This window comes from Streptomyces sp. NPDC029674, from assembly GCF_044903205.1.
In the GTDB taxonomy this organism is placed as follows: domain Bacteria; phylum Actinomycetota; class Actinomycetes; order Streptomycetales; family Streptomycetaceae; genus Streptomyces.
Map to the genome: position 1 here is coordinate 1 of NZ_JBJDPY010000023.1, position 112886 is coordinate 112886.

General features: G+C 72.5%; 80 protein-coding genes and 1 pseudogene. 53 read left to right on the forward strand and 28 right to left on the reverse strand.

Translation table 11 applies throughout. The features are described from left to right. From ACI2L3_RS35570 to ACI2L3_RS35690, 25 genes are all read left to right on the forward strand, one after another. The coding region (locus ACI2L3_RS35570) for a 4Fe-4S dicluster domain-containing protein (protein ID WP_404756562.1) at positions 1–288 on the forward strand (288 nt) is incomplete at its 5' end. 209 nt (positions 289–497) lie between these two features. Further along, positions 498–2051 carry an AMP-binding protein gene (locus tag ACI2L3_RS35575; protein WP_404756563.1) on the forward strand — a complete coding sequence of 518 codons (1554 nt, stop codon included), beginning with the start codon at positions 498–500 and terminating at the stop codon, positions 2049–2051. 29 nt (positions 2052–2080) lie between these two features. Beyond that, positions 2081–2779, forward strand: a complete 699-nt coding sequence (locus ACI2L3_RS35580; protein WP_404756564.1) for an ABC transporter ATP-binding protein — start codon at positions 2081–2083, stop codon at positions 2777–2779. Then, positions 2779–5292 (forward strand): FtsX-like permease family protein, encoded by a 2514-nt coding sequence (locus ACI2L3_RS35585; RefSeq protein ID WP_404756565.1) that lies wholly within the window; start codon positions 2779–2781, stop codon positions 5290–5292. Before ACI2L3_RS35580 ends, ACI2L3_RS35585 begins: the two co-directional genes overlap by 1 nt. A gap of 96 nt (positions 5293–5388) precedes the next feature. Further along, positions 5389–6135 carry a class I fructose-bisphosphate aldolase gene (locus tag ACI2L3_RS35590; protein ID WP_404756566.1) on the forward strand — a complete coding sequence of 249 codons (747 nt, stop codon included), beginning with the start codon at positions 5389–5391 and terminating at the stop codon, positions 6133–6135. A 117-nt stretch (positions 6136–6252) separates the two neighbouring features. Then, positions 6253–7386 carry a 3-dehydroquinate synthase II gene (locus tag ACI2L3_RS35595; protein WP_404756567.1) on the forward strand — a complete coding sequence of 378 codons (1134 nt, stop codon included), beginning with the start codon at positions 6253–6255 and terminating at the stop codon, positions 7384–7386. Further along, positions 7376–8347: a UbiA family prenyltransferase gene (locus ACI2L3_RS35600; protein WP_404756568.1), complete on the forward strand. Its 972-nt coding sequence runs from the start codon at positions 7376–7378 to the stop codon at positions 8345–8347. The genes ACI2L3_RS35595 and ACI2L3_RS35600 overlap by 11 nt, the downstream gene beginning before the upstream one ends. Positions 8348–8420: 73 nt before the next feature. Next, positions 8421–9605: an acyl-CoA dehydrogenase family protein gene (locus ACI2L3_RS35605; RefSeq protein ID WP_404756569.1), complete on the forward strand. Its 1185-nt coding sequence runs from the start codon at positions 8421–8423 to the stop codon at positions 9603–9605. Continuing rightward, positions 9602–10816 carry an SDR family oxidoreductase gene (locus tag ACI2L3_RS35610; protein ID WP_404756570.1) on the forward strand — a complete coding sequence of 405 codons (1215 nt, stop codon included), beginning with the start codon at positions 9602–9604 and terminating at the stop codon, positions 10814–10816. The genes ACI2L3_RS35605 and ACI2L3_RS35610 overlap by 4 nt, the downstream gene beginning before the upstream one ends. After that, positions 10813–11811 carry an NAD-dependent epimerase/dehydratase family protein gene (locus ACI2L3_RS35615; RefSeq protein ID WP_404756571.1) on the forward strand — a complete coding sequence of 333 codons (999 nt, stop codon included), beginning with the start codon at positions 10813–10815 and terminating at the stop codon, positions 11809–11811. Before ACI2L3_RS35610 ends, ACI2L3_RS35615 begins: the two co-directional genes overlap by 4 nt. Next, positions 11808–13331 carry a PEP-utilizing enzyme gene (locus tag ACI2L3_RS35620; RefSeq protein WP_404756572.1) on the forward strand — a complete coding sequence of 508 codons (1524 nt, stop codon included), beginning with the start codon at positions 11808–11810 and terminating at the stop codon, positions 13329–13331. Before ACI2L3_RS35615 ends, ACI2L3_RS35620 begins: the two co-directional genes overlap by 4 nt. Beyond that, a complete protein-coding gene (locus ACI2L3_RS35625) occupies positions 13324–13653 on the forward strand; it encodes a phosphopantetheine-binding protein (protein ID WP_404756573.1) in 330 nt (109 codons plus the stop codon). The genes ACI2L3_RS35620 and ACI2L3_RS35625 overlap by 8 nt, the downstream gene beginning before the upstream one ends. After that, entirely contained in the window at positions 13653–17261 is a 3609-nt protein-coding gene (locus ACI2L3_RS35630; protein WP_404756574.1) for an AMP-binding protein, read from the forward strand. Before ACI2L3_RS35625 ends, ACI2L3_RS35630 begins: the two co-directional genes overlap by 1 nt. Beyond that, positions 17258–18025, forward strand: a complete 768-nt coding sequence (locus tag ACI2L3_RS35635) for a maleylpyruvate isomerase family mycothiol-dependent enzyme (protein WP_404756575.1) — start codon at positions 17258–17260, stop codon at positions 18023–18025. The genes ACI2L3_RS35630 and ACI2L3_RS35635 overlap by 4 nt, the downstream gene beginning before the upstream one ends. 28 nt (positions 18026–18053) lie before the next feature. Further along, positions 18054–18656, forward strand: a complete 603-nt coding sequence (locus ACI2L3_RS35640; protein WP_404756576.1) for a hypothetical protein — start codon at positions 18054–18056, stop codon at positions 18654–18656. Beyond that, positions 18653–20629 (forward strand): FAD/NAD(P)-binding protein, encoded by a 1977-nt coding sequence (locus ACI2L3_RS35645; protein ID WP_404756577.1) that lies wholly within the window; start codon positions 18653–18655, stop codon positions 20627–20629. The genes ACI2L3_RS35640 and ACI2L3_RS35645 overlap by 4 nt, the downstream gene beginning before the upstream one ends. Beyond that, positions 20626–22062: a 3-carboxy-cis,cis-muconate cycloisomerase gene (gene pcaB, locus ACI2L3_RS35650; protein ID WP_404756578.1), complete on the forward strand. Its 1437-nt coding sequence runs from the start codon at positions 20626–20628 to the stop codon at positions 22060–22062. The genes ACI2L3_RS35645 and pcaB overlap by 4 nt, the downstream gene beginning before the upstream one ends. Before the next feature lie 172 nt (positions 22063–22234). Beyond that, positions 22235–22588 (forward strand): GYD domain-containing protein, encoded by a 354-nt coding sequence (locus ACI2L3_RS35655; RefSeq protein WP_404756579.1) that lies wholly within the window; start codon positions 22235–22237, stop codon positions 22586–22588. Positions 22589–22640: 52 nt separating this feature from the next. Then, entirely contained in the window at positions 22641–27815 is a 5175-nt protein-coding gene (locus ACI2L3_RS35660) for a beta-ketoacyl synthase N-terminal-like domain-containing protein (protein WP_404756580.1), read from the forward strand. Further along, positions 27812–31210 (forward strand): MupA/Atu3671 family FMN-dependent luciferase-like monooxygenase, encoded by a 3399-nt coding sequence (locus ACI2L3_RS35665; protein ID WP_404756581.1) that lies wholly within the window; start codon positions 27812–27814, stop codon positions 31208–31210. The genes ACI2L3_RS35660 and ACI2L3_RS35665 overlap by 4 nt, the downstream gene beginning before the upstream one ends. Continuing rightward, the gene (locus ACI2L3_RS35670; RefSeq protein ID WP_404756582.1) at positions 31207–34626 is read left to right on the forward strand and encodes an amino acid adenylation domain-containing protein; all 3420 of its coding nucleotides are present in this window, start codon (positions 31207–31209) and stop codon (positions 34624–34626) included. Before ACI2L3_RS35665 ends, ACI2L3_RS35670 begins: the two co-directional genes overlap by 4 nt. After that, positions 34623–39911, forward strand: coding sequence for a MupA/Atu3671 family FMN-dependent luciferase-like monooxygenase (locus tag ACI2L3_RS35675; RefSeq protein WP_404756583.1), 5289 nt, complete (start codon positions 34623–34625; stop codon positions 39909–39911). Before ACI2L3_RS35670 ends, ACI2L3_RS35675 begins: the two co-directional genes overlap by 4 nt. A gap of 53 nt (positions 39912–39964) precedes the next feature. Continuing rightward, positions 39965–40771, forward strand: a complete 807-nt coding sequence (locus ACI2L3_RS35680; protein ID WP_404756584.1) for a methyltransferase domain-containing protein — start codon at positions 39965–39967, stop codon at positions 40769–40771. A gap of 49 nt (positions 40772–40820) precedes the next feature. Then, positions 40821–43058 (forward strand): MMPL family transporter, encoded by a 2238-nt coding sequence (locus tag ACI2L3_RS35685; RefSeq protein WP_404756585.1) that lies wholly within the window; start codon positions 40821–40823, stop codon positions 43056–43058. Then, the gene (locus tag ACI2L3_RS35690; RefSeq protein WP_404756586.1) at positions 43055–44017 is read left to right on the forward strand and encodes an ornithine cyclodeaminase family protein; all 963 of its coding nucleotides are present in this window, start codon (positions 43055–43057) and stop codon (positions 44015–44017) included. The genes ACI2L3_RS35685 and ACI2L3_RS35690 overlap by 4 nt, the downstream gene beginning before the upstream one ends. Positions 44018–44021: 4 nt before the next feature. Here the strand turns inward: ACI2L3_RS35690 and ACI2L3_RS35695 are convergent, their stop codons facing one another. The 8 genes from ACI2L3_RS35695 to ACI2L3_RS35730 all read right to left on the reverse strand — a co-directional run bounded on the left by ACI2L3_RS35695 (position 44022) and on the right by ACI2L3_RS35730 (position 52288). Next, positions 44022–45302 (reverse strand): sulfite oxidase, encoded by a 1281-nt coding sequence (locus ACI2L3_RS35695; protein ID WP_404756587.1) that lies wholly within the window; start codon positions 45300–45302, stop codon positions 44022–44024. 64 nt (positions 45303–45366) lie between these two features. After that, entirely contained in the window at positions 45367–45975 is a 609-nt protein-coding gene (locus tag ACI2L3_RS35700) for a sugar kinase (protein WP_404756588.1), read from the reverse strand. Further along, positions 45976–47133, reverse strand: a complete 1158-nt coding sequence (locus tag ACI2L3_RS35705; RefSeq protein ID WP_404756589.1) for an ROK family glucokinase — start codon at positions 47131–47133, stop codon at positions 45976–45978. 214 nt (positions 47134–47347) lie between these two features. Next, positions 47348–48175 carry an ATP-binding cassette domain-containing protein gene (locus ACI2L3_RS35710; RefSeq protein ID WP_404756590.1) on the reverse strand — a complete coding sequence of 276 codons (828 nt, stop codon included), beginning with the start codon at positions 48173–48175 and terminating at the stop codon, positions 47348–47350. A gap of 5 nt (positions 48176–48180) precedes the next feature. Next, positions 48181–49236, reverse strand: coding sequence for an ABC transporter permease (locus ACI2L3_RS35715; protein ID WP_404756591.1), 1056 nt, complete (start codon positions 49234–49236; stop codon positions 48181–48183). After that, positions 49233–50222 (reverse strand): sugar ABC transporter substrate-binding protein, encoded by a 990-nt coding sequence (locus ACI2L3_RS35720; protein ID WP_404756637.1) that lies wholly within the window; start codon positions 50220–50222, stop codon positions 49233–49235. The genes ACI2L3_RS35715 and ACI2L3_RS35720 overlap by 4 nt, the downstream gene beginning before the upstream one ends. Before the next feature lie 125 nt (positions 50223–50347). After that, a complete protein-coding gene (locus ACI2L3_RS35725; protein WP_404756592.1) occupies positions 50348–51355 on the reverse strand; it encodes a sugar ABC transporter substrate-binding protein in 1008 nt (335 codons plus the stop codon). Between the two features lie 141 nt (positions 51356–51496). Further along, entirely contained in the window at positions 51497–52288 is a 792-nt protein-coding gene (locus tag ACI2L3_RS35730; RefSeq protein ID WP_404756593.1) for a GntR family transcriptional regulator, read from the reverse strand. Between the two features lie 688 nt (positions 52289–52976). On the opposite strand from ACI2L3_RS35730, the gene ACI2L3_RS35735 reads away from it, so the two are divergent. After that, complete coding sequence (locus tag ACI2L3_RS35735) at positions 52977–53990, forward strand: Gfo/Idh/MocA family oxidoreductase (RefSeq protein WP_404756594.1); 1014 nt, start codon at positions 52977–52979, stop codon at positions 53988–53990. 15 nt (positions 53991–54005) lie between these two features. Here ACI2L3_RS35735 and ACI2L3_RS35740 read toward each other — a convergent pair whose 3' ends face one another. The 4 genes from ACI2L3_RS35740 to ACI2L3_RS35755 all read right to left on the reverse strand — a co-directional run bounded on the left by ACI2L3_RS35740 (position 54006) and on the right by ACI2L3_RS35755 (position 57682). Further along, a complete protein-coding gene (locus tag ACI2L3_RS35740; protein WP_404756595.1) occupies positions 54006–54461 on the reverse strand; it encodes a PaaI family thioesterase in 456 nt (151 codons plus the stop codon). Positions 54462–54471: 10 nt separating this feature from the next. Next, a complete protein-coding gene (locus tag ACI2L3_RS35745; protein ID WP_404756596.1) occupies positions 54472–55674 on the reverse strand; it encodes a cytochrome P450 in 1203 nt (400 codons plus the stop codon). A gap of 68 nt (positions 55675–55742) precedes the next feature. Continuing rightward, entirely contained in the window at positions 55743–56408 is a 666-nt protein-coding gene (locus ACI2L3_RS35750; RefSeq protein ID WP_404756597.1) for a response regulator, read from the reverse strand. Then, positions 56405–57682 (reverse strand): sensor histidine kinase, encoded by a 1278-nt coding sequence (locus ACI2L3_RS35755; RefSeq protein WP_404756598.1) that lies wholly within the window; start codon positions 57680–57682, stop codon positions 56405–56407. Before ACI2L3_RS35755 ends, ACI2L3_RS35750 begins: the two co-directional genes overlap by 4 nt. Positions 57683–57850: 168 nt before the next feature. On the opposite strand from ACI2L3_RS35755, the gene ACI2L3_RS35760 reads away from it, so the two are divergent. Next, entirely contained in the window at positions 57851–58075 is a 225-nt protein-coding gene (locus ACI2L3_RS35760) for a hypothetical protein (RefSeq protein ID WP_404756638.1), read from the forward strand. Here ACI2L3_RS35760 and ACI2L3_RS35765 read toward each other — a convergent pair whose 3' ends face one another. Further along, complete coding sequence (locus ACI2L3_RS35765; protein ID WP_404756599.1) at positions 58076–58507, reverse strand: ribonuclease domain-containing protein; 432 nt, start codon at positions 58505–58507, stop codon at positions 58076–58078. It abuts the gene before it with no gap. Positions 58508–58711: 204 nt separating this feature from the next. Here ACI2L3_RS35765 and ACI2L3_RS35770 point away from each other — a divergent pair, with 204 nt between their 5' ends. Continuing rightward, positions 58712–59452 carry an SDR family NAD(P)-dependent oxidoreductase gene (locus tag ACI2L3_RS35770; protein ID WP_404756600.1) on the forward strand — a complete coding sequence of 247 codons (741 nt, stop codon included), beginning with the start codon at positions 58712–58714 and terminating at the stop codon, positions 59450–59452. Positions 59453–59469: 17 nt separating this feature from the next. On the opposite strand, the gene ACI2L3_RS35775 is transcribed toward ACI2L3_RS35770, so the two are convergent. The 3 genes from ACI2L3_RS35775 to allB form a co-directional block, all read right to left on the reverse strand. Beyond that, complete coding sequence (locus ACI2L3_RS35775) at positions 59470–59937, reverse strand: hypothetical protein (protein ID WP_404756601.1); 468 nt, start codon at positions 59935–59937, stop codon at positions 59470–59472. 98 nt (positions 59938–60035) lie between these two features. After that, positions 60036–61163 (reverse strand): allantoicase, encoded by a 1128-nt coding sequence (gene alc, locus ACI2L3_RS35780; RefSeq protein ID WP_404756639.1) that lies wholly within the window; start codon positions 61161–61163, stop codon positions 60036–60038. After that, positions 61160–62533, reverse strand: a complete 1374-nt coding sequence (allB, locus tag ACI2L3_RS35785) for an allantoinase AllB (protein ID WP_404756602.1) — start codon at positions 62531–62533, stop codon at positions 61160–61162. The genes alc and allB overlap by 4 nt, the downstream gene beginning before the upstream one ends. Before the next feature lie 349 nt (positions 62534–62882). Here allB and ACI2L3_RS35790 point away from each other — a divergent pair, with 349 nt between their 5' ends. Further along, entirely contained in the window at positions 62883–63698 is an 816-nt protein-coding gene (locus tag ACI2L3_RS35790) for an IclR family transcriptional regulator (protein WP_404756603.1), read from the forward strand. A 355-nt stretch (positions 63699–64053) separates the two neighbouring features. Here ACI2L3_RS35790 and ACI2L3_RS35795 read toward each other — a convergent pair whose 3' ends face one another. Further along, positions 64054–64404 (reverse strand): DUF5955 family protein, encoded by a 351-nt coding sequence (locus ACI2L3_RS35795; protein ID WP_404756604.1) that lies wholly within the window; start codon positions 64402–64404, stop codon positions 64054–64056. A gap of 147 nt (positions 64405–64551) precedes the next feature. Here ACI2L3_RS35795 and ACI2L3_RS35800 point away from each other — a divergent pair, with 147 nt between their 5' ends. Together ACI2L3_RS35800 and aceB are read left to right on the forward strand one after the other, a co-directional pair. Beyond that, positions 64552–65175 carry an NTP transferase domain-containing protein gene (locus ACI2L3_RS35800; RefSeq protein ID WP_404756605.1) on the forward strand — a complete coding sequence of 208 codons (624 nt, stop codon included), beginning with the start codon at positions 64552–64554 and terminating at the stop codon, positions 65173–65175. 226 nt (positions 65176–65401) lie between these two features. After that, positions 65402–67021, forward strand: coding sequence for a malate synthase A (gene aceB / locus ACI2L3_RS35805; RefSeq protein WP_404756606.1), 1620 nt, complete (start codon positions 65402–65404; stop codon positions 67019–67021). Positions 67022–67092: 71 nt separating this feature from the next. Here aceB and ACI2L3_RS35810 read toward each other — a convergent pair whose 3' ends face one another. Beyond that, positions 67093–67998: a HipA family kinase gene (locus ACI2L3_RS35810; protein ID WP_404756640.1), complete on the reverse strand. Its 906-nt coding sequence runs from the start codon at positions 67996–67998 to the stop codon at positions 67093–67095. Positions 67999–68125: 127 nt separating this feature from the next. Here ACI2L3_RS35810 and ACI2L3_RS35815 point away from each other — a divergent pair, with 127 nt between their 5' ends. Next, complete coding sequence (locus tag ACI2L3_RS35815) at positions 68126–69142, forward strand: HAD-IIA family hydrolase (protein ID WP_404756607.1); 1017 nt, start codon at positions 68126–68128, stop codon at positions 69140–69142. Here the strand turns inward: ACI2L3_RS35815 and ACI2L3_RS35820 are convergent. Beyond that, the gene (locus tag ACI2L3_RS35820) at positions 69135–70067 is read right to left on the reverse strand and encodes a polysaccharide deacetylase (RefSeq protein WP_404756608.1); all 933 of its coding nucleotides are present in this window, start codon (positions 70065–70067) and stop codon (positions 69135–69137) included. The two genes, ACI2L3_RS35815 and ACI2L3_RS35820, sit on opposite strands and share 8 nt — an antisense overlap. 238 nt (positions 70068–70305) lie before the next feature. On the opposite strand from ACI2L3_RS35820, the gene ACI2L3_RS35825 reads away from it, so the two are divergent. Then, the gene (locus ACI2L3_RS35825) at positions 70306–71511 is read left to right on the forward strand and encodes a M20 family metallopeptidase (protein ID WP_404756609.1); all 1206 of its coding nucleotides are present in this window, start codon (positions 70306–70308) and stop codon (positions 71509–71511) included. After that, positions 71508–72032, forward strand: coding sequence for a GNAT family N-acetyltransferase (locus ACI2L3_RS35830; protein ID WP_404756610.1), 525 nt, complete (start codon positions 71508–71510; stop codon positions 72030–72032). The genes ACI2L3_RS35825 and ACI2L3_RS35830 overlap by 4 nt, the downstream gene beginning before the upstream one ends. Positions 72033–72218: 186 nt before the next feature. Here ACI2L3_RS35830 and ACI2L3_RS35835 read toward each other — a convergent pair whose 3' ends face one another. Continuing rightward, positions 72219–73277, reverse strand: coding sequence for a hypothetical protein (locus ACI2L3_RS35835; RefSeq protein ID WP_404756611.1), 1059 nt, complete (start codon positions 73275–73277; stop codon positions 72219–72221). Positions 73278–73563: 286 nt separating this feature from the next. Between ACI2L3_RS35835 and ACI2L3_RS35840 the strand changes: the two are divergent. The 7 genes and pseudogenes from ACI2L3_RS35840 to ACI2L3_RS35870 all read left to right on the forward strand — a co-directional run. Continuing rightward, positions 73564–74823 (forward strand): annotated as a pseudogene (locus ACI2L3_RS35840) (MFS transporter); the annotation flags it as partial. Between the two features lie 374 nt (positions 74824–75197). Next, complete coding sequence (locus ACI2L3_RS35845; RefSeq protein WP_404756612.1) at positions 75198–76268, forward strand: pyridoxal-phosphate dependent enzyme; 1071 nt, start codon at positions 75198–75200, stop codon at positions 76266–76268. Continuing rightward, positions 76265–77185, forward strand: a complete 921-nt coding sequence (locus ACI2L3_RS35850) for a diiron oxygenase (RefSeq protein WP_404756613.1) — start codon at positions 76265–76267, stop codon at positions 77183–77185. The genes ACI2L3_RS35845 and ACI2L3_RS35850 overlap by 4 nt, the downstream gene beginning before the upstream one ends. A 41-nt stretch (positions 77186–77226) precedes the next feature. Further along, on the forward strand, positions 77227–78279 hold the full coding sequence (locus ACI2L3_RS35855) for an ornithine cyclodeaminase (protein WP_404756614.1): 1053 nt from the start codon (positions 77227–77229) through the stop codon (positions 78277–78279). Positions 78280–78289: 10 nt separating this feature from the next. After that, positions 78290–79258, forward strand: a complete 969-nt coding sequence (locus ACI2L3_RS35860; RefSeq protein ID WP_404756615.1) for an ornithine carbamoyltransferase — start codon at positions 78290–78292, stop codon at positions 79256–79258. Positions 79259–79316: 58 nt separating this feature from the next. After that, the gene (locus tag ACI2L3_RS35865) at positions 79317–80234 is read left to right on the forward strand and encodes a methyltransferase domain-containing protein (protein ID WP_404756616.1); all 918 of its coding nucleotides are present in this window, start codon (positions 79317–79319) and stop codon (positions 80232–80234) included. Positions 80235–80253: 19 nt separating this feature from the next. After that, positions 80254–81375, forward strand: a complete 1122-nt coding sequence (locus tag ACI2L3_RS35870; protein WP_404756617.1) for a hypothetical protein — start codon at positions 80254–80256, stop codon at positions 81373–81375. Here the strand turns inward: ACI2L3_RS35870 and thpD are convergent. The 7 genes from thpD to ACI2L3_RS35905 all read right to left on the reverse strand — a co-directional run bounded on the left by thpD (position 81335) and on the right by ACI2L3_RS35905 (position 88224). After that, positions 81335–82264, reverse strand: a complete 930-nt coding sequence (gene thpD / locus ACI2L3_RS35875) for an ectoine hydroxylase (RefSeq protein ID WP_404756618.1) — start codon at positions 82262–82264, stop codon at positions 81335–81337. The two genes, ACI2L3_RS35870 and thpD, sit on opposite strands and share 41 nt — an antisense overlap. A 29-nt stretch (positions 82265–82293) precedes the next feature. Further along, positions 82294–83241 (reverse strand): amino acid ABC transporter permease, encoded by a 948-nt coding sequence (locus tag ACI2L3_RS35880; RefSeq protein ID WP_404756619.1) that lies wholly within the window; start codon positions 83239–83241, stop codon positions 82294–82296. Continuing rightward, positions 83238–83885 carry an amino acid ABC transporter permease gene (locus tag ACI2L3_RS35885; RefSeq protein WP_404756620.1) on the reverse strand — a complete coding sequence of 216 codons (648 nt, stop codon included), beginning with the start codon at positions 83883–83885 and terminating at the stop codon, positions 83238–83240. Before ACI2L3_RS35885 ends, ACI2L3_RS35880 begins: the two co-directional genes overlap by 4 nt. 18 nt (positions 83886–83903) lie before the next feature. Next, entirely contained in the window at positions 83904–84785 is an 882-nt protein-coding gene (locus ACI2L3_RS35890) for a glutamate ABC transporter substrate-binding protein (RefSeq protein WP_404756621.1), read from the reverse strand. A 143-nt stretch (positions 84786–84928) separates the two neighbouring features. Next, entirely contained in the window at positions 84929–86050 is a 1122-nt protein-coding gene (locus ACI2L3_RS35895; protein WP_404756622.1) for a hypothetical protein, read from the reverse strand. A gap of 34 nt (positions 86051–86084) precedes the next feature. Continuing rightward, positions 86085–87548, reverse strand: a complete 1464-nt coding sequence (locus tag ACI2L3_RS35900; protein ID WP_404756623.1) for a hypothetical protein — start codon at positions 87546–87548, stop codon at positions 86085–86087. 64 nt (positions 87549–87612) lie between these two features. Next, on the reverse strand, positions 87613–88224 hold the full coding sequence (locus ACI2L3_RS35905) for a hypothetical protein (RefSeq protein WP_404756624.1): 612 nt from the start codon (positions 88222–88224) through the stop codon (positions 87613–87615). Between the two features lie 344 nt (positions 88225–88568). Between ACI2L3_RS35905 and ACI2L3_RS35910 the strand changes: the two genes are divergently transcribed. From ACI2L3_RS35910 to ACI2L3_RS35945, 8 genes are all read left to right on the forward strand, one after another. After that, positions 88569–89939 (forward strand): RCC1 domain-containing protein, encoded by a 1371-nt coding sequence (locus ACI2L3_RS35910; protein ID WP_404756625.1) that lies wholly within the window; start codon positions 88569–88571, stop codon positions 89937–89939. Between the two features lie 271 nt (positions 89940–90210). Further along, on the forward strand, positions 90211–96714 hold the full coding sequence (locus ACI2L3_RS35915) for an SDR family NAD(P)-dependent oxidoreductase (RefSeq protein ID WP_404756626.1): 6504 nt from the start codon (positions 90211–90213) through the stop codon (positions 96712–96714). A 69-nt stretch (positions 96715–96783) separates the two neighbouring features. Further along, positions 96784–97992, forward strand: coding sequence for a geranylgeranyl reductase family protein (locus ACI2L3_RS35920; protein WP_404756627.1), 1209 nt, complete (start codon positions 96784–96786; stop codon positions 97990–97992). A gap of 87 nt (positions 97993–98079) precedes the next feature. Then, positions 98080–99075 carry a hypothetical protein gene (locus ACI2L3_RS35925; protein WP_404756628.1) on the forward strand — a complete coding sequence of 332 codons (996 nt, stop codon included), beginning with the start codon at positions 98080–98082 and terminating at the stop codon, positions 99073–99075. A gap of 66 nt (positions 99076–99141) precedes the next feature. Next, a complete protein-coding gene (locus ACI2L3_RS35930; protein WP_404756629.1) occupies positions 99142–100989 on the forward strand; it encodes an HSP90 family protein in 1848 nt (615 codons plus the stop codon). Positions 100990–100991: 2 nt separating this feature from the next. Further along, a complete protein-coding gene (locus tag ACI2L3_RS35935) occupies positions 100992–103940 on the forward strand; it encodes a hypothetical protein (protein ID WP_404756630.1) in 2949 nt (982 codons plus the stop codon). Between the two features lie 190 nt (positions 103941–104130). Beyond that, a complete protein-coding gene (locus tag ACI2L3_RS35940; protein ID WP_404756631.1) occupies positions 104131–105021 on the forward strand; it encodes an NAD-dependent protein deacetylase in 891 nt (296 codons plus the stop codon). Between the two features lie 248 nt (positions 105022–105269). After that, entirely contained in the window at positions 105270–106781 is a 1512-nt protein-coding gene (locus tag ACI2L3_RS35945; RefSeq protein ID WP_404756632.1) for a UDP-N-acetylmuramoyl-L-alanyl-D-glutamate--2,6-diaminopimelate ligase, read from the forward strand. A gap of 46 nt (positions 106782–106827) precedes the next feature. On the opposite strand, the gene ACI2L3_RS35950 is transcribed toward ACI2L3_RS35945, so the two are convergent. Then, complete coding sequence (locus ACI2L3_RS35950) at positions 106828–107481, reverse strand: winged helix-turn-helix transcriptional regulator (RefSeq protein WP_404756633.1); 654 nt, start codon at positions 107479–107481, stop codon at positions 106828–106830. 84 nt (positions 107482–107565) lie between these two features. Here ACI2L3_RS35950 and ACI2L3_RS35955 point away from each other — a divergent pair, with 84 nt between their 5' ends. The 4 genes from ACI2L3_RS35955 (at position 107566) to ACI2L3_RS35970 (ending at position 112700) form a co-directional block, all read left to right on the forward strand. After that, entirely contained in the window at positions 107566–108777 is a 1212-nt protein-coding gene (locus tag ACI2L3_RS35955; RefSeq protein WP_404756634.1) for a pyridoxal phosphate-dependent aminotransferase, read from the forward strand. 522 nt (positions 108778–109299) lie between these two features. Further along, positions 109300–110529, forward strand: a complete 1230-nt coding sequence (locus ACI2L3_RS35960) for an FAD-dependent monooxygenase (protein WP_404756641.1) — start codon at positions 109300–109302, stop codon at positions 110527–110529. Positions 110530–110589: 60 nt separating this feature from the next. Then, entirely contained in the window at positions 110590–111894 is a 1305-nt protein-coding gene (locus ACI2L3_RS35965; protein ID WP_404756635.1) for a VWA domain-containing protein, read from the forward strand. Next, positions 111894–112700, forward strand: a complete 807-nt coding sequence (locus tag ACI2L3_RS35970; RefSeq protein ID WP_404756636.1) for a hypothetical protein — start codon at positions 111894–111896, stop codon at positions 112698–112700. The genes ACI2L3_RS35965 and ACI2L3_RS35970 overlap by 1 nt, the downstream gene beginning before the upstream one ends. The last annotated feature ends 186 nt before the right edge of the window (positions 112701–112886 follow it).

The following is a 112886-nucleotide window of genomic DNA, read 5'->3' on the forward strand; positions in this document are numbered from 1 at the left end:
GAATGCATCGGCTGCGGCGCCTGCGTCGCCGCCTGCCCCAACGGCTCCGCCATGCTCTTCACCTCCGCCAAGGTCAACCACCTCAACGTGCTCCCCCAAGGCGCCCCCGAGCGGGAGACGCGGGTCCTGGACATGGTCGCGCAGATGGACGCCGAAGGCTTCGGCGGCTGCACCCTCACCGGCGAATGCGCCACCGCCTGCCCCAAGGGCATCCCGCTGTTCTCCATCACCGGCATGAACAAGGAATGGCTGCGGGCGAACCGCAAGGAGAAAAAGGCCGCTTCGTAATCCTGAGGACGAGCCGAGAGTCGTCAGCGGGGCCGGGAGCATTCCCGGCCCCGTTCTGTCTGTCCGGCCGGCCGCGTTGTCCGCTCTGCGCCACCGAAACGGCTTCTTCCTGATGATCGCTTGCCTGCGCCCGCCCCGCCCGAAACCATGGAAGAACGCTGTTCCGATGCCCTGTGTATTAGTGCCGACGTTGAGGAAGTCCGTGCGCCATGCGCTTTCCACGCTCTGCTGACCTGCTCTTCGGCCAACTCGGTTCCGCCGCCGAGAAGGCCGGCCTTCCCTGGGGTACGGACCACGAATCGATCGCGGTCACCGTGAAGGACGGCGGCTTCCCTCTCTCCGAACTGGCCGGGGCCGCACGGCGCCTCGCGGAGTCCGCGGTCTCCGCCGGGCTGAAGGAGGACGACTGGTGCGTGGTGCGGCTCGACCAGCCGCTCGACATCCTGGTCGCGGTGGCCGGACTCACGGCCGTGGGCGTGGTCCCGGTGCTGCTCAGCGCCAAGCTCGACGTGGCGTCGGCCGCGGCGGCCCTCGAGCCGGTCACCGTGCCGCTGCACCTGCTCATCACACAGCGGCGGGCGGCGGAGGTGCCCCGCCTGTCGGCCGCGGGGGCCACGAGCCTCGTCTGGGAGGACCTCGTCTCCGACCCGCGCGTCGGCACCGAGGCCCGGGTGCCGGCGCACGGCGTCGAGCGGGCCCCGGACGCGCCGTACCTGGTCACGCACACCTCCGGCACCACCGGGGTGCCCAAGCTGGCCGTACACACCCGCAACAGCTTCTACCAGCAGTCCGTCATCCAGGCCCGGATACTGCGCACCCTCAGCCTGCGCGGCTACCTCGCGGCCGCGATCTCCCCGGTGCACGTGCGGACGCTCTCCGGACTGCTCAGCGCGCTGCGGCTCAGGCTGAACGTGCTGCTCCTCGCCAGCGAGGAACCCGACGTCGTCGCCGGGCAGTTGGAGCGCTGGCGGCCGCACTACCTGGAGACGCACCCCAATACGTTCGTACGCTGGGAAGAGCTCGCCGACACCGGGGTGCTCTCCTCGGTCCGCCTGTTCCTCGGCACCTTCGACGCCATGCACCCGCCGACCATGGAGCGGCTGCTCGCCGGCTCACGCCGCAGGATGCCGCTCTTCGCCGAGGTGTACGCACAGTCCGAACTCGGCCCCGTCGCCTTCAGAATGAAGCGCAGACGCGGCGGCCGCAGGGAATCCGTCGAATCGGAACTGGCCGGCCACCGCGTGGGAAGGTCCCTGCCCGGATACAGCCGCATCCGCATCGTCGACGAGGCGGGAAATCCGCTCGGCGCGAATCAGCCGGGCCGTATACAGGTGCGCTCCAAGGGATTCTTCGCGGGCTATCTGAACTTTCCGGAAAAATTCGAGGAGAACCGGGCGGACGGCGGCTGGTGGGATTCCGGCGACTGGGGGACCAAGAGCCGGTTCGGTAATCTCCGGCTGCTGGACCGGCAGGTGGAACGGCTCGACCAGGCAGCGAGCGGAATCGCCCTCGAGGACGTCCTGCTGGGCCGGCTGCCGGAAGCCGTCGAGATCGTCGTCCTGGAGACCCACGGCGCCCTGGTGCCCGTCGTCGCCACGCGGACGGGGATGGCGGTGCCGTCCCAGCGCTGGGCGCAGGCGGTCGACGGGCTCCCGGAGCTGGCGTCACCCCGGCACGCGTCCTGGAGCGCGATCCCCAGGACCGCCACCGGGAAGGTGCGCCGGGAGCTCCTGCGTCAGCAACTCGGCTTCCAGGCCGAGTAGTTCAATGATTCCTATAGAGATGGTTGGCCATGTTGGAGAAGAAGGTCGTACTGCGGGCCGAGGACGTACGACGGGAGTTCACGAGTGGTGACACGACCGTGGAGGCCCTCAAAGGGTGCAGTATCGAGGTGAGTTCGGGCGAACTGGTCGCCATCGTCGGCAAGAGCGGCAGCGGCAAGTCGACCTTCGCCAACATCCTCTCGGGACTGGACCGCCCGACCTCCGGGACCGTCACCCTCATGGGCCGCGACCTGGCGGAGCTCGACGAGACCGAGGCGGCCCGGATGCGGGCCGAGGAGATCGGGTTCGTCCTGCAGAAGGACAACCTCGTACCGTCGCTGACCATCGCCGAGAACGTGGCCGCGCCGCTGGTCATGGGCGGCATGAAGCTCAGTGCCGCCCTGGAGAAGGCCCACCGCGCGCTGGAGGAGGTCGGGCTCGCGCAGCGGGCGGAGCAGTGGCCGGCCCAGGTGTCCGGTGGTGAGGCCCAGCGGGCGGCCGTCGCGCGTGCCTGCGTCAGCGAGCCGGTCATCGTCTTCGCCGACGAGCCCACGGGCGCGCTCGACGAGGAGAACGGCAAGCAGGTCCAGGAGATCTTCCGCAAGCTCGTGCTGACCACGGGTGCCGCGGGCGTCATCATCACCCACGACCTCGACCTGGCCGCGGAGGCCGACGTGGTGGTCACCATCGCCAACGGCGTCGTGGTCGGCACCGAGAGGAAGGCGTGATGGCGCTCGACCCCTACCGCCTCGTCTCCCGCTCGCTCAGCCGCAGCTGGCGCCGGAGTCCCGCCCGGATGGCGTCGGCCGTCGCCGCGGGCATCGGCGGTGTCCTCCTGACGACGGCGATGCTCCTCGTCTCCTTCTCGGTCCTGGACGCGATCAAGGGCGCCTCCATCGGCGGCATCCGTGAGAACGTCGTGGCGGTGGAGGCCAGGGCCCCCGGCGGCCTCACCGAGGGCGTGGCCACCCGCGCCGAGCAGGAGACCGGCGTCAAGGCCTCCCGCGTCTCGGTGATCAGCACCCGGGCCTCGCACCCCGGCCAGGACAGCGACCCCGTCATCGTCTTCGGCATCGACCAGCGTCTCGCGTCGCTCACCGACGACGGCCTGGCACGCCAGATCGAGCGCAGCACGCTCGGCGCCGACGAGGTCTTCCTGACCGAGAAGTGGGCCGACGACCACGGCCTGAAGAAGGGCGACAAGGTCTCCGTCACCTCGCCCCAGGGCGTGCAGAAGTGGCGGATCGCCGCCCTTCTGAAGGGTGACGTGGCCAACCAGGGCGCCGTGGTGATCGCGCCGCAGCCCACGGTGGCCACCGCGTTCGACCGGGGCAGCCACAGCGACGTGCTCCTCTTCGACGGCAAGGGCAAGGACCGGGCCGGCCTGGAGGCCGCCGCCGAGAAGGCGGTCGCGGGGGCGGCGGACATCAAGAAGCCGTCGGAGGTGCTCTCCGGCTACAGCAAGACGTTCCGCACCTCGCTGACGATCCTCGGCATGTTCGCCGCGATCGCGGTCATCACCGCGGCCGTCGTGCTCCTCCTGACCTGGCGCCTCGCGCTGGACGACGCCCGCACGACGCTCGCGCGGATGCGGCTGATCGGCGTACGGACCCGTCATCTCATGTTCGGCTCGGCCGCCGTCATGGTGCCGCTGCTCCTCGGGACGTACGTCGTCGGCGCGGGCCTCGGCATCTGGGTCGGGTCCATGCTGAGCACGTTCACCAAGCAGATCACCGATCTGACCCAGCAGGCCGTCACGCCGGGCCTGCCCTGGCAGGGGCCCGTCATCGGCTCGTTCATCGCCGTCGTCGTGATGTTCGCGGTGGCGTGGCTGTCCGGTGTCCGGCGCTTCACCAAGATCAGCGCCATCGAGGCGGTCACCGGCCGGGACCGGATAGCCCTGCTGCCGGGCGGCGTGCGCCGTCCGCTGATCGGCGGGCTCGGCGCCCTGGCCGTGGGCGTGCTGCTCGTGGTCTTCGGCGGCCCCATGGTCAAGTCCGGCAGCCTGCTGTTCCTGTTCGTCGGCGCGGCGCTGCTGAGCGTGGCGCTGCCCGTGGTCATCGGCACCGTCCTGCGCAAGGGAGAACCCGGCCCCGTGCGGCTCGCGGCGGCCCGGCAGCTCCAGCTCGGCTGGCGGCGCAACGCCGCGCTGGCCATCACCTTCACCGTGGCCATCGTGGCGTCGCTGTCCATGGCCGGCGTCTCCAGCAGCATCAAGGACGAGGTCGCGGGCTCCGTGGAGCGCTGGACCCAGGGAGAGCTCTACGTGCAGGCCGCCGAGGTCGGGCACAACCTGCAGAACGAGAAGTTCCCCGTCTCCATGGAGAAGGAGCTGCACCAAGTCGACGGCGTGTCCGCGGTGACGTCGTTCACCTACGCGAGCGTGACGCACGAGGACCGCAAGGTCCAGGTGTGGAACTGGGGCAAGGGCGACTCCGAGAAGCTCACCCGGCTGAAGACGACCGAGGGCGACCCCGACTTCGTCCGTACGCTCAAGGACGACGAGATCGCCATCTCGTCCAACTTCTCCCGTACGCAGAAGCTGGACGTCGGCGACACCATGGACATGCCCCTGCCCTCGGGGCACCGCGAGGTCCGGGTGAAATCGGTGCTTGACGATTCCGCCTCCGATGGGGGCATGATCGTCGCGGGCAGCGGCCTCTACCGCGAACTGACCGCCTCGCAGGGTGTGTACGAGTACTACATCGGCGTCGAGGACGGCGCCGACGTCGCCACCGTGAAGAAGGCGCTCGAGCAGAAGATCGGCGAGCGCTACCCCGAGGCGGTCGTGCTCGACCAGCAGGGGATGCGGGACGCGTTCGCGGGCATCACGGCCCGGCTCGTCAGCTCCTTCGAGGCCTTCGCCTACGTCATGTTCGTGCTCGCCGTTCTGGTCGGCGGCGCCACCCTCGCCTCCGGCCTGGTGGAGCGGCAGCGGGCCCTGGGTCTGACCAGGCTCGCCGGCGCCACCCGGCGCATGATCAACCGTCAACTCGTACTGGAATCCGTCGCCGTGGCGGCCGGCAGCTGGCTGGTCGCCCTGCCGGTCGGCATCCTCGCCATCCCGGGGATGATCGACGCCCAGTCCGGCCAGAGCGGCCTCGTGCCGCCGCTGAGCGTGCCGCTGGTGCTCAGCGTCATCAGCCTCCCGCTGGTGATCCTGTGCATGCTGCTCGCCCTCGCGGTGGGCAACCCCCGCCGCGCCAACCCGCCGTTGCGCGTCCTGCTCGCTCAGGAGTGACGACGGCTTCCCCATCCACGCGGGTGCTCCGCACCGCGGAGCACCCGCCCCCAGGAGATCGGAAGCAGCACAATGATCCATGGAAAAGAGCGCCGGATGCGGCGCCTGCTCGGAGCCGACGGCCGCACCCTCCTCATCGCCGTCGACCACGCGCTGACCACGGGAGGCGCCGGCGGCCTCTCCCGGATGAGCGAAGTCCTCGACTCGGTGGTCGAGGGCGGCGCCGACGGTGTGGTCGTACACCGCGGTTCCGCCGCCCACTCCATGCCGCTGCAGCGCGGCACGGCCATGATCGTGCACCTGTCCGGCAACACCCGGCTGAGCCCCGGCGGCGAGCTGAAGACCCGGGTGTGCGACCCGGAGTCCGCGGTCGCGCTCGGCGCCGACGCGGTCTCCGTCCACGTCACCTTCGGCGGCGGGCACCAGGAGGACCGGGCGGCCCTGGCCGACCTCGCCAAGGTCGCCGCCAGCTGCGACCGGCTCGGCATGCCGCTGCTCGTCATGACGTACGCGGCGGGGAACTACGAGACGGAGCCGCAGCGCGCCGAGGCCGTGATCCACGCCGGCCGCGCCGTCGCGGAGCTGGGCGCGGACATCGTCAAGACCGCGCACCCGGGCGACGAGTACGTCGCCGAGCTCGCGGCGACCATCGAGGTGCCCGTGGTGATCGCCGGCGGCGAGGCGGACGGCAGCTGGGACTCGTTCGTCCTCTCCGCGAAGGACGCGATCGGCCATGGGATCGCCGGACTCTGCGTGGGCCGCCGGGTGTTCGGCAGCCCCGACCCCGCCGACGCGGTGGCGCGGCTGCGTGCCGTCATCCACGGCGAGCAGCTCGCCGTCTGACCGAGCCCCCCTCCCCTTCCCCCGCGGCTCCCCCCACCCCCCTCCCCCCACGAACTCTGACCCTGAGACACCCCTGTCTCTTTGCAGTCGCTTTATTATCAAAAAGGGAGTTTTTCCATGTCATCGACGCCGCCGCAGACGGCCCTCTGGGTCGACGCCACCACGCTCACCCCGGCCGAGACACCCGACGCCCTCGCCTACCTCCGCTCCTCCGCGGCCTCCTACCTGGTCATGCGGTACGACCAGTTCGCGGAGTGGCAGCCCATCGACCGCCTCCGCACGGCCCTCCTCGTGGGCCCCGAGGACGAGTCGCTCGCGGAGCAGATAGCCGCCGACGAGCGCATCGGCATGGTCGTCGCCCGCACCCCCGCCGCCCTCCCCGTGGCCAGGGCGCTGGCCGGCCCCCGCGGTGTCGGCGTGCGCTGCGAGATCGTCGACGGCGACACGATGAACGAGGCCGCCGACCTGTCCGGCAAGGTGGACGTCGTCCTCGCCGTGTTCGCGGACGAGACCAACATTCCGCTGGAGCTGCTGCTCGCCAAGGCGCAGAGCACCAAGACCGACGTGGTCAAGCAGCTCCTCAACACGGCCGAGGCGCACACCGTGGCCGGCGTCCTGGAGTCCGGCCCGGCCGGCCTCATGGTCTCCGCCGAGCACCTGACGGCCGTGGACCTGGTCACCCAGGTCGTGAAGGAGCACGGTCAGGTGCGCAAGGACCTGGTCGAGCTGGAGGTGCTGCGCGCGGAGCCGATCGGCATGGGCCACCGCGGCTGCATCGACACGACGACCCTGTTCGGCGAGGACGAGGGGATGATCATCGGCTCCACGTCGTCCGGCGGCATCCTGGTCTGCGCCGAGGTGCACTACCTGCCGTACATGAAGCTCCGGCCGTTCCGTGTCAACGCCGGCGCCGTCCACTCGTACGTCTTCGGCGCGGAGGACACCGCGTACATCTCCGACCTCGAGGCGGGCGAGCGCGCCCACGCGGTCGCCGCCGACGGCACCTTCCGCGAGGTGGGCATCGGTCGGATCAAGACCGAGGTGCGTCCGCTGCGGCTGATCGAGGCCCGGCACGGGGACGTCACGGTCAACGTCATCCTCCAGGACGACTGGCACGTCCGCGTCATGGGCGGCGACGGCAAGCCGAAGAACCTGACGGACGTCACCCCGGGCAGCACGCTGCTCGGACTCGTCACCGAGCCGGGGCGCCACGTCGGCATCAAGGTGTCCGAGCACATCGATGAGCACTGAGGCCGACACCACCGGCGCGCGGCAGCACCGTCCGCAGCGCTCCCCCGCGACGGTCGCACGGGCCTTCGTGCGGCTGTCCAAGGTGACCGTCTATCAGCACTTCTTCCCCTGGGCACTGGCCTTCGCCCTGCTGAGCGGGGAGGCGCTGGAGCGGTCGGGTGCGGCGCTCGCCCTGGTCTGCTTCCTGATCGCGTCCGCGGCGATCGTGGCCTGCACCTCCGCGGTGGACGACATCATCGGGTACGCGAACGGCAGCGACGCCGCGAACTACCAGGAGGGCGACCTCGGCCGGGACATCCGGCGCAAGCCGCTCCTGAACAAGGCCATCACGGTGCCGGAGGCGAAGGCGTTCGCCGTGGTCACCGCGGTCGTGGCGCTGCTCACGGGAGCGGCCGGGTTCACGGCTCTGGGCTGGGACGTGCCGGTCGAGTCGGTGCTCGTCTTCGTCGCGGTGGCGGTCTGTTCCGTCCAGTACTCCGGCGGCTTCAAGTTCAGCTTCCGCACCGGTGGTTCGGAGACGATGCTGGGCCTCGTCACCGCCGGTGGCCTGATCTTTCCCTACGTGGCGCTGGAGCGCGCGTGGTCGACGGCGGCGGTGCTCGAATCGCTGATCATGGGCCTCTGGCTGGTGATGGTGATCTCGTACTCCAACGTCAACGACAAGGAGGGCGACGCCGCCGTCGGCCGCAAGACCCTGGCGGTGGTGAGCGGTCCGCGGGTCTTCAAGGGCGCCATGGTGGTGTTCTTCGTCGCGGACGTCGCCCTGCTCGCCGGTCTGCTTGCCGTGCCGGAGATGCCGTGGTGGGGGGCGCTGACCCTGCTGCCGGCGGTGGCGCTCCACGCGTCCCAGCTCTGGTTCGGGGTGGGGCACGACAACTGGCTCAAGGCCCGGTTGTGCGGCTTCATCGCCTATGACCTGGGGTTCCTGGGGCTGCTCGCCCCGACACTCAGCATGTCCTGACGGGCCGCGGCCCGCCCGGCCGACCGTCCCACTTCTTTCATCGGTATGCCCGCTTCAAGGGTCTGGGGGAATCATGGCCGTCGATACCGACGCCACTCATGTCCATCTGTCCGTACCACTCGACGAAGCCGTCCGGGAGGCGCTCGCCGACGTCGAGGACGCGTCCGCGCTGAGCCGCTTCCCGCGCGGTGTGCTGGAGCGGCTCGGCAAGCTCGGCGTGCTGCGGCGCCGCTGGCAGGGGCCCTTCCCCGGGGACGTCGTCTTCGGCGCGCGGCTCGCGGAGGAGGTCGCCCGGCACGCGCCGACCGGTGTCGCCGTCGGGGTGAGCCTGCACACGGAGTCTGTCCTGTCGCTGCTGCACCGTTTCGCCGGCGACTCCGAGTACCTCATCGACCTGCGCGAACGAGCCCTGGACGGCACGGCGATCGGCGCCCTGGCCGCCAGTGAGCCGACCGGTGGCAGCGATCTGTCGGCGATCAGGACGCTGGCCATCCCCACCGAGGGAGGCTGGTGCGTCAGGGGCAGCAAGAAGTACGTGTCCCTCGGCGCGGTGGGCGACTTCGTGATCGTGCTGTGCCGGATCGCGAAGGAGGACGGGACGCCCACCGAGCGGCTCGCCACCGTAGTGGTGCCGCTGGACGAGGCGACCGTCGTACGCGAACACGAGAAGCTGGGCACCCACGCACTGGACACCGTCGCCGTCGAGTTCCGCGACGTCGTCGTGCCGGCCGACGCCATGCTGGGCAGGCCCGGACTCGGCCTCGCGAACGTCAGCTACGGCCTGACCTTCGAGCGCCTCGCCGTCGGCGCGCAGGTCGTCGGCGCGGTGAGCCGGGCGCTGGCGCTGGCCGTCGAACACAGCGAGCGGCGCGAGCAGTTCGGCGCCCCGCTCCGCTCCCACCAGCACATCGAGTTCAAGCTCGCCGACGTGCTCGTGGAGATCGAGGTGCTGCGGGCCGCGGTGCACGAGGTGGCCCGCCAGACGATGGACACGCCGATGGGCCGTCCCCTGGTGGCCAGGGTCGCCGCGGTGAAGGTGCACGCGGCCCGGTGCGCGGAGCGGCTCGTCAGCGAGTGCATGCAGGTCTTCGGCGGCGCCGGGTACCTCACGCAGGAGACGCCGCTGGGCCAGATCTGGCGGGACATCCGTCTCGCGCGCATCGGCGGCGGCACCGACGAGATGATGCTCGCCCTGGTCGCCGGTGAACTCACGGGCGCAGCCGACGAGTACAGCTCCGTCGTCAGGATCTCGTCGTGAGCGGGGCGGGCGCGGAGCAGGAGCGTCCGTACGGCAACGGCTGGTCGTCGTATCCCGGCGGCCGGCAGGCGGGTCCCCCGCAGACGCGCGGCATGCGGATCCTCGTGGCGGGGCTCACCGGGCAGGTCGGCCAGGGTCTCCTGGAGGCGTGCCGGGAGGCCGGCGACGAGGCACCCGAAGTGATCGCCCTGGTACGGCGCCGCCCACGGGCGCCGCAGGTCTTCGGGCCCGCGGTGACCCAGCAGGTGGTCGGTGACGTGTGCGGCCCGGGGTGGGGGCTCGGCGAGGCCGGGCTCGAAGCCCTCGGCCGCATCGACGCGGTGATCAACCTGGCGGGCGCCACGGACTGGACGGCCAGCCACGCCGTACTGGACCGGGTCAACGTCCTCGGGGCCGCACACGGTTTGGACGTCGCCCAGCAGCTGTCCGAGCGCCTCGGAGCGGCGGTTCCCTACCTCTACGCCGGCTCCGTCTTCGTCGCGGGGCTGACCGAGGGGCGGGTCACCGAGGACCTGCTGACGCCGGAGTCCGACCGTACGCCGTACGAGCTGAGCAAGTGGACCGCTGAGCGGTCCCTCATGACCCGGGCCCGCCACGACGGCCACCCGGTCCTCGTGGCCCGCATCGGCGGCGTCGTCGGCAACTCGGCGACCGGGCGCACCACCCGGCGCAGTTCGCTGTACCAGCTCGTCTCCCGGCGCGACGAGGACAAGGCGCTGCGGGTGCTGCCCGCCCAGCGCGGCGCCCGGGTCGACACGCTGCCGCGCGACGTGATCGGCGAGAGCCTGCTGCGCGTCCTGGCGCACGGCAGGACGACGGCCTTCGTGGCCTGGCGGTCCGGCGTCGTCGCCCAGGTGGCCGCGGGCGAGCGGGCACCGACCCTCGCGGCGATCCTCGCCCAGCTCGAGTCCGTGGACGAGGGGTCGCGCTACCACGTGCCCCGGCTCGTCCCGGTCTCCCTGCGGACGCTGGAGACGGTCACCCGCGTGGGCACCCGCTACGTGCGCTGGAGCAGGCAGGCCGGCAACCGGCTGCACGGGCTGCGCTACACCTCCGTCAACCGGGTCTTCGAGCGCGGCCGGCTCGCCGGGCTGACCGGTGGCTGGCTGCCCGCCGTCCCGCTGGAGACGGTCCTGCGCGTCACCTTCGATCTCGCGGAGCGTCCCGTCGACGCTCCCACCGCAGAGCTGCCCCTGGGGAGGTTCCAGTGAAGGTCCTCGTAGTAGGAGCCGGCGGCTACCTGGGGTTCTGGGTGACCCGGCTGCTCAAGGAGGCCGGTGCCGAGGTCGTCGAGCTGAACCGGCGGGGCGTGGCGCACCACGGCGAAGCCGTCGTCGGCGACGTCCTCTCGACCAGGCTGGGCCTCGGCCCGGAGGCGCTCGACAGGCTCGCCGACGTGGAGGCCGTGGTCTCCTGCTTCGGCTCCGTCGACTGGGAGGCCGACCCCTCGGCCATCGTCAACCTGCACCTCAACGGCACCCGCAACGTCCTCAACACCGCGGCGGCCCTGCCCTCCGTGCGCCGGGTGGTCCACACGTCGTCGCTCCTCGCCCTCGGCCGCGCCGAGGGAACGGTCGGCAACCGTGAACTGTCGGTGGGCCAGACGTTCCGCAACTGGTACGAGTACGCGAAGTACCGGGCGGAGGCGGTGGCCCGGCGCGAACAGCGGGTGCCGGTGAGCATCGTGCGCTTCGGGCCGCTGCTCGGCCCGGCCCCGGCCGAGCTGGTGCCGCTGACGGGCGGGCCGCTCCAGGCGCTGCCGCAGCTGCTCCAGGGGATGCCACTGCTGCTCGAACGCTCCGGCCGGTTCCCCGTGTACGCCGGTGACGTCGCCGTGGCCGGACAGGTGATCACGGATCTCGTGCACGCCGCCGAGCCGCCCGCCGTCTGCACGTACTACGACCCGGCCCGCCCGACGCTGGCCCGGATCCTGCACGAACTCTGCCTGCCCTACGGCACCGTGCCGCGGATCGTCCAGGGCGGCCGGCGCGCGCGGGTGGCGCAGCGGTTCGCCGCCCGCCGGCTCGGACTCACCGAGGAGAGCCTGGAGTACACCGCTCCGCTGCCGGACCTCGACCCCGCCGTGCTGGACACGCTGCCCCGGCCGGTGCGGGCGGAACGGCCCGGGTACCTCGCGGCGACCGCCGAGACCCTGCGCGAGGCAGGGCGCGTGTTGTCCCCTGTTTCGGAAGTGAGCACGTCATGACCGCTGTTGTCCCCGAAGCCGCCGACGAGAGTGTCGAGGAGAGCGGACAGGCCCCGTTCACCCGGGTCGACACGGGCGTCCACCCCACGCTGCGCGTCTACTCGGCGGGCAACTTCGGCGAGGTGGCCCCCGAGCGGCTCTCCCCCATGTCCTGGTCGCTCGTCGGCCGGCCGATGGAGCTCGGCACCCGCCGGTTCATCGGCCGGGTCCTGGGCAAGCCGCGCTGGACCACGGGATCGACGTACATCTTCACCGGCTATCTGGGCCTGCGCCCCTACCACAACCTGACGGCGTACTGCCATGTCGCCGACGAGGTGGCGCTGACCGAGCCCGAGGACGTCACCGAGGCGTACTTCGAAGGCGTCACGCCCCCGCCGCCCAGCGACGTCGAGCGCGTCATGGGCTGGAGCAAGGTCATGGTCGGCCCGCGCATGCTCAACGAGCTGCTGCGGCTGCGCACGCGCAACGCCAAGCTGGAACAGCACGTGTTCGCCTTCGAGCAGGACGTGCGCGAGGCCCGCGAGAACGGCATCGAGTGGCGGCTCGGCGAGTTCGCGGCCCGGGGCAAGAAGCTCCTGGAGATCGCCTGGGAGGTGCACATCACGTGCACCTCGGGCGCGGTGGCCGCGGAGGTCATCCGGCGCAAGGTGACCGACAGGCTGGTGCCGCAGGCCCACGCGGTCGCCGGCTGGCTCCGCGAGCCCTCCGAGCTGCCGTGGACCCGCCTGTTCGGCCTGAAGGGCATGAAGAGCGGGCCCTCCGAATTCCTGGACAAGGTCTTCTACGAGGTCGCCGACGACCACCTGCCCTGGGCGGACTACGCGATCCGGCCGATGGCCCAGCCCGCGGAGGGCGGCGAGAGCGTCTCGGACGTCAGCCCGCGCGAGGCCCTGATCGGCATGCGGTCCGCGCTGCGCGGCCGGGCTGTGGACGCCTCGGTGCTGTTCCTCGGCGACATGATGTCGGTCCGCGAACAGAGCAAGTCGCTCGCGATGCGGCTGCTCCACGTGCACCGCACGCTCGTCCGCGAGCTGGCCCGGGCCCGCGGGGTCGCCGACGCGGACTGGCCGTACCTGTCGATGGACGAACTCAGCGGTGCCGCCGTGCCGGGGCCCGCCGAGATCGAACTGCGGCGGGAGTCGTGCGCGGAGGCGCTCGCACTGGCCATGCCCGACTACCTCGACCTGCGCCCCGGCGCGTCGTCCGCCACCGCCCCCAAGCGGCGCCCCGCGGGCGTCTCGCCGGGCGTCTGCGAGGGGCCGGTCATCGGCATCGAGGACATGCCGACCGAGGAGGGCGCCGTCCTCGTCTGCGAGAGCGCCGACGCGAACATCATGCCCATCCTGCCCTTCGTCGGCGCCGTGGTGACGGCCCGCGGCAGTCAGTACTCCCACGTGGCCATCCTCTGCCGCGAGATGGGGGTGCCCGCGGTGGTCTCGCACCCGCTGGCCACCCAGCTCACGCCGGGGCGCCGCGTCCATGTGAACGGTGATACAGGAGAAGTGAGGACCCTTGACTGAGAACGTTGTGACCCCCGCAGCAGTGGCGACCCCCGCCGCAGAGGACCGGCTGAGCACCGAGGCGATCGTGCGCGTCCTCGAGGACGCCGTCGCCGCCGACCGGCCCCGCCGGGACCTCCGGCTCACCGACTCCATCAGCCAGGACATCCGCCTTGACTCGCTGGCGCTCCTCGAAGTGCTCACCCGGGTCGAGGAGGCCTTCGACATCGAGCTGATCGACGCCCCCGAGATCTACTCGGCGGCCACGGTCGAGGACCTCGTCGCCGTGGTCCGGGCGCGGGCCGCCCAGGCGGCCACCACATCGACGGCGGAGAGGCCCTGATGCGCGATCTGACGAGCTGGCTGCTCGACCCACGCCCCGACGCCGGCATCAACTACTTCGACGGCAAGCGCTGGACCCGCACCGCCTACCCCGAGTTCACCGACGAGGTGCTCGCGAGCGCCGCCGTGCTTCGCGGCAAGGGGCTGGGCGCGGGCGACCGGATAGCCCTGGTCCTGCACTCGGGCCCGGCGTTCGCCCGGTACTTCTTCGCGGCCATCGCCATCGGCGCCACGCCGACCCCGCTGGCCCCCAAGGGCTACCAGGGGCCGATGGACTACGCGACGTTCGTGGCACAGCGGTTCGAGGCGCTGAACCCCACGGGCGTGGTCGGTGAGGGCGACATCCTCGCCCTGCTCGCCGGTCTCCCCGTCCCCCAGGACGGGGTGCGGCCGGTGTGCGTGGACGCCGCCGAGCCGCTGCCCGACGGCGGCGACCGCACGCGGGCCGTCCTCGCCAAGGACGACCTCGCGCTCATCCAGTTCACCTCGGGCTCCTCCAGCGCCCCGCGCGGGGTGACGCTGACCAGCGGGGCGGTGCTCGCCCAGGTCGACCTGTTGCAGGACAAGTACGCCATCGACGACGCCTGTGCCTTCGGGTCCTGGCTCCCCGTCCACCACGACATGGGCCTCATCGGCCTGTTCGTGACCCCGGTGGTCCTCGGCTGCGAGCTGTGGCTGATGCGCCCCGAGCATTTCGTGCGCAGCCCGCTGGAATGGCTGCGCATCTTCGGTGAGCACCGGGGCACCCACGCCGCGATCCCCAACTTCGCGCTGGAGCGCGTGCTGCGCCGGGTGCGCCCGGAGCACCTGGAGGGCATGGACTTCTCCCGGTGGAAGGCGCTCATCGTCGGCTCCGACCGGGTCAGTATGCCGATGCTCGAAGCGTTCCACGAGCTGCTCGCGCCGTTCGGCCTGCCGCCCCACGGCCTCTCCCCGTCGTACGGGATGGCCGAGGCGACGCTGGCCGTCTCCGGTGTGGGCGTCGGCCAGGAGCCGCACGAACTCCTCGTCAGGTCCCCGGAGTTCAGCCCCGGGCACCCGGTGGACATCGTGGAGCGCCGGATGCTCACCGACACCCGGCCGCGCCCCGAGGGGCTGCACAGCATCGTGTCCTGCGGCACCGAACTGTTCGGCGCGGACATCATGGTCACCGGGGAGGACGGGCACGCCCTGCCCGACGGGCACGTGGGCGAGCTCCTGGTGCGCTCCCCGGCCCTCTCCGAGGGGTACTTCGGCGCGCCCCCGGAGGACGAGCGGTTCACCACCGGCGGGTACCGCACCGGGGACCTCGGCTTCCGCCTGGAGGAAGAGGTCTACGTCCTCGGCCGCCTGGGCGACTCGGTCAAGGTGCACGGCCGGTACGTGACCGCCGAGGACGTGGAGCTGGCCCTCAGCCGGGCCTTCGGCCTGCCGCAGGACAAGGTCACGGTCGTCCTGAACTCGCAGAGCGGAACTCCCGTCACCCTGACGACGGTGCAGCGCGGCGCGAAGGACGTGGACGAGGAGCGGTTCGCCGGCGTCCTCGAACCGTTCGGGCTGAGCGTCGGCCGGGCGCTGCTCCTGCACGTGGGCGCGCTCGCCGTGCCGCGGACCACCAGCGGCAAGCCCCAGCGCGGCAAGATGTGGCGCTCGTTCGCCGCCGGTGACATGGAGGGCACCGTCCTGTACCGGGGGGCCGACTTCCCGTACACGCTGGTGGCGGACGCCGAGTCCGGCCGGTCCCGCGTCCGGACGGCCGCACCGGAGCCCGCGGCCGAACTCGGCGGCAAGGGACGCCACTTGCGGCTGATGTCGGAGCGCGGGCTGCCGGTGCCGCCGTTCCGCGTCTTCGACTCCGTGGAGACGGCCGCCGGGGTCGAGGACGAGGCGGTGCGGGCCGTCCTGGCCGAGCTGACCGACGCCGCGCTCGACACGATGGCGGCGCCCGCCGGCACGGTCGCCTTCGCGGTCCGCTCCAGCCCGCCCCGCAGCATGCCGGGGATGATGGACACCCTCCTCGGCATCGGGCTCGGCCCGGACGACGTTGACCCGTTGTCCCGCCGCCTGGGCTCCGCGCGGGCCGCCTGGGACGTACTGGTCACCCAGGCACGGCACCTGTGCCGGTACGTCGGCGGCGCGGACCCCGCCCGGCTCGTCGAGGCGGAGAGCGCGCAGGACGCCCCGCAGCGCTTCGAGCGGCTGTGCGCCCTGTACCGCGACCTGACCGGCCAGGAGTACCCCACCGACCCGGCGGCGCAGGTCAGGGTCGCCCTGGAGGCGGTGCGCGAGTCGTGGGACTCCGCCCGGGCCCGCGAGTACCGCAGGGTCAACCGGATCCCCGAGGCGCCGGGCCCCGCCGTCGTGGTGCAGGCGCTCTCCTACGGCATGGCCGACGGCGTCTCCGGCAGCGGTGTCGTCTTCAGCCACAACCCGGTCAACGGCGACCCCGGCCTGTTCGGCGAGTACCTGGCAGGCAGCACCGGTGAGGACCTGGTGTCGGGCACCCGGACGCCGATGCCGATCGCGGTGCTCAAGGACCGTGACGACGTGGTGTTCGGGCAGCTGTCCCGCATGGTCACCGAGCTGCACCACGCCCTGGAGGCGATGGTCGAGGTCGAGTTCGTGGTCGAGCGCGGCCGGCTCTGGCTGGTCCAGGTGCGGGCCGCCGCGGCCGCGCCGCACGTGCTCAACCGCGTCACCAGGACCATGTGGCAGGACGGCCGCATCGAGGCCGCCCGTGCGCTGGCCCGGCTCGACGTCGACGCGCTGTTCACGCCGCTGCCCGCGGCGGTCACCGGCGACCACGGCGAGCCGTTCGCGGTGGGCCTCTCCGCCTGCGCCGGTGTCGGGTACGGACGGCTCGTCAGGAGCGCCGAGGAGGTGCTGGAGCACCCGCCGGGGCACACGGTGCTGCTGCGGCCCGCGACGGAGCCCGAGGACTTCGTGGGGATGAGCCAGGCGGCCGCGCTGGTCACGCTGACGGGCGGCGGCACCTCCCACGCGGCGGTGGTGGCACGGGAGTTGAACGTGCCGACCGTGGTGGGCGTCCAGCTCTCCCCCGCCGGCACGAGCGCCCTGCTTGGCGAGCGCGACGACCCGGCCACCGGGGACGAGGACCTGCCCGAGGTGACGGTGTGCGGCACCACCGGACGCGTGTGGTGGGGCAGGCTGCCCGCCACGGTGCCGAGCCCGGACAGCACGGGCGCCGAGGAGCTGCTGCGCGAGTCCGCCTGCACCACCGTCGTCTGCCTCGCTGCGGACTCGGACGGCGGCGGGGGTCCCGTGCTGCTCGACGCGGCCACGGACGCCCCGCTCGCCCTGGCCGTCCCCGGGGGACAGAACGCGTCCCACTCGCCGAAGGCACCGGAGCGTGCCGTGCGGTGCGCGACGACGCAGGATCTCGCGGGTCTTGCCGACGGCACGCTGGTGGTGACCGGGGTCGCGGCGGTGGCCGAGGAGTGGACCGGGCGGGGCGGCCGGACCGCCTATCTGCATCCCCCCGTGGACGCGGAGCGCCCGTGGCGCACGGTGCCGCTCTCCGTGCCGCCGGCGTTCCTCGTCCTCTCCGACGCCGCGCAGGTGTCGCACGCCGAGTGGTCGCTCGCGGTGGCGTGGGCGAGGCGCACGTGACCGCTGCGGACACCGGCGCCGAGGTGCGGGACCTGCGGACCCAATTCCTCGCGGTGCGGGCGCTCCTGTCCGGCGTACCGGAACAGGACCTCGACCTGCCCACCCCCGCCGTGGGGTGGGCGGTCAGGGACCAGATCGCGCACCTGGCCGACACCGAGGAAGTGGCGGCGGACACCGTACTCGGCGGGCCGCGGACCTTCGCCGAAGCGGTACGCCCGTACCGCGACGCCGAGGAGTTCACGGCCGCCGGTGTCACCCGCGCGAAGGGCATGGGCAGGGACGCCCTCCTGGAGTGGCTGGAGCGGGGGCAGGACGCCACCCTGGCCGCGCTGGAGAGCGTGGGGCCCGACGCCCGCGTGCCCTGGGCCCTCGGTCTCTCCGCCCGGGACTTCGCACGGGCGCGGCTGATGGAGAGCTGGGCCCACGCCTGGGACCTGGAGCGGGCGCTCGGGCTGCCCGAGGCGGAGGTCCCGGCACCGCAGGCCCGGCACGTGGCCTCCCTGGGCTTCGACACCCTGCCCTTCGCGCTGCGCCGGGCCCGGGTGCGGCCGCCCGGCGGCCGCACGCTCCGCCTCGACCTGGACGCGGGCCCGCTCGGCCGGTGGACCTTCGGCCCCGCCGACGCCACCGACCGCGTGACCGGGCCCGCCGGGGCGTGGCTGAAGACGGCGACCCGGCGTGACCTGCCCGCGGCCCGGCAACACCTGCGGGCCGACGGGCCGTTGGCGGAGCTGGCCGTCGCGCACGCCAAGGCATTCCTCTAGAAAGCACGACGCACGAAGGACGAGCACCATGACGAATTCTCTGCACCTGCCCGACGCCGTCGACGAGACGTCGGCCGAGCCCGGGACACGCGTGCTGCACGCGCTGCACGTGGCGGGCTGGCTGTCCACGGAGCGGTTCGAGGCCTGGGGCGCGGCGGACGCCGAGCCGGCGCTGAGCCGCCTCCAGGACGAAGGACTGGTCCGCCTCGTGAAGAGCCCCCGGGGGGAGATGTACGGGCTCACGCCGGACGGTACGAAGCGGGCGACGGACCAGCTGACCGCATGGCGGGGCGCCGCCGCCCCCGAGGAGGTCACCCGGGCCGTCTCGGCCCTGGCCGGTTTCGAGGCGCACGACCCGGCGCTGAAGCGCCTGGTGACGGACTATCAGCGCGACCCCGACGGCATCGGCGAGCGCCTCGCGGCGTTCGACCAGGACGCCGCGGGCGCCGTCGACGCCGTGGGCGCCGCGCATCCGCTGTGGGAGAGCTACCCGGGCCGGCTGCGGGCCGCGCTCGAGCGGGTGCGGGGCGGCGACCTGACCTATGTGACCTCACCGCTGGTCGAGAGCTACCACACGGTGTGGCACCTGGCCCACCGCGATATGCGGGTGCTGTGCGCGGGCTTGACGTGACGGGTGCATCGCTCGCTCCCGAGGGCTCCGGCGGCGCGCACAAGCAGGTGTGCGTCGTCGGGGCCGGGCCGCGCGGGCTCTCCGTGCTGGAGCGGCTGCTGGCCCGGGAGCGGCACGACCCGGCACACGCCTCCCTGACCGTGCACCTGGTGGATCCGGGTGAACCGGGCGCGGGCACCGTCTGGCGCACCGACCAGTCACCGGAACTCCTGATGAACACCGTGGCGTCGCAGATCACCCTGTACACCGACGAGAGCTGCGACATCCACGGCCCGGTGGAGCCCGGACCGAGCCTGTACGAGTGGGCGGTACGGGTGGCGGCGGGCGACGGCGAGGGCTTCGACGGCCCGACGCGTGCCGCCGCCGCGGAGCTGGGCCCCGACAGCTACCCGACCCGTGCCCTGTACGGCCGCTATCTGCGCGACGCGTTCCGGCGGGTGGTGAGCCGGGCCCCGGAGCACGTGACCGTCGAGTCGCACCGGACGCGGGCCGTGGCGCTCATGGACAACGACGGCACGCAGAGCGTCTGTCTGGAGGACGGATCCTGGCTGGGCGGCCTGGACGCGGTGGTGCTCGCCCAGGGGCACACCCCGGTGCGCCCGCTGCCGAGGGAGCTGCGCACGGCGTACCTGGCACGGAGCCTCGGCCTCACCCATCTGCCCCCGGCGAACCCGGCGGACGCCGACCTCGGCGCCGTCAGGCCCGGCGAGAACGTGCTGCTGCGCGGCCTCGGGCTGTGCTTCTTCGACTATCTGGCGCTGCTGACCACGGGCCGCGGCGGCACGTTCGGCCAGGAGCGCGGACGGCTGGTGTACCGGCCGTCGGGCCGCGAGCCGCGAATGTACGTCAGCTCCCGGCGCGGTCTGCCGTACCACGCGCGCGGCGAGAACCAGAAGGGAGTCTCCGAGCGGCACCGGCCGGGACTGCTCACCCCCGAAGTGATCGCGGGCATACGGGAGCGGGCCGCGCGGGGCGAGCCCGTGCGGTTCGGCGAGGAGCTGTGGCCGCTCATCGCGGCCGAGGTGGAGAGCGTCTACTACGGAACCCTTCTCCGGGAGTGCGGGCGCGGCACCGAGGAAGCCGCGTTCGTCGACCGTTACCTGACGGTCGGCGCCGCGGAGCGGGAGGCGCTGCTCGACGCCTTCGGCATCCGGGAGCGGCTGTCCTGGGACCGGCTCGCCCGGCCGTACCGGGATTGCGAGTTCGACGGCCGTGCCGCGTTCGGCGCCTGGGCGCGCGCGTACCTGGAGCGGGATGTCGCCGAGGCCCGCAAGGGAAACCGTGAAGGACCGCTGAAGGCGGCGCTCGACGTGCTGCGCGACCTGCGCAACGAGGTGCGTCTGGCCGTGGACCACTCGGGCCTCGAGGGCGGCTCCTACCGGCGCGAACTGCGCGGGTGGTACACGCCGTTCAACGGCTTCCTGTCCATCGGGCCGCCGGTCTCCCGGATCGAGGAGCTCATCGCCCTGATGGACGCGGGGATCGTCGAACTGGTCGGCCCCGACGCCGAGATGCGGATCGAGGGCTCCGGGCCGGAGGCCGCGTTCACCGCGCGTTCGGCGCTGGTGCCGGGGCCGCCGGTGCGGGCCCGGGTGCTCATCGAGGCCCGGCTTCCTGAGCCCGACCTGCGCCGCAGCGCGGACCCCCTCATGTCGTACCTGCTCGGCTCCGGCCAGGCCACGTCGTACCGGATACCGGAGGACGAGGGCGGCGGTTACGACACGGGCGGCCTCGCGGTGACGGAGCGTCCGTACCACGTGGTGGACGCCGACGGGCACGCCCATCCGCGCCGGTTCGCCTACGGGATCCCCACCGAGGGCGTCCACTGGGTGACCGCGGCCGGCATCCGGCCGGGGGTGGCCTCGGTGACCCTCGCGGACTCCGATGCCATCGCGGGCGCCGTGCACGCCCTCACGCCGGCCGCGGCGCCGGCGGCCGACGGCTCGTACCAGTCGACCGGAGTACTCGCGTGAGCGACACCAGCCCCGCCCTGCCGTCCCTCGACGAGCCGCGGACGGAGGAAGACGCGGGGTTGCTCTCTCCCGTACGGGCCGGTACCCCGGTCGAAGCCGTGGTGGCCGACCGGGCCTGGCTCCAGGCGATGCTGGACGCCGAGGCGGCCCTGGCCCGTGCCCAGGCCCGCCTCGGCACGGTTCCGGAGCGTGCCGCGCGGATCATCACCGACGCCGCCCGCGCCGAACGCCTCGACCTGCGCGCCCTGTCCGTCGCCGCCCGCGAGGCCGCCAATCCCGTCGTCGGCCTCGTCCCCGCCTTCACCCGGGTGGTGGCCGCGGTCGACGAGGAGGCCGCCGAGTACGTCCATCGCGGCTCGACCAGCCAGGACATCCTGGACACCGCCGCGATGCTGGTCGCCGACCGGGCGCTGCGGCTGATCCTGGACTCCCTCGGGGCGACCGCTCAGGCGCTCGCCCGCCTCGCCGGGGAACACCGGGACACGGTGCTGCCGGGACGCACGCTCGTGCTGCACGCCGTCCCGACCACCTTCGGCCTGAAGGCCGCCGGCTGGCACCGGCTGGTCGTGGACGCGCGGGACCGGCTCGCCCGGGTGCGCGAGAGCGGACTTCCCGTGTCGCTGGGAGGCGCCGCGGGGACGCTCGCCGGATACCTGGAGTATGCGGGCCCGCACGCCGCCGGCACCGACTACGCGCGGCGGCTGACCGAGGCGTTCGCCGAGGAGACCGGCCTGGCGTGCCCCGTGCTGCCATGGCACGCGCTGCGCACCCCGGTCGCCGATCTCGCGGCCGCCCTCGCCTTCACCACGGGGGCGCTCGGCAAACTGGCCGTCGACGTACAGACGCTGACCAGGACGGAGATCGGCGAGCTGACCGAACCCGCCGTCGCCGGGCGGGGCAGCTCCTCGGCCATGCCGCACAAGCGCAACCCCGTCCTGGCCACGCTGATCCGCAGCGCGGCCCTCCAAGTCCCCGCGCTGGCGGGCGGCTTGACGCAGCTGATGCTGGGCGAGGACGAGCGCTCCGCGGGCGCCTGGCACGCGGAGTGGCAGCCGCTGCGCGAATGCCTGCGGCTGACGGGCGGCGCCGCGTGGACGGCGCGGGAGCTGGCCGAGGGACTTCAGGTGCACCCGCGGCGCATGCGCGAGAACCTGGAGCTGACCGGCGGCCAGGTCGTCTCCGAGCGGGTCACCGCGGTGCTCGCGCCCCGGCTCGGCAAGGCGGCGGCCCGGCGGCTCCTCACGGAGGCCGCGGACCGGGCACGGCGCACCGGAGAACCCCTCGCGAAGGCTCTCGACGAGCTCGCGGCCACGGGGCTGACGGCCGGCGAACTGGCCGGGTTGTGCGATCCGGCCCGCTACACCGGCGCGGCGGCGGCCCTCGTCGACGCGGCGCTGCGGGACGCCAACCAGCCGCCCGACAAGGTGATTTGACCCTTCGCTGGCCGCCCGGTGACAGCCAGTGTCGTCTTGCTGCCATGCGGTTGTTCCGCGACCCGGGTGCCGGAAGCATGGCTGAAAGTGATCCCGTGCCCCACCCCCACCGCGATCTTCCCGCGTGACACCCGGGGTGGGCGGGGCCGACGTATTCCCGGAGGGGTACCCCATGCAGTTCATGATTCTCGCCCGCTACACGCAGGACGTCGTCAAGACCATCCTCGAGGACCCGCAGGCGGTCATCGCCCGTGACGAGCACGCGTTCAAGTTCTACGGAGCGCTCGGCGGCACGGTCGTCAACTACTGGTTCACCCGCGACATCGAGTACAACTTCGCGGTCGTCGTGGACTTCCCGGACGCCGAGGCCGCGCACGCGGCGGTGCTGACCGGCTACTCCACCGGTGCCTTCGAGGAGGGCAAGGTCATCCCGCTGGCGTCGCCGGAGGAGATGGTCGGCGCCCTCAAGCGGGCCGCCCCCGCGGTCGAGCTGTTCTTCCCCCCGCAGCCCACCACGGCCGACTGACACATTTCCCGAGGTTCTGAGAGAGGCAGACGTGAGCGGTATATCCCAGCCAGTGCCATCGGCCCTGTCGGCCCGTACCTTGGTGGACCTCCTCAGGGCACGCGCCACCGAGAACGGCCGGCAGACGGCTTTCACCTTCCTTGCCGACGGCACTCAGGTGACGGAGGAACTGACCTTCGCCGACCTGGACCTGCGCGCCCGGGCCCTCGCTGCCCGGCTCCAGGAGATCGCGGACCCCGGCGACCGCGTGCTCATGCTCTGCCCCTCGGGACCCGAGTTCGCCGTGGCCTTCTACGGCTGCCTGTACGCGGGCATGGTGGCGGTGCCCGCCTATCCCCCGCGCTCCGACAAGCACGCGGCCCGTCTCTACGCGGTCGCCGAGGACTGCGGTGCCGCGGTGATCGCGGCGCCGGCGGCGCTGCACGACCGGTCGGCCGCCGGGAGCGCCCTCTCCGCGCGCTGGATCGCCACCGATTCCGTGCCCCTCGCGGCCGCCGAGGCCTGGCGTGCTCCGGACGGGGACGCCGCCCAACTGGCCTTCCTGCAGTACACGTCGGGCTCCACGGGCGCCCCCAAGGGCGTGATGCTCAGCCACGCCAACCTGCTGCACAACCTGGGCATGATGGCCCACGCGATGGACCACGCCGAACAGCCGGTGCTGGTCTCCTGGCTCCCGCTCTTCCACGACATGGGCCTGATCGCCAACCTGCTGCTCTCCCTGTACTGGGGCGCCCGGCTCGTCTACATGCCGCCCGAGGCGTTCCTCCAGGACCCGGTCCGCTGGCTGCGCGCCCTGTCCGAGTTCGGCGGCACCTTCTCCTGCGCCCCCAACTTCGCCTACGAGCTGTGCGTGCGCCGCACCCGGCCGGAGGACCGCGCGGGCCTCGACCTGAGCCGCTGGCGCGTCGCCCTCAACGCCGCCGAGCCGATCCGCGCCGACACCCTGGAGCGCTTCGCCGGGCTGTACGCGGACCACGGCTTCCGCACCGGCTCCTGGTACCCGGCCTACGGCCTCGCCGAGAACTCCGTCTTCGTGACCTCCGGTTACGCCGGTGAGGGCGCGACGGTGCACCACCTGGACGGTGCGCGGCTCGAACAGGACAGGGCCGTCGCGGCGGAGCCCGGCGCCACCGGGACGCGTGCGGTGCTCGCCTGCGGGCGCGCGCACCTCGACCAGGAACTGCTGATCGTCGATCCGGAGACCCGGCAGCCGCTGCCGACGGGAGCCGTCGGCGAGATCTGGCTGCGCGGACCCAGCGCGGGAAGCGGCTACTGGCAGCGCCCCGAGGAGAGCCGCGCCGCCTTCGGCAACCGGCTCGCCGGCGAGGAGCCGGACGCCCTGCCCTGGCTCGCGACGGGCGACAAGGCTTTCCTGGACGCCGACGGGCAGTTGTGCATCACGGGGCGCATCAAGGACCTGATCATCGTCCGCGGACGCAACCTGTATCCGCAGGACCTCGAGCGCACCGTCGAGGACGTGGACCCCGCCTTCCGGCCCGGCTGCACGGCCGCCTTCGCCGTCGACTCGGACGGTCAGGAGCGGGTCGTGGTCGTGCAGGAGGTGCGCCACCAGGACATCGACGCAGTCGACGCCGACGCCCTCGGAGCCGCCGCGGCCGCTGTCCTCGCGGCCGAGCACGAGGTGACGCTGGACGCCCTCGTCCTGCTCCGCACCCGTGCCATCCCCAAGACCTCCAGCGGCAAGATCGCCCGGCGCGCCGCCAGGAACGGCTATCTGGACGGCTCCCTGGACACCGTCGGTGTCTGGCGGGCGTCCCGGCGGCCGACACCCTCGCGCCGACCCGCCGCGACGGTCCCGACGGTCCCGACGGCAGAGGCTGCCGGTACGCGGTACCTCGACGCGGTGATCGCGGCCATCGCCGAGCACCTGGAGGTGGCCCCCGAGGACATCTCGCCCAGCGCCAACTTCGTGGAGTACGGCCTGGACTCCGCCTCCACGGTGGCCATTTCGGGGGCTCTCCAGCGCACCCTCGGACGGCGGCTGCCCGCCGGTCTCCTCTTCCAGTTCCAGAGCGCCGAGGACGTCGCACGGCACCTCGCCGGGGACGCCGCCGAGGTCGCGGCGGACGCGGCTCCCGCGGCACAGCCCGACGAGCCGATCGCCGTGGTGGGCATGGCCTGCCGGTTCCCCGGCGCCGAGGACACGGAGGCGTACTGGCGCCTCGTGCGGGACGGCGGTGACGCCATCGTGGAGGTACCGGCCGACCGCTGGGACGCCGCCGCGCTCTACGACCCCGAGCTGCGCACGCCGGGCGCCATCAGCACCCGGTGGGGCGGCTTCCTCCCCCAGGTCGACGGTTTCGAACCGGAGTTCTTCGGCATCGCGCCGACCGAGGCCGCCGCCATGGACCCGCAGCACCGGCTGCTCCTCGAAGTGGCGTGGGAGGCCCTGGAGAACGCCGCGATCCACCCCGACACCCTCGCGGGCAGCGCCACCGGCGTGTACGTCGGCATCAGCAACAACGACTACTCCCGCCTGACGGCCGGCGCCGGCTCCGCCCTCGACGCCTACTACGGCACGGGCAACGCGCTGAGTGTCGCCGCCGCCCGCCTCTCCTACCTGTGGGACCTGCGCGGCCCCAGCCTGGCGGTCGACACCGCCTGCTCCTCGTCCCTGCTGGCGGTCCACCAGGCGTGCGAGTCGCTGCGCCGCGGGGAGACGACGCTGGCCCTCGCCGCCGGTGTCAACCTCATCCTGTCGCCGGAGCTGACGGCGGTCTTCTCCCGCGCCAACATGATGGCGGCGGACGGCCGCTGCAAGGTCTTCGACGAGCGCGCCGACGGGTACGTACGGTCCGAGGGCTGCGGGGTCGTCGTCCTCAAGCCGCTGTCCCGGGCGCGCGAGGACGGCGACGAGATCCTGGCCGTCATCCCCGGCTCGGCCGCGAACCAGGACGGCCGGTCCAACGGACTGACCGCGCCGCACGGCCAGGCGCAGGTGGACGTCGTCCGCAAGGCGTGGGCGGCGGCGGGGCTCGACCGCGACCGGCTCGGCTACCTCGAGGCGCACGGCACCGGCACCGCGCTCGGCGACCCCATCGAGTTCGAGTCGCTGACCGAGGCGCTGCGCGACGGCCGGGGCGAGGACGTCCCGCCGTGCCACGTCGGCTCGGTGAAGGCGAACATCGGGCACACCGAGTCCGCCGCGGGCATCGCCGGCCTCATCAAGGTGGTGCTCGCCCTGCGGCACGCCACCATCCCTGGCCAGATCCACCTCACGCGGCTCAACCCGCACATCGCGGACCTCGACTCGCCGCTGACGGTGCCCACCACCGCACAGGAGTGGCCGGCGGACCGGCGGACCGCGGGGGTCAGCGCCTTCGGGTTCGGCGGCACCAATGTGCACGTGGTCGTCGGCGAGGCGCCCGGCACGGAGCTCCCGGAGGCACCTGCGGACGGCCAACAGGCCGCCGCCGAGCCGGTGTTGCTGTCGGCGCGGACGCCCGAGGCGCTGCGCGGGCTGGCCCGGCGCTACGCGGACGTCCTGGACGGCTCGACGGCCTCCTTGGCGGACATCGCCCACACCACGTCCACCGCCCGGACCGTCTGGCCGCACCGGCTCGCGGTGACCGCGTCCGGCGTGGCGGAGGCCCGGGAGACCCTGGCGCGCTTCGCCGGGACCGGACGTCCGGCGCCCGACGCGGCGCTGGGCCGCGCTCCCCACCGCCGCGCCCCGCTCGCCTTCCTCTTCACAGGGCAGGGGGCGCAGCGCCCCGGGATGGGTGTCGAGCTGTACCGCGATCACGCGGCGTACCGCGAGGCGTTCGACGAGTGCGCCCGCGTGGTCGAGCGGCACTTCGGGTGGGATCTGCGCGCGGTGGTCGGCGACGCCGACGCGCTGGCGCGGACCGAGTACGCCCAGCCTGCGATCTTCGCGGTGGAGTACTCCCTGGCCGCGCTCTGGCGCTCGTTCGGAGTGGTGCCGGACCTGATGTTCGGGCACAGCGTCGGCGAGTACGTCGCCGCGTGTCTGGCCGGGGTGTTCGAGCCGGCGGACGCGCTGTTCCTGCTCGGTACGCGGGCCCGCCTCACGCAGATGCTGCCGACCGGCGGGGCGATGCGCGCCGTGCGGGCCGGGGAGGCCGTCGTCCGTGAGGTGCTCGCGCCCTACGCCGACCGGGCCGCCGTGGCCGCGGTCAACGGAGCGGACGAGACGGTGATCTCCGGGTCGGAAGAGGCGCTGGACGCCGTCTGCGCGCTGCTGCGCGAGCGCGGCCACCAGTCCACCGCGATCCGTACCTCGCACGCCTTCCACTCCCCGCTCCTCGACCCGGTGCTCGACGAGTTCCGCGAGGCGCTGAACGACGTGACGCTGCACCGGCCCCGGCTGCCGCTGGTGTCCTCGGTGACGGGCCGGCGGGAGGACGAGCTGTTCACCGGCCCCGAGTACTGGGTGGACCAGCTGCGTCAGGCCGTCCGCTATGCCGACGGGGTCGCGGCCCTGGTGGAGGCCGGCTGCGCCACCGGGGTGGAGATCGGCCCCGACGCAGTCCTCGCGCCGCTGGCCCGGCGGATCACCAAGGGGACCGGGGACGTTCTGTGGGTGTCGTCGCTGCGGGGCGGCAGGCCGGAGGAGCAGTCCCTGACCCGGGCGCTGGGCGCCGTGTGGAGCGCGGGCACCGAAGTGGACTGGACGGCCGTGCGCCACGGGCGCGGGGGCCGCAGGCGGCCGCTGCCGTCCGCGCCCTTCCAGCGCCGCCGGTTCTGGCTGCCCGACCAGGTGGCGCCCGAGCAGGTGGCGCCCGAGCAGGTGGCGCCCGCCGCGGACGCCGGGCACAGCACCTGGCACCCGCTCCTGGGCCGGCCGCTGCCTCCGACGGCGGCGGAGCCGCGACGCCACGTGTGGCAACGGGTGCTCGCCCAGGGGCAGGTGGCGGTCCTCGACGACCACCGCATCCAGGGACGGGTCGTCGCGCCCGGCACCAGCTACATCGAGCTGGCCCTCGCCGCCGCCCGCGAACTGGACCCCGAGGGGCGCTACGTCCTTCACGACGTGCGCTACCAGAGCATGCTCAGCGTTCCGCACGACGGGGCGCGCGTGGTGCAGGTCGCCCTCCACCGGCGTTCCGACGGGGCGCTGTCCTTCACCGTGCACAGCAGGGACGAGACCGGTGGCGCCGAGTGGACCGAGCACGCCGGCGCGCGGCTGGTCCGCGCCGGTGACGGGCCGGCCGCCATCACGACCGACGCGGAGGGCGCGGCATGAAGTTCAGTCTGATGTTTTTCGCCAGCGACGAGAACGCGCTGGCCGGGGCGGACCGTTACGACCTGCTGGTGCGCAGCGCGCGCTTCGGCGACGAGCACGGCTTCCACAGCGTGTGGGTGCCGGAGCGGCACTTCACGCCGCTCGGCTCGCTCTACCCCAACCCCGCGCTGCTGCACGCGGCCCTCGCCCGGGAGACCCGGCGCATCGGGCTGCGGGCGGGCAGCGTGGTGGCGCCGCTGCACGATCCGCTGCGCACGGCGGAGGAGTGGGCCGTCGTCGACCATCTGTCGGGCGGCCGGGTGGGCATCTCGCTGGCCTCCGGCTGGAACCCGGACGACTTCGCGTTCTTCCCCGAGCGCTACGCCACCCGCAACGCCTATCTGGAGGAGGCGATCCCGACCCTGCGCGCCCTGTGGCGGGGCGAGCAGGTGCCGGCGACCAGCGGTACAGGAGCGCCCATCCGGGTCCGCACGTATCCGCGTCCGCTCCAGCCCGAGCTGCCGCTGTGGCTGACCGCGGCCAGCTCGCCCGAGAGCTTCGCCAGGGCCGGCCGCGTCGGCGCGAACCTGCTGACGCACCTGCTGGACCAGGGCGTCGAAGGGCTCGCCGAGAACATCACCCGGTACCGGGCCGCCCGCGCCGAGGCCGGTTTCGATCCGGCCGAGGGGTGCGTCACCGTCATGCTGCACACGTTCGTCGGCGAGGACGCGGACACGGCCGTGCGGCAGGCGAAGGACCCGTACTGCACGTATCTGAAGGGGAACCTGGGGCTGCTCAAGGGGCTGGCCCGCAGCCGTGGGCACGGTGACGACGTCGACATCAGCGCGCTGCCCGACGAGGAGCTGACCCGCTTCGTCTCCTTCCTGTACGACCGGTTCGCCGCCGAGCGGTCGCTGATCGGCTCGCCGGAGTCCTGTCTGCCGCTGGTCGAGCGGCTCGCGGAGGCCGGGGCCGACGAACTGGCCTGTCTGCTGGACTTCGGGCCCGCCCCCGACGAGGTGCTCGGCGGGCTGCCGCAGCTGGACCGGCTGCGGGACGCCGCGGAGCACGTCACGGTACGGCCCGTCGACGGCGCGCCCGCGCCCGTTGCGGCCTCCCAGGCGCCGGTGACCGTCGGGGACGACGACGCCGAGACGGTCCTCGCCCGTTCGCTCACCGAGGTCGACGTGGCGGAGTTCTTCGCCCGGATCGAGGCCGCCGGTGCCTTCTACGGGCCCGCCATGCGGTGCCTGGAGAACGTGTGGGTCGGCGAACGCGAGGTGCTCGGGCGGCTCTCGGTGCCCGAGGGCCCGGCGGAGCAGGCGTACGAGTTCCATCCGGCGCTGCTCGACAACGCGTTCCTGCTGCTCGGCGCGTTGGCCCCCGGCGCGCTCGACGGCTCGGAGGCCCTCGCCCTGCCCAGCGGAGTGGGGACCTTCGAGACCCTGCGCCCGCTCACTGGCACGGTCCACTCCCACGTGGTGCGCACGCCCACGGCGGAGGGTTCGGGCGAACTCGTCGCCGACGTACGCCTCTTCGACGACGCGGGCACGGTCGCCCGCGCCCGGGGGCTGCGCATGCGCCTGGTGGAGGCGGACGGCGACCACGCGGACGCGGGCGCGGAGCTCTGCTACCGCACGGAGTGGACCGCGGTGTCCGAGCCCGCCCCCACCGAGCTGAGCCCGGGCCGCTGGCTGGTCCTCGCCGACGCCCACGGGTACGGCGACACGCTCGCCGACGGGCTGCGGGCGTCGGGTCACACGGTGGAAGTGGTCCGCGCGAGCGGCGTACCGGACGCCACGGCGATCCGGCGCGCCCTGTACCGAGCGGTCGCGGAGGGCCCGCTGCACGGCGTGGCCCTGCTGTGGCCGCTGGACGTCCCCGAGGCCGGCGCCCCGACGACCGAGGCGGTGGAGGACGCCCAGCGCCACGGCAGCGAGGCGGCGCTCGCCCTGACCCGGGCCGCCCTCGAACTGGACGACCCCACCCGCTGCGGGCGGCTGTGGGTGGTGACCCAGGGGGCGCAGCCCGCCCAGGACGACGTCACCGAGCGGGGTGTGCTCCAGGCGCCCGTCTGGGGGCTCGGCAGGGTCCTCGCGGTGGAGCAGCCCGACATCTGGGGCGGCCTGGTCGACCTGGACCCGGCGGGGACCGCGGACCGCGCGACCGCCGGGCGGCTGACCTCCGTGCTGCTCGCGCCGCGTGACGGCGCGGCGGACCAACTGGCCCTGCGCGGCGACCGGTTGCTCTCCCCTCGGCTGGTACGCGACACCGTGCTGGCCCGGCCCGCCGATCCGCTGCCGCAGCTCGACCCGGCCGGCACCTATCTGCTCACCGGCGGTCTCGGCGACCTCGGGCTCGCCATCGCCGGGCGCATGGTGCGGCGCGGCGCCCGCCACCTGGTCCTGACCAGCAGGCGCGGCGTGACCACCGACACCCAGCGTGCGGCGGTGGACGAGCTGACCTCGCTGGGGGCGCGGGTCACCACCCTGGCGGTGGACGTGGCGTCCGCGGCGGCGGTCCGGGCCCTGCCGGAGCAGCTCGCGCTGCTCGGGCTGCCGGACGTGGTCGGTGTGGTGCATCTGGCCGGTGTGGTGGACGGGGCGCTCCTCGCCGACCTGGAGCTGGGGCAGCTGCGCGACGTCGCGGCGCCCAAGGTCGCCGGGTCGTGGAACCTGCACAGCGTCTTCGGCGACGCGCGGCTGTTCGTGCTGGTCTCGGCGCTGCCCGCCGTCTTCGGCCCGATCGGTGTGGGCGCCGCCAACTACGCGGCCGCCAACGCGTTCCTCGACGCGCTCGCCCAGCACCGGCGCACCCGGGGCGCGGCCGGTACGGCGCTCGGTTACGGCCCGTGGAACGATGTGGGCCTCGCCGTCCGCGAGAAGGGCCTGGAGCAGCTCGCCCGGGTGGGCGTGGGCAGCATGCGCCCGGCCGAGGCGCTGGAGGTGTTCGACCGCGTCCTCGACAAGAACCCCCGGCAGACCACGGTGGCGAGGATCGGCTGGTCCGGCGTCTTCGAGGCCTTCCCGACGGCCCGGCACAACCAGCAGTTCGCCGCTTTCCTCGACGAGGCGGGCGACAGCGGGACGACCGAGCTGCTGCACAAGTGCGCGGGGGCCGACGCCCAGGAGCGCGCCGGCATCGTCGGCGGCTATCTGACGGAACGCCTCGCCGCGGTCCTCGGCCTCGACCCGCACATCGACCCGCAGCAGCCCGTCACCGAGCTGGGGCTCGACTCGCTGATGTCCCTGGACATCCGCAATCGCATCAAGAACGACCTCGGAGTCGTCGTCCCGATCGTGCGCTTCCTGGAAGGCGCCTCCATCGAGGAGCTGACCGAGTACGTGCTCGAACAGCTCGCCGGGGTGCTCGACGAACTGGACGACCACGCGGAACGAGAGGAAATCACGCTGTGAGCAGGGGGCAGGAGGACGCGCAGGCGTTCCAGGAACTCACCGATCTGCTGCGGGACGTGGAGGCCGCGCGGATACGGCTGACGGCGGAGGACGGCGAGCTGCGCGTGTCGGCGGCGAAAGGGGCGCTGACCGCGGAGCTCCGCGACCGGCTGGTCGCCCACAAGCCCGGCCTGCTCGCGCATCTCACCGCGCAGGCCCGGGCGGCCGGGCCGGTGCCCGCGCTGCCCCGCGACGGCCGTACGTTCCCGCTCTCCCCGGGGCAGGAGGCGCTCTGGGTCCTCGACCAGCTGGAGGGGCACCAGCCGACGTATGTGATCAGCGGCGTCATCCGGCTCGAAGGACCGCTGCGCCACGAGGTCCTGGAGTCGTGCCTCTCCCAGCTGGCGAACCGGCACGAGGCCCTGCGCACCGCCTTCCGGGTCGGGCCCGACGGCAACCCCCGGCAGACCGTCCTCGACCCCGCTCCGCTGCCCGTGGAGCGCGTGGACCTGACCGGACTGCCGTCCGGGGAGCGGGAGGAGGAGCTCACCCGGATCGCCCGCGAGACCGGGCGCGAGCGCTTCGACCTGGCGGTGGGACGGCTGTTGCGCGCCGTTCTCGTGACCACGGCGCCGCAGGAGGCGTATCTCGTCCTGGCGGTGCACCACATCGCCGCGGACGCCGCTTCGCTCTCGGTGCTCTTCCGCGAGCTGTTCGTCCTGTACGAGGCCGACGCCGAGCCCTCCGCGCTGGCGCCGCTCTCCCTGCACTACGCGGACGTCACCGAGTGGCAGCGGAACAGCCTCTCCCCCTTGGGCGAACACCAGCAGCTCGCTTACTGGAAGCGGCAGTTGGAGGGCGTGCCGCCCCTCCTGGAGCTGCCCACGGACCGGCCGCGGCCGCTGCGCCAGTCGTTCGACGGCGACACCGTCGACTTCACCGTCGACGCGCGGCTGACGGCCCGGCTGAACGAGGTGGCCGCCCGGGCCCGCGTCACGCCGTACGTGGTGCTCCTGACCTGCTGGGCCGCCGCGCTTGCCCGGTGCGCACGGACCGACGAGCTGGTCATCGGGACGCCGGTCGGCAACCGGGACCAGCCGCAGGCGGCGTCCCTGGTGGGCTTCTTCGTCAAGACGCTGCCGCTGCGGGTCGACCTGACCGCCGCCGCCACGTTCGAGGAGCTCCTCGGGCACGTCCAGCGCACCTTCCTGGAGGGCATCGAGCACCTGGACGTACCGTTCCAGCGCATCGTCGCCGAGACCGCTCCGCAGCGGTCCCTGAGCCACACGCCGGTGTTCCAGGCGATGCTCACGTACTTCGAGACGCCGCTGGACGCGACCGAGACGGGCGGTGTCGCGGTCTCCCGGGCGGACGTGCACAACGGCACCGCCAAGTTCGACCTGACGCTCTTCGCGGAGAACCGGGGCGACAGCCTCGCCTGTTCGCTGGAGTACGCGCGGGACCTCTTCGACCCCGCCACGGCGCGCGGCCTTGCCGATGCCTTCCGGCAGCTCCTCGGCTCGGCGCTCGACGGCCCCGGGGCCGACGTCGCCCGGCTGCCGCTGCTCTCCCCGGCCGGGCAGCGCGCCGCCGTCGAGGCCGGCCTGGGCGCGGAGCGGGCCGTCGACCTGGACCGGCCCGTGCACCGGTACGTCGCCGAGCAGGCCGCGCTGCGCCCCGACGCCGTCGCGGTGGAACGGGCGGGCGAGTCGCTGACGTACGCCGAACTGGAGCGGGAGAGCAGCAAGCTGGCCGCGGTGCTGCGGGACCGCGGTGTGCGCCGGGGCACCCTGGTCGGCCTCTACACGCAGCGGTCGCCGCGCCAGGTGATCGCGGTGCTCGCGATCCTGAAGGCCGACGCCGCCTTCCTGCCGCTCGACCCGGACCACCCGGCCGACCGCACCCGTCAAATGCTCGACGAGGCGGGCCCGGACATCGTCATCGCCGACGCGCCCCTCGACATCGGGCCGGACGCGGAGAGGGTCCTGCTGCGACTCGACGAGCTGGACTGGTCCACCGCGCCGGTCGACGCGATCGCTCCGACGACCGGCCGGGACGACCTGATCTACGTGATCTACACGTCCGGGTCCACGGGCAGGCCCAAGGGCATCGCCATGCGGCACGGCGCCATCGCCAACCTCCTCGCCTGGCAGACCGCGGCCTTCCCCTTCGCCCCCGACGACCGCGTCCTCCAGTTCAGCCCGCTGCACTTCGACATCTGCATGATGGAGATGTTCGGCACGTGGGCCGCGGGCGGCACCGTCGTCCTGGTCGACGCCGAGACGCGCCGCGACGCGATGCGGCTCCTGCCGTACGTGCGGGAGGAGGGCATCACCCGCCTCTTCCTGCCGTACGTGGCACTGCAGCAGCTCGCCGAGGTGGCCCACGCGCGCGGCGGCGGGTGGCCGGAGCGGCTGCGCGAGGTGTTCAGCGCGGGCGAACAGCTCCAGGTCACCGAGGAGTTGCGGGACTTCTTCCGGCACACGGGGGCGGTCCTTCACAACCAGTACGGGCCCTCCGAGGCGCACGTCATCACCTCGTACACGCTCCGGGGCACCCCCGACGAGTGGGAGCACCTGCCCCCCGTGGGCACCCCCGTCGACAACGTGCGGATACGCGTGCTCGACCCGCACGGCGCCCCCGTCCCGCCCGGCGTCGCCGGTGAAGTACACGTGGCCGGGCCCTGTCTGGCCCGGGGCTACCTCCACCGGCAGGACCTGACGGACAAGGCGTTCGTCGAGGACCCCTTCGCCCCGGGCGAGCGCATGTACCGCACCGGAGACCTCGCACGGCTGCGCGCCGACGGTGTCCTGGAGCACCTCGGGCGCGTGGACCACCAGGTCAAGGTGCGGGGTTTCCGGGTGGAGCCCGGCGAGGTGTCGGCGGCGCTCCTGAGCCATCCGGCGGTCAGGGAGGCCGTGGTGGAGGCGCGCGGGAGCGGCGCGGCCCAGGCGCTCATCGCCTGGGTGGTGGCGGACAGCGGGCCGCCGGCCGCGGCGGAGCTGCGACGGCACTGTCTGGACCGGCTGCCCGAGTACATGGTGCCCACGGTCTTCGTGCCGATGGACGCCCTGCCGCTGACCGTCGCGGGCAAGGTGGCCCGCTCGCTGCTGCCCGAGCCCGAGCGGCAGCCGACCGAGGGACGCGAGCCCGAGACGGCGCTGGAGAAGTCGGTGGCCGCCGTCTTCGCGGACATCCTCGGCCTCGACCGGGTGGGCCGCGACGACGACTTCTTCCAGTCCGGCGGCCATTCGCTGGCCGCCACCCGGGCCGCCCTGCGGCTGAGCGAGGAGCACGGCGTCGACATCACCGCGCGTGCCGTGTTCGCACGGCCCACCGTGGCGGCGCTCGCCGAGCGGCTGGAAGTCCTGCTGTGGGCCGCCGAGCCGCACGTGCCCGCCGGTGCGGGTGACGAATGGGAAGAGGGAGAGCTGTGACCACGCCCGCCGAACTGCTCGGGGAGCTTCGTGCCCGCGAGATCCGCCTGTGGGAGGAGGAGGGGCGGCTGCGCTTCAGCGCCCCCGCCGGTGCCCTCGACGGCCAGCTGCGCGCCCGCGTGTCCGCGCACCGCGACGCGCTGATCGCGCTGTTGCGGGAGGCGCGCGGCGAGCGCGTCGGCGACCGGCCCGCGATCACCCCGGTCGACGCCGAACACGACCGGCTGCCGCTCTCCTTCGGGCAGCAGCGGATGTGGGTCATGTCCGAGATGCTGCCGGAGAGCGGCGGCGCCGCCTACGTGCTGTCCGGCCGGATCAGGCTGGAGGGCGAGGCGGGCCCCGGCGAGTGGCAGGCGCTGCGCCAGGCCTTCACCGACCTCGTGGCACGGCACGAGGCCCTGCGCACCGCCGTCCGCGCCGGGGACGGCGGACCGGTGGCCGTCCTGGCCGACACGTACGAAGTACCGTTCACTGAACAGGACTTGCCGCCCGGCCGGACGGTCGAGGAGGTGGCGGCGGAGGAGGCGCGCCGCCCCTTCGACATCGGCCGGGCACCGCTGGTGCGCGCGGCCCTCGTGCACGAGCGACCGGGTCTGACGCATCTGCTGCTCTCGGTGCACCACATCGCCGCCGACGCCTGGTCGCTCGGCATCCTCTACCGGGACCTGGCCGCGCTCTACGCGGCGCGCACCGGCAGCGCCGACACCCCGCCGCTGCCCGAACTGACGGTGCGGTACGCCGACTACGCCGCGTGGCAGCGGCAGCACCTCACCCCCGAAGCGCTCGGCCCCGAGCTGGAGTACTGGCGCAAGGAGCTCGACGGCGCCCCCGGCCTGCTCGAACTGCCCGCCGACAGGACCCGGCCCGCGGTGCAGTCCTACCGCGGCGACTCGGTCCCCTTCCACCTGCCCGCCGCGCTCATGGAGCGGGTACGGGAGCTCGCGCACCGGTACGGCTGCACGCCCTACATGGTGCTGCTCGCGTCCTGGTCGGCGCTCCTCGCGCGCCTCGGCGGAGCCGAAGACGTACCGCTGGGCACGCCGGTGGCCGGGCGGCTCCGCCCCGAAGTGGAGCCGCTGATCGGCTTCTTCGTGAACACGCTGGTCATGCGGGTGAACGCGGGCGGCGAGCCGACCTTCGACGAGCTGCTGCGGCGGGTCCGTGCGACGGCGCTCGGCGCCTTCGACCACCAGGACCTGCCCTTCGAACAGCTCGTCGAGGAGCTGCAGCCGGAGCGCACCCTCAGCTACAGCCCGCTCTTCCAGCACATGTTCATCCTGCAGAACGCGACGACGGAGAGCTTCCGGCTCCCCGGGTTCGACGCGCGCCTCGAAGAGGTGCACACGGGCACCGCCAAGTTCGACACGACGCTGATCGTGGAGGAGGGCCCCGACGGTCTGCGCGGCGTCCTCGAATTCGCGACCGACCTGTACGACGCGGCGACCGCGCGGCGCTGGCTGGACCACTGGAGCACGCTGCTCGACGCCGCCGTCACCGCCCCCGGGACGCCCCTCTCCGAGCTGCCGCTGCTCGGCGCGGACGACCGGAAGCTGCTCCTGGAGCGGTGGAACGACACCGCCCTGGACGTCGACGCCACGACGGTGCACTCACTGGTGGAGCGGCAGGCCGTACGGACCCCGGAGCAGCCCGCGATCGTGCAGGGCGACACCGTGGTGACGTACGCGGACCTCGACGCGCAGGCGGACCGGCTCGCCGCGCTGCTGCGCGGGCACGGCGCCGAGCCGGGCGCCCTGGTCGGACTCTGTCTGCCGCGCACCCCCGAGCTGGTCGTCGCGCTGCTCGCGGTCCTCAAGTCCGGTGCCGCCTATGTGCCGTTGGACCCGGCCGCGCCCGCCGAGCGCAACGCGTACATCCTGGGCGACGCCGGGGCCCGCCTCCTGCTGACGGAGTCCGCGCTGCGCCCCGGTGTCAGCTGCCCCGAGCACACGGAGATCCTGTGCCTCGACGAGCTCAGCGAAAGCGAGCTCGGCGCCGGGGCGACCTCCGGGCCGTCCGACGGCGGCGCCCGCCCCGAGGACCTCGCCTACGCCATCTACACCTCCGGCTCGACCGGCCGCCCCAAGGGCGTCATGGTCGAGCACCGCAACGTCGTCAACTTCTGCGCCGCCATGACGGACGAGTTCGGCGCCGACGGCGTGGGAACGTGGCTGGGCGTCACCACGGTCTCCTTCGACATCTCCGTCCTCGAACTGGTGTGGACGCTGACGCAGGGTTCGACGGTGGTGCTTCAGGCCGATCCGCCGCGGTCCGCCGCGCGCCGGCCGGGCAGGGTCGCGGACCTCAGCCTGTTCTACTTCTCCAGCGCCACGGAGACCGAGGGGCAGGCGCGGCCCGGTGCCTACCGGCTGCTCCTTGAGGGCGCCAGGTTCGCCGACACCCACGGGTTCGAGGCGGTCTGGACGCCGGAGCGGCACTTCCACGCGTTCGGCGGCATCTACCCGAACCCGGCGGTGACGGGCGCGGCGGTCGCCGCGGTGACCGAGCGGGTGGCCGTGCGCGCGGGCAGCGTGGTCCTGCCGCTGCACCATCCGCTGCGGGTCGCCGAGGAGTGGGCGGTCGTGGACAACCTCTCCGGGGGCCGGGCGGGCGTCTCCATAGCGTCCGGCTGGCAGGCCGACGACTTCGTGCTCGCCCCGGAGAACTACGCCGAACGCAAGCAGGTCATGCTGGACGGCATCGGCACCCTGCGGTCCCTGTGGCGGGGCGAGGCGGTGGAGCTGCCCAACGGCACGGGCAAGAAGACGGCCGTCCGGTCGCTGCCCCGGCCCGTGCAGCGGGAACTGCCGGTCTGGGTCACGGCGGCGGGCAGCGAGGAGACGTTCCGCGCGGCCGGCGAGTCCGGGGCCAACCTGCTGACCCACCTCCTGAACCAGGACCTCGACCGGCTCCAGGAGAAGATCGCCCTCTACCGCAGCGCCAGGGCCCAGGCGGGCCACGAGGGCCCGGGGCGGGTCACGCTCATGGTCCACACGTTCGTCGGCGACGACCCGGAGCTGATCAAGGAGACCGTCCGCGGCCCGTTCCGCGACTACCTCTCCTCGTCGCTGGGGCTGATCGGCAACCTCGCCCGCAGCCTCGGGCTCGGCGACGACCTGCGGAACCTCCCCGAGGACGACCTGCGAACGCTCCTCGACCACGCCTTCGAGCGGTACTACGACACCGCCGCGCTGTTCGGCACGCCCGAGCGGACCGCCGAACTCCTCGACGGCATCGCCGACACCGGCGTCAACGAGGTCGCCTGCCTCATCGACTTCGGCGTGGACGACGACGCGGTGCTCGACGCGCTGCCCATGCTGGACCGCGCCCGCGCCCTGCACGCGGACCGCAACACGGCCCCCGCTCTCACCGTGCCGGAACTCATCGAGCGGCACGGCGTGACCAAGCTGCAGTGCACCCCCTCCCAGGCCGCCATGATCCTCGACGAGCCGGGCGGCCCGTCGGCGCTCGCACGCCTCGACCTGCTGCTGCTCGGCGGCGAGGAGCTGCCGCGGGGACTCGCCGAGCGGGTCACGGCGGTGACCGGGGCCCGGCTGCACAACATGTACGGGCCGACCGAGACGACCATCTGGTCCAGCACCCACCGGGTGGACGACACGGGCACGGTCTTCATCGGACGGCCCATCGCCAACACCGCCCTGCGCGTCCTGGACCGGCACGGCGCCCCGACACCGATCGGCGTCCCGGGCGAGCTGCACATCGCGGGCGCCGGAGTGGCCCGCGGCTATCTGGGGCGGCCCGAGCTGACGGAGGAACGGTTCCTGCCCGACCCGTGGGCGACCGCCCCGGGCGCCCGCCTCTACCGGACGGGCGACCTGGCCAGATACCGCCCCGACGGCACCCTGGAGTTCATCGGCCGCACCGACCACCAGGTCAAGGTGCGCGGGTACCGCATCGAACTGGGCGAGATCGAGGCCGCCCTCGGGTCGCACGCCGATGTGGCGCAGGCGGCCGCGACGGTGCACGGGACGGGCGTGGAGCGGCAGATCGCCGGTTACGTGGTGGCCCGCCCCGGGACGGAGCTCGATGAGGCGGCGCTGCGCGGCCACATCGCCGGGCGACTGCCCGGATACATGGTCCCGGCGACCTTGCAGGTCCTCGCGGAGCTGCCGTACACGCCCAACGGCAAGATCGACAGGAAGGCGCTGCCCGCGCCGGCCCGCCCGTCCCGGTCCGAAGAGGGCTGGACGGCGCCGAGCAGCCTCACGGAGATGCGGCTCGCGGTGCTGTGGGGCGAGGTGCTCGGCGAGGCCTCCGTGGGCGCCCATGACAACTTCTTCCGGCTCGGCGGCAATTCGGTGCTCGCCGTGGCGCTGCTGGCGCGGATCGAGAAGGAGTTCGGGCGGCGCCTGTCCATGGCGGACCTCTTCCAGGGGCCGACGGTCGCCGAGCTCGCGGCGAGCCTGGTGCGGGGCGGCGACACGGCCCGCAGGTCCCTGATCCGGCTGCGGCCCGGCGGGCACGAACCGCTGTACCTCTTCCCGGGCGCGGGCGGCAACCTCATGTACTTCCACGAGCTGGTCAGCGGCCTGCCGGAGCGGTTCGCCGTGTACGGGCTGCAGCCGAACTTCACCGAGGACGTCGACACCGGCTCCCTGGTGCGGCAACTGGCCGACCAGTACCTGCCGTTGGTGCTCGGCGAGCAGCCGTCGGGGCCGTTCCGGTTCGTCGGCCACTCCTTCGGCGGGCATGTCGCGATGGAGCTGGCCCGCCGGCTGCGGGACGTGGGCCGGCAGGTCTCGCTCGTGGGCCTGCTGGACACGGCCGCGCCGCTGCCCGAGCGCCACGCGTACTTCGAGGACTGGGACCAGTCGGCCTGGCTGGTGGCGCTGGCCGGCGTCTTCGGCCGCCTCTTCGGCCACGCCCCGGAGATCACCGAGGAGGACCTCGTCGGCCTCACCGACGAGGAGCAGGTCGACCGGCTGCGGCAGGCGCTCAGGCAACAAGGCGTGCTGCCGCCCGAGTTGGACGACGACGTGCAGCTCCGCGGCTTCATCCGCACCTACATCGCCGACCAGCGCAGCCTACACACCCCCTCGGAGCCGTACGACGGTGTCCTGACGTTCTTCCGGGCCGCCGAACTGCACGACGACAACGTGCCGCCACCGGCCCTGTCGTGGCTCCTCGACGACCCCGCACGCGGCTGGGACCGGTTCACCACCCGCCCCGTGGTCGTCCAGGAGGTCCCCGGAGACCACCTGACCATGCTGACCAGACCGCACGCGGAGAGTCTGGCCAAGTTCATCGGCGACCTCTGCGCCGACTGACGTCCCTCGTCACCGAGCGACCGACGTTTTTCATCACCAAGGAGATATGACACATGAGCCCCCAGTTGGTGGACCTCCTCGCCTGCCCCGTCTGCTCGGCAGCGGTCGAGCAGAAGTCACCGTCCGCCTTCGCCTGCACCTCGTGCGGCAGGATCTCGCCCCTCTCCCGGGGCTTCCTGGACATGATCCAGGAGCCGGGCCAGCCCGACCCCGCGGCTCCGACCACGGCCCAGCGCCTCATGGAGAGCAAGGCGTTCGTCCGCCTCTACGAGACGGCCATGCGGCCGTTCTTCGCGCGGCTCTTCGCCGGGTTCGGCAGCCATGTGCCCGGTTACGCCGAGGAGTTCCAGGTCTACCACGACTGGCTGAAGCTCACGGAGAGCCGGACCGGCGCCTGGCTCGACCTGTCCTGCGGCGCGGGCTACTTCACCGACCGTCTCGCGGGCGCGATCCCCGACGCCACGGTGGTCGGCCTTGACATCTCCGTCGCCATGCTCGAGAAGGCGCTGAAGGAGACCATCGGGCGCCCGAACGTCAGCCTCGTCCGGGGCGACGTCCGCGGACTCCCCTTCAAGGACGGCGTGTTCGACGGGGTCAGCAACCCCGGGTCGCTGCACCTGTACGCGGACCCGCAGTCGGCCTACCAGGAGGTCTTCCGGCTGCTGAAGCCCGGCGGTGTCTACACGGCGAGCACGTTCGCGGAGAACGACTACCCGAGCAGCCGCCTCGGCGTGAAGCTGACCGGCATCCGCCGCACCGACCTGGGGACGCTCCCCGAGGAGCTGGAGAAGGCCGGGTTCACCAACTACCGCCTCCAGAAGTTCGGTTCCGCGTTCATCTTCGCGGTGACCAAGCCCTGACCGGTGTGAACCACGCTTCCGACGCTCTGTGAAACGGCGGTACCGAGCAATGTCCCTCTTCCTGCGGATCACTTCCCGGCCGCGGATCCTCCTCGCGATCACGGCGCTTCTCCTCGCCGCGGCGGGTGTCATCGGCGGCGGTCTGACCGACCGGCTCCAACTCGGCGGCACCGAGGACCCGGCGGCCGAGTCGTCCCGTGCGCTCACCGTGCTGAACGAGAAGTTCCCGGCGAGCCAGCCCAATCTCGTGCTGCTCGTGCGGAGCGGGAGAGACGGGCGTGACGGCGCGGCGACCGCCCGGCAGGGCACCGGGCTCGCGCAGCGCCTCTCCCGGGAAGAGGGAATCACCGGAGTCCTCAGCTACTGGCAGACCAAAGACCCGGCGCTGCGCTCGAAGGACGGTGAGCACGCCCTGATCGTGGCCCACATCAAGGGCGACGAGACCCGGGCGGGCAAGGTCTACGACCGCATCGCCGACAAGTACCGCGCCACGGACGGCGGGTTGGAGGTCAAGCTGGGCGGCAACGTCGCCGTCCGCAACGAGGCGCAGCGGCAGACCGCCGACGACCTGGTGCGGTCCGAGCTCATCGCCATGCCGATCGTGCTGGTCATCCTGCTGCTGGCGTTCGGCAGCGTGATCGCCGCCCTGCTGCCGTTCGTCATCGGCCTGGTCGCCATCTTCGGGACCAACGCGCTGTTGGTCGGCATCACGCACGTCGCCGACGTGTCGATCTTCGCGCAGAACCTGACGACCGCGCTCGGCTTCGGTCTCGCCATCGACTACGCCCTGCTGATCGTGCGCCGCTACCGCGAGGAGCTGGTCAGGCACCCGGAACCGGCCAGGGCGCTGGTGGCCGTGATGCACAGCGCCGGCCGCACCGTGCTGTTCTCGGCGTCCGTGGTCGCGGTGTCGCTCGCGGCCATGCTGATCTTCCCGATGTACTTCCTGCGGTCGTTCGCGTACGCCGGTATCTCGGTGGTGGTCCTCGCGGCGCTGGCCGCGCTCACCGTGCTGCCCGCGCTGCTCCTGCTCCTCGGGCACCGGGTGAACTCGCTCAAGGTGTTCGGCCGGCGCCGCGGGGAGGGCGACGGGGCGGCCGCCGAGCGGCGGTGGCGGAGCACGACCGCGGCGGTCATGAAGCGCGGCCCGCTGGTCACCGTGGTGGTGACGGCGTTCCTGGTCCTGCTCGGACTGCCGTTCCTGCGCGTCGACTTCGGCACCGTGGACGACCGGCAGCTGGGCAAGCACGCCGAGGCGCGTTTCGTGCACGACGAGATCCGCGAGTCCTTCACCAACAGCCCGACCGGCGGCATCGCCGTCCTCGCGGAGGGCGCCGACCGGGCCGGCATCGACCGTTACGCGCGGCAGCTCTCCCGGGTGGCGAAGGTGGCGCGGGTCGACACCTCCGCGGGCACCTTCCGCGGCGGGAGCCAGGTCCGGCCCGCCGACGCCGCGAGTGCCACGCGGCTGGTCTCGGGGACGAACTACCTGACCGTGTGGCCCGATCACACGGTGGAGGACATCTCGGCGGACAGCCAGCGCATGGTGCGGGACATCCGCTCCCTCGACGCGCCGTTCCCGGTGCGGGTCGGCGGGCAGGCCGCGATGCTCGTCGACAGCCGCCACGTCATCGGGGAGCTGCTGCCGTACGCGCTGCTCTTCATCGTGGTGGTCACCATGATCATGGTGTTCCTGATGACCGGCTCGCTGCTGCTGCCGCTCCAGGCCGTGATCCTGAACGCCCTCAGCCTGACGGCGATGTTCGGGGCGGCGGTCTGGGTCTTCCAGGACGGGCACCTGAGCGGCCTGCTGGGCTTCACCCCGACCGGCTTCATCGAGACGTCGCTGCCGGTGCTGATGTTCTGTCTCACCTTCGGCCTGTCGATGGACTACTCGCTGTTCCTGCTCTCGCGCATCAAGGAGCACTACGACCGCACGGGGGACCACCGCGACGCGGTGCTCACGGGAGTCGCGCGCACGGGGGGCATCATCACGGCGGCGGCCGTCATCCTCGCCGTCGTCATGGCCGGCATCGGCACCTCGCAGATCGCCCTGACCAAGATGCTGGGGCTCGGCACGGCGCTCGCGGTGCTCGTCGACGCGACCGTGGTGCGCTGCCTCCTGGTGCCCGCGCTGATGGGCGTCTTCGGACGGTCCACCTGGTGGGCGCCGCACTCCCTGCGCCGCTTCCGGCTCAGGGAGGAAGTCCCGGACGACACGACGCGGGAGCCGGCACCGGCGGATCATGGTGGTCCGAACCCGCCCGCACGACAAGGAACCGCATGAGCGCGCAGACACAGTCCGCACCGCCTCCGGCCACCCCCCACCTCGACGCGGAGGCCCTGGCCCGGCTCGTCCCCATGGCCGCCGCGATCGACGCGCTGGAGGCGGTGCTCGCCGCCGGTCTCGACCCGGAGGCGGAATCCCCGCGCGGCGTCGTGGACATCTCCGGGGGCCAGCTGCTCCTCATGCCGTCGGCCACGGCCTCGTACGCCGGCGTGAAGGTCGCCACCGTGACGCCGGGCAACGCGGACCGCGGACTCCCCCGCGTCCAGGGCCTGTACATCCTCCTGGACGGCGTGACCCACACGCCGCTCGCCCTCCTGGACGGCATCGCGCTGACGTCGCTGCGCACTCCGGCGGTGTCCGGGGTGGCGATCAGGCACCTGGCGGTCCCGGAGGCCGAGCGCCTGCTGGTCTTCGGGACCGGGCCACAGGCGTGGGGGCACGTCGAGGCGGTACGGGCCGTGCGCCCGGGCCTGCGCCATGTCGACGTGGTCGCACGGGACGCCGGCCGGGTCGCGGCCTTCGTCGCCCGCTGCCGCGCCACCGGCCTCACCGCGGCCGCGGCGGCACCGCAGGACGTGGCCCACGCGGACGTGGTCTGCTGCTGCACCACGGCCCGCGAGCCGCTGTTCGACAGCTCCCTGCTGCCGGACCACGCGACGGTCGCCGCGGTCGGCTCCCACGAGCCGGACGCCCGCGAGGTCGACGCCGGCCTGGTGGGCCGCGCCACGGTGGTGGCGGAGTCCCGCGAGGTGGCCGCACGCGAGTGCGGCGACCTGGTCCTCGCGGCGGCCGAAGGCCCCTTCGCCATGGACCGGCTGCACACCCTGGACGCCCTCGTCCGCGGCGAGGTGGGCCCCGCGGACGGCCGTCCCCGGCTGTTCAAGTCGGCGGGCATGGCCTGGGAGGACCTGGCGGTGGCGGCCGCCGCCTACGAGAGGTGGGCGGCCGCCGGGTGACCGTCTAGGCCTCCACCGTCACCGCGTGCCGCAGCACCGCGTCGAACAGGTACCCCTGCGTGTTGTGCACCGTCGTCTCCGGCTGGGTCCGGCCCGTCGAGTCCGTGGCGCGGGAGAGGAGTGCGGCGGGGCCGGGCTCGCGGGGTGTCCACGGGATCGACCAGCGGGTCCACGAGCCGGGGCGCCCGGGGTCGCGCAGCCGGGCCGGCCGCCAGGACGTGCCGCCGTCCGTGCTGACCTCGACCCGGGTGACCGCGCCCGCGCCCGACCAGGCGCGGCCCGTGAGCCGGTGGCGGGTGTGCGCGGACAGGCGGGCGTTCCAAGGGAGTTCGAAGGCCGACTTCAGGGTCTGGCGGGTCAGCGGGGCGCTGCCCCCGGGCGGGTACGCGTCGCCGAACAGCCGGTAGGAGTCCGTGTTCCACGGCGAGTAGAGGGGCGTCGTCGAGACCTCGATGTCGCCCAGCCACTTGATGGAGGCGATGCCCACCCAGGACGGCACGAGCAGACGGACCGGGAACCCGTGGTCGGGCGGCAGAGGGACGCCGTTCATCTCATACGCGAGGAGGACGTCATCCAGCGCCTTGGACACCGGCAGGGGACGGCGTACGCGGCCGTAGTTCGTGCCGTCCGACGTGACGTACTCGTCGTCGAGGCCGCGCGGCATCACGTCCACCGCCCGGGGGGAGAGGCCGGCAAGCCGCAGGACGTCGGAGAGCCGGGCCCCGCGCCAGCGGGCCGTGCCGATCGCGCCCGTGCCCCAGGGGGTGCCGGACGCGGGCCGGTCCTGCTGGGTCTTGAAGTAGTTCCTCGCGTTGCCCGCGCACTCGACGAACGCCGTGCGCGTCACCGGGGGCAGGCGCTTCAGATCCGCGAGGCCGAACCGCCGTGCGCCGCCGGTCAGTCCGTCGCCCCGGACCCGCAGCTCCCAGGCCGCCGCGTCGATGCGCGGTGTCGTCGTGTGGTTGCGGACGAAGAAGTGCGAGATCGGGGTGGTGAAGCCGGTTCCGGCGAGGGCCTCGAAGCGGGTCTCCGCGTTCGTGCCGTGGACCGTGAACAGCTCCGGGGGCAGCGGCTTGACGATGCCCTCCCCCGTCGGCCCCGCGTGCTCCGCCGCCCTCGCCGCGGGTGCCGGGAGGGCGACCGGTACGGCGGAGACCACGCCCGCGGCGGCGAGGAGCCGCAGCATGTCACGGCGGCCCACGCCCTCGGCCCTGGCCAGGCCCGCCCGCCACTGGTGCAGTCTGCGCCGGTCGTACGACGCCTCTGATTCGATGTCTCCGGTCATGGTCACACGGTAGGAGGCGCCGCCGCGGCCGGCCGGGAAACCGTCTTGATCGGCCGGATTCGGTTCAGGGCGTCGTCGTCGACACCACGTACACCATCGGGTGCTCCGCGTTCGAGCGGTCCACGACCACGTCCTGCGTCGGCTTCGGGTCGTCCTGCTCGTGCGTGAGGCCGGACCAGGGCCCCGGGCCCGTGAACTCCCAGCCCACGACCTTCTGGTCGCGCTTGCTGATGGTGATGTCGTTCGGCTTGAGGGCGCCCTCGACGGTGCCGATCTGCTTGAGGAACTTCCGCAGCCCGTCGTTGCTGGTGAGGAACTGGACGTAGAGACGGCTGGTGCGCCAGTTGTTCGTCTCGTAGTAGGCGACCTCGTCCGAGTACGGCTGGACCGGCACCTCGTACAGGCGGCGCTGCACCTTGGAGGGCCAGCCCGCGGTGAGGCCGGTCGCGGAGTACTTGTCCTCCTTGTCGCGGCCGCTGTTGCGGCTCTGGTTCGCGGAGATCACCAGATAGCCGGCGGGCACGCCGATGAGCAGCACGATGGTGATCGCCGTCAGCCAACGACGGCGGATCATGTGGCTGCGGTCCTCGGGCTTACGGGCCTTGCCCCCCTCCCGGTCCGGCTCGGGCGAGCCGGGGCGGTCCGGGGACGAGGGCTGGCGTGGCACGGTCATCTACTGGGTTCCCTGGGATGTGCGGTCGTCGGTGCGGCGCGCCTCGGCGTAGCGCTCGTAACGTTCGTAGCGTTCCACGCGGCGGCGGTTGGCGCGGCGGAAGCGGCGGGCGACGAGCCGGGCCAGGTCGGCGGCGCCGACCATGCCGGCCTCGGGGCCGAGCTGGGCGCGGGCGATGCGGGCCTCGGGGCGGTAGCCGCGGCCGGTCAGATGGCGGCGGAAGGCGTCGCGGGCCGGTCCGATCAGGAGGTCGTCGGCGGCCGAAACGCCACCGCCGATCACGAAGCAGGACGGGTCGAGGGCGGCCGCCAGGTTGGCGATGCCGACGCCGAGCCACTGGCCGATGTCCTGGAGGAGCTCGACGCACATGGCGTCGCCCTCGCGGGCCAGCTCGGTGATGAGCGGGCCCGTGATGTCGGGGACGTTGCCCTTGACGCGCTCGATGATGCCGTACGCGACCGGGGAGTCGGCGGCGGCGAGCTCGCGGGCCTCACGGACCAGCGCGTTGCCGGAGCTGTACTGCTCCCAGCAGCCGCGGTTGCCGCACGGGCAGCGGTGGCCGCCGGGGACGACCTGCATGTGCCCGAACTCGCCGGCCACGCCGAACTTGCCGCGCTTGACCTGCCCGTCCTCCAGGATCGCGCCGCCGATGCCGGTGCCGAGCGTGATCATGACGAGGTGGTCCTCGCCGCGGCCCGCGCCGAAGCGCCACTCCGCCCACGCGGCGGTGTTCGCGTCGTTGTCCACCATGACCGGGACCGCGAGGCGGCCCGAGATGCGGTCGCGGAGCGGTTCGTTGCGCCAGGACAGGTGCGGGGCGAACAGGACGCGGTTGCGGTCCGCGTCCACCCAGCCGGCGGCGCCGATGCCGACGGCGTGCACGTCGTGCCGGTCGGACAGGTCGAGGACCAGCTCGATGATCGTGTCCTCGACGACGCGGGGGCTCTTGGACTTGTCCGGGGTCTCCGTGCGGAGGGTCTCCAGAATGTTGCCGTCGGGGTCGACGACGCCCGCCATCACCTTCGTACCGCCGATGTCGATGCCGACGGTGTTGACGCGGGGCGCCGTCAGATGGGATCGGCGTTCACGCGTGCCCACGGTCCGCAGGACGGTGGCTCGTGCGGAGCCGCGGTGCGCGAGGTCGCGGTAGGTGCTCATTGCGGCGATTCTGCCTCACGCTCGCGGGGGCGCGCACACGGGACCCCGGGGCGGGGGTGCCGTTCCCGGTGACCCCGGGCCGGGTAGCTCAGGGGCGCGGGGAACTGCGCGCTCAGCCCAGGAAAAGCCGCAGACGCGTCTGCCGAGCACCGAGCAGATGCGTCTGCGGCTACGCCGTGGCCGGTCGCGCAGTTCCCCGCGCCCCTGGAGGGGCCTAGCGGCCCTCCAGCTCGTGACGGAGGTCGTCGAGTTCGCTGCCGCCCGCCATCTCGCGGGTGAGGTCGTCGAGGGAGATGCCCTCACGGACGTAGGAGCCGGACATCGCTCCTCGCTTGAGGAGGACGAACCGGTCCCCGACCAGGTACGCGTGGTGCGGGTTGTGGGTGATGAGGACCACGCCGAGGCCCGCGTCCCGCGCCGCGGCGACGTACTTGAGGACGACGCCGGACTGCTTGACGCCGAGCGCGGCGGTCGGCTCGTCGAGGACGAGGACCTTCGCGCCGAAGTGGACGGCGCGGGCGATCGCCACGCACTGGCGCTCGCCGCCGGAGAGCGTGCCGATGGGCTGGTCGACGTCGCGCAGGTCGATGCCCATGCGGAGCAGCTCCGCGCGGGTCGTCTCGCGCATGAGGTCGACGTCCATGCGGCGGAAAGGACCCGTGCCCTTCGTCGGTTCGGAGCCGAGGAAGAAGTTCCGCCAGACCGGCATCAGGGGGACCACGGCGAGGTCCTGGTAGACCGTGGCGATGCCGAGGTCGAGGGCCTCGCGCGGCGAGCTGAGCCGCGTGTCCTCGCCCTCGATGCGGAAGGTGCCCGCGTCGTGCTTGTGCAGACCTGCGATGATCTTGATGAGGGTGGACTTGCCCGCGCCGTTGTCGCCGAGCACGCAGGAGATTTCCCCCGCGTGGACTTCGAGGGAGACGCCTTCGAGGGCGCGGATGTTGCCGTAGTACTTGCTGACGTCGTCGAGCTCGACGAGCGGCGTGCGCTCCCCGGTCTCCGGCACGGCGTCGTCGGCGCCGGTCATGTCGGCATCGGTCATGTCGGTCACTTCGTCGCCTCCGCGCGCTTGCGGACCCAGTGGTTGAGGAGGGTCGCGAGGAGCAGCATCACGCCGAGGAAGAACTTGAACCAGTCGGAGTTCCACTCGGCGAACACGATGCCCTTGCTGACCATGCCGAAGATCAGCGCGCCGACGGCCGCGCCGACGGCGGAGCCGTAGCCGCCGGTGATGAGGCAGCCGCCGATGACGGCCGCGACGATGTAGATCAGTTCGTTGCCGACGCCCTCGCCGGACTGCACGGTGTCGTACGAGAACAGCAGGTGCTGGCCGGAGATCCAGGCGCCGAACGCGACGCCCATGTAGAGGCCGATCTTGGTCTTGGCGACCGGGACGCCGACCGCGCGGGCCGCTTCCTCGCCGCCGCCGACCGCGAAGATCCAGTTGCCGACGCGGGTGCGCAGCAGGATCCAGGTGGCGACCGCGATCAGGGCGAGCCACCAGACGATGGTGATCTTGAAGTCGACGCCGCCGATGGTGATCACGGAGGCGAAGACCTCCTTGGCGGAGGAGAAGCCCTCCATGTCGGCGATCGACTTGGTGGAGACCGTGCCGCTGATCAGCTTGGTGAAGCCGAGGTTCATGCCGGTCAGCATCAGGAACGTGCCGAGCGTGATGATGAAGCTCGGCGGGTCCGTGCGGGTCAGCATGACGCCGTTGAAGACGCCGATGGCGAGGGTGACGAGCAGCGAGACGCCGACGCCGACCCAGACGTTCGCCGTCATCTGGTAGCTGAACATCGAGGAGACGAGGGCGGAGGTCGTCACGAGGACGCCCGCCGACAGGTCGAACTCGCCGCCGATCATGAGCAGCGCCACCGGCACCGCCATGATGCCGAGGGTGGAGGCGGCGTACAGGACCGTCGCGAGGCTGTTGGCCTGCAGGAAGCTGTCCGCGACGAACGAGAAGAAGATGAAGACGGCGATGGCGCCGACGACCGAGCCGAGCTCGGGGCGGCCCATCAGCTTCTTCCACGGCGAGGTCTTCACGAGACGCTCGTCGGTCTTGGTGTCCGGGGCGGGCGCGGGTGCTGTCGCGGTCATCGGGTCCCTCGCTTCGCGTAGTCCTCCAGCTCGTCGGCCTGGTCCTTGGTGACGATCTGCGGTCCGGTGAGGACGGGCTTGCCGCCGCCGAGGACGTCGGCGTTGTACTTGTAGAGCCACAGCAGGTCGACGGCCTGGTAGCCCTGGAGGTAGGGCTGCTGGTCGACGGCGAAGCCGAGGTCGCCGGACTTGAGGCCGGCGGCGACCTTCTCGTTGAGGTCGAAGGTGTCGACCTCGGCCTTGCTGCCCGCGCTGTCGGCGGCCTTCACGGCGGTGTCCGCGAAGGGCGCGCCGAGGGTGACGACCGCGTCGATCGACTTGTCGGTCTGGAGCCGGGCCTCGATGGAGGACTGCACGTCGGGCATGTTGGTGCCGGTCACGTAGAGGTTCTGCAGTTTGCCGTCGAAGGTTTTCTCGGCGCCTTCGCAGCGCTGCTCGTGGCCGACGTTGCCCTGCTCGTGCAGGATGCAGAGCGCCTTCTTCTTGCCGCGCTTGTTGAGCTCCTCGCCGACGGCCTCGCCCGCGATCGTCTCGTCCTGCCCGATGTGGGTGAGGGCGCCGAACTCCTTGGACTCGGCGGAGCCGGAGTTCACGGTGATCACCGGGATGCCGGCCTTCTTCGCGCGGGCCAGGGCGCCCTTCATCGCGTCGGGCTTGGCCAGCGAGACGATGATCCCGTCGACCTTCTTGTCGATGTAGGAGTCCACGAGCTGCGCCTGCTGCTGGGCCTCGTCGTCGTGCGCGTACAGGAACTTGATGTTGTCCTTGACAGCGGCCTGCTCGGCGCCGCTCTGCACGATGTCCCAGAAGGTGTCGCCGTCGCCCGAGTGGGTGACCATGCCGAAGGTCCAGCGCGGCGTGTTCACCGCGGCCTTCCCGCCCGCCGCGGCCGCCTTGCGGGCGTCCTCCGCGCGCTTGCCGCCGGTACTGCTGCATCCGGTCAGTCCCGCGGTCACGCCGAGCACCGCCACCAGCACGGCGCCCACCGCGCGTACCCCTGTCTTCACCCTTGTCACGACGCCGTGCCCTTCTAGCTCTACTGCTCTGTGCGGCCGGTCCGGATCCCCGGCCCCAGCCGCCCAAGTATCGACCACGCGGATCACGCGTGTGTTCATCGGGTACCGCGAGCGGTGTACTTCTCCAGCTTCGGCACATCCTTCCCGGTGACGACGGCGGGTCCGGTGAGGACGGGCTTGCCGCCGCCCAGGACGTTGGCGTTCGTCTTGTAGAGCCACAGCAGGTCGACGGCCTGGTACCCCTGGAGGTAGGGCTGCTGGTCGACGGCGAAGCCGACCTCCTTGGCCTTGAGCTGCTTGACGACCTCGGCGTTCAGGTCGAACGTGTCGACCTCCGCCTTGCTCCCCGCCTCGTCCTTCGCCTTCACGGAGTACGCGGCGATCGGCGCGCCGAGCGTGACGACGGCGTCGATGCCCTTGGTGGCCTGGAGCTTCGCGCTGATGGAGGACTGGGCGGCGGGCGCGTTGGTGCCCTCGACGTTGAGGTTCTCGACCGTGCCGTCGAAGGTCTTCTTCACCCCGGCGCAGCGCTGCTCGTGGGAGACGTTGCCCTGTTCGTGGATGACGCAGAGCGCCTTCTTCTTCCCGCGCGTGTTCAGCTCGGTGCCGACGGCCTCGCCCGCCACGGACTCGTCCTGGCCGATGTGGCTGAGCGCGCCGAACCGCTCGGAGAACTCGCCGCCGGAGTTGATCGTGATGACCGGGATGTCCGCGTCCGCCGCCTTGGCGAGCACGGCGCGCATCGCCTCGGGCTTGGCCAGGGTCACGACGATCCCATCGACCTTCTTGTCGACGAAGGACTGGACGAGCTCGGCCTGGCCCTTGGCCTCCTTGTCGTTGGCGTAGAGGAACTCGACGTTGTCCTTGCTCGCCGCCTGCTTGGCGCCGCTGCGGACGATGTCCCAGAAGGTGTCGCCCTCGCCCGAGTGAGTAATCATCGCGATCTTGAGGCGGGGCGTGTCCACACCCTTGCCGCCCCCGCCCCCGCCGCCGTCCCCGGACCCGTCCTCGTCGTCCTTGCCGCCGGAGCCGCTGCAGCCGGCCGCGAGCGCGATCACCGCCAGACAGGCCGTGACGCCCTTCGCCGTGCGGGATGTACGCATGGCCGTACGGGATGTGCGCATCGTGGACCACCCCTCTTCTTCCGGCCGCCTCGGTGCGGCTGGGGGAGTTCTAGCGGGGTGTGCGCGGGACCGTCAATGGATTTGTCAGAACATTCTTACGCCGCTGTGTCGCTACGACCGCTACGGCCGTACGAGGAGCTGGAACTCGAAGGAGTAGCGCGAGGCCCGGTAGACGTGCGAGCCGAACTCGACCGGGCGGCCCGTGTCGTCGAAGGTGGTGCGCCGCATCGTGAGCAACGGGGCGCCGGCCGGCTCGCCCAGCAGGCCGCCCTCCTCGGCGGTGGCGGCGCGGGCGCCGACGGACTGGCGCGCGCTGTGCAGGGTGTGCCCTGCGGCGCGCATCAGCCGGTAGAGCCCGGTGGCCTCCAGGCGCGCGCTGTCGAGGTCGAGGAGCCCGGTGGGGAGGTGGTTGCAGAGGTGGGCCATGGGTTCGCCGTGCGCGAGCCGCAGCCGCTCGACGACGTGCACCTCGTCGCCCTCACCGACCCCGAGCGCCGCGGCGACCTCGGCGGACGCGGGCTCCAGCGCGTTGCGCAGGACCCGCGTCTCGGGTCGCTGCCCCGCGGCCTCCAGGTCGTCGTAGAGGCTGCTGAGCTCCAGGGGCCGCTTGACCTGACTGTGCACGATCTGCGTGCCGACCCCGCGCCGCCGGACCAGCAGCCCCTTGTCGACGAGGGACTGGATGGCCTGCCGGACGGTGGGCCTGGACAGGCCGAGACGCCCGGCGAGCTCGATCTCATTGCCGAGGAGGCTGCCCGGAGTCAGGGCCCCGCGCTCGATCGCCGCCTCCAGCTGCTGGGCCAGCTGAAAGTAGAGCGGAACGGGACTGCTGCGGTCGACGCCGAGCCGGAGGTCGACGGTGGGGTCCTGGACCGGCTTGTCCTGGGCTGCTTTGGCGACTGGTTTGGACACGGGGCGAGCGTAGTCCCAGGAGATGATGACGGGAAGTTCTTAAGTTCTGTTGTCCGGACAAGGCTTGGACCGGATAGGGCAGGCCGGGCGCCGGTCGTTCGCCCGGCGTCGTTCACCCCGCGTCCGGCCGGGGCCGCAGGCCGAGCAGGACCTCCTGGACGAGATCGGCGCTGCGCCTGACCGCGTCGTCGCCGAAGCCCAGGAAGCACCGGTAGTGGATCGGCGCGTAGCCGCCGGGATCGTGTCACCGGCGGGGGCCCCTCTTCTTCGAGCGGCCGTAGAACACCATGGCGACAAGTACCGCGATGGCTATGACGAAGATGACAAGGCCCGCCGGCCCATCGGGATACCAGCGGCCCGCGGCTACAGCTACCACCGTTGTTTCCTCCTGAGGTGTGTGAGGGGCGCGGCGGTGAAGCACGCCGCGCCCTACGACCGCCCGCTATCGCCCCTTGCGCCTTCGCGCAATCCCGTAGACCGCGAGGGCGACCAGAGCCACGAGGGCGGCGATCAGCAGCCAGAGGGGCATGGAGGGCCCTGACGCGCCTCTGGCGAGCGATTCTGCAAGGTGCTGCTCCATCTGGCGGAACCTCACTTTCCCTGGCTTCTTCTCCGTCTACCCAGCTCTTAAGTTCTGTTGTCCGGACAAAGGATTGACAGGAGGGGTCGGCGTCGCGAGGGTGGGGCCATGCGCATCGGACTGATCGGAACGGGCCGCATCGGCAGCTTTCACTCGGTCGCACTGGGACGTCACCCCGAGGTGACGTCCCTGGTGATCGCCGACGTGGACGCCGCGAGAGCGGCCGACCTCGCGGCGCGGACGGGCGCGACGGCGGTGTCCTCGGTGGACGAGGTCTTCGCCGCCGGGGTGGACGCCGTGGTGATCACCGCGGCGACGGCCGCGCACGCCGAGCTCATCGGCAGGGCGGCGCGGGCGGGCCTGCCGGTGTTCTGCGAGAAGCCCATCGCCCTCGACCTGCCGGGCACCCTGGCCGCCCTCGCCGAGGTCGAGGCCTCGGGCACGGAGCTGCAGCTCGGTTTCCAGCGGCGCTTCGACGCGGGGTACACGGCGGCCCGCGAGGCGGTGCGCGCCGGCCGGCTCGGGCGGCTGCACACCGTGCGGGCGGTCACCTCGGACCCGTGCCCGCCCCCGGCCGCGTACCTGCCGCTCTCCGGCGGGCTCTACCGCGACTGCCTGGTCCACGACTTCGACATCCTGCGGTGGGTGACCGGCCGCGAGGTCACGGAGGTGTACGCGACCGGCTCCGACGCGGGCCCCGCGATGTTCCGCGAGGCGGGCGACGTCGACACGGCGGCCGCGCTGCTCACCCTCGACGACGGCACGCTCGCCACGGCCACGGCGACCCGCTGCAACGGCGCGGGTTACGACGTACGCATGGAACTGGCCGGTGAGCGCGACCAGTTGGCGGTCGGCATGGACGAGCGCACGCCCCTCACCTCGGTGGAACCGGCGGGCCCTGCCGCCCCGGTCAAGCCCTGGCCCGGTTTCCTGGAGCGCTTCGCGCCCGCGTACGAGGCGGAGCTTGCCGCCTTCGTCGAGGTGGTCCGGGGCGAGCGCGCGAACCCCTGCGACGGCCGCGAGGCGCTGCACGCCCTACGGATCGCCGAGGCGTGCGAACTGTCGCGGCGGGAGCGGCGGCCGGTGCGGATGGCGGAGATCACGGAGTCGTCCGGGGGGTGAGCTCGCGCGGGCCGGTCACGCCGTGGAGAGCACCGTGCCCTGCGCGATCGCACACAGCGTCTCGCCTGCCTCACCGCTCTCCTCGCCGACGGTGAACAGCTCGCAGCGGACCACCGCCTGCCGGCGCCCCGAGTGGGCCACGGTGGCGCGGGCGACGAGCTTGGCGCCGGTCGCGGGACGTACGTACTGGATGGAGAATCCGGAGGTCAGCACGGCGGGCCCGAGCGTCGTGCCCGCGGCGAACGTGATGCTGTTGTCCGCGGCGTAGGCGAGCACGCCACCGTGCACGAAGCCGTTCTGCTGGTGGAGTTCCTCGCGGATGTCGATCTCCAGCGTGGCCGCGCCCTCGCCGAACCGCGTGACGCGGGCCCGGACGAGGCGGCTGAACGGCTGGGCGTCCAGGATCTTCTGGGCCATGCCGAGTTCGACGGCACGGGGCGCAGGCTGGTCGGGCGACGGCTGTTCGGTCATGGGCGAACTACTACCACCGGACGGGAAGCCGCCGCATCCCCCTGATCAGGGTTCCCGGCAGCCACTCCCCCGGCGGCCCGTCCGGGGCGAGGTCCGGGCAGCGTGCCAGGAGCGAGCCGAGCGCGATCTTCCCTTCGACCCGGGCGAGCTGGGCGCCCAGGCAGTGGTGCAGGCCGTATCCGAAGGCGACATGGCCCTGCGGGGCGCGGCGGATGTCGAAGCGGTCGGGCTCGGGGAAGCGCGCGGGGTCCCGGTCGGCCGCGGCGATGACGATCCGGACCACGGCGCCCGGAGGGATGACGAGGCCGCCCAACTCCGTCTCCTCCGTGGCGAAGCGGTACGTCGCGGCCTCCACCGGGCCCTCGAAGCGGAGGGCTTCCTCGATGGCGCCGTCGAGGAGCGTCATGTCGGCCCGTAGCGCGGCGAGTTGGTCGGGGTGGGTGAAGAGGGCGTGCACGGCGTTGCCGATCAGGTTGACCGTCGTCTCGTGTCCGGCGATCAGCAGCACGAACGCCATGGCACGCAGCTCGTCGTGCGAGAGGCGGTCGCCGTCCTCGTCGCCCGCGGTGCGTATCAGCGCGCTCAGCAGGTCCTCGCCGGGCGCCGAGCGCTTGGCCGCCACCAAGTCGTCGAGGTAGCCCGCCAGTTCCGCGAAGGCGGCGGCCTCTTCCTCCTGGGTCGGCGACGCCACGATGCCGTTCGACATGCGGCGGAAGGCGGTCCGGTCGATGTCGGGGACGCCGAGGAGCTCGCAGATGACGGTGATCGGGAGCTGGAAGGCGAGCGCTTCGAGGAGATCGCCCCGGCGGGTCCGTGCCGTCTCGCCGCGTATGAGCATCTCGTCGAGGAGGTCGTCGGTGATCTGCTGGATGCGGGGGCGCAGGGCGTCGACCCTGCGCATGGTGAACTCGCGGGTGACGAGCTTGCGCAGCCGGGTGTGGTGGGGCGGGTCGGCGATCAGCAGATGCGTGCCGATCAGGCCCTCCTCGCGGAACGCGAAGCCCGCGCTCGCCGAGGACTTCGCGAAGCGGCGGTCGGTGAGCGCGGTCCTGCACTCCTCGTACCCGACGACCAGATAGGCGTCGCCGATGTCCTCCGGAGGGGGCAGGCGGACGCGGTGGACGGGACCGAGGCCGCGCAGTTCCGCATAGACGGAGTGCGGGTCCTCTCTGAACCGCTCGCCGTACGTCGCCAGGTCGATGGTGTCCGCCATGCGGGTCTCCTCCAGGGGGCTCACGGGATCAACGCGCCGACGGAGGCGATCAGTTCCCCCCTGGCAGCTCACTCGTCGAGGAGCCCCGCGTCGTGCGCCAGCAGCGCGATCTGCACCCGGTTGTTGAGGTCCAGCTTCGTCAGGATCCGCGACACGTGCGCCTTGACCGTGGCGACGCTCAGGAACAGCTGGGCCGCGATGTCCGCGTTGGAGCCGCCGCGGCCGACCGCGACGGCCACCGCGCGCTCCCGCTCCCCCAGCGTGTCGAGCCGCTCCAACGCCCGCCGCCTGCGGTCCAGTTGCGGGTCGACTCCGGCCACCCGGGTGATCAGCTGCCGGGTCACCGTGGGCGAGAGCACCGGCTCCCCGGCGGCCACCGCGCGCACCGCCGCGACGATCTCGGCGGGCGGGGTGTCCTTGAGGACGAAGCCCGCCGCACCCGCGCGGAGGGCACGCAGCACCTGCTCGTCGGCGTGGAACGTGGTGAGGACGATGACCTCGGGCGCGTCGGGGCGCCTGCGCAGCGCCTCCGTGGCGGCGAGGCCGTCCATCGTGGGCATGCGGATGTCCATCAGGACGACGTCGGGCCGGACCTCGCCGACCAGCGGGGCGACCTCCGTGCCGTCGCCCGCCTCGCCCACGATCTCGATGTCGTCCGCGCCGCCGAGCATGAAGGAGAGTCCGGCGCGCACCAGCGGATCGTCGTCGACGAGCAGCAGCCTGATCGGTTTCATGACGCCCACGGTAGCCAGGCCTCCAGGTGGAATCCGCCGTCGGGTCGGAGCTCGTGGCGGAGTCTGCCGCCCGCGAGGGAGGCCCGTTCGGCGAGCCCGATGAGGCCCTGTCCCGAGCCGGGCACCGCGGGCACGTCACCGGGCGGTGCGGGGTTGCGCACGGACAGGGTCAGGCCCTCGCCGGGCGCGCCGGTGATGGCCACCGTCACCTCGGCGCCGGGGGCGTGCTTGCGGGCGTTGGTCAGGCCTTCCTGGGCGATGCGGTAGGCGGTGCGGCCGAGGGCGGCGGGCACGGCGGCGGGGTCGGTGACGCGGTTGTCGAGTACGACCTTCATGCCGGCCTCGCGGGATTCGGCGACCAGGGTGTCCAGGGCGGCGAGCGTGGGCTGCGGTCGGTCCGGGGCGTCCGCGTCGCCGCCGCGCAGGACGCCGATGACCTGGCGCAGGTCCTGCAGCGCTTCGTGGGCGCTCTCCCTGATGACGCCCGCCGCCCGGACGATCTCGGCGCGGGGCGCGTCCGGGCGGAACTCCAGGGCGCCCGCGTGCACGCTGAGCAGGGTGAGGCGGTGCGCGAGGACGTCGTGCATCTCGCGGGCGATGTCCTCGCGGGCGAGCCGCTGGGCCTGTTCGGCGCGGAGCGCGGCCTCGTTCTCGGCGCGGACGGCCCGGTCGCGCAGGCTGAGCAGCAGTTCGCGGCGGGAGCGCACGAACATGCCCCAGCCGATGACGGCGACGGTCATCAGGGCGGCGAAGGCGATGGCGACGCCGTACGGCAGGTCCGCGTCGGGCCGCAGCCGGTAGGTGAGCGGGACCACGGCGACCGAGGCCCCGCCGACCCACGCGACGTACCGGAAGGGCCGGTGCACGGCGAGGGTGAAGAGGGCCACCGCCGCCGCGCCGCCCCCCGTGTCGGAGGCGACCGCGACCGGCACCATCGCGACGGCGAGGCCGAGCGGCCAGCGCCTGCGCAGCCAGACCGCGGCGCAGGCGAGCGCGCCGATCACCTGGTCGAGCTCCGCGAACCCTTGGGAGACGTGCGGGTTGTCGCTGACCGCGTCGGCGCCGACCATCCCGATGAGGACGGCGGCGAAGAAGCAGCTGAAGTCGGCGATCCAGTCGCGCACGGTCCGCCGCGACCTGCGCCCCACGCGGCCCGGGTCGAACTCGCGGGCGAGGGCGGTGGGCAGCGTCCACGGAGCCCTGACCAACGGTCCGGACGCATGGCCGGCCGCGGACTCCGGCTCGGGCCGCCGCGTGGGATCAGTACCGCTCATGGTCGACAAATCTACGCACCTCAGGCGGGCGCGAACGCCCCTCACGCGTGATCGTCCACCAAAGTCGCGCACGCCGCCGACTTTCGGACCGGCGCACGGCGAAGATCCTCGCCCCGCGGCGGATGTCCGCGGGAAAGGCGCGGGACGAGGATCTTCCGTATGAAGGATGTGAAGCGGTTACTGGAGTTTCTCGGTGTCGTCCTGCTGTTCCAGGGCACGGCCGGTCTGGTCCACCGGCTCACCGGCGAGCTGCGCGGGTGGGGCCTGGTGCAGCGCGTCGGCTTCCTCGACGGCTACGAGACGTACGCGAGCGTGGCGCTGATCGTGCTGGCCTGCGCGCTGTTCGCCGCCGCGCGGAGCCTGGGGAGCCCGTGGAACTCGCGGACGGACTGACTAACAGCCGTAGTCGACCAGGTCGAACGACGCGTAGTGGTCGGCCGTGTAGTAGTCCTCCTGATTCTTGTTGCCGGTGACGATGCGGCGGGCGCCACGGTCGTCGGAGCCCGGCGTGATGACCGTGTACTCGTGGTAGTAACCGGAGCTCTGCCGCGGCAGCTCACCCTCGCGGTTCTGGAAGACGGTGCCGTCCTGCGGGAAGGGATAGGGGCCGCCCGCCTCGATCAGGTCGAGGGTGTCGTGCGCCTGGGAGGGCAGCGCGGAGTAGCAGATGTCGCCGACGGCGGTGACGGAGTACGCGGCCGCGGTGACCGGAGCGGCAGGTGCGACCGGTGCGGCGCTCGCGGTGGCCGCGACGGGGCCACCGAGGATGAGGGCGGCGGCAAGGGCGGTGGCGCCGAGGAATCGGCTTCGTGGGGGGATTCGCATGGGTCCAGTGTGACGCGCGTAGAGGTTGGCGTGTCAACGTCAAGTCTGTGAAGTTTTCCGGGAGTTAACCAACCTCCACCGGACGCACGGAGATGCGTGTCCGATGACCGCCAGTACTCGCCCGCCCGGGCGACTTTCATTGAACCCGCAAGCACTTCTGGCAGTCATCACCGGATCGACGAAGTACGCGGAAGAGGTACGGACATGTCTTCTCTCAACGGCAGGACCGCCCTGGTCACCGGCGGCAGCCGCGGCATGGGCGCGGCGATCGCGCTGCGCCTGGCCGAGGCGGGCGCCGACGTGGCGATCACCTACGTAAGGGACGAGAGCGCCGCACGGGAGGTGGTCGCGAAGATCGAGTCGACGGGCCGCCGCGGCCTCGCCCTCAGGGCCGACGCGGCGGACGCCGGGGACGCGGCGGGCGCGGTGGACCGCGCGGCCGACGACCTGGGCGGCCTGGACATCCTGGTGAACAACGCGGGGATCGGGGTGCTCGGCCCCATCGGCGACCTGACGCTCGCGGACATCGACCGCGTCATGGCCGTCAACGTACGAGGGGTCTTCCTGGCCTCCCAGGCAGCGGCCGCCCGGCTGCGCGACGGCGGCCGGATCATCACCATCGGCAGCTGCATCGCACAGCGCGTCCCCGGTCCCGGCGGCACGCTCTACGCGACCAGCAAGGCCGCGCTGATCGGCCTCAACAAGGCGCTGGCACGGGAGTTGGGCGGACGCCGCATCACGGCGAACCTCGTCCAGCCGGGGCCGGTCGACACCGACATGAACCCGGCGGACGGCCCCTTCGCCGACGGCCAGAGCGCCATGACGGCCCTCGGCCGCTTCGGCTCCGCCGACGAGGTGGCGTCCCTGGTCGGCTACCTCGCCGGCGACGACGCCGCGTACGTCACCGGCACGGAGCTGTCGGTGGACGGCGGTCACGCGGCCTGACACCCGGGGTCACGCACTCACGGGACCGTCACCCACGTCGCCGTCAGGTCGGCGCAGCGGACCGTGATCATGGCGTCCGTCAGTTCGGTGCGGTGCACGACGCCGCCCTCATGCGGGAGGGTCTCGTCGAGCAGCACCGTGATGGCCTCCATCCAGTCGATCGACGCTTCGTAGTCGACGGAGAAGTGCGTGACGCCGGTGTACTCGATCCGCAGTCCGGCGGAGTGCTTCCACCGGTTGGGGCGATAGGTGACCGACGCGGTGCCCGCCCTGCCCATGGTCGTCGTGGGCAGGGCGATGTCGGCGAGCTCCAGGTCCTTGACGCACCGCTCGCTCGTGTGGTCGTAATGCCCGGCCTCGGACGCGAAGGCGCGGGCCCCCTCGGGAAGCGCGTCCCGGAGTTCGGGAAGGGCGGCCACATAGGCACGCGCGTCGGTCCGGAACCCGTGGAGCTCAGGGTCCCAGTCGACCTTCACGTACTTCATCCGCCCGATTCTTTCAGGCCGGGCCGCCCGCGCCACACATGGGTGCGGGGCACACCGGGGCTGTCCACCCGGTGCGCCCCACGTTCTGCGGGGGCGGGTCAGCCGCCCAGCTCCTGGTGGCGGGCGGCCAGCTTGGCCGCGCCGGCCTCGGTCAGGGAACCGAACAGGCGCAGGCGGGAGATGCCGCCGTCGGGGAAGATGTCGACGCGGACGTGCGTGCCGACGACCGGTGCGTCCAGCACGAAGCGGTGGTTGGTGTCGGGCTGGAGGCGGGTGCGGGGCAGCGCCTCGGTCCACTCGCCCGACTCGCCGTCGCGTACCGAGAGGGACGCCCAGCCGGCCGAGTTGCCCTTGAGGTAGGCGGTGTCGATCTCCACGGCGCGGATCTCGGACTGCTGGACCAGCTGGTAGCGGATCCAGTCGTTGCCGGTGTCGCGGCGGCGGCGGGTCTCCCAGCCGTCGTCCATCTTGCGGGAGCGGCCCGGCTGGATGGTGTTGGTGGCCGGGGAGTAGAAGCGGTCGGAGGCGTCCTCGACCTGGCCGCCGTTCTCCAGGGCGACGACGTCGAACGTGCCGAGCGCGGCGAGCCACTTGGGGTCGGCGACGACCTCGCCGTAGACGCGGAGGCGGGCGATGCCGCCGTCCGGGTGCTGGTTGACGCGCAGGTGCGTGAAGCGCTGCTCGACGTCGACGGCGAAGCCGTTGGCGGCGTGGCCGCCGACGGGCGTGCGCGGGACGAGGGTCGTCCACTTCACGTCGTCGCCGCAGAGCTCCTCGGGCGTCGGCGAACCGTCGACGCTGGTGCCCTCCACGGAGACGGCCTGCGGGTAGTTGCCGCGGAAGTGGGCGGTGTCGATGACGATGCCGCGGACGATGCCGGGCGCGCCGAGCCGGACGAGCGCCCAGTCGTGGTCGTCCTCCGTGGGCCACGGGTGCTCGGCCGAGACACCGCGCCGGCGGCGGGTCTCCCAGCCGTCCATGACCTTGCCCTTGTGGCCGAAGTGCTCGGGGTCGAACACGGCGGGGTGCGCGAGCAGCAGGTTCTCGCGCATCGCGAAGAACTCGTCGTTGGCGGCGATCACACCGGCGCCGAGCTGCCGGTCGGCGAGGTTGGCGTACTGGGTGAAGGGGAAGTCGGCCGTGCGGTAGTCGGCGTAGGGCTCGCCGCCACCGTAGGGGCTCGCGTCGCCGGTGAAGGTGGGTATCGCCGTCGTCACAGTGATCAGTTCTTCCTTTCCAGAAGTCGGCCCGCGGGTTCGCTGAACTCGCCGCCGTGCAGGATGCGTTCGCCGCGCAGCCAGGTGGACTTCACGACGCCGCTGAGGGTCTTGCCCGCGTACGCCGTGACCCGGTTCCGGTGCTGCAGCTCCGCGGGGTCCACGGTGAAGGTCTCGTCGGGCGCGAGGACCGCGAAGTCGGCGTCACGGCCGGCCTCGATGGCGCCCTTCTGGTCGAGTCCGACCAGCTGTGCGGTGCGCTCCGACATCCAGCGCACCACGTCGTCAAGGGTGTGACCGCGCCTGCGGGCCTCGGTCCAGACCGCCGGCAGGCTCAGCTGGAGCCCGGAGATGCCGCCCCACGCGGTCGCGAAGTCGTCGGTCTTCAGGTCGGCGGTGGACGGGGAGTGGTCCGTGACGACACAGTCGATGGTGCCGTCGGCCAGCGCCGCCCACAGCAGGTCCTGGTTGCCGGCCTCGCGGATGGGCGGGCAGCACTTGAACTCGCTGGCGCCGTCCGGGACTTCCTCGGCGGTCAGGGTGAGGTAGTGCGGGCAGGTCTCGACGGTCAGCTCGACACCTTCGCGCTTGGCTGCGGCGATGAGCGGCAGGGCGTCGGAGGAGGACAGGTGCAGGACGTGGACGCGCGCGCCGATCCGCTTGGCGACGGCGATGAGGCCCTCGATGGCGGTGTCCTCGGAGATACGGGGCCGGGTCTGCAGGTAGTCCGCGTACTTGGGGCCGCTCTTGTGCGGGGCGGCGTCCAGCTCGTGCGGGTCCTCGGCGTGCACGATGAGGAGGCCGCCAAAGCCGGCGATCTCGGCCATCGAGGTGGCCAGCTGGTCCTGGTTCAGCTCGGGGAACTCGTCGACGCCCGAGGGCGAGAGGAAGCACTTGAAGCCGTAGACGCCCGCTTCGTGCAGCGGCTTGAGGTCCTGGACGTTGTCGGGGAGGGCGCCGCCCCAGAAGCCGACGTCGATGTGCGCCTTGCTGCGGGCGACGTCCTGCTTGGTGCGCAGGTTGTCGACCGTCGTCGTCGGCGGCAGGGAGTTGAGCGGCATGTCGACGAGGGTGGTGATGCCGCCGGCCGCCGCGGCGCGGGTGGCGGTCCAGAAGCCCTCCCACTCCGTGCGGCCCGGGTCGTTCACGTGGACGTGCGTGTCGACCAGGCCGGGCAGCAGGGCGTCGTCACCGAAGTCCTCGAGGCGTGCGCCGTCCGGCACCTCGGCGTCGTACGCGTCGACAGCCACGATCTTTCCGCCGGAGACGGCGACCGAGGCGGCCCGCGTTCCTTCCGGGGTGACGACACGGGTCGAGCGGAGCACCAGCTCCACGCTCCGGCCCGCCGTCGCGTCCCCGTCCACGTCCGTTTCGGACACCCGCGTCCCCTCTCTTCTGTTCCGCTACACAGACCTTTTGCTTCCGCTTAACGGAATTCAACGTTCTGTTGAAGGAGTTTTCACGCTTGCGCCGATGGCGTCAAGGGTGGACTTCCGCGGGCTTCCGTGAACCTCCCCCGCACTGGACGTTTCCACAGAGTGGAATTATGATTCCGCGTACCAGAACGTAGCTACGCACAACGCGAGCGGCGCGGGGTCGCGGGACAACCCTGCGGAGACACGGACAAACGCCTCCTGACCGGCGGCGACGGCATGCTGAGCGACAGTCCTCGTGAACAACCGACCGGTAGGCTGCTTCCTTGCCCGCCAGCACCGAAAGGAACGCGCCGTGCCGACGTCAAGCGCCAGCGACGCCCCTGCGGAAATCGCCGCCTCCAAGACCCCCGCCGCGAGCGGTGGCGTCCAGTCCCTCGAGCGCGCCTTCGATCTGCTCGAGCGGATGGCGGACGCGGGGGGCGAGGTCGGTCTCAGCGAACTCTCCGCGAGCAGCGGCCTGCCGCTGCCCACGATCCACCGCCTCATGCGCACGCTGGTCGCCTGCGGGTACGTACGCCAGCAGGCCAACCGCCGCTACTCCCTCGGCCCGCGCCTGATCCGCCTCGGCGAATCCGCGTCGCGGCTGCTCGGCACGTGGGCGCGGCCGTATCTCGCCCGCCTCGTCGAGGAGACCGGCGAGACGGCGAACATGGCGCTGCTCGACGGCGACGAGATCGTGTACGTCGCGCAGGTGCCGTCCAAGCACTCCATGCGGATGTTCACCGAGGTCGGGCGGCGGGTCCTCCCCCACTCCACGGGCGTCGGCAAGGCGCTCCTCGCGCACGCGTCGCCGGAGGAGGTCCGGGCGCTGCTCGCCCGCACCGGGATGCCGGCCGCCACGGAGAAGACGATCACCACGCCCGAGGGTTTCCTCGACGCGCTCGAGGTGGTGCGCCGCACGGGGTACGCGGTGGACGACAACGAGCAGGAGATCGGCGTACGGTGCCTCGCCGTGCCGGTGCCCAACTCGCCCACGGCGGCGGCGATCTCCATCTCCGGGCCCGCGGGGCGGGTGACCGAGGCGGCCACGGACAAGATCGTGCCGGTGTTGCAGCAGGTGGCTGTGGAGTTGTCGGAGGCGCTTGTCAATGCGGGGGCTGGCTCCTGAGCCCTGGGCGGGGGTGTGGTTGCCCTGCGCCGGGGTCGCACCGTAGGAGCGTCGGCCGCGCGTTCGTTGCCCTGCGCCTGGGGCGCCCCGTAGGGGCCTTCCCACCCACCCGCCCGTGCGCCCCGCCACGTCCCTCACCGTAGGGGCACCACCCGCACGCCCGTTGCCCGGCGCCGGGCACGCACCGTAGGAGCCTTCCCACCCACCCGCCCGTTTGCCCCGCGACGTCACTCGCCGTAGGGGCACCACCCTGCGCGCCCGCCGCCCGGCGCCGCGGACGCCCCGTAGGAACCTTCCCGCCCACCCGCCCGTGCGCCCCGCGACGTCCCTCGCCGTAGGAGCGGCGGCGCCGTTCTCACCGGTCGCCCGGGCCGCCGAACATTTCCACCGCACCCCTGACCGCCGCCAGGCTCGTGGTCAGGGCGCTGACTGAGCCGATCGCGGCGGCTATCAGGAGGAGGGAGCGGCGCATGCGGGGGGCCTCGGGGGTGCCGCCGTAGGCCATTTCCGCGAGGGCGGCGAGTTCGTCCTCGGCTATGCCTCGGTCTGTGAACTCGGCCGGGTGGGCGGCCAGTTCTCGGCGCAGTCGGGCGACGGCGGCGCGCAGTTCCGCCACCCTTGGCTCCTCGTCGCTCTCGGTCCCGGTCCCGGTCACTCGCCTTCGCTCCACGCTCCGCACCGCGGCTCTCCCCCTCGCACGTCTCATCTTTCGGTCTTTCGGTCTTTCGGTCTTTCGCCGGCCCCCTGAGGCGCTGGTCAGGCGCCGGGGGCCGCGGATCAGTAAACCGTCCCCCGGACGGGACGCGCCACTTCGCGCACGCCGCGGGGGCGTGCATGCGTGTATCCAGGAGTCATGACGACAGAGCGGATGGATGTGCGGGGCGACGGGGCGGGAGAGGTTGCCGGGCTGTTGCTCGCCGCGGGGGGCGGGCGGCGGCTCGGGGGGCGGCCGAAGGCTCTGCTGGAGCACCGGGGCAGGCCACTGGTGGAGCACGCGGTGCGGGTGCTGCGCGACGCCGGGTGCGAGCGGGTGCACGTGGTGCTCGGCGCGTCCGCCGACGCCGTGCGCGAGCGCGCCTCGCTCCCCGGCTGCGTGCTGGTCGACAACCCGGAGTGGGAGGAGGGCATGGGTTCGTCCCTGCGGGCGGGCCTTGCCTCGCTCGCCGGCACCGGCGCGTCCGCCGCGCTGGTCTCGCTCGTCGACCAGCCGGGGATCGGCGCGGCGGCGACGGCCCGGGTACGCGCCGCGTACCGCTCGCCGGCGACGCTCGCGGCGGCCGCCTACGAGGGGCGGCGCGGCCATCCCGTCCTGTTCGGCAGCGCGCACTGGGCGGAGATCGGGGCGAGTGCGGTCGGCGACCGGGGGGCACGCGACTACCTGCGGGCCCACACCGCCGCGGTCGCGCTGATCGAGTGCGGGGACGTCGCCGAGGAGTACGACATCGACACGGCCGAGGACTTGATCCACTTGGAGTGACCGACGTGGCACTCAGCGACACGTTCTGTCGACGAGAAGAATCTCGACATCAACAAACCATTGAACTTCCACTATGAGGAAACTAGTATCCACTGACCAGAAGGCCCGTTATCGCGGACGGGGCCCCGCAGCCGTACCTCGGCTCCTGTGGCACCCAGTGCCACCGCGTCTGCCCGGCGGCTCGCCCGGCACCGTCCGTGCAGCTCTCTGAAGGAAGTGACAGCTCATGTCCGCACTAGCGCCGTCGCCGCTGGCCATCGTCGACGCAGAGCCCCTGCCCCGGCAGGAAGAGGTGCTCACCGACGCGGCCCTCGCCTTTGTGGCCGAGCTGCACCGGCTGTTCACGCCCCGGCGTGACGAGCTCCTCGCCCGGCGTGCCGAGCGCCGTGCCGAAATCGCCCGCACCTCCACCCTGGACTTCCTCCCGGAGACCGCCGCGATCCGCGAGGACGACTCCTGGAAGGTCGCGCAGGCCCCGGCCGCGCTCGACGACCGCCGCGTGGAGATCACGGGTCCGACCGACCGCAAGATGACCATCAACGCCCTCAACTCGGGCGCGAAGGTCTGGCTCGCGGACTTCGAGGACGCCTCCGCTCCCACCTGGGAGAACGTGATCCTCGGCCAGCTCAACCTCACCGACGCCTACGAGCGCCGCATCGACTTCACGGACGAGCGCACCGGCAAGTCGTACGCCCTCAAGGGCGCCGACGAGCTCGCGACCGTCGTGATGCGGCCGCGCGGCTGGCACCTGGACGAGCGCCACCTCCAGGTCGACGGCAAGCCCGTGCCCGGCGCGCTCGTCGACTTCGGGCTCTACTTCTTCCACAACGCCAAGCGCCTCATCGAGCTCGGCAAGGGCCCGTACTTCTACCTCCCGAAGACGGAGTCGTACCTTGAGGCGCGCCTCTGGAACGACATCTTCGTCTTCGCGCAGGACTACGTCGGCATCCCGCAGGGCACGGTCCGCGCGACCGTCCTGATCGAGACGATCACCGCCGCGTACCAGATGGAGGAGATCCTCTACGAGCTGCGCGACCACGCCTCCGGCCTGAACGCGGGCCGCTGGGACTACCTCTTCTCCATCGTCAAGAACTTCCGTGACGGCGGATCGAAGTTCGTCCTGCCGGACCGCAACCTGGTGACGATGACGGCCCCGTTCATGCGGGCGTACACCGAACTCCTCGTCCGCACCTGCCACAAGCGCGGCGCGCACGCGATCGGCGGCATGGCGGCGTTCATCCCGTCCCGCAAGGACGCGGAAGTCAACAAGGTCGCGTTCGAGAAGGTCAAGAACGACAAGGACCGCGAGGCCGGCGACGGCTTCGACGGCTCGTGGGTGGCGCACCCGGACCTGGTCCCGATCGCCATGAAGTCCTTCGACGCGGTCCTCGGCGACAAGCCCAACCAGAAGGACCGCCTGCGCGAGGACGTGAAGGTCGCCCCCGAGGACCTCATCGCCATCGACTCCCTCGACGCGAAGCCCACGTACGACGGCCTGGTCAACGCCGTCCAGGTCGGCATCCGTTACATCGAGGCGTGGCTGCGCGGCCTCGGTGCCGTCGCCATCTTCAACCTGATGGAGGACGCGGCCACCGCGGAGATCTCGCGCTCGCAGATCTGGCAGTGGATCAACGCGGGCGTCGTCTTCGAGACGGGGCAGACCGCCACCGCCGACCTCGCCCGCGAGGTCGCGGCCGCCGAACTGGACGCGATCCGCGCCGAGATCGGCGACGAGGCCTTCGCGGCCGGCAAGTGGCAGCAGGCGCACGACCTGCTGCTCCAGGTCTCCCTGGACGCGGACTACGCGGACTTCCTGACCCTCCCGGCGTACGAGCAGCTGCGCTGACCTTCCGGCGACATGAGCAGGCCCCCCGGCACCGCACAGCGCCGGGGGGCCTGCTCATGTGCGGCCCGCGGCTAACCGAGATGCGTCGACCAGTCCTGCTCCGCCGCAGGCTTCCCGTGCAGATCAGGGACCCGCTTCAGCCAGGCGGGACGGCCCTTCTCCGTGGCGGCCGCCCGCCTCGCGTCCGCGGCGGCCAGCTCGCTCCGGCTGGGAAAGTCCACCGGCAGCCATGCCGCGGAGGCCCGGGCTCGGGCCGACAGGAAGGCCACGTACGCCTCACGTGCCTCGTCCGGAGACGTGAAGCCGGGCTCGTCGGCGAGCCACTCGTCGGGGACGAGGGCGGTGATCTCGCGGAGCACGGCCTCCGTGACGAGCGGCGCCAGCTCGGCGTCGGCGGCGGCCGTGTCCGGGCCGTACCCGCCGAGGGCGTGGTGGCGGAAGTCGTACGCCTTGTCGGGCGGCGTCGCGCCCCACCGGTGGTGGAAGACCAGCGCGGCACCGTGATCGATGAGCCACAGCTTCGGCTCGTGCACGCCGAAGGTGGGCCAGACCATCAGGTTCGAACTGTGCACCGTACGGTCGACGTTCGCGGTGAGCGCGTCGAGCCAGACGACCTTCCCGGCCTCCAGCGGATCGACGTCGATCGCTTCGGGCGTGAAGTCCTCGGCCCCCGGCAGCAGATCCATGCCGAGGTTGAGCCCGGCGCTCGCGTGCAGCAGGTCCTGGACCTCCTGGTGCGGCTCGTCGGCGGCGACCGCCGGGTCGAAGTGCACGAGGACCAGCTCGGGAAAGCGCAGCCCGAGACGGCGGGCCAGCTCCCCCACGATGATCTCGGCGACCAGCGCCTTGCGGCCCTGGGCGGAGCCGGTGAACTTCACGACGTACGTGCCGAGGTCGTCGGCCTCGACGACGCCGGGCACCGAGCCGCCTGTGCGCAGGGGTTCGATGTAGCGGGTCGCGGTGACTTCTCTCAGCATCTCCCACGGCTCCCCGGCGTCTGCGTGCACTGGCTGATCATAGTAATCGCGGACGTTTCCTTCCCGGCCCGGCCCGCGTGCCGCGGGGCATTGTGCGCCATGTCCGCTCTCGTCATGATGGCCTGGCATGGACGACGACTCGCTTCCCGTTCCGCTGGCGCGGGCGTACGACGCCGCGCTCCTCGATCTCGACGGCGTCGTCTACGTGGGGCCGTACGCGGTGGAGCACGCCGCCCGCTCGCTGGCCCGCGCCGGGGCGCTGGGCATGCGTCTGGCGTACGTGACCAACAACGGCTATCGATCGCCCAAGGAGGTCTGCGAACACCTCCGGCGGCTCGGTCTGCCGGCCGCGGAGGGCGACGTCGTGACGTCGGCCCAGGCCGCCGCACGGCTGGCCGCGGAGCTGCGCCCACCGGTCGCCCGGGTGCTGGCCATCGGCGGCGAGGCGCTGCTGGCCGCGTTGCGGGCGTACGGTCTGGAGCCCGTCCGGTCGGCCGACGACGACCCGGACTGCGTCGTCCAGGGGTTCGCGCCGACGGTCAGCTGGCGCGAACTGGCCGAAGCTGCCTACGCGGTGGGCCGTGGGGTGCCCTGGATCGTCACCAACTCCGACCTGAACGCGCCCACGCACCGGGGCACGGCGCCGGGCAACGGCGCTCTCGCCGACGTGGTGCGGGCCGCCACCGGCGCCGTCCCCACAGTGGCGGGCAAACCGTCCGCCGCCCTGCTGCGGGAGGGCGCGGCCCGTACCGGTGCCCGGCGCCCCCTCATGGTCGGGGACCGGCTCGACACCGACGTGGAAGGTGCGCGGAGGGCGGGCTTCGACAGCCTGGTGGTCCTCACCGGTGCCACCACGCCGCACGACCTCCTGACCGCCCCGGAGCACCGCCGCCCCACCCATCTGGCGGCGGACCTGCGCGGTCTGCTCGCACCCGCGCGCCGCGTCGAGGAGCACGCCGGAGGGCATCGGTGCGGTGGCTGGCTGGGCAGTGTGCGCGACCGCGAACTGGTGCTGACGGGACGCGGGGATCCCGAGGACGCTCTGTGGGCGGCGTGCCTGGCCTCGTGGTCGGCGCCCGAGCCCCCGTCGACGACGGCGGCCCTGGAGACGCTGGCCCGGTGCGCGCGCGGACCGGTCACGTGACGGGGCGGCCGTCGCCGAGCCCCGCCTCCCGCCGGACGTGCTCGGCGATCTGGGCGTGCGTCGCGTACCAGACGTCGTCGCGCCCGCAGACGTGCTCCAGGAGCTGCTCCAGGGCGACGGCCCGTGACCGGTGGCCGATGACGTGCGGATGCAGGGTGATCTCGAACAGGCCGCCCTCCGCGTAGGCGCCGTCGAATTCGTCCCGCCACAGCTCCAGTACGTGCCGCGGCATCGTGTACGGGCGCACGGCGCTGTAGCGGTCCATGTTCAGGTAGACGGCGTCGTCCCGGATCCACTCGGGGGGTATCTCCACCAGCCCCGTCGGTCTCCCGTAGGAGAGGATCTCGTACGGGTCGTCGTCGGCCATCAGGGAGGAGTCGTACGACAGGCCGAGTTCGAGGGTGATGTCGAGCGTGTGCTCGCTGAAGTCCCAGGAAGGCGTGCGGATGCCCACAGGGCGCCGCCCGGTGATCCGTTCGAGGGTGTCCGCGCAGCGGAGGGCGAGCTCCCGCTCGTCCTGCCCGCCGAGTTCCATGTTGCGCTCGTGGATCCAGCCGTGGATGGCGACCTCGTGCCCGCGTTCCACATAGCCCCGCGCCTCCTGCGGGCGGAGGAGCGCGCACACGGCCGGCATGAAGAACGTCGCGGGCAGGGCGTGCCGTTCGAGCAGCCGGAGGATACGCGGCACACCCACCCGGGCCCCGTACTCGCCCTGCGACAGCTTCCCCGGCATCACCTCGCCGTCCCGCAGCGGAATCGTCTCGTGGTCGGGGTCGAAGGAGAACGCCACGGCGGCCCTGGCGCCCCCCGGCCAGCGGGCCGGTTTGAGGCTGCGCCCGGCGCGCACCCGCTCGACGTGCCGGCGCCACTCCTCCTCCCCCCACTGCCAGGGGGCCTTCCCGGTGTCTGCGCCAGGCACGGTCATGGCGGTTCCCCGCTCCTTCCGCGGCTCGCTGGATGAGCTGTGTGGGTGAGCTGTGTCGGTGAGCCATGACGAGCATGCCATCGGCCCGTACGGCGGACAGGAGCATGAACAGGACAACGAACCGTGGCGCCGCCCTGACCGAAACGCGCGCTTCGGCGCGGAGGCCGTCTGCCCAACTCCCCGGCGTCTTCCTACTGTTGTCGTGGCGGCACCGTTGCCCCCGGGGGAGGAGAGTGACGTGATCCTGGCCGAGGCCCGGCGGTTCCTGCCCGACGCCGTGGCGCTGCGCCGTTCCCTGCACGCCTGGCCGGAGACCGGCCTGCACGTGCCGAAGACCCAGCGGCGCGTCCTGGAGGCGCTGGACGGCCTGGGCCTCGACGTGCGCACCGGCAGGCGGCTGTCCTCGGTGACCGCGACGCTCGACGGCGGGCGGGACGGCCCGGTGGTCCTGCTGCGCGCGGACATGGACGCCCTGCCCGTGTCCGAGGCCACGGGCCTCGACTTCGCCTCGCGGGTCCCCGGCGCCATGCACGCCTGCGGGCACGACGCCCACATGGCCATGCTGGTCGGCGCGGCCCGGCTGCTCGCCGCGCGCCGCGACGAACTCGCCGGGCGCGTGGTGTTCATGTTCCAGCCCGGCGAGGAGGGCCACCACGGCGCCCGCCACATGATCGACGAGGGGCTGCTCACCGGGCACGGCGGCGAGGTGGGCGCCGCGTTCGCCCTGCACGTCATGCCGGGACTGCCGAGCGGCAGCCTGTGGCTGCGCCCGGGACCGCAGATGGCTTCCTCCGACAAGCTGCGCATCGTGGTCCGCGGCCGTGGGGGGCACGCGTCGTCGCCGCACACGGCGTGCGATCCCGTGCCGGTGGCCTGCGAGCTCGTCCTTGCCCTGCAGACGGCGGTGACCAGGACGGTCGACGTCGCCGACCCGGCCGTCGTCACGGTCGGCTCCCTCGCCGCGGGCTCGGCGACCGGCATCATCCCGGACACGGTCGAGCTCGCCGGGACCATCCGGGCCCTGTCGCAGGAAACACGCGTACACGTGCACGAGATGGTCGCCCGGGTCGCCGCGGGCGTGGCCGCGGCCCACGGGGCGACGGCGGAGGTGTCGATCGACGCGGGGTATCCGGTGACCCGCAACAATCCGGCGTTCACCGAGTTCGTGCTGCGCACCGCGGCGGAGGTGCTCGGCTCCGGGCGTGTCGGCGTGCTGCCCGCTCCGGCGATGACCGCCGAGGACTTCTCCTACGTCCTGAACGCGGTGCCGGGTGCCCTCGCCTTCCTGGGCGCGTGCCCGCCGGGGCTGGATCCCGAGCGCGCTCCCGCCCTGCACTCCTGCCGGGCGGACATCGACGAGGACGCCCTCGCGGCCGGGATCGCCTGCTACGCGGCCGTGGCCCTGCACCGTCCGGGCGCCGGCGGCGAGGAGCGTACGGCATGAGCGAGCTGCGGATCCGCCCCGCGCGCGTCGACGAACTGGACCGGGTGGAAGGCCTCTGGCTGGAGGCGAGCCGCTGGCTCGCCTCCAGAGGGATCGACCAGTGGCAATACCCGCCCCGGCGTTGGCGGATGGAGGGGGCGGTCCGCGCGGGCGACTGTCATCTCGCCTTCGGGCAGGGCCAGTTGGTGGGGATGGTGACCGTGGAGCGGCAGGCCGACCTCGAATGGTGGGCGGCGGACGACCCCGAGTCGGCTCTGTACGTCCATGACCTGGTCGTGAGCAGAGTGGCCGCCGGGCAGTCGGTGGGGGCGCGGCTGCTGGACTGGGCGGGCCGGCTTGCGGCGGAACGGGAGAAGCCCTGGCTGAGGCTGGAGGCGTGGAAGACCAACGACCTGCTGCACCGGTACTACCTCGACCGGGGGTTCGAGCTGCTGCGGATCGTCGACCTGCCGCACCGTCATTCCGGTGCCCTCTTCCAGCGGCCCACGGTGTTCACCGTCGCTCCGGAAAGCGACGGCTGACGGCACCCTCTTCGTACTGTCCCACTTGTTAACCCGTACTGATTCAACCGCGAGTTGACCGAGCAAACAGGGACAGACTGGTTGAAGCAAGGCCTGCTTCGCGGTCGTGATGTGCTGAAGGAGCCGTCTCATGACGCATTCGAATCTCCGCGACCCCCGCCGGCCGCGGTGCCGTGGACCGTGGTCTCAGCGGGACACGGTGACCGCGCGGACCCGATGGCGATCGGTCTCGGCGATGACGAGATCACCGCCCCGTGTCACCCGCACCGCCCGCGGATAACGCAGCAGCACCCCGGCGGCCGGGCCGTCCTCACGGTCCTCACCGGGAGGCCCGCCGGCCACCGTGGCGATACTGCCGTCCGGCCGGACGACGCGGACGCACTCGTTGAGGGAATCGGCCACGTAGAGATTGCCCTCGTCGTCGATGTCGACCCCTCGGGGCTGGTGGAGCGGGCCGGCGGCGGCCCGGACGGCATCGCCCTCGTACCCGGGCTCCCCGGTGCCCGCCACGGTCGTGACCAGCCCGTCTGCCGACACCGTCCGCACCCGGTGGGACCAGCAGTCGGCGATGTACAGGCGGCCCGCGGTGTCCGTCACGATGTCTATGGGGTGGTGCAGGTCGCTGTCGGCGGCCGGCACCCCGTCCGGTCCTGAACCGGGTTTACCGGTGCCGGCGACGGTGGTGATGCGGCCGTCGGCGCCGATGGCACGGACCCGGTGGCCCTTCCACTCGGCGACATAGAGCGTGCCCGCGCCGTCCAGGGCCAGCCCCCTGGGCTCGTTGAGCACCGCTTCGGCGGCCGGGCCCCCGTCGCCGCCGAAGCCGGGCTCACCGGTCCCCGCGACGGTGGTGATGGTGCCGTCCGGCGCGATCCGCCGCACCCGGTGGTTCCAGTAGTCGGCGACGTACAGGTGCCCCGCGGCGTCACAGACCAGGCCGCCCGGTTCGTTGAGCGCGGCGAGAACGGCCGGTCCCCCGTCGCCGCCGAAACCCGGCTCACCGGTGCCCGCGACGGTGGTGATGGTGCCGTCCGGCGCGATCCGCCGCACCCGGTGCCCCTTCCACTCGGCGACGTACAGAGCGCCCGCCGCGTCGGCCGCCAGGGCCCGCGGCTGGTTCAGGGCCGCCCGGACGGCCGGCCCGCCGTCGCCTCGCGAGCCGGCCTCGCCGGTGCCTGCGAGGGTGCGGATGATCCGGCCCGCGATGTGCGCGGACCCGGTGCCCGTACGTGTACTGCCCGACATATCCGCCTCCTGAGCAAGGGTGGGAACGCAATTCCGCGGTGCGCTTCGAGTGGTATTGCGGATCGTCGACTCACCGTAGAGAGCATTCGAAGACATCGGTAGAGCGCGGCCCGGCGCTTTCCGGCCACCGGCCGATCCGCTCCCGCCGACCGAATTTCGCCCGCCTATAGGGAAAACGGTGGGCCTGGTGCAGCCGAGAGGCTGACGTGAGAATTGGTGAAATCGTGCAGAGTTCAGCTCAGGGACCGTTGATCGACTCATTCCCGGGCCATTCACGGGAACTGGCATGAAAACTCTTCGCGCATACCGCAGCTTCCCCCTCGCGGTACGGCTGCTGCTCGTCAATCAATTCGGGGTGGACGTCGGTTTCTACCTCCTCATCCCTTTTCTGGTGACCTACCTCGGCCACGATCTGGGCCTTTCGGCCGCCCTGGTCGGACTGGTCCTCGGCGTGCGGAACCTCAGCCAGCAAGGGCTGTTCGTGCTCGGCGGTTCCGCGGCCGACAGGCTCGGCCCACGGGGTGTGATCATCTTCGGCTGCATGCTGCGGACCGTGGGGTTCGCGCTGTTCGCGGTCGGTTCCACGCTGCCGCTCCTGCTCGCCGCCTCGGCGCTGAGCGGACTGGCCGGAGCGCTGTTCTATCCGGCGGTGCGGACCTACCTCGCCCAGGAGGCCGGCCACCGCAGGGCGGAGGCCTTCGCGCTCCTCAACGTCTTCGCGACCGGCGGCTCACTGCTCGGCCTGGCCCTGGGCGGAGTGCTGCTCATGGTCGATTTCCGCATCTGCGCCCTCGTCGCCTCCGGCGTGTTCGCCGTCCTGTGCGTGGCCCAGATGTACGCGCTGCCCGCCCGCGAGGCCCCCCGCTGCGGCACCCCGGTCCTCAAGGACTGGCGGGAAGTCCTGAGCAACCGGACCTTCGTCGCGTTCGCCGTGGCCATGGCGGGCATGAGCACCCTGGAGAACCAGGTGTACCTGCTGCTGCCGGAGGGAGCGCGCCAGGCGACCGGGCGCCCCGAGGCGGCCGGCGCTGTGCTGGTGATCGGGGCGCTGGCCAACATGGTCTGGCAGCTGCGCGTCACCCGGACGCTGGCACGGCGCGGCGGCGGCCCGGCGTGGATCGCCCGCGGCATCGCCCTGACGGCCGCCGGCTTCGTGCCGCCTCTCCTGGTGTGCGGATCCGCGACGCCCGACGACTGGGTGACGGCGGTCCTGAACGCCTGCCCGGTGATCGCCGGAGCGCTGTTCGTCTACTTCGGCATCATGATCGTGCACCCGCTGGCGATGGAGCTGGTCCCCCTGTTCGGCCCGGCCCGGCTGACCGGTACGCACTTCGGCATCTTCTACGTCTTCTCCGGGCTCGCCGCCGCCGGCGGCAACGCGCTCGTGGGCTGGACCCTGGACCTCGGCCGGCGCACCGGCCTGACCGCTCTGCCCTGGCTCTGCTGCCTGGGTCTCGGACTGCTCTCGGCAGCGGCCATCGCCTGGCTGCACCGCATGCGCGGGCTTCCCGGGGCGGGCCCGGCGCCGGTGACGCCGCGGCCGGCCGGGCGCGCACCGACAGTGCGCCGGTGCCGCTCGTCCGTGCGCGAAAGGACCCGGACCGTGCCGTATGTTCCGCGCCACTGCGTGGCGGCCCGCCGGGTCGCCTGCTGCGGCAGGTGCTGTTGCGGGGTGTGCCGTTGCCGTCACGGGCGTCGGGGCACGTCCTGGTGGAGGTCGATGCCGTGGCGACTCGGCCGACGAAACGCGTGTGGGTGCTGCGAGAAGAAAGCCCGGACGGGCAGGGCATGAAAAGACCCAGGAATAACAGATGCCACAATGGCGTCCCGTTGGCATATGCCGAGACTGAATGGCCGTGGCATCGAGATGTGGCGCATTTCATTCCTTGTGTCGCCACGAACGGCCACATAACCTGTTAAGTGGGGGCGCCACCGCGCTTCATAAAACTCCGGTCTCGGCGAGACAATGCCAACGGAGGCGTCTTGGAAATATCTTCGGGCTGGCCTCCCAGTCCGGTGCTGCCGCTGGATATCGTATTCAACGACGTGCCCAGAACGCTGTGGTTGAAACTTGAGGCGCATAATCCCTATGGATCCATCAAAGGGCGTACCGCGTTCGCGCTCTGGCAGGATGTCAAGGACCGCGTTGATCCCCGGATCGGGCTGATCGAGTCGACGTCGGGAAATCTCGGTCTGGCGCTGGCCGCCCTCGCCGCCTCTTTACGGGTGCCGTTCACCGCCGTCGTGGACCCCCGGGTCAGCCCTTCGGTGCAGAACACCATGAGCGCCATGGGCGCGAGCGTCGTCGTGGTCGAGCGGCCGGACGGAGCCGGCGGATTCCTGCTCAACCGCCTCGCCCACGTCGCGCAGCGGGTGCGCTGTGAACCGGGACTCGTGTGGCCGAACCAGTACACCAATCCGGCCAACCCGGCCGTGCACGCCCGGTGGACGGCGCCGGAGCTGTGCGCGCAGCTGCCCGCGAAACGGATGAGCGTCCTGGTGGCGGTGTCCACCGGTGGCACGCTGGCGGGCTTCCGCGACTACGTCCTCGCCCACGAGCCGGACTGGGAACTGATCGGGGTGGACGTCGTCGGCTCGCTCGCCCTCGGCGACATGCCCGGCGAACGGCTGCTCTCGGGGATCGGGGCGAGCCGCAGATCGTCCTTCCTGCCGCACGGGTACCGGCCCGCCGTGCACGTCGCTCCACCGGAGGCGGTCAGCGCGTGCCTGTGGCTGGAGGAGACGACCGGCATCACCGTGGGCTCCAGTTCGGGCGCGCTCGTCGCGGCGGCCCTGCGGCTGTTCCGCGAAGACCCCGGACGCACCGACATCGCCTGCCTGTGCCCGGACGGCGGGGACCGCTACCTCGACACCGTCTACTCACCGCTGTGGCGCTCCAGGCAGGCCCTGGCCCCCGTCGACGTGGCCGACGGAGTCACTGTCAGGGGCCTTGTGGAAGGCCTCGTCCAAGGTGAGGTGACGCTCCAGTGAGCACGCAGGAACGGGACTGGTACCAGCGTGCCGGGGTCCGCGGCGGACCCCGGCGCCGCCTGACGGACGAGGTGGCGACCGGGCGCGCCTTCTTTCCCCCGGCCCTGGTGCCCTACCTGGACCATCCGCACGTGGCCGCACTCGGCGAGGCCAAACGCAGGGAGCTCCTCGCCCGGCACCTCTTCCAATACCTGGACTTCACCGCCCAGTTCGAGACGCGCGTGGTGAACCGTGCCACGGAACGCATCGCCGGCAACCGGTGCGGGGTCGCCACCGACGTCCCCGTCCGGCTGGACGCGTACCGCATCTACTGCGACGAGGGGTACCACTCCCTGTACAGCCTGGACGTCATCCAGCAGGTCTCCCTCGCTTCGCGGGTGACGCCGCTGGAGTACGACTTCGGTCCGTTCCTGCGACGGCTCGACGCGATCGGTACCGAGGCCCTGCCGTACGAACCGGCCCTGGCCCAGCTGCTGCAGGTCGTGGTCTTCGAGACGCTGATCACCGCGGTGCTCAACGAGATACCCAAGGATCCCGACGTGCTGACCGTGGTCCGGGACATCGTCAGGGACCACGCCAAGGACGAGGGCTGGCACCACGCGTTCTTCGCCCAGTTCTTCCGTGAGCTGTGGACGCAGGAATCCGGCGCGTCCCGTGGCCGCATCGCGCGGTGTCTGCCCGGTCTGATCCGGTGCAGCCTGCTCCCCGATCTGCGGCCCGTCCGCGCGTCGTTGGCCGCCGCGGGCCTCGCGCCGTCGGCCGTCGAGGACGTCGTGCGCGACTCCTATCCGCCGGCTTCGGTCGACCGGGGCATCCGCAGGGCGTCCCGGCACGCCGTGCGGCTCTTCCAGGAAGTCGGGGCCATGGACGTGCCGGGCGGCGCCGAGGCGTTCGACGCCGCCGGTCTGCTGCCGTGAACCACCCGGACACCGAGGGCCGCGCGAACCGAAGGGCGACGATGTCGGAGCAACTCCTCTTTCTCGACAGGGAAGCGGTGCTCGCCTGCCTCGCGCACGTGGACGTGTGCGCGGAGATCACGCGGGTGCTGCGCCGGCACGCCGAGGGCCGGGTGGAACTGCCCGCCGAGGGCTACCTGCCCTGGACCAACGGCGAGGGCGCCTACTGCCGTTCGCTGGCCATGCTCGGCGCGGTGGAGGTCGACGGCGGTCCCCCGCTGCGGGGGATGAAGCTCATCAATGCCGCGACGAGCAACCCGTCCCACGGGCGGGAGCGGGCCGCGGGCCTGGCCATGCTCTTCGACCCGGACACGGCCCGGCCGCGCGTGCTGGCCGAGGCGGGCTGGCTGAGCGCGACCCGCACGGCCGGCTACACGATGGTGAGCCTGCGGCACCTCGGTCCCGAGCGGTGGGACGCGGCGGCGTTCCTCGGCTGCGGCACGCTCGCCCGCGTCCATGTCGGGCTGCTGGCCACGACGTTTCCCGAGGCGACGCGCGTACACCTCTACGACACCGACGCACGGCGTGCCGAGGAACTGGCCGACTGGATACGGGAACGCCACCCGCACTTCACCGTCCGGGTGGAACCGGGCGCGCGGGAGGCGGTGGCCGCCGCACCGGTCGTGGTGACGACGACCACCGCCGACCGCGGATACCTGCCGGCCGCGTGGCTCTCGCCCGGCACCTTCGTCGCCCATGTGTCCCTGGCCGACCTGCTGCCCGACGCCTTCCTGGAGGCACAGGGCGTGTTCGTGGACGACGTCGCGCTGGTCGCCGACAACCCCCGCAGGGTCCTCGGCCGCTTGATGCGGGAGGGCCGGATCACGGACGGCCGGAGCACGGACGGCCCGGCCGCGGACCGCGGTTCCCCGGCCCGGCCCCTGAGCGGCACCCTCGGCCAGGTCCTCACCGGCGAGCGGCCCGCCGTGCGGCCCACCGTGTCCCATGTCGTCAGCAACCCCTTCGGCATGGCCGTCCTCGACGTCGGGCTGCTGGGCGCCGTACACGATGCCGCGTCGCGTCTGGGCCTGGGCCGGACCTTGGCCCTCTACTGAAAGGGACAGCATGGACCACCACTTGGCACGGCCCGGCCCTGTTCCGGCGCACGGTCTGTTCTCCCTCGCCGAGGTGGAGCCGGACGTGATCGGCGGACTCGCCGCGCGGTCGGTGGAGCTCTTCCGGGACCAGCGCGCACACGACCGGCCGTTGGCGGGCAGCGCCGTCGGCGTGCTGTTCACCAGGACCTCGACCCGTACCCGTACGGCCTTCACCGTCGGCGCCATCCGGCTGGGCGCCGTTCCTGTCACGTACGGCCCGCAGGATCTGCAGTTGAACACCGGTGAGTCGGTGGCCGACACGGGGCGCGTCCTGGGCAGCATGCTCGACCTGCTGGTCGCGCGGACCGCCGGGCCCCTGGAGGAGCTGCGTGAGCTGTCCCGCGAGGGCGGCCTCCCGGTGGTCAACGCGATGGCGGCCGAGGAGCACCCCACCCAGGGAGTGACCGACCTCGCCACCCTGCACCTGGCGGTCGGTGATCCGACCGGGGTGAGCGTGCTCTACGTGGGCGAGGGCAACAACACGGCGGTGGCCCTGGCCCATGCCCTGGCGAGCGTGCCGGGGGCCCGGGTCACCTTCAGCACTCCGTCCGGCTACGGGCTGCCGGAGGAGGAGCTGGCGAGGGCGTCACGCAGAGCCGCGGTCACGGGCGCCACCCTCGAAGAGGTGCACGATCCGGCGCTGCTGCCCGATCACGTGGACGTCGTGTACACCACCCGCTGGCAGACGACGGGCACCGCGAAGCCCGACCCCGACTGGCGTGAGGCGTTCCGTCCGTTCCATGTGGACGCCTCCCTGCTGGCGCGCTGGCCGCAGGCCTTGTTCATGCACGATCTGCCCGCCCACCGCGGCGACGAGGTCGCCGGTGAAGTCCTCGACGGGCCGCGGTCCCTCGCCTGGACCCAGGCCGCCATGAAACTCGCCGGGGCCATGGCGGTCCTGGAGTGGGTGAGCGGACCCGCCGCCAAGGCGAAGTGACCTGCCGTGCACCCGTCCCTCTGCCCCTGTTCCCCTTCACACGGATCGAGGTCCTCCCGTGCAGCCGACCCGTGTCACCGCCTACCGGCATCTGACCCCGCGTGACCTGGACCCGCCCTCGTCGCCGCAGGTCTTCTTCGAACCGGCCGACACCGAGACAGGCGTCTGGGTGGCGCAGGACCTGATGCGTGAGGGCTGCCTCGTCCTCGACCTCGGGTCCGGCAGCGGTGCCGCCGCGGCGGCCATGGCCCGCGCGGGAGCGGCCCGCGTCCACGGCGTCGACTCGGGGGAGGACACCGTGGCCTGGGCGCGCAAGCACTACGCCTCGTCCGACGACGACCGCCCCGTCACCTTCGCGCACGGCGACTTCACCGCGCTGTCCCCCGCCGAGCTGCTGGCCACCGCCCCCGCCCCGGTCCGGCCGCCCGTCGTCGTCACCAGCAATCCGCCCTACGTCCCGCTCACCGCCGAGGCCGACGCCCTGCGCCGGTCCGTCGGCGGGGGCACGGACGGGCTCAAGCTGATTCCCGCTGTCATCGCGCACGGCCGTGCGCTGGGGGACGGCCTGGGCATCACCATCGGCAGCTACTCCACACCCCGTAAGGCGGTCGGGATGCTGGAGGCGGCCGGTTTCGCCGTGCACGCCGTCACGTTGTGCCCGCTGCCGTTCGGGGACTTCACCCGGGACCACCCCGAGCAGGTGTTTCTCCTGGAGGAGCGGGGCGAGGCGGTGGTGTGGCGCTCGGGTCCGTACCCCCTGGCCTACTTCATCGTCGGCCTGGCCTGTCGCAGGGCCAGCGAGGACGGCGCGCGGACGGGCCGGCTGACCGGTGGGGGGCTGCTGGATCTGCTGCGTACGGCCGCCCGCTCCCGCACCACTCGCCTCGAGGCCCTGGACGAGTGGGCTCCACCCGGGTGGGCGGGTCCCCTGCGCGTCGTGGACCTGCCGCAGTCGACCGTCCGCCATCACTGGTGAGCCAGCAGAGAGGCCGTTCATGGACAGCACCCGGGTCGTGCCCGTCTCGCCCGTCAGCGTCACCACCGGCGCCGTCGAACACAGCGTCGACTTCATCCGCCCACGGCTGCTGGCCACCGGGCACGAGCGGGTGTCCTTATACGCCGGTGTCCAGATAAACGGCGCCCCGCACCTGGGCACCAGCGTCATGCAGGCCTCCGCCTTCCTGCTCGCGCAGGTGGCCCGGGACAGGTTCGGTGTCGAGGTGGTCCTGCGCTTCGGCGCCCTGGACAACTCCGCCTGCGAGACGCGCCGGTGTCCGCGGACGGGGACCCTCTACGAGCGCTCCTTCCACCACGCCCTGGGCGGCGAGCGGGTCGACGAGCTGATCCGGACCTACTACGGGGGCTTCTTCGACGCGTTGTCCGCGGCCACGGGCGTCCCCTACGAGACCGAGACGTACACCCGGCAGCAGAGCCGGCGGGACTTCCGGCAGGAGTTCCTCGACTCACTGCTGCGGATGGACGCCCTGCGGTGGGTGCTCGCGCCGTCGCACGGCAAGGTGCCGCTGAGCCCGCCGTGCCCGCGGTGCGGCTGGGCGCAGAAACAGGGCGAGGCCACCGAACTGCTCACAGCGGGGCCGGACCGCGCGGAGCTCGCGGCGGTCTGTCCGGACCACGGCGGATACACGGTGCGGGTGCGGGCCGACGACGAGGGGGCGGACGGGGCGTACATCAGCTCGGGCACGCTCCACCGCAACCTCCTCAAGGAGCGGGTCGCGGCGCGGGAGGACGCGCTCGCCGTGGTGGTCAAGGGTGCCGACTGGGCGGCGGGGTGCCGCCTGCTCGACGAGGCGTTCCTGTGCTGTCCGGGGGCGGTGCTCCCGGTGCGCCTGTTCACGCCGGTGGTGCTCTCGACGTCCGGCGCCAAGCTCTCCAAATCGCTGATCCGTGCGGGGCGGACGGAGGCGACGGCGGACAGTGCGCCCTGGATGCTCGACGCGGGTGCCTGGCCCGGGACGAGTGAGGAGTACGCGCGGCTGCTGCTGGATCTCGTCTCGCTGATGATGTCCGAGCCGCGGCACTTCGAGCGCGGCTACACCACGCTCGAAGTGGCCAGGCTCATCGACGCGGCCGGTCTGCGGACGGGGGCACCGGTGTGACGTCCCGTTCGGCGAGGTATCCGGGACGTACTTCGGAGGCCGCGTACGGCGTGGTCAGCGCGTTGTCGACGCTGTTGTAGACGACGAAGAGGTTCGTCCGGGGAAAGGGTGAAACGTTTCCTCCGGAGGCGTGCAGACAGTTGCAGTCGAACATGACGGCGGACCCGGCCGGTCCGGTGAACTGCCGGATGCCGTGCCGTTCGGCCAGCGTCGTCACGGCGGCGCGGTCCGCGGGCCCGGCCGGGAGGTTCTTCCCCAGCAGCGAGAGCTTGTGGTAGCCGGGAGGAGTGCGGCCCACCGAGGGCACGAAGGTCCGCTGGGAACCGGGGATGATCATGAGTGGTCCGTTGAACGGCAGGTTGTCCGTCAGGGCGACGGAGAAGCTCAGCGCGCGGGGTGCGGGCATGCCGTCCTCGGAGTGCCAGGTCTCGAAGTCCGAGTGCCAGCCGAACTTCGAGCCGTCGAAGGCCGCCTTGTAGTTGACCCTGCTCTGGTGGACGTAGACGTCAGAACCGAGGATCTGCCGGGCCCGGTCGGCGAGGCGGCCGGACTGGACCACTCGCCTGAAGATCTCGCTGATCCTGTGCACCTCGAAGAGGGAACGGATCTCGTCGGAGTCCGGTTCGGGAGCCACTCGCCCGGAGGACCGCAGTGCGGTGTCCGAGGCCATGCGCCGTATTTCCTCCCGGCACTCCCGCACTTCGCCGGCGTCGAGGAGCGCCCCGAATGCGAGGAATCCGTCCCGGTCATAGCCCGCCACTTCATCGGCGGACAGCGGGCCCGGTGAACCGTCGCCCCACACCACCGGATGGTGACGCCGAAAAGGCACCGATTCGGTCTCGACACGCGTGGGGTAGAGATCTTCCACCAATTCGACAGATTCGGTCATGCCGATTCCTTCCGTCTTCGGTTGAGTTCTCACTTCCCTTCGACTTCTCCGGGGAAACTATCGCGCGACCGCGCCCGTCGATTCCGTACCATTCCGGTCATGGTCAACATATGTCCTGCGGCAATACGGCGGGCCACATAAGAAAGGAGGAGACACGTGATGATGTACAGCGAACCGACCACGCACAGAACGGGTAGGTAGGGGTAGCCGGAAGGAGTCGCCGTGTTCTGTGCCAGGAGTTTTCCGGCATAGAGAAGTTCCTCGTACATGATGAAGAATCCGAGCGACGTGTCCTTCAGCGTCACCACCATTTGGCTGATTACGCTCGGCAGCATGGTCCGGACCGCCTGAGGCAGGGCCACCACCGTCATCACCTGTGTCTTGCGCATCCCCAGCGCGTATCCGGCCTCGAACTGCCCCTTGGGCACGGCGCCCACGCCCGCCCGCAGGATCTCCGCCTGCGCCGCCCCGTTGTACAGGGCGATGCCGATGACCAGGGCCCACAGCGTGGGGCTCGCGAAATTCTCCGCGAGCCATTCGCCCGGGGCTCCCAGACCCTTCCGCAGCAGGTCGGCGACTGCCGTGACGCAGGTGCGCAGCACGTCGGTGGCGTACAGGGCGAAGACCGTGATGATCACCGGCACCGCGCGGAAGAACTCCACCAGCGCCCCGGCGGGCCAGCGCAGGAACCGGTGCGCCGAGAGCCGCCCCGCCGCGAACAGGAGACCCAGCAGCAGGGAGAGCACCACCGCCAGGACGAACGCCTTGAAGGTGTCCACCACGCCGGTGAGGATGCGCAGCTGCACCCCGCGGTACCCGAACGCCTCCCACATCCGCGCGTCGAACTGCCCGGCGTCGGCGAACCGCAGGAGCATCCAGCAGACCGCGCCGCCGGTCACCGACGCCACAAGGACCGCGTACCAGAAGTGGCGGCGGCGGGCGCGCGGCCCCGGGGCCTCGAACAGGGCGGATGTCATCGGGGCACCGCCAAACGACGCTCAAGGAGGCGGAAGCCGGTACTGATCACCGAGATCAGCACGAGATAGGCGACGGTCACCCACAAGAAGACGGCCGCCACCGCGTATCCGCGCTCCACCAGGGTCTTCTCGGTACTGAACAGCTCGTAGACGCTGAAGCCGCCGGCGAGCGCGGAGTTCTTGACCAGGGTGATCACGACATTGCCCAGCGGCGGCACCGCCGCCCGCCCGGCCTGGGGGAAGACGACGAGCACCGCCGCCTGCATCGTGGACATGCCGAGGCTCCGTGCCGCTTCGGCCTGCCCGGTCTCCACGGTGTTGACGCCCGAGCGCAGCGCCTCGCACACGAACGCCGAGGCGTAGCCGCCCATCACCAGGACGGCCAGCGTGAAGTAGTCCGCCCCGGTGAGGCCCAGCATGGGCAGTCCGAGCGTCACCCCGAAGAAGAGGACGGTCAGCGGGGTGTTGCAGAGCACCGTCACCACCGTCGCGCCGAGCCCGCGGCACAGCGGCACCGGGCTGATGCGCAGGGAGACGAGCAGGATTCCCAGGGCCAGCGCGAGCAGCGTGCTCAGGCACATCAGTTGGACGGTGCCCATGAAGCCCTGCCAGAACAGGCCGGCGTTGTCGGTCAGCACGTTCATGACGCCTCCAGGCGCGGATCAGTACCGCTGCACCGGCGGCGGTGTCGGCGCCGGAACGCCGGAGCGGCCGAGGGTGGCGCGGTACGCCCGGAGCCAGTCGCCGTTGCGGACGTGGTGTTCGATGGCGTCGTTGACGTGGTCGCGGAGGGCCGCGTCCCGCCGTGCCAGGCCCACGCCGTAGAACTCCTCGGAGAAGGGCCGGCCGACGACCCGCAGCCGGCCCTCGTTCTGCGCCGCGTAACCCTTCAATATCGTGTCGTCCGCGGTGACGGCGTCCACCACGTCCATGACGAGGTCCTGTACGCAGTGCGCGTAGCTGTCGTGGGACACGACGGTGGCCCCGTATTCCGGCTGCCTGATCCGCTCGTACGGAGTGGATCCGGTCACCGTGCAGACCTTCTTTCCGCGCAGTTCCTCCGGTCCGCGGATGCTCCGGTCGTCCTTGTCGACAAGGAGATCCTGTCCGCCGAGATAATAGGGGCCGGCGAAGGAGACCTGTTTCTTCCTCTCACTGTTTATCGTGTAGGCGCCCACGTACAGATCGACGTCCCCCTTGGATATCGACAGCTCTCGCACTTGCGGAGCCACCGTTTTCCACTCGATGTCGTCCGGACCGAATCCCAGATACGCCGCCACCATTTTCGCGATCTCCACGTCGAATCCCGAACGCTGCCCCGTCACCGGATCCTCGAATCCCATGAACGGGTGGTCCGACTTCACGCCGATGGTTATCTTCTTCTTCGCGAGGGCACGGGACTCACCGACCGGGTATTCGAGACCCGGGTCGCTGCCGGTAAGTGCTCCGACGCTGCCCGGAACACTTCCCTCCCTGCCGCATCCGCCCAGCACGAGACATATCAGCAGCACCAGGGGACCCAGCGGACGAACCCATGCCAGCACCTTCCCTCCTCGGGAATAGCGTGCGTCGGAATGGAAGTGGTGTCCGGACCAGTTTAACGATGCCGATGCGCCGCGCTACCGGGCAATTCCATGCACGGGCGGCCGGAGAGCCTGCGATTCCGGCCGCCCGCGCGGCACCCGCGTCAGCCGATCTTCCGCCAGACGCCTCCCTTCTCCAGCCGGTAGCTCCCGGTGAGCCGGCGCTGGTCGGCGCCGGCCCGCGGCGTGGCCTTCTGGCCCCCGCCGTTGTCGTCCGGCTGCTTCGCGGTGGCACCGGACGGGCGCACGCTCTGGCACTTGTCGGGGTTGGTGTAGGTCTGCGCCACGACGGTGGAGGAGTTCGTGGTCGACGGGCCGTCCACCGCGATGTCCTTGACCATCTTCCCGGTGCCGTCGACGCTCAGGTCTCCGACGACCCGGGACATGGAGTTGAGCGCGCCGAACTGGATCTCGTCGTTGGGCTTCAAGGTGAAGGAGACCTCGGTCTCCTCGGAGTTGGTCATGCTCCAGGTGTGGCTCCAGGTCCCCTTGAACGCGGCGGTGAACGCGCCGCGCAGGGCCAGGTGGATGAGGCTCTTGAACGCCGCGGTCGTGCTGACCTTCTCGGTCATCTGGGCCGTGCCGGTCAGCGTGTTCGACACCGTGGCGCTCGTGGACGCCGTGCTTTCCGACGTGGAGTCCTGGTTGGGGCCCTTGTCCTTGGGGGCCGAGTGGTTGGTCTCACTGCTCTTGCTCGTGTTCGTCGTGGTGGCGCTGCCCGTGGTGGCGTCCTGGAGCGTCTGCTGCGCCTGTACCTCGCCGGTGGTCGAGCCGCTGACCTCGTTGTCGGTCCAGGCCGTGCCCTCGATGGTGGCGCTGCCGGAGACCTCACCGCCGATGTTGTCGGAGCTGGAGGTCTCCAGCTTCACCGTGCGCTTGATGGACATGTCCGCGTTGGTGCAGTTGATGGCGGCGTTGGACACCGAGTAGACGGCGCTGGTGAACTCGCGCTTGCGCTGCGGGTCCAGCTTGAACGAGCAGGTGTATCGCTTGGTGTGGCCGCACAAGGAGGTGACCTCGTGCACCGACTTCAGGGGCCTCTTCCCGTCGTACGCCCGGGCCTTCGGCATCTTCCCGATGCCGTAGTCACCGATCTTGTCGCCCCGGGGTGCCGCCGCCGCGGGGAAGGCGGCGGTGAGGGACAGGGCGGACAGGACGGGGACCAGGACGAGCATGCGGCGGGTCGCCGCTCGGCGGTGCTGGGAGGAACGCGCGGTGTGAACCATGACTGTGTCCTTTCGTTGCTGGTGTCCTGAGAGATCAGGAGGTGACGCGCGGTGTCCTCCGGTCCGGGGCGGGGGGCTTGTCGACGGTCAGCGGGACGGTGCGGGTCTTGCGGCCCTTGGGGGCCTCACCGGTCGGCACCAGGTGGGGAACCGTGCGCAGGGTGGGCGCGCCGACGCTGTTGTCCGGGGTGCGGGCGTTGTCACGGGCGTCGCCGCACCGGGTCAGCTCGACCTTGCTCATCGGGCCGGTGCGCTGGTAGAAGCGGTCGCCGAAGGAGCCGGAGGGCAGATCGGCGAAGACGTCCATCCGCTCGTTCTTGCTGTCGTGGATCAGCGTGCCGGCGAGCCGCTCGCGGGCGGCCTGCACCTCGATCCAGCTCACCTCGCCCGGCTGGACCGTGACGGACATCGTCCGCTGTTCCTTGCGCCCGTAGAGCAGCGGGTTGTTCGTGTTCATCTCCAGTGGGTTGCCGTCGGCGCGGGTGAAGCCGGCCGCGATCTGGGTGGCGATGTTCTCGTACCCCTTGCGCACGTCCGTCTGGTGCGGTTGCTGGGGAGCCGACTGCTGTTGCTGCTGCAGGCCCTGCGGTCCCGGTGGCTGCTGCTGCGGCTTCTGCTCGTCGTTCTTGCGCTTCGAGAAGTACTGCGTGACGTTGTCGTACGGCAGCTCCTCCCAGTTGACCGGGCGCTGGTCGGTGATGGCGTTGCGGGTGCAGTTGATGTAAGCCTGGCCGACCATGCGCGGCCGGTCGTAGTACCGGTAGGAGTAGCGGTCGTCCTTCTCGAAGTGACAGGTCCTGGGCCCTGCCAGGCAGTCCTGCACCACGATGCGGGGCTCGACCGGTTCGCGCCCCTGGTACGCCTGGGGCATGGGAAGCCGCGCCTTCTTGAGGTCGTACGGCACCGGCGCCGGGTCCTGCGTGGCGTGGAAGTGCGTGACGAGCGGGCCGCAGGCGGACGCCTTCTGGTAGGTCCAGCTGATCCGCGGGTTGTTCTCCGCGGCCGTGAAGGAGTACGAGCGTCCCTCGTGCCAGTGCGGCTTGCCCGCCGTGGTGGTCTCCGTGGTGACGGGCTGCTCGGAGTTGCCCTCACCGGCGACGGACACGCGGTACTCCTGGCCCTTCGTCGGGTCGTCCGTGCCGCAGTTCGTGAGCGGACTGGGGCTGTCGTCCCACGTCACGGTGACCGTGGAGCCCTTCTGGACGCGCCACAGCCGGGTGCTGAGGCTGCCGGCCGAGCCGTTGCTGAGCGAGGCCGCCTGCAGTCCGCCGCCGTGGCCCGCCCGGCTCGCCGAGAACAGCTGGGTGTTCTTGCCGTCCCAGCCGTTCGGCGCCACCTTCTGGACGGTTCCGGCGGACACGGCGGGGCTGGCGAGATCCGGGTTCTCGATCCGCGCGCCCACCTCGTCGGCGGCGAACGCGGCCCCGGGCAGGGTGCTCAGCACGAGGGAGCCGCCGAGCAGCGCCGACAGGCAGTAGGTCGTGGTGCGTCGTGGCATGAAGGTCTCCTTGGAGGAAGTGAGGGGAGAAGTGCGGGGAGCGGGTACGGGGTTGCCCGGGTGTTCAACAGGCCCACCAGGACGACTGCGGCACGATGACCTGGTCGTCGGAGAGCCGGTCGCGCATGCCGGAGTTGGCGTGGCACTGCTGCGTCACTCCGTCGGCGGGGGCCGCGGACCGCGAGACGTTCCCGAAGTCCGTCTGCTGCTGGACGTAGGCGTCCTGATCCTTCTTCTGCGCGTCCTGGGCCTCGCCCGTGATGGGCCGGTTGCACGTATGGAAGTTCTCCACCTGGCACTTGTCCTTCGCCTGCTTGTTCTTCCCGACGTCCGAGCAGGCACTGCTCGACGGAATGCCGTTGATGCCACCGGATGCGCAGGGGTCGCTGTCCGGCGGTGAGGGGACGGGCGACTTCTTGTCGACCTCCGGCGGCTTGGGCTTCGGGGCCTCGGCCGGCGGGGGCGCGGTCTGGGTGTCGGGCGCGGGGGCGGGGCTGAACTTCGCGGGCGGCGGCTCGTCCGCCTTGGCCACCACGGCCTCGGCGGCCACGGCTTCGGCGACCACGGCCGTGGGCACGGCGGCGGCCGGCGTCAGGCCCAGGGCCAGGGCGGAAGCACCCGCCACCGTGAACATTCCGGCCGCGAGCAGGGCACGGCGCACAACAGCAACACGCATGGTTCTCCTTCGGAGTTTTGGAGGGGGAGTCGGCGGCCTCTGAGCCACACCACGGTGGGGGCCGCCGCTCTCACATTCCGACAGCTCGGCCTTCCTCGCCATTCGACTTGCCCTGTGTGGTGCGCCAGTTGGCCGCAAGATGGGGCCGACTGGCCGTAGGCGTCGGGGCTTTGGCGTAGCCAGGGTTTTCGGGCCGACCCCCCAAAGGCGTGAACTCTGGTTGCCGCAGGCCGAAAAGCGGTTCGAACGCGGCAAGCATGTTGCTGGACGCCACGATTCGAGTGGCTGGTCCTCCAACTGCGGCGCCACGCTTACGTCGTGGTGCCCGAACGAACGGAAATCCCATGAACGCAAAGACCCGTGGGCTGCGCCTGCGCGCTGCCCTGACCGTCATAGCCACCGTGACCGCTCTCGGAGCGGCAGCGTCCCCGGCTCTCCCCGCCGAGGGACACGACCCGCTGGTGTACGCCTGGGGCGCCAACTCCGGTGGCCAGCTGGGCAATTCGACGTCGCCCGACCGGTACGCCCCGGCTCCCGTGCCCTCCCTGCCCAAGCAGGACGTGTTCGAGGTCGCGGCCGGCGGCGGTGCCACCGACGGCTGGGGCTTCGGCGTGGCCCTGCGCAATGACGGGTCCGTCTGGACCTGGGGCCAGAACGACAAGGGCCAGCTCGGCACCGGGCCGACGGACCCCGACCACAACGCCGCGCCGGGCAAGGTGCCGAAGCTCAACGGCATCGTCGACGTGGCCGCGGGCGGCCGGCACGCGCTCGCCCTGCGCGTGAACTCCGGTAAGGCGGACGGTGTTTACGCCTGGGGTCTCAACGACAAGGGCCAGGTCGGCGACCACACGAACGACGACCGCTCGGTTCCCCAGCTGGTCCAGAGCATGCACGGCGGCAAGCAGGTCGCGGCCGGGTGCAATCACAGCATGCTCCTCACCGACAAGAACACCGTGCAGACCTGGGGCCTCAACGACAAGGGCCAGCTCGGCACCGGTACCGGCAAGGACGACGACACCAACGAGGACCACAACACCCCGGTCGAAGTCCCGGAACTCACCGACGTGGTGAAGATCGACGCCGGGTGCGAGTACAGCCTCGCCGTGAAGTCCGACGGCACCGTCTGGGCCTGGGGCGACAACTCCAAGGGCCAGCTCGGCATCAACAAGGACGGCAGCGCCGTGGAGTTCAGCAACAAGCCGGTTCAGGTCCAGGGCCTGCCCGCGAGCCAGGGCGGACCGGTCAACTCGGCCGATCAGCCGGGCGGAACGGACACCGGGACGGGCACGGGAACGGACGCGACCCAGGGCACGGGCACGACGGTCCGGGACATCGCCGCCGGCTACGACCACGCCTACGCCCTGTACTCCGACGACAAGGTGTACGGCTGGGGCAACAACGAGAACGGGCAGCTCGCCGACGGGACGAAGACCAACCGGACGAGCGCGCACGAGGCCATCGAGCTGCCTTCGGTGCGGGCGATCTCGGCGGGCCGCGGCTACGGCCTCGCCGTGCGCTCCGCCGGCGGCGGCACCACCAACGACATCATCGGCTGGGGGCTGAACAACCACGGCCAGCTCGGCAGTGGTGACGACCGCACCCACGACCTCAACGACAACGACCAGTTCGTCACGGTCTTCCCGCAGGAGGCGGAGCAGGCGAACCCGTTCACCCGCGTCACGGCGGGCAACAGCCAGTCCAGCTACGCGTATTGAGCCGGACAGGCCCAACATGACCGGTGAACTGCCGGTCTCCGTTTGAACCCGCCCTCCGCACCTCGTGCGGAGGGCGGGTGCCGGACGCGCACTTCCCCCGCCGCGTCGAAGATCCGTCAATCACCCGGCCATCCGGCTGATCCTGATGCGTTCGCGAGTCGGCGCTCCCCCTGCATGCCACGACTCGCGGCACGCACGCCCTTGGCCCACATCCACCGCGTGCCGAAATATCCCTTGCCTCGCAAGATCCGATTGGTGAAGGACAGCCCCTATGCACGTACAACCCGACGTCAAGGACCCCGGTGCGGGCCAGGACGAGCCGATCGCGATCGTCGGGGCCGCCTGCCGGTTCCCCGGCGGAGCCGACTCCCTCTCCTCGCTGTGGCGGCTGCTGATGGCGCGTCGGGAGACGGTGCGGGAGGTGCCCGCCGAGCGGTGGGAGCAGGCGGAGCTGGCCGGTCTGCCCGCGCAGGTCGCGGACCGGCTGCGGTACGGCTGTTTCCTGGACGACGACGTGTACGCGTACGAGCCGGAGTTCTTCGGGATCAACGCTGATGAAGCGCCCTGGGTGGACCCCGAGCACCGGTTGCTGTCGGAGGTCGCCTGGGAGGCCATCGAGCACTCCGGGATTCCGGCCCGGCGGCTGTCCGGCACACCGACGGGCATGTTCTTCGGGATCTACCAGAAGGACTACATGCTGCGTGTGCAGCGGCCGTTGGAGGACGTCAACGCGTACGCGATGTACACCGGCTTCGACAGCATCGGCCCCGGCCGCGTCGGCTTCATGCTGAACCTGCGGGGCCCGCAGGTCGTCATGGAGAGCGCCTGCGCTTCCGGTCTCGTCGCCGTGCACTCCGCCTGCCAGAGCCTGCGGACCGGCGAGTCGGATGTGGCGCTCGCGGGTGCCGCCATGCTGACCCTGGGACCGGAGGGGGTCATCGCCCCCGCGCTGTGGGGGGTGTTCTCGCCGACCGGCCGCTGTCACGCCTTCGACGCCGCCGCCGACGGTTACGTACGCGGTGAGGGCTGCGGTGTGGTCGTACTCAAGCGGCTTTCGGACGCGGTACGGAACCGGGACCGGGTGCTCGCGGTGGTGCGTGGCTCGGCGGTCAACCAGAACGGGCGGGGTACGCGGCTGAGCGCGCCCTCGGAACCCGCGCAGATCGATCTCTACCGCCTGGCGCTGGAGCGCGCGGGCGTCGACGCCGGGGAGGTCGGGATGGTGGAGGCGCACGGTCCTGGCACGGCGGTGGGCGACCCCATCGAGTTCGGCGCGGTGGCCGCCGTCTACGGCAAGGGGCGCGACAAGTGCGCGCTCGGCTCGGTGAAGACGAACATCGGCCACACCGAACCGGTGTCGGGCGTGGCGGGTCTGCTGAAGGCCATCGCGTCCCTGCGGCACGGGATCGTGCCGGCCAGCCTGCACTTCAACGACTGGAACCCGCAGATCGACGCCGGCGGCACCCGGCTCTTCGTGCCCACCGACACGACGGAGTGGCCGGTACGGGAAGGCGCCCGGCTGGCCGCGGTGTCCTCCTTCGGCATCAGCGGCACCAACGTCCACGTCGTACTCGAACAGCCGCCCGCACTGCCCTCACTGCCCGCCGCGAGGCGCCCGGTGCCGCCCGAGCGCTCCACCGCGACGTCCGGTGACGACGAGGTCCTGCGCGTGTTCCCGCTCTCCGCGGGCACGCCCGTGGCCCTGCGCTCCGCGGCCGGCCGACTGGCGCGGTGGCTGCGGGGCGAGGGGTCGCACGTGCCGCTGGGCGACGTGGCCCACACGCTGGCCGTCCGGCGGTCGCCCGCGCGGGAACGGGCCGCCCTGGTCGCCGCCGGCCGGCCGCAGCTGCTGGCACGCCTCGATGAGCTGGCGGCCGGTGCCGCGCCCCGCACCGGGGTGGCGACCGGCCGGGCCGTGCCCGACGCGGGGCGGGGCGTGGTGTGGGTCTTCTCGGGGCACGGCTCGCAGTGGGCGGGCATGTGCCGCCAACTGCTCGACCGTGACCCGGAGTTCACCCGGGTCATCGACGAGCTCGAACCGCTCGTGGCCGAGGAGTCCGGCCTCTCCCTGCGGGAGACCCTGTGCCGCCCCGAGGTGGTGACCGGGTTCGACCGGGTGCAGCCGGTGATCTTCGCCGTCCAGCTGGGTCTCGCGGCGATGTGGCGCTCGCACGGCGTCGAACCGGCGGCCGTGGTCGGGCACTCCATGGGCGAGGTCGCCGCCGCGGTGGCCGCCGGGGCGCTCAGCGTCCGGGACGGGGTGCGGGTCATCTGCCGCCGCTCGCGGCTGATCCTGCGGACGGCCGGGCAGGGCCTCATGGCGTCCGTCGCCCTGGGGCGCGCCGAGGTCGAACGGCTCCTCGCGGAGGACGATGTGCGGGGCGTGACCGTCGCGGTCGTCGCGTCGCCGGAGAACACCGTCGTCGGCGGCGACGCGGACCGCATCCGGCGCCTCGCCGAGGAGTGGGACGCGCGGGGCGTCGGCATCCGCGTGGTCGAGGTGGACGTCGCCTCGCACACCGCGCACATGGACCCGATCCTGCCCGACCTCGCCGACGCGCTCGCCGAGGTCGTCGGCAAGACGCCCGGCACGGCCTTCTACAGCACCGTCACCGACGACCCGCGCGAGCACGCCGCCTTCGACGCCGCCTACTGGTCGGACAACCTCCGCCGCGAGGTGCGCTTCGCCGACGCGGTGCGGGCCGCGGCCGAGGACGGGCACCGCGTCTTCGTCGAGCTCGGGCCCCACCCGGTCCTTGTCCACCCGGTGCAGGCCACGCTCACGGCGTACGGACACACCGACACCGCGGTCGTGCCCTCGCTTCAGCGCGACACCGACGACATGGCGGCCTTCCACACCAACGTGGCGGCGCTGCACTGCGCGGGCCACCCGCTGGACTGGGCCGCGCGTTACGGAGACGGCGCGCTGGCCGACGTACCGCCGACCACCTGGGAGCGCACCCGGTACGTCGTCGATCCCTCCCCGCTCCGGCAGTCGTCAGGGGCCCGCACCTCCCCCGCCCCGCACCCGCTCACCGGAGCGCACACCGCCGACCCCGACGGGGAGGGCCGCCACCTGTGGCAGACCCGCGTCACACCCGACACACTCCCCTGGCTGGACGCGCACCGCGTCAACGACGTCCCCGTGGTGCCCGGCGCCGCCCTCTGCGAGATGGCCGTCGCCGCCGCCTGCGACCTGTACGCCGCCGGTCCCGAGCGGCTGCGCCTCACCGGTGTCGACCTGCAACGGCTGCTGCTGCCCGCGTCCGACGGCACGTCCGTCACCGCCACCGCCGAGGCCGCCGGTCCGGACACCGCGCGCTGGCGGGTCGTCAGCACGGCGGCCGACGGCACGGCCGTCCAGCACGCCCAGGCGTCCCTGCACCTCGTGCCCGACGGCGAACCCGCCCCCCAGGGCCGCGAACCGGAGGAGCTGCTCGCGGAGTTCCCGCACGCCGTGGACCCGGCGGACGTGTACCGGCAGATGCGTGAGGAGCGGGGCGTGCACCACGGGGCGCCGTTCCTCGGCCTCCAGGCCCTGTACACGGACGGGGCACCGGCCGACCGTGCGGGCGCCCGCCTCCTCGCCCGCCTCCGGGTGCCGGACGACGGGCGGGCCGGCGCGCAGGCCCTCCACTGCCACCCGGTCGCGCTCGACACCTGCCTCCAGGCCGTCGCGGGCGCCGTGCTCCGCACCGGCTCCGTGCCCGCCGGCGGCATCCTGCCCCGCTCCATCGAGTCGCTGCGCCTGTACGGGACGGTGCCGCTCACCGGCTACTGCCTGGTCACGCTCCAACTGGCGGACGGGGACCGGTTCCTCGCGGACTTCCGGCTCTGGGCGGACGACGGCTCCCTGGTCGCCGAAGCCACCGGCGTCGAGTTCCGTCACGTCCCCGCCGAGAGCACGGAGGAGCGCTTCGGCAAGCGGCTGCTCCAGGCGGTGTGGGAGCCGGGCGAGCGTCCGGCGCCGGGCGGTGAGCCCGGCGTCCTGACCCTCCTGGCCGAGCCCGGGCGCGAGGCGTACGCGGACGAGCTGGCCGCCGCCTTGGGACAGCGGGGCGCCACCGTGAGCGTCCAGGCCCTCACCCCTGCCGACGGTTCGGAAAGTGCACCGGTGCTGCCGCCCGAGACGGCCGCGCAGGCGTCGCGCGCGGTGGTGTATCTGCCCGCGTGCGGCGGCGACTTCGGCAACGGCTCCGACCGCTCGGCGGTCGTGGACGCGACCCCCGACCGGTGGGCGCGGCAGCAGGTCGCGCGCCTGACGGAGACGGCCCGCGCGCTCGTGCGGACGGAGGGCGGCGTTCCGCGCCTGTGGACGCTCACCGCCACCGCGCAGCACGTCTCCCCCGGCGACCGGCCGGACCTGGCGCAGGCCGGGCTGCGTGGGCTCGTGCGGGTACTCAGTTACGAGCACCCCGAGCTGCGCCCCTGCGTCCTGGACGTCGATGCGTCGACGCCGGTCACCGAGGTCGCCGCGGAGCTGCTGGCCTGCCCCGACGAGCAGGACGAGGTCGCGTACCGGCACGGCACGCGGCACCTGGCGCGGCTGCGGAACGTGCCGTTGGGCGGCGAGGAGCGGCGTCGGGTCACCGTCGACCACGGCAGTGACCGCGTGGCCCTGCACCTCGGACAACCGGGGGACCTGGACTCGTTCGAGTTCGTCGCGCAGTCCCGGCGGCGCCCGGGGCCGGGCGAGGTCGAGATCCGCATCGACGCCACCAGCGTCAACTTCATCAACGTGCTGCAGGCGATGGGGGTCTACCAGCGGTTCGACACCGGTGAGGAGGGCGCGGACGTCAGCGCGTTCGACGGCGCGGGCGTCGTCACCGCCGTCGGGGACGGCGTCCAGGAGGTGCGGGTGGGCGACCGCGTGGCCGCCATGTTCGTGGACGCGTCGCAGTCCGCGGTGATGGCCTCCTTCACGACCGTCCGCGCCGACTGTCTGCTGCCGCTGCCCGACGGGCTGAGCGCCCGGGACGCCGCCGCGCTGCCGTGCGCCTATCTGACGGCCTGGTACTCACTGCGGCACCTGGCCCGCCTCAGGGCGGGCGAGAAGGTGCTGATCCACTCGGCGAGCGGCGGCACCGGCCTTGCCGCGCTGAACCTGGCGCGGGCCTGTGGCGCGGAGGTCCTGGCCACCGCGGGCAGCGAGGCCAAGCGGGCGTACCTGCGGAGCCTCGGCGTCGCGCACGTCATGGACTCCCGCACCCTCGACTTCGCCGACCGGGTGCGCGAGGTCACCGAGGGCCGCGGCGTCGACGTCGTACTCAACTCCCTCACCGGCCCGGCGCAGAGCGCGAGCCTCGAACTGCTGGCGCACCGGGGCCGGTTCCTGGAGCTCGGCAAGCGGGACATCTACGCCAACACCCGGCTGGGCCTGCTCCCCTTCCGCCGGAACGTCACCTTCGCCGGTGTCGACGTGCTGATGATGATGCGGCAGGACCCGGCGCTCCTCGCCGAGGGCTACCGCGAACTCGCCGGGATGCTCGCCGACGGCACCCTGCCGCTGCTGCCCGTCACGGAACACCCCGTCGCCGAGGCGTCGTCGGCGTTCCACACCATGGCCTCCGCCCGGCACACCGGCAAGCTCGTCCTCACCTGGCCCGCCGCGGGCACCGACACGCTGCCCGTACGCCCGGAGGACGTTCCCGTCGTACGGCCCGACGCGAGCTATCTGGTCACGGGCGGCCTCGGCGGGCTGGGGCTGCTGGTCGCCCGGTGGCTCGCCGAGCAGGGCGCCGCCGCGGTGGTGCTCACTTCCCGGAGCGCCCCGGCCGAGGCGGCCCGTACCGCCCTCGACGCCCTCACGGCGGAGTTCGGCACCCGCGTCGAGGTGGTGTGCGGCGACCTCGCCGAGCCTGGCGTCGCCGACACGCTCGTACGGGCCGCCCTGCACACCGGCCACCCCCTGCGCGGAGTCGTCCACGCCGCGGCCGTGGTCGAGGACGCCACCGTCGCCAATCTCTCCGCAGCCCTCCTGGAGAAGGTCTGGCGGCCCAAGGCGACCGGTGCCCGCCTGCTCCACCAGGCCACGCTGGGAGAGGAGTTGGACTGGTGGGTGACCTTCTCCTCCGCCGCCTCCCTGCTGGGCAACCCCGGGCAGGGCGCCTACGCGGCCGCCAACGCCTGGCTCGACGAGTTCACGAGCTGGCGCCGGGCCCAGGGCCTGCCCGCCACCTGCGTCAACTGGGGGCCGTGGGCGGAGGTCGGCCGCGGCACGGGGATGGCCGAACGCGGGTACGCCATGATCGCGCCCGCGGAGGGCATCGCGGCCCTGGAGCGCATCCTCCGCCACGACCGCGGCCGCACCGCCTACACGCCCGTCGACATGTCCCGGTGGCTGGAGTCCTTCCCCGCCACCGGCCGCACCGCCTTCTTCGCCGAACTGGCCGCCCCGGCGGCGGGCGCGGAGGGTGCCCGGGCCCGCAACGCCCTGCTGGAGTCCCTGCGTGAGGCGGAAGGAGCGCAGCAGCGGCAGCGGTTGCTGCTGCCCGAGGTCATCGGCCACATCGCGGCGGTCCTGCGGCTCGGCACCGACCGGTTCGACGCCAACACGTCCCTGGTCACCCTCGGCCTGGACTCCCTCATGGCCATCGCCCTGCGCAACCGCCTCCAGCGCGAGCTGGCCCTGGACATCCCCACCACCGTGATGTGGACCCACCCGACGGGCACGGCCCTCACCCGCTACCTCCTCGGACGCCTGCATCCGGAGGAGGGCCAGGACGAGGCCGACGCCGACACCGACGCCAAGCAGCCTGTGGCGCAGGCACTTTGACTGGCCATCACTCCTCCCGTACGACGACAGCCACCGCACCCGACCGGCCAACCCCTAGGTGATCACCCCATGCCCCCTCCCCCCACCCCCTCCCGCACGCCCGGCACCTGGGACGTGATCGTCGTCGGTGCCGGGCCCGCCGGCGCCACCGCCGCCCGCGTCGCCGCCGAGAACGGCTGCACGACGCTGCTGCTGGAACGCGCCACCATTCCCCGCTACAAGACCTGTGGCGGAGGCCTCATCGGAGCTTCGCTCGCCGCCCTGCCGCCGGGTCTCTCCCTGAAGGTGTACGACACGGCCCGCCAGTTCACCTTCGCCCACAACGGGCGCCGGGAACGCACCCTCGACTCCACCTCGCCGACCTGCGCCATGGTCTACCGCAGCGAACTCGACGCGGCGCTTACGGAGGCGGCCGCCGCGGCGGGCGCGGAGGTGCGGGACGGCACCGCGCTGACCGCGCTGGAGCAGCAGGGCGGCATCGTCAGTGTGCGGACGAACCGTGGTGACACGCTCCGCGCGCGGGCGGTCGTCGGCGCCGACGGCAGCGCGAGCAGGGTCTCGCGGTACGTGGGCGTGGAGTGCGCGCAGGTCGACCTCGCCCTGGAGGTGGAGGTGCCGGTCGACGGGCGGACGGCGGAGCGCTGGCGGGGCAGGGCGCTGATGGAGTGGGGGCCGCTGCCGGGCTCGTTCGGGTGGGTCTTCCCCAAGGGGGACGTGTGCACCGCCGGGGTGGTGGCCGCCCGGGGCAACCCCGTTGCCCTGCGCGCCTACAAGCAGGACTTCCTCGAACGGCACGGGCTCGTCGGCCCGCGCCCCCTCCACGACACCGGCCATCTGACCCGGTGCCGCCGCCCGGACTCCCCGGTGGCGCGGGGGCGCGTGCTGGTGGCCGGTGACGCGGCGGCACTGGTCGACCACTGGTCGCGGGAAGGCATCTCGTACGCCCTGCGTTCGGGGCGGTTCGCGGGCGACGCCGCCAGCCGTCTGGCCGGTGCGGCCGAGGCGGAGGCGACCGCGGCGGCCGACGGCTACGGCCGCCGGATCAACGACGTCCTGGGGGCCGAAATGCGGGCCAGCAGCACCCTCATGAGCCTCTTCGCCCGCAATCCGTCCCTCGTCCACACGGCCCTGACCCGCCTCCCTCCGGCCTGGCACCGCCTCGACGCCTACATCTCCGGGCGCACGAGCGTGGCCGGGATCATGACCACCCCGCTGGCCCGTACGGCCGCGGCCGTGGCCCGGCGGCTGCCGGCGGCCCGCGAAGGCGATCGCATGTGAAGCAGTCGTGAACACCCTGTGGAAGCGATGACAGTGGTGCCGCTTATGCTGCGGCGGACGATCACGCGGATCAGGGGAGGGCGCGGCATGCTCGGCAAGCTGTTCGGCAGGGGCGGGGAGAGACCAGGGGGTCCGGAGGCGGACCCCCATGCCCTTCCCGTCCCGCGCAGGCGGAAGAACGGGACGTACACGCTGCGCGCGCTCGGCGACGAGCGGGTGGCGGCGCTGGTGGCGGCGGCCGGGGCGGGCGACTGGGAGGCGGTCAAGGCCGCGCTGGTCCCCTTCGACATCGGCCGTGACGATCACGTCCTCGGCGAACTCGCCGACGTGGACGGCGTGCAGGACTGGATCGGCCGGGCCGTCGAGGAGGACAAGGAGCACCGGGCGACGGCCCTGCTGATATCCGGGGCGCGCCACATCAGCTGGGGCTGGGAGGCGCGCACCTCCAACCGTGCCGTGAACGTCTCGCGGGAGCAGTGGCGGGTCTTCTACGAGCGGCTGCGCATCGCCGAGGAGCACCTGTTCGAGGCCGCCGAGCTGCGGCCGGAGTGGGTCACGCCGTGGAGCCAACTCCTCATCTCAGGACGCGGCATGTCGGTGGGCCCCGACGCCAGTGTGGCGCGGCTGCACGCGGCCCTGCGCCGGGAGCCGCTGGACCTGGAGACGCACCTCGCATGGGTGTCGCAGCTGCAGCCGCGCTGGGCCGGTGAGCCGGGCCAGGCCCTGGCGTTCGCCCGCGACGCGCTCGCCCACACCCCGCAGGGACACCGGCTCGGCTGTGTGATCGCCATGGCGCACATCGAGGAGTGGGTCGAGTCGGACAGCGGCGACTGCCTGCAGACCCCGGCCATCCGGGACGAGTTGCGGAAAGCCGCCGATCACAGCATCCTCCACCCCGCCTACGTGCGGCGGCTCGGCTGGCAGCACGACTTCAACATCTTCGCCATGGCCCTGTCGCTGGCCGACGAGCGTCACACGGTGCGGCGCGTCTTCCAGGCGCTCGACGGCGCGTACACCAGCTGGCCGTGGGTGTACTTCGCGGAGCCCGAGAAGCAGTTCGCCCGGCGCCACCGCCGCGCCTGAGAGCCTGTCTCAGCCCGCGCCTGCCCCGCACGTCACCCCTCGCTACTCGACACCCCGGACTGCCCGATGACCCTGCCCGAAACCGCCGCGAGCCCGGCCGGCGCCGACCGCACCTTCCAGGTGGATCTGCGCGGCCTCGTCGACCTCCTCTCCCATCACCTCTACTCCAGCCCCCGCGTCTACCTGCGCGAACTGCTGCAGAACGCCGTGGACGCGCTGACCGCCCGGCGGGCCCTCCAGCCGGACGCCCCCGCCGACGCGTTCGGCATCCGGCTGCACGCCGACGGTTCGGTGGTCCGCGTCGAGGACGACGGCGTCGGTCTCACCGAGGCCGACGTGCACGCCTTCCTCGCCACGATCGGCCGCAGCAGCAAGCGCGCCGACCGCATCGCGGAGCAACGCGGCGACTTCATCGGCCAGTTCGGCATCGGTCTGCTCTCCTGCTTCCTCGTCGCCGACGAGATCCACGTCGTCAGCCGCTCCGCCCGCACCCCGGACGCGCCCGCCGTGGAGTGGCGCGGACGCGGTGACGGCAGCTACACCGTCCGCGTGCTGCCCGCCTCCGCCCGCCCCCGGCCCGGCACCACCGTCACCCTGACGCCGCGCCCCGACGCGGGCGAGTGGACCCGGCCGGCCCAAGTGCGTTCGCTGGCCGGGCACTTCGGCTCGCTGCTGCGGCATCCGGTGACGTTCGACGACGGCACGGGCGGCCCCGGCTCGGCCGTCAACCCCGAGCCCGCTCCCTGGGCGCGTACGTATCCGACGCCGGGAGCCCGTTCCCGTGCGCTGGCCGCGTACGGCGAGGAGGTCTTCGGGTTCACGCCGCTGGACACCATCGAGCTGGATCTGCCGGCCGTCGGTCTGAAGGGCATCGCGTGCGTGCTGCCCGAGGCGGTGCCCGCCGGGCGCCGGCACGGCCACCGCGTGCACGTCAGGGGCATGCTCCTTTCCGAGCAGGCCGAGGAGATCCTGCCCGAGTGGGCGTTCTTCGTGCGCTGTGTCGTCGACGCGGAGAGCCTGCGCCCGACGGCGTCCCGCGAGTCCCTGTACGAGGACGACACCCTCACCGCCGTCCGTGACGCCCTCGCCGAGCGGCTGCGCGACTGGATCGCCCGGGCCGCCGCCGGCGACCCGGACCTGCTCGCCCGCTTCCTCCAGGCCCACCACCTGGCCGCGAAGTCGCTCGCGGTGCACGACGACGAGATCCTGCGGATGCTGCTGCCCTGGCTGCCGTTCGAGACCACCGGCGGGCACGCCACCCTCGACGAGTTCGCGCGCACCCACCGCACGGTGCTCGTGACGTCGAGCGTGGAGGAGTTCCGGCAGGTCGCGGCGATCGCCTCGGCCGCCGGGCTCGGCGTCGTCAACGGCGGTTACACGTACGACCGCGAGCTGGTCCACCGGCTGCCCGAGATCAGGCCCGAGGTCAACGTCGCCGACCTCGATCCGGCGACCCTCACCGCCCACCTCGATCCGGTCGACCGGGAGACGGAGCTGGCCGCCGCGGCCTACCTCGCCCGGGCCCGCGACGCCCTCGCCGTCTTCGACTGCGATGTCGCGCTGCGCACCTTCCAGCCCGCCTCCGCGCCCGCCCTCCTCATCGACAGCCGCGAGGCGCGGCACGAGCGCACCCGCTCGCAGCTCGCCCGTGAGCAGGAGGGCGGCCTGTGGGGCGACATCCTCGGCGCCCTGCGCCAGGAGGCGCCGCGCGCCCAGCTGATCCTCAACCAGCTCAACCCGCTGGTCCGCACGGCCGTCGCCATCGACGAGCCCGAGCTGGCCCGCACCAGCGCCGAGGCGCTCTACGGGCAGGCCGCGCTGCTGTCCCGGCGCCCGCTCAGGCCCTCCGAGTCGAGCCTCATCAACCGCTCCTTCCTCGACCTTCTCGCCCACGCCCTCCGCAAGGACAGCTGACGATGCCGACCGCACCCCACGCCCAGCAGCCGCAGAACACAGATGAGCTGTACCGGGCGCTCCGGGAGAACGATCAGCGCCCCTACGGCCGCACCCGCACCGTCACCGCCGAGGAACTCGTCGACGCCGCCGAGCGGTTCGAGGACCCCGCCGTGCTCGCGCACGCGCTCTTCGAGCTCCAGGAGGCGTACACCTACGGTGCCGAGCCCCGGAAGTCGCCCGTCGTCTTCGCCCGTCTGCTCACGCTCTTCGACGAACAGCCCGACGTCTTCGACGAGCGCCTGCGCCATCTGCTGTTCTGGCGGTTCAAGTGGGTGGCCACCGCCCTGCGCGCGCTGCCCGAGATACCCCTGGCCAGTCTGCGCCAGTGGCAGACGGAGATGCGCGGCCGGTACGAGAAGGCCGGCCTCGGCCTCCAGCCCTGCTACGGGCAGGCGTACCAGCTCGCCGCCCACATCGGTGAGGACACCTCCCTCGCCTACGAGTTGTGGGCGGGCCGCACCCGTACTCCGCTGAGCGACTGCGAGGCCTGCGAGACGTGCGAGCGGGCCCGTCACCACCTGGCGGCGGGCGACGACGAGCGGGCGCTGAACGTCTGGGAACCCGTACTGGCCGGGGACGAGTCCTGCCAGGAGGAGCCGGCCCGCTCCGTCTCGTACGCGCTGCTGCCCCTGCTGCGCACCGGCCGCACCGACCGGGCCAGGGAGCTGCACCTCGCCGGTTACCGCCGGTGCCGGCGCGTCCCCTCGCTGTGCGGGGAGGTCGGCCGCCATCTGGAGTTCTGCGCGCTGACCGGCAACGAGGCTCGCGGGCTCGAACTGCTCGCCGAGAACCGGAACCTGTTCGACGAGGTCGAATCGCCGCTGGAGCTGCTCGACTTCCTCACCGGTGTGGAAGTCCTCCTGCAGCGCGTCGAGCACCTCGGCCACGGCGACGTGCCCGCCGCGGGTTTCGCGGGACGCGCCTGGACGGTGGCCGGCCTGCGCGCCGAGGTGCGTGGCCGCGCCGACGACCTCGCTGCCCGCTTCGACGCCCGCAACGGAACCACGGCCCACGCCGAACGCCGCGGGGCCCGCCTCGACCGCGCGCCGCTCCTGGACGCGCTGGAGCTGACCCTGCGCACGCGCGGCCTCGACGAGCTGGCCCCCGCCGCCCCGGCCGCCGCGCCCGCCGCCCCCGCGGCCGACGCCGCCCCCGAGCCGCTGCCCGAACTCATCGCGCGGGCAAGGGCGTTGGAGGACCAGGGGCATCCGGACGCGGACGCCTGCTGGGCGCGGCTGCGCACACTCGTCGCCGCCCGCGGCTACGCCCACCCCGACGACCCGGCCGTGGGCCCGCTCGTACGGCTGCGGGCGGACCTGCTGGCCGACGAGGCGGGCGACGCCGCCGAGAGGGACGACTTCGCCACCGCCGTGGCCCTCCACGAGGAGGCCGCGGGACTGTACGACGACGCCGGGGAGCCGGGGCACGCGGCCGTCGCCCGCGGCCGGGCGCTGCTCGCAGGCGCCCAGCTCCCCGCGGAGGACGGCGGAGACACCGAGGCGCGGGCCGCCGCGCTCGCCGCCGCCCACGAGGCCGTGGTCCGCCTGCACGAGGAGACGCCCGGCCTCTCCCCGCACCAGGAGGTCCGGCTGCTGCGGCTGCGCGCAATCGCGCTCGGCCTGCGCCTCCAGACGTCGGGCAGCGCCGACCACCGCGCACCGGCTCGCGCCGAGGCGGAGCTGCTGCACGCGTTCGCCACCCGGCACGACCTCGCCGACCAGACCTCCTACGCCCTGCAACTGAGGGCCGGCACGCACGCCCTCTCGGGCGACCTGCCCGCCGCTGTCGCCGAGGTCGACGGCCTCCTCGACCGGCTGAAGGCGCACGGCCCCGCCTGGCACGTGCCCCGCGTCCTCGCCCTGCGCGGCCGGCTGCACCTCGGCCTTGAGGACGCGCACACCGCGCACGCGGATCTGGCCGAGGGCCTGCGACAGGCCGCCGACTGGCCGGCCGGCACGGCCGACACCGCCCGGCTGCACGGCGATCTGGCCGAGGCCTGCCTGCACCTGGGCCGGCCCGACGAGGCGCTGCGGCACCTGACCCGCTCGGCCGAGCTGGACCTGCGCCGGGGCAGCCGCACGGACGCCTTCTGCACGTACAGCAACGCGGCGCAGCTCAGCCTCGACCTGGGCCGGGTGGAGGACTGCATCGCGCTGCTCGACTCCGTCCTGGCCGAGCCGGACGTGGCCTCCGGGGAGCTGGACGACCGGCTCGCCGCGCAGCTGCGCCTGACCCGCGCCCGCGCGCTGCACGCGGGAGAAGACCTCAAGGCCGCCACGGCGGAGTTCGCCGCCCTCGCCGCCGAGTCGGCCGGCTGGGACGACGACCCGGGGAGCCACGCGATGATCGCCGCCGAGACGGCCGTGCTCCTCGGCGAGTCCGGCGAGTTCGCCCGGGCGCGCGAGGCGGCGGACCAGGCGCTCGCCGCCCACGCCCGCGCACCGCGCTACGAGCAGCTCAGCGGCTGCCTGCGCGAACTGGCCCGCCTCCAGGCCAGGCGGCAGGGCCCCGACGGGCTGGTCGGCGCCCTCGCCCACCTCGCCGCCGCGCGCCGGATCGCCGACGAGGCCCACGCCGCCGGGTACGAGCCCCGGGGCCGCCCCCTGGAAGCCGCCCTGGCCTACGAACACGGCAGGGTCAACGCCTACGCGGAGCGGTACGAGGACGCCCTGGCCGCCCTGGACGAGGCCCTCGCCCTGCTCGGCGACCCGGGACCGGACGAGGACCACGCCGGGGAGTGGGCTGAGTGCGTCCGTCTCGCGGGCGCCGTGGAAGGCCTCCAGCTGGAGCGCCCTGCCACCGCCCTCGACCGCCTGAACGCGGCGCTCGCCCGTCTCACCGCCCTCGGCCACACCGAGGCGGCCGAGCCGCTGAGCACCTTGGCGGCACGGCTGCGCGAGACGGAGTGACCCGTACCGCCCGGGCCCGGAGCGGGTGTCACGGAAGGCCTCCAGCTGGAGCGCCCAGCCGCCGCCCTCGGCCACACCGAAGCAGCCGAACCGCTGACCACCTTGGCGGCACGGCTGCGCGAGACGGAGTGACCCGTGCCGACCGGGGCCGTGGCCGGGCGGCGATGGCCGCTTTGCGTACCCTGGCCGCATGCGGACGCGTCCCACTCTGAGCTGGACCCCTCCCGAAGACCTGCCACCGGCCGTCACGGACCTGGGGCCGGTCGCCGACGCGTTGGGGGCCGGGGGCGTGCTGGTGCTCAGCGGGGCGGGGATCTCCACGGAGTCGGGGATCCCGGACTACCGGGGCGAGGGCGGCAGTCTGAGCCGGCACACCCCGATGACCTACCAGGAGTTCATCGCGGATGCCGGGGCCCGGCGCCGGTACTGGGCGCGCAGCCACCTCGGGTGGCGCCTCTTCGGGCGCGCCCGGCCCAACGCAGGGCACCGGGCCGTCGCCGCGTTCGGGCGGCACGGCCTCCTGTCGGGTGTGATCACCCAGAACGTGGACGGGCTGCACCAGGCGGCGGGCAGCCAGGCCGTCGTGGAGCTGCACGGGAGCCTGGACCGTGTCGGCTGTCTCTCCTGCGGCGCGTTCAGCCCCCGGCGCGAGCTCGCGCGGCGGCTGGAGGAGGCCAATCCGGGGTTCCGGCCGGTGGCCGCCGGCCTCAATCCGGACGGTGACGCCGACCTCACCGACGAGCAGGTCGGGGACTTCCGGGTGGTGCCCTGCGAGGTCTGCGGCGGCGTACTCAAGCCGGACGTCGTGTTCTTCGGCGAGACCGTGCCGCCGGAGCGGGTCGAGCACTGCCGCGGTCTGGTGCGCGAGGCGACGTCGGTGCTGGTCCTCGGCTCCTCGCTGACGGTGATGTCGGGGCTCCGCTTCGTCCGCCAGGCCGCGAAGGAGGGGACGCCCGTGCTGATCGTCAACCAGGACCCGACCCGGGGCGACCAGCTCGCCGCCGCCCGGGTCGCGCTGCCCCTGGGCCCGGCTCTCACCACCGTGGCCGACCGGCTGGGCGTTCCCGTTCCCGTCCGGTAACCGAACGTCACGCCCGGGCGTACACTCGGCCGCATGGGTCACATGGGTTCCACGAGGCACACGAGGACACCTCGAACCCACGAGCACGGCTAGCGACTCTCGCGCCGGCTCGCCGCTGCCGCCGTTCCGGCCCCGCGGGCGATCCTCGTCTCCGCTCCACGTCACCACCTCAGCTTCCCGGCTCCCGCCGGCGCTGCCGCCTGGCCGCGACCGCACGACCGGGTCCGCGCCACTTCGAATGGATCATCGTGAAGCTGAACGAGTTGTTGGCCGGACATGACCATCACGTACTCCGGGGCGACCCCGGCACGGTCGCGGTCACCGCGGGTGTGACCTTCGACGTGGGCCGGGTCGTGCCCGGTTCCGTGTTCGTCGCCGTGCCCGGGCACGAGGAGGGCGGGCCGGGCGGCGTGGCCGCCGCGTTGGCCCGTGGCGCCGCCGCCGTCGTCGTCGAAGGGGCGGACCCGACGCTCCCCGGGTCCGTGGCCGAGTGCGTCGTGCGGGTGGCGGACACGCGAAGGGCGGCGGCCGTCGTGGCCTCGCGGTACTTCGGCGAACCGGGGCGGCACATGGACGTGGTGGCGATCACCGGCACCAACGGCAAGACGTCCGTCTCGTACATGGTCGAGTCCGCCCTGCGGCTCTCCACCGGGGCGAAGGTGGGGGTCATCGGGACGGCCGGCAGCCGGATGGGCGACGAGCGGATACCGATGCCGGCGTCCGTGCTCACCACCCCGGAATCGCCCGATTTGCAGTACCTGCTCGGCCACATGCGCGACCGGGCCACCGGCAGCGTGGTGCTCGAGGCCACCTCCATGGCGCTGCTGACACACCGGGTGGACCGCACCTTCATCGATGTCGGCGTCTTCACCAACCTGACGCAGGATCACCTGGACGACCACGGCACGATGGCCGACTACCGGGACGCCAAGCTCCGGCTCTTCCAGGGCCTGTGCCGGCACGCGGTGGTCAACGCCGACGACCCGGTGGGTGCCGGGATCCGCGCGATGATGCCGGGGGCGGTGACCACGTACGCGCTCGACGGACCGGCGGACTACCGGGCGACGGACCTCGTCGTGAGCGCCTCGGGCACGCGGTTCACCCTGTGGCACGGCGGGCGTGCCCGTCCCGCGTCGATCCCCTTCCCCGGCCGGTACGCGGTGGCCAACGCCCTCGCGACGCTCGCCTCCTGCCACGTACTGGGGCACGACCTGGACGCGCTCGTCGCCGCGCTGGCCCAACTGCCGCCGGTGCCCGGCAGGTTCGAACGCTTCGAGACGCCGGAGGGAACCTCCGTGATCGTGGACTACGCCCACTCCCCCGACTCCCTGGACAAGGTCCTGACCACCATCCGGGGCTACGCGCGCGGCCGCGTCATCACCGTCTTCGGCTGCGGCGGCGACCGGGACACCACGAAGCGGGCGGACATGGGGAGGATCGCCGGGACCCACTCCGACCTCTGCGTCGTCACGTCGGACAATCCGCGCGACGAGGACCCGGAGGCGATCCTGGACCAGATAGCCCCCGCCCTCACCGCGACCGGCACCCCGTTCGAGCGGCTCGCCGACCGGCGTGAGGCCATCGCCTTCGCCCTGTCGTCGGCGGGCCCCGAGGACACGGTCCTCATCGCGGGCAAGGGAAGCGAGCCGCACCAGACCGTCCGCGGGGAGCTGCTTCCGTTCAGCGACATGGCCACCGCGCGTGAACTCGCCCTCGCGCAGACGGCCGCCTGCCGCCCGGGAGTCCAGTCGGTACGTTGAGCCGCTCGAGCCGCTTGAGCCGCTCGGGCCGCGTCCGCGCGGGCCGTCACATCTCGCGCAGCGCCTTGGCGAGGACCGACTCGCCGCTGACCTCGATCCGCCCCTGCCGCACGCCTTCGCCGACGGTGAGTTCGCCGCGGCTCATCGCCACGCACGTGCCGGCGTCCAGGGTGAGGGCGGCGTCGGCCCCGTCCGGCGCGGGTCCGTCGCCGTAGGTCTGCTCGTCGTAGGTCTGCTCGCCGCCGGTGAGCCGGACGTGGAAGCAGCCCTCGTCGAGCCGCACCTCCACCACACCCTCGGCGCCCGCCCCGGCCGCCGCGAGAGGCCTCAGCAGGGGCAGCGCGAACCAGTGCGCGCGCACCGCGTCCGTGGGCCTGCGCTCCTCCAGGGCGGGGGCACCCCAGGCGGCGAGGGCCTCCAGGACGGGCAGCAACTCGCGCCCCCTGCCCGTCAGTTCATAGACGTACGCCGCCGAGGGCGCGGGCAGCCTGCGCCGCGTCGCAAGGCCCCGCTGCTCCATGTCCTTCAGCCGTGAGGCCAGCACGTCCGTGCTGACGCCCGGCAGGTCGGCGTGGAGGTCGGTGTAGCGGCGGGGTCCGACCAGCAGTTCCCTGACGATCAGCAGGGTCCAGCGGTCGCCCACGGCGTCCAGCGCCCGGGCTGCCGCGCAGTACTGGTCGTAGCTTCGGCGAGGTGGCATGCGACATAGTCTATGCAAGTTGTTGGACTTTCCAAGCGGGAGCTTGGTAAAACCAAGTAACACACGTCACGGGAGGCGCACCGCATGGAGTTCCGGCAGTCGAGCAAGCTCAGCGAGGTCTGTTACGAGATCCGGGGCCCCGTCATCGAGCACGCCAACGCGCTGGAGGAGGCGGGCCACAGCGTGCTGCGCCTCAACACCGGCAACCCCGCGCTCTTCGGCTTCGAGGCGCCCGAGGAGATCGTCCAGGACATGATCCGGATGCTCCCGAAGGCGCACGGCTACACGGACTCGCGCGGCGTCCTCTCCGCCCGCCGCGCCGTCGCCCAGCGGTACCAGGCGCTCGGCCTGGACGAGGTCTCCGTAGACGACGTTTTCCTCGGCAACGGCGTGTCCGAGCTGGTCACCATGGCCGTACAGGCCCTCCTGGAGGACGGCGACGAAGTCCTCATCCCGGCCCCCGACTTCCCCCTGTGGACCGCCGTCACCACCCTCTCCGGAGGCAAGGCCGTCCACTACGTGTGCGACGAGTCGGCCGACTGGTACCCCGACCTCGACGACATGGCCTCGAAGATCACAGACCGGACCAAGGCCGTCGTGATCATCAACCCCAACAACCCCACGGGCGCGGTCTATCCGAAGGAGATCCTGGAGGGCATCCTCGACCTGGCACGCCGGCACGGCCTGATGGTCTTCGCCGACGAGATCTACGACCAGATCCTGTACGACGACGCGGTGCACCACAGCGTCGCCGCCCTCGCGCCCGACCTCGTGGTCCTCACCTTCTGCGGCCTGTCCAAGACGTACCGGGTGGCGGGCTTCCGCTCCGGCTGGCTGGTCGTCACGGGGCCGCAGCAGCACGCGAAGAACTACCTGGAGGGCCTGACGATGCTCGCCTCCATGCGGCTGTGCCCGAACGCCCCCGCGCAGTACGCCATCCAGGCCGCGCTCGGCGGCCGCCAGTCCATCCGCGAACTCACTCTGCCCGGCGGGCGGTTGCACGAGCAGCGCGACAAGGCGTGGGAGAAGCTGAACGAGATCCCCGGTGTCTCCTGCGTCAAGCCGAAGGGCGCCCTGTACGCGTTCCCGCGCCTGGACCCGAAGGTCCACCCGATCCACGACGACGAGAAGTTCGTCCTCGACCTCCTCCTCCAGGAGAAGATCCAGGTGGTCCAGGGCACCGGCTTCAACTGGCCCCGCCCCGACCACTTCCGCATCCTGACCCTTCCCTACGCTGACGACCTGGACGCGGCAATCAGCCGCATCGGCCGCTTCCTGAGCGGCTATCGCCAGTAGGGCGCCCCTTTAGGGGCGCGGGGAACTGCGCGACCAGCCACAGCGGACCGGCAGCTTCCGAACCGGCCTGCCAGCTAAGCTCACCGTGCGGCCACTTGTGTGGGCTGACCTGCTTCCGGATGGCCCTCGGCCCGTCCGCGCCCTCCCTCTTCGCCCTGCGGGACGGCGCCCTCAAGTACGGCGCGTACACGGAGGTGGACGGGGTCATCAAGGGCATGATCTACGCCCCGTTCGCCGAGTACGCCCGGGACGAGTTCGGCCTGGACGCCGAGGTCCACCAGCACCTCTCAGTCGAGGAGATCGGCGGGCCCCTGGACGAGGGGCGTCAGGTCATCGCCTCCGTGCACTACGAGATTCACCGCCCGCACCGTCCCTCGCCGGGGCGGGGCGGGGCGGCCACCTGGTGCCACTCACTCGGCGCACCGCCGACCTGCCCGCCGACGAGTTCGAGCCGTTCTTCGCCGGGCGCGGGGTCTCGCTCCGCTGACAGCAGGTCACCGGGGCTGCCACGATGGCGGCATGATGCGTGGAGGCAGTGTCGCCGTCGTGGGCGGCAGCATCGCCGGGTGTGCCGCGGCCCTCGCCGCGCACCGCGGTGGCGCGGACGAGATCACCGTGTACGAGCGTGCCGCGGGGGACCTGGCGGATCGCGGCGTGGGGCTCGCCATGCACGACTCCCGTTACGCGGAGCTGGAATCGGCGGGGTACGTGGACGCCGCCATGCCGTGGGTGCAGCTCGTGCGGCGGCGCTGGTACGTGCGGGACGACGCGGCCGCGTCCCCGCTGGGCCGGGAGATCGCCGTGATGCCGTTCCCCTTCCGTACGTACAACTGGGGACCGTTGTGGCGGGAGTTGCGGGGCCGTATCCCCGAGGGCGTGGACTTCCGCGCCGGCGCCACCGTGCGGACGGTGCACCCCGGCGAAGGGGGCGTCGAGGTGACCACCGACGCCGGAAGCACGACGCGCCACGACCTCGTCATCGGCGCCGACGGCTACCGCTCCGCGGTCCGTGCCGCCGGCTTCGGCGACGTACGTCCCGCGTACGCGGGCTATCTCGCCTGGCGCGGCGCGTTCCCCGAGGCGCGGCTGGACGATCCGGGGCTGTGGGCCGACGAGGACTGCGTGTACGCCGTCTTCCCGGGCGGGCACGTGATCATCTACCGCATCCCGGACGGCGCGGGCGGCCACCGCGTCAACTGGGTCCTGTACACCGCCCCGCCTCCCGGGCTCGACCTCGGACTCGGACTCGACCTGCGGCTCACCGGCCCCACGAGCCTGCCGCCGGGCGGCCTCACGGAGGCCCTCGCCGCTCACCTCGGGTACGTGGCGGACGAGCTCCTGCCGCCCTACTGGGGCGCGCTGCTCCGGGAGACCGCGCCCGGCGAACTCTTCCTCCAGCCCATGTACGACTTCACCGCGCCGCGCTGCACGGCCGACCGCGTCCTGCTGGCCGGTGACGCGGCGGCGGTGGCCCGGCCGCACACCGGCGCGGGCGCGGTCAAGGCGCTCCAGGACGCCACGGTCCTGGAGTCCGCCCTCACCGCGGCCGGCACCTGGGCGGACGCCCTGCACGCGTACGACGCGGACCGCACCGTCTCCGGCCGTTCGATGGTCGACCTCGGGCGGCGGCTGGGCGGGGCACTCGTCCAGGCGACGCCGGACTGGCACGCCATGGACCAGGCGGCGATGGAGACGTGGTGGAAGCAGGCGGACGGGGGCGGGGCGTTCGGCGGCCGGCGGCTCACACGCTGAAGCGCGTCCCGTTCTGACCCCGTTTTGGGGATGCCGACCGAAGATCAATAGTATCCGGCGATGATCACCAAACAACGGCCGGCGGCCTGGGTCATAGCCCTGCTCGCCGCCCTGACCGCCGGACTCGTCACGGCAGGCCCCGCCGCCGCCGATGACGACGACGAACCGGCACAGCCCGCGCCCAAGGTCGAGCTCGTCCTCGACGTCAGCGGCTCCATGCGGGCCCGCGACATCGACGGCAAGTCCCGGATGGCCGCCGCGAAGCAGGCCTTCAACGAGGTCCTGGACGCGACCCCGGACGAGGTCGCGCTCGGCATCCGCACCCTCGGCGCCAACTATCGCGGCGACGACCGGAAGACGGGCTGCAAGGACACCGAGCTGCTCTACCCCGTGGAGCAGCTCGACAAGGCGGGCCGCACCGACGCGAAGACCGCCGTGGCGACGCTCGCGCCGACCGGCTGGACCCCGATCGGCCCGACGCTCCTCAAGGCCGCCGACGACCTGACGAAGGACGACGACGCCGAGCGCAGCGGCCGCATCGTGCTGATCTCCGACGGCGAGGACACCTGCCAGCCCCTCGACCCGTGCGTGGTCGCGCGGGAGATCTCCGCCAAGGGCATCCACCTCACCATCGACACGCTCGGCCTGGTGCCCGACGCCAAGACCCGCGACCAGCTGAGCTGCATCGCGGAGGCCACCGGCGGGACGTACACGTCGATCCGGCACACCGATGAACTCTCCGGCCGCGTCAAGCAGTTGGTGGACCGTGCGGCCGATCCGGTCGTCACGCCCGTGGAGGCGAAGGGTGCCGCACAGTGCACCGGCGCGCCCGAGCTGAAGTCGGGTCTCTACACCGACCGTGAGAAGTTCGGCGAGCACCGCTGGTACCGCGTGAACGTCCCGGCGGGCAAGGAACTGCGCGCCTCCGTCAGCGTGGCCGCCGACCGGGCCGTCAACAAGGACTACGGCGTGCTGCTGCGCGCCGAGACGCCGAAGGGCCGCGAGATCGTGCGGGGCCAGGAGTCCGGCGACGGGCGCACCGACGTCATCTCGACGGGTCTGCGGTATCCGCGGCCCGAGGCCGACGATGACGACGAGGAAGACAAGTACGGGGCGAGCGAGACCGTCTGCCTGCGCGTCAGCAACTCCTTCTCCGCTCCCGCTTCCGTGAAGACGTCTCCCGGCCTCCCCGTCGAGCTGGCCGTGGATCTCGTGGACTCCGGCGACGACGCGTCGGACGTCGCCTCCTTCGGGCTCGGCCACGGCTGGTGGCTGCTCGGTGTACTCGTCCTCGTCGGCTTCGTCGCCGGTCTGGTCTGGGGCTGGCTCTCGCGCTGGCGCTTCGCGGTCTGGAGGACCAACTGATGCGTACGGACCAACTGATGCGTACGACACGTGTGGTGCGGCGTTTCGCCGCCGTGACCGGTGCCGCTCTGCTCGCCCTCACCGGTGCGGCAGGGGTCGCCACCGCCGACGACGACAAGTCCGGGGCGGTGACGGAGGCGGGCACGTCCTTCCGTACCGCCACCGCGATCCGCGTCGGCCAGGAGGCCACGGCGGAGGCGTCCACGGGTGACTACCTGTACTGGGCGTTCCCCGTGGACACCGGGCAGCGCGCCACCGTGCACGCGACGGTGAAGCTGCCCGACGCGGCGGCCCGGCACGCCGCGTCCACCTGGCAGGTCGACGTGTACGACGGGCTGCGGCGCCGCCAGGCCTGCCGGCTCGGCACGCCCACGAGGACGGCGGCCCAGGACGCCGCGACGGTGTCGCTGTCCTGCACGCTGCGTACCGTCAGGTCGTGGTCGGAGCAGTGGGCGAACGATCCGCTGCCGGGCACGTACTACGCGCGGCTGACGGTCACCGACCTCAAAGCGGACGACCTGGGGCTGCCGGTGCGGGCCGAGGCGAAGGTCACCACGACCGACGCGGGCGGCTCGCAGGCCGTGGACGGGGCGCTCGCGGAGCCGCTGGTGCCGGGCGCGGGCTCGGACGGGCGGCAGGTCGGCGCGGCCGCCGTGGAGCCGGAGGACGGCTGGTCGGGCGGCTGGTGGTCGTCCCGGTGGATCTGGACGGCGGCCGGCGGCGTCCTCGCGGCGCTCGCGGGCGTCGGCGGGTACGCGCTGACGCGCGGTTCCGGGCGGCCCGCGCGAGTGCCGCAGGGCATGTAGCGCGGGGTGCGACACCCCGCTTGCCGGGGCCGCCGCGCGCGGGGCGCCGGGGGCGTGGCAGGCTCGGTGGGGGGGGGGGGGGGGGGGGGGGGCCCCCCCCCCGCGGGGGGGGCCCCCCCCCCCAATGGGGGTGGGGGCCGTGACGGCCCGGCGCCCCGGAGGGGGGGGGCCCCGGGGGGGGCCACC

What these genes read in the sequence shown, in the direction of transcription:
- ACI2L3_RS35580 (WP_404756564.1), top strand. Translation starts at nt 2,081, where the DNA reads ATGTTGGAGAAGAAGGTCGTACTGCGGGCCGAGGACGTACGACGGGAG.
- ACI2L3_RS35775 (WP_404756601.1), bottom strand. Translation starts at nt 59,937, where the DNA reads ATGAAGTACGTGAAGGTCGACTGGGACCCTGAGCTCCACGGGTTCCGG.
- ACI2L3_RS35935 (WP_404756630.1), top strand. Translation starts at nt 100,992, where the DNA reads ATGCCGACCGCACCCCACGCCCAGCAGCCGCAGAACACAGATGAGCTG.
- ACI2L3_RS35590 (WP_404756566.1), top strand. Translation starts at nt 5,389, where the DNA reads ATGCGGCGCCTGCTCGGAGCCGACGGCCGCACCCTCCTCATCGCCGTC.
- ACI2L3_RS35860 (WP_404756615.1), top strand. Translation starts at nt 78,290, where the DNA reads ATGGACCACCACTTGGCACGGCCCGGCCCTGTTCCGGCGCACGGTCTG.
- ACI2L3_RS35595 (WP_404756567.1), top strand. Translation starts at nt 6,253, where the DNA reads ATGTCATCGACGCCGCCGCAGACGGCCCTCTGGGTCGACGCCACCACG.
- ACI2L3_RS35745 (WP_404756596.1), bottom strand. Translation starts at nt 55,674, where the DNA reads ATGGCGGACACCATCGACCTGGCGACGTACGGCGAGCGGTTCAGAGAG.
- ACI2L3_RS35630 (WP_404756574.1), top strand. Translation starts at nt 13,653, where the DNA reads ATGCGCGATCTGACGAGCTGGCTGCTCGACCCACGCCCCGACGCCGGC.
- ACI2L3_RS35685 (WP_404756585.1), top strand. Translation starts at nt 40,821, where the DNA reads ATGTCCCTCTTCCTGCGGATCACTTCCCGGCCGCGGATCCTCCTCGCG.
- ACI2L3_RS35830 (WP_404756610.1), top strand. Translation starts at nt 71,508, where the DNA reads ATGAGCGAGCTGCGGATCCGCCCCGCGCGCGTCGACGAACTGGACCGG.
- ACI2L3_RS35740 (WP_404756595.1), bottom strand. Translation starts at nt 54,461, where the DNA reads ATGACCGAACAGCCGTCGCCCGACCAGCCTGCGCCCCGTGCCGTCGAA.
- ACI2L3_RS35885 (WP_404756620.1), bottom strand. Translation starts at nt 83,885, where the DNA reads ATGAACGTGCTGACCGACAACGCCGGCCTGTTCTGGCAGGGCTTCATG.
- ACI2L3_RS35910 (WP_404756625.1), top strand. Translation starts at nt 88,569, where the DNA reads ATGAACGCAAAGACCCGTGGGCTGCGCCTGCGCGCTGCCCTGACCGTC.
- ACI2L3_RS35940 (WP_404756631.1), top strand. Translation starts at nt 104,131, where the DNA reads ATGCGGACGCGTCCCACTCTGAGCTGGACCCCTCCCGAAGACCTGCCA.
- aceB (WP_404756606.1), top strand. Translation starts at nt 65,402, where the DNA reads ATGTCCGCACTAGCGCCGTCGCCGCTGGCCATCGTCGACGCAGAGCCC.
- ACI2L3_RS35600 (WP_404756568.1), top strand. Translation starts at nt 7,376, where the DNA reads ATGAGCACTGAGGCCGACACCACCGGCGCGCGGCAGCACCGTCCGCAG.
- ACI2L3_RS35920 (WP_404756627.1), top strand. Translation starts at nt 96,784, where the DNA reads ATGCCCCCTCCCCCCACCCCCTCCCGCACGCCCGGCACCTGGGACGTG.
- ACI2L3_RS35705 (WP_404756589.1), bottom strand. Translation starts at nt 47,133, where the DNA reads ATGAGCACCTACCGCGACCTCGCGCACCGCGGCTCCGCACGAGCCACC.
- ACI2L3_RS35680 (WP_404756584.1), top strand. Translation starts at nt 39,965, where the DNA reads ATGAGCCCCCAGTTGGTGGACCTCCTCGCCTGCCCCGTCTGCTCGGCA.
- ACI2L3_RS35855 (WP_404756614.1), top strand. Translation starts at nt 77,227, where the DNA reads ATGTCGGAGCAACTCCTCTTTCTCGACAGGGAAGCGGTGCTCGCCTGC.
- thpD (WP_404756618.1), bottom strand. Translation starts at nt 82,264, where the DNA reads ATGACCGAATCTGTCGAATTGGTGGAAGATCTCTACCCCACGCGTGTC.
- ACI2L3_RS35575 (WP_404756563.1), top strand. Translation starts at nt 498, where the DNA reads ATGCGCTTTCCACGCTCTGCTGACCTGCTCTTCGGCCAACTCGGTTCC.
- ACI2L3_RS35930 (WP_404756629.1), top strand. Translation starts at nt 99,142, where the DNA reads ATGACCCTGCCCGAAACCGCCGCGAGCCCGGCCGGCGCCGACCGCACC.
- ACI2L3_RS35690 (WP_404756586.1), top strand. Translation starts at nt 43,055, where the DNA reads ATGAGCGCGCAGACACAGTCCGCACCGCCTCCGGCCACCCCCCACCTC.
- ACI2L3_RS35950 (WP_404756633.1), bottom strand. Translation starts at nt 107,481, where the DNA reads ATGCCACCTCGCCGAAGCTACGACCAGTACTGCGCGGCAGCCCGGGCG.
- ACI2L3_RS35665 (WP_404756581.1), top strand. Translation starts at nt 27,812, where the DNA reads ATGAAGTTCAGTCTGATGTTTTTCGCCAGCGACGAGAACGCGCTGGCC.
- ACI2L3_RS35715 (WP_404756591.1), bottom strand. Translation starts at nt 49,236, where the DNA reads ATGACCGCGACAGCACCCGCGCCCGCCCCGGACACCAAGACCGACGAG.
- ACI2L3_RS35605 (WP_404756569.1), top strand. Translation starts at nt 8,421, where the DNA reads ATGGCCGTCGATACCGACGCCACTCATGTCCATCTGTCCGTACCACTC.
- ACI2L3_RS35880 (WP_404756619.1), bottom strand. Translation starts at nt 83,241, where the DNA reads ATGACATCCGCCCTGTTCGAGGCCCCGGGGCCGCGCGCCCGCCGCCGC.
- ACI2L3_RS35795 (WP_404756604.1), bottom strand. Translation starts at nt 64,404, where the DNA reads ATGAGACGTGCGAGGGGGAGAGCCGCGGTGCGGAGCGTGGAGCGAAGG.
- ACI2L3_RS35640 (WP_404756576.1), top strand. Translation starts at nt 18,054, where the DNA reads ATGACGAATTCTCTGCACCTGCCCGACGCCGTCGACGAGACGTCGGCC.
- ACI2L3_RS35955 (WP_404756634.1), top strand. Translation starts at nt 107,566, where the DNA reads ATGGAGTTCCGGCAGTCGAGCAAGCTCAGCGAGGTCTGTTACGAGATC.
- ACI2L3_RS35755 (WP_404756598.1), bottom strand. Translation starts at nt 57,682, where the DNA reads ATGAGCGGTACTGATCCCACGCGGCGGCCCGAGCCGGAGTCCGCGGCC.
- ACI2L3_RS35655 (WP_404756579.1), top strand. Translation starts at nt 22,235, where the DNA reads ATGCAGTTCATGATTCTCGCCCGCTACACGCAGGACGTCGTCAAGACC.
- ACI2L3_RS35965 (WP_404756635.1), top strand. Translation starts at nt 110,590, where the DNA reads ATGATCACCAAACAACGGCCGGCGGCCTGGGTCATAGCCCTGCTCGCC.
- ACI2L3_RS35925 (WP_404756628.1), top strand. Translation starts at nt 98,080, where the DNA reads ATGCTCGGCAAGCTGTTCGGCAGGGGCGGGGAGAGACCAGGGGGTCCG.
- ACI2L3_RS35810 (WP_404756640.1), bottom strand. Translation starts at nt 67,998, where the DNA reads ATGCTGAGAGAAGTCACCGCGACCCGCTACATCGAACCCCTGCGCACA.
- ACI2L3_RS35820 (WP_404756608.1), bottom strand. Translation starts at nt 70,067, where the DNA reads ATGACCGTGCCTGGCGCAGACACCGGGAAGGCCCCCTGGCAGTGGGGG.
- ACI2L3_RS35800 (WP_404756605.1), top strand. Translation starts at nt 64,552, where the DNA reads ATGACGACAGAGCGGATGGATGTGCGGGGCGACGGGGCGGGAGAGGTT.
- ACI2L3_RS35960 (WP_404756641.1), top strand. Translation starts at nt 109,300, where the DNA reads ATGCGTGGAGGCAGTGTCGCCGTCGTGGGCGGCAGCATCGCCGGGTGT.
- ACI2L3_RS35915 (WP_404756626.1), top strand. Translation starts at nt 90,211, where the DNA reads ATGCACGTACAACCCGACGTCAAGGACCCCGGTGCGGGCCAGGACGAG.
- ACI2L3_RS35815 (WP_404756607.1), top strand. Translation starts at nt 68,126, where the DNA reads ATGGACGACGACTCGCTTCCCGTTCCGCTGGCGCGGGCGTACGACGCC.
- ACI2L3_RS35585 (WP_404756565.1), top strand. Translation starts at nt 2,779, where the DNA reads ATGGCGCTCGACCCCTACCGCCTCGTCTCCCGCTCGCTCAGCCGCAGC.
- ACI2L3_RS35895 (WP_404756622.1), bottom strand. Translation starts at nt 86,050, where the DNA reads ATGGTTCACACCGCGCGTTCCTCCCAGCACCGCCGAGCGGCGACCCGC.
- ACI2L3_RS35770 (WP_404756600.1), top strand. Translation starts at nt 58,712, where the DNA reads ATGTCTTCTCTCAACGGCAGGACCGCCCTGGTCACCGGCGGCAGCCGC.
- ACI2L3_RS35970 (WP_404756636.1), top strand. Translation starts at nt 111,894, where the DNA reads ATGCGTACGGACCAACTGATGCGTACGACACGTGTGGTGCGGCGTTTC.
- ACI2L3_RS35905 (WP_404756624.1), bottom strand. Translation starts at nt 88,224, where the DNA reads ATGCGTGTTGCTGTTGTGCGCCGTGCCCTGCTCGCGGCCGGAATGTTC.
- ACI2L3_RS35870 (WP_404756617.1), top strand. Translation starts at nt 80,254, where the DNA reads ATGGACAGCACCCGGGTCGTGCCCGTCTCGCCCGTCAGCGTCACCACC.
- ACI2L3_RS35765 (WP_404756599.1), bottom strand. Translation starts at nt 58,507, where the DNA reads ATGCGAATCCCCCCACGAAGCCGATTCCTCGGCGCCACCGCCCTTGCC.
- ACI2L3_RS35900 (WP_404756623.1), bottom strand. Translation starts at nt 87,548, where the DNA reads ATGCCACGACGCACCACGACCTACTGCCTGTCGGCGCTGCTCGGCGGC.
- ACI2L3_RS35695 (WP_404756587.1), bottom strand. Translation starts at nt 45,302, where the DNA reads ATGACCGGAGACATCGAATCAGAGGCGTCGTACGACCGGCGCAGACTG.
- ACI2L3_RS35835 (WP_404756611.1), bottom strand. Translation starts at nt 73,277, where the DNA reads ATGTCGGGCAGTACACGTACGGGCACCGGGTCCGCGCACATCGCGGGC.
- ACI2L3_RS35700 (WP_404756588.1), bottom strand. Translation starts at nt 45,975, where the DNA reads ATGACCGTGCCACGCCAGCCCTCGTCCCCGGACCGCCCCGGCTCGCCC.
- ACI2L3_RS35710 (WP_404756590.1), bottom strand. Translation starts at nt 48,175, where the DNA reads ATGACCGATGCCGACATGACCGGCGCCGACGACGCCGTGCCGGAGACC.
- ACI2L3_RS35620 (WP_404756572.1), top strand. Translation starts at nt 11,808, where the DNA reads ATGACCGCTGTTGTCCCCGAAGCCGCCGACGAGAGTGTCGAGGAGAGC.
- ACI2L3_RS35735 (WP_404756594.1), top strand. Translation starts at nt 52,977, where the DNA reads ATGCGCATCGGACTGATCGGAACGGGCCGCATCGGCAGCTTTCACTCG.
- ACI2L3_RS35725 (WP_404756592.1), bottom strand. Translation starts at nt 51,355, where the DNA reads ATGCGTACATCCCGCACGGCGAAGGGCGTCACGGCCTGTCTGGCGGTG.
- ACI2L3_RS35750 (WP_404756597.1), bottom strand. Translation starts at nt 56,408, where the DNA reads ATGAAACCGATCAGGCTGCTGCTCGTCGACGACGATCCGCTGGTGCGC.